The organism is Pseudomonas sp. HP_14, assembly GCF_055283875.1.
In genome coordinates this window covers 115,210-230,552 of the sequence record NZ_JBTOQI010000043.1, presented here as the reverse complement: position 1 = coordinate 230,552, position 115,343 = coordinate 115,210, and the positions used below count along the sequence as shown (strand labels likewise).

Here is a 115,343-nt window from a genome sequence, read left to right as displayed (position 1 = left end):
CGGATGGTCACTTCGATCTGCTCGGCAAAAATGTCCCCCACCAACGAGCCGGGGAACATCGCCACATGAATCTGCTCGCCATCGGCCATCAACGCATAGCGGGCCAACGGGTTGTAATGCTCCCAACAAGCCAGCGAGCCAATGCGCCCGACGGCACTGTCCACCGCACGCAAGCCAGAGCCATCGCCCTGCCCCCAGACCATTCGCTCGTGGTACGTCGGGGTGATCTTGCGGCGGTGCTGAATCAGCGTGCCGTCAGCATCGAACAGCAACTGCGCGTTGTAGATCGTGCCGCCATCACGCTCGTTGACGCCGATAGACGCGACGATCCCGGCCTCTCGGCAAGCGTCACCGATCTGCCGGGTCACGTCAGAGGGCACCGTCACGGATTGCTCAAGGAGCCTCAGGTGTTCCTTGCCCATGGCGAATGGCGGTTGGACGAAGGAGAAATAGGGGTAGTACGGCACCACGGTTTCCGGAAAAACCGCGAACCGCACACCTTCTCGCCCCAGCGCCAGCAACGTATTGCAAAGCTTGGCGACTGTGGCTTCCCGGGAGTACAGCACCGGGCTGAACTGAACGGCGGCGGCGCGGATGGTGGTCATGGTGGAGGTCCTGAAAATTTGGGCGGCTTTCATCAACGACACACAAAAATCTGAATTGAAACGAGATCCAAATGTGGGAGCGGTGCTTGCCCGCGATAAACGATGACTCGGCGCATGCCTGTAAATCAGGTTGAATCCATCGCGGGCAAGCACCGCTCCCACAGGGTTTGTATCTATCTTTCGATCTCAAGCCGTCCAGGTATCGATAATCATCGCGCCCTCGCGGCGCATCAGCAGGCGCAGGTCCATGACGTCCAGCGGGTTGATGGGACGAATGCCTTCGATCAGGGCTTTTTCGGTCTGGCCGTAGAGGGCCTGCAAGGCGAAGCGGCAGGCGTAGACTTCGCCGCCTTCGGACATGAACGCTTTGATCTGGTTGTTCACCGCCAGATGGCCGGGGAAGGCTTCTGCACCCAGCGTCGGGAAACCACGCTGCACACCCAGCTGCACGCCCGGCCCGTACAACAGGATTTTGGTTTCGAAGCCTTTACGCAGCAGGCGCTTGGCCTGAAGCATGTTGACCAGGCCAATGGAGCCTTCGAAAGCGATGGTGTGAAACGTGAGCAGGGCTTTTTCGCCGGGTTCGGCTTTGACGTCCTCGAAGACTTTTTCTTCGTAATTGACCAGGAAGTCGCCGTCTTGATAGTGAGCAATGTCCACGCTTGGCATATCGTCGTTCTCCAGTGAGTCATGTTTTTATCAGCGGCTTGGAACCGCCGGGGTGACAACAGGACTAGAGCGAACGCCGTGCCAAAAATAAAAACGATATCCGCAGAACAGCTAAACCCATGATTAGACTGAACATTCAAATCTGATCCGGTTTTTACGGGCCTTTCTGAGCCTATCGCTGGATTACGCATTCCCGTAGAAATACGATTCTTCGTAGCGCTAAATCACGAGATTCCGTAATGAGCGAGCCAGACTCACTGACCGGCTGGGCCGACCTGGCCTATTCCTCGCGGCACATGGTGTTCGAACACTGCGCCGAGGCCATCGCGCTGCTGGACCCTGTCGCAGATCGCTTCGGCGACCTGAACGTGGCCACCTGCAAGCTGCTCGGCTATCCACGCCAGGAGCTGCTGGAGCTGCCGGTCAGCAAATTGTTCGGTCATCAACTGGCCGACCTGATCGTGTTTACTCAAGCCGTCATGAATAAAGGCCGCGGCTGGACCGAAGACTTGAGCTGCAATTGCAAAACCGGTGAGCGCATCGAGCTGGAATTGTCGGCGACTATTTTGCAGGTCAAAGGTAACCCACAGTTGATTCTGGTCATGCGCGAAGCCAGCCATGAAAAGTACCAGCGTGATCAGGCCCACACCGAACGCACCATGCGCGGCGGGCTGCTGGAATGGCGCAACATTCTCAACCTGTTCCAGGAAACCGAGCGCGATAACCAGTTGCTGCTCAGCGCGGTGGGCGACGGCATTTACAGCATCAACACAGATGGCCTGGCCACCTTCGTCAACCCGGCGGGCGCACGGATGCTGGGCTGGGAACCGGCGGACATGATTGGCAAGAACATCCACCGCATTCACCATCACACCCACGCCGACGGCAGCCATTACCCGGTAGAAGACTGCCCGATCTACAAAGCGGTACGCGATGGCGTGGTTCATGAAGGTCGTCAGGAAGTGTTCTGGCGTCGGGATGGCAGCTCGTTCCCGGTGGAATTCACTAGCACGCCGGTGATTGCCGACGGGCGAATTGCCGGTGCGGTGGTGGTGTTCCGCGACATCACCGAGCGGCGCACCACGGAAAACCAGCTGCACAACGCGCTGGAAGAACTCAAAGTGCTGAAGCAGCGTCTCGAAGAGCAGAACGCCTATCTGCAGGAAGAAATCCACATCGAGCATAACTTCCGGGAAATCGTCGGCCAGAGCGAGCCGATCCTGAAAATCATCAAACAGATAGACGTGGTCGCGCCTACCGATGCCAGCGTATTAATCAATGGCGAGTCCGGCACCGGCAAAGAACTGATTGCAAGGGCGATCCATCAAGCCAGTCGACGCAGCGCCAACCCGCTGATTCGCGTCAACTGCGCAGCGATTCCTACCGAGTTGTTTGAAAGCGAGTTCTTTGGCCATATTCGCGGCGCGTTTACCGGGGCGATTCGTGACCGTGTCGGACGCTTTGAACTGGCGGATGGCGGCACGCTGTTCCTTGACGAAATCGGCGAGATTCCGCTGGAGTTGCAGAGCAAGCTGTTAAGGGTTTTACAGGAAGGGCAATTCGAGCGGGTCGGCGAAGAACGTACGCGCAAGGTCGACGTGCGCATCATCGCCGCGACTAACCGGGACTTGCGTCAGGAGGTGACCGCCAAGCATTTTCGTGAGGATTTGTACTTCCGCCTTAACGTCTTCCCCATCCAGTCCCCGGCCCTGCGCGAGCGCCCCATGGACATCGCGCCACTGGCTGCGCACTTCCTCAAGCAGACCGCCAAACGCTTGAACATGCCGGGCCGCCGGTTGCGCAACAGTGACATCGAGCGCCTGCAGCGCTATTCGTGGCCAGGCAATATCCGTGAGTTGCAGAACGTCATCGAACGAGCGCTCATCACCTCCCACGGTGCGGACCTGAACATGGACCTCCCGGACGAACCCCATAAAGCCGAAGCACCGCTCGCCCAGCTTTCAACAGCAGGCAGCATCATGACTGACGCGCAGGTACGAGAACTGGAACGCAGCAACATGCAGGCGGCGCTAAAGGCCAGTAATGGCAAGCTGTTTGGTAAGGGTGGTGCGGCAGAATTACTGGGGTTGAAGCCAACGACGCTGGCTTCGCGATTGAAGCGGCTGGATATCATCGTTTAAGGATGCAAGCCCAGACCGGTAGGAGCGAACTTGTTCGCGAAGCGGCAGGCCTGAAACACCACATCAAGCCCTCTCGCCAACAAGTTGCCTCCTACCTGACTCAGCGCTAACCGATAGACGCTGTGCAATCATCCCGTTAACGAGCGTTAACAACTTTCTCCAGCCAGGCCGCCAGATCCCTGACCTCGGCCTCGTTTACGCCATGCGGCAAACCAGCGTAAGCATGAAACTGCGGCGTGATGCCTTGGGTTTTCAGGTAAGCCTCGGCATCGCTTGCGCCTTGCACCGGGATCAGCGTGTCGACAGCGCCATGGCCGATGAACACCGCCAGTTTTTGCCGCGCCGGGTCAGGCTTCAGTTCGGCCTTGAGCACCGGCAGCATGTGCCCGCTCAAGGCAGCAAAACCGCCGACCAGCCCAGGATGACGCAGAACCACCTCGTAGCTCATCATTGCGCCCTGGCTGAAGCCCACCAGAAAGACCTTCGAAGGTCGTGTCTGGTATTTGCGGGTTGCCTGCTCGATGAATTGCTCAAGCACTTGCCCGCTGCTTTTCAGGTCCTCGGTCTTGCCATCGTAGTAAGCAGATTCGGGGCGCTGATTGAACCACTGGTAACCCTCTTGATAAGCCTTCAGCGGCGCGCGCACCGACAGGTAGTTGTAATCGCGGGGCAGCGCAGCGGTGAAACTGATCAGGTTGGTTTCGTCGCCGCCGTAACCATGCAGGAAGATGATCAGCGGCTTGTCTTTTGTCTCAGTGCTGGCCTGTGCAACATACTTGAGCGGCAAATCGCTGAGTAACGGTTCTTCGGCCTGGGCCAGCCCGCACATAGCGAACAACATGAAGGCGAACACTTTCAGCATGAATCGTGACCTCGGGTGAGCGCTGCCTGTTTTCAGGTCAGCGCTGAGTGGGCATACAGGTTAGTCAGTAATACCAGTGTGACTGACCTTCTCCGGACGCAGCAACTGCATTTGCTGACGGTAATCATCCGTTACCTGACGCGACTGACTACTGCTGGTGATCACACGCGGCGTAATCAGCACGATCAGCTCGGTGCGAGCCTTGGATTTGCTGGTGGTGCCGAACAACCAGCGCAGGCCGGGAATTCTGCCCAGATAAGGTATCGAGCTATCACTCTCGGCGTTGTTCTGATTGATCAGGCCGCCGAGCAGTACTGTCTGGCCGCTTTGTACGGCAACCTGGGTCGACACCGAGCGAGTCGAAATGCTCGGATTGGTCTGCGTCTCGGTGATGGACGATGTATCCGCATTACTGACTTGCTGCTGGATGTCCATGTACACCAGACCGCCCGGATTGATCCGAGGCACGACATCCAGAATCACACCGGTCTGCACGTACTCGACGCTGCTCAGGGTGGTATCGGAGTTGGTCGTATTGACTGTGGTCTGGCTGATCGGGATGTTATCGCCAACCTGAATCTGCGCCTGCTGGTTGTTCATCACCACCAGAGACGGCGCCGACAGCACTTGGGTACGGCCGTTGGTTTCCAGCGCGCGCAAGGCGACCTGCAAGTTGCTGCTGACAAACGAATAAAACAACGAAGAATTCTGAACCCCCAGGCCTCCGCCACCCAATGCGCCCTGGCTACCAGCGACATTGGAGATGTTGGTGGTGCCCGTGTTGCCCGCCAGACGCCCAAGATACCACTGCACGCCAAGGTCGAGTTCGCCGGTCAGATTGACTTCAAGAATCCGCGTTTCGATCTGCACTTGCAGCGGCGCATTATCGAGGCGCTTGATGGCGGATTCGATTTCCTTCCATTGCGCCGGGCGGGTACGAACCAGCAACTGGTTGCTGCTCTTCTGCGCAGTGATGCGGGTGCTGGCATCGATGCCTTTGGGCGCATTACCAGTGCCGCCGCCCTGCCCCATACCGCCATCGGTTTCGCTGTCGAGGCTTTCTTCGCTGCCTTCGCTGTCCTGCTCTTCGTCGCCGCTGCCCATGCCCTGGCTCTGGTTGTTACCCATCCCCATGCCACCGCTCGCACCGCCCATGCCACCGCCCATGCCGCCAAAGCCGCCGGTGCTGTTGTTCATGCCGTTGGAGGTACCACCCGAGCTCAACGACGACAGTGAACGGGTGCGCAGACCCGGCGCAACCTTGGCTGCCGAATCGTCTTTGATTGCACCGTTGCCGTAGATCTGCCGAAGGTACTTGGCGAGGTCAGTGGCCTTCATATTGCGAACGTCGTAGACGTACATTTGCGGCTCGTTGCCGCCGCCTTCATCAATGGTACGGATCCAGTCGCCGACTTCGCGCAGGTATTCAGGCTGCGAAGAAATCGCCACCACCGAGTTGGTCCTTTCGATCGGCAGGAAACGCACCATACCCGCGAGCGGCATGCCGCTGTCGGGACCGAACATCTTCTGCAGTTCGGGCATCAGTTCGCCCACCGAGGCGCGCTGCAAACCAAACACACCCACCGACATGCCCTTCAGCCAATCGACGTCAAAGGTGTCGATGGTGTCCTGATAGTTGGACAGCTCATCCGGAGTACCGGCCATGCTCAACACGTTGCGCGCCGGATCAACCAGCAGGAAAGCGTTTTCCCGGGCAAACGGCTTGAGCAGTTTCTGCATCTCGGTAGCCGAAATATAGCGCAGCGGGAACAGGCGTGCGGACATGCCCGCAGCAGGCTGGGACACGGCCATTTCCGGCACCAGCTTGCCCGCCACGGCCTGGTTGGCAGGCAGGATCACATAGCGATTGCCCTGCTTGATCATGGCGTTGTCGGTCCAGGACAGCAGCGTCTCGAGAATCGACAACGCTTGCTTCTTGTTGACCGGTTTTGAGGTGGAGAAACTCACGTCACCCTTAACGCCTTGGGCAATGCTGTAATTCTCTTGCAGCAGATCCCCCATGATGCTGTTGACCACGGCTTCGATGGGTTGATTGGTGAAGTTGAACACGATATCGCCGGTTTCAGAATCCCGGGCAGCAGGTGCTGGCGAAGAAACTGACGACGGTTTGCGGACGAACTGCTGATTACCACGAATCAATTGCCGCGTGGGCGCAGTGGCGGGTTGAGGCTGTGACGCTTCCTGCGGAGCCTGCTCACTGCGCGGATCAACCGGCGGACGTTGTGAGCCAGTACCCTGCAGGGCCTCGCGCAACATGTCGCTGTCTTGATCATAGTTGTTGGGCGCGGTAGCACAGCCGCCGAGGGCGACAGCTGTGGCCAGGCACAACACGGGGGTGCGCAAGCGAGGGAATTGACGAACGCCTGAAGAAGTAGCCATTTTACTGAGTGGACTCGCGAGGAAGAGAAATCGGTGGTGTTTTGGACGGCGGCGGCAGGCGCAGCGCACGCAGCGCCAGGCTTTGAGTGCGGCCATCGGAGGAAAAATCGGCTTGCATCGGGGTCAGCTTTTCAAGCTTCCAGCCGTTGGGCAGTGAGTCACCCTGGTGAACCTTCAGCGGTGGTCCGTCAGCGCGCTTGATCATGGCAACGCGCAGGTCGCCGTCGATCATGATCCCGGTCAGGGTCAAGCCAGCCAGGCTCGACGCCTGGGCCTTGCCAACAGAGCGGTCCGGCGTCCGGTCAGTGCTGAACAATGGCGTCTGCCAGGTTTGCGCAAGACTTTGCAACGTCGCCGTCGGCGCAACATGGGCTTTGTCTGCCTTGTTGTTTAACGAACGTGGTGCTTGTTCCGGCAACCAGTCCGGTGAGTTGGCGGCACCACTGACAATGGCGGTGATAACCAGGCCGAGAACAGCCGCCAGACCAATCAAGCCCCATTCGGTGGAGCGCAATGAACCGATCATTGAGCCTCCTCTTCGGATGCTTCTTGCGATGCCTCTTCAGCACCTGCAGGTTGCAGATAACCGCGTACCAGCATATGCGCGACCAGCTTGCCAGCTCCGCCTTTACTCGGCGCATCAGCACCACGGCGCACGCTCATTTCATCGATGAACAGGAAGGGTCGCTGATACTCCAGCTCATGCAGGATAGCGGTCAGCGGTTCAATGGCGCACTCCAGCGTCAGACTCACCTTCACCTGACGATACGGCTCTGCGCTGTCCTGCTCAGGCGTGATCGGCATGCGCTGGGTCAGCGCGCAGCCACCACCTGTCGTGGCGTGACTGCTGATCAGGTCGGCGATACGCTGCATCAAGTCTGCAGCCACCGCGCTGGGGTCATCACCAGGCAGCAGGCTGGTGCTGCTGGCCGGATCATTACGCGCCTGCTCCAGTTGTTTTTTTAGCGCGTCACCCTGACTCAACAAACCGGCGTAACGCTGTTGCTGTTCACGCAGCTGTTCGGCCTGGGTATCTATGTCGCGGAGCGGCCCGGCAAACCAGCTGTCAATCAGCAGCCAGTAAGCGAAACACAGTACCAGCGCCAGGACGATCAACGCGGCACCTCGCCGTTCACGGCTGGTCAGTGGTCGGCGCATGGGCGGCCTCCTGATGCAGATGGGCACGCAGTGAAAAGCGGTCTTTGCCGGTTTGCGGATCAGGCTGGATAACCCCCTGGAACTGGGCGTTATCCAGGCTGTGGCAGTCCTTGACCCGACTGATCAAGGCACTGGCCTTGGCGCTCTGGCCAGAAAACGAAACTTCGGCGCTGTCATTGATTTCAAATTGATCAATCCAGGTGTCACGCGGCAAGCAGGCCGTCAGTTCGTTAAGCAGCGCAGCGAAAGTAGGCTGGGCGGCTTTGCGCTGTATGAGGTAACTGGCCGCACCGCGGGTGTTGGTCAACTGCTGGCGGATTTTCTGGATCTGCGCGACCTGAGCTCTTTGCGCCTGTACCGTGCTCTCCATTTCATCTAAAAGCTGCTGACGGTTGTTGAGCCAGAGCAGCATGGCAACCAGCAACAGGCCGCCGCAGAGCCATAGAAGCTTGCGTTGCAGCCCCAGGCCATTACGCTGCTGACGCGGACGCAAAGGCGCTGGAAGCAAGTCAACCTGCAACCGTGAAGACTCGTCGTTACCCACGTCTACGGCGTGGGGTTGCAAGCCGAGTGCCGCGCATTCATTGAGAATCGCATCCAGGCGTTCCCGCAGGATCGCCACCAGCGTGACCTGAATAAATGCCCCGCTACGTTTCTCTTGCCGGGCAACAAAATATAGCTGCGAGGCGTCAAACGGCGTGAAACGATCCAACTCGTAACCGACGACGGTGTTCAAATCGCGGGCCGCAGCCAAAGGCAGCTGCAAGGTTTGCACCAGCACGGCTGACGGGGGCAATAGCAAAATCTGTTGCACACTGGACGACAGCACAGGCAAGGGCGCGACTAATGGCCAGGCATGCAGATGCTGCGGTGTGTCGTGAATCAACAACCGCTGCATTTTTTCCGGCATGCAAGCCCGCAGCTCCACCAGCCATAAACGCCAGCCGCGTTGCAGCAGACTGCCGCGCCACTGCTGTGCAATGCGCTCGGCAAAGGCCAATAGGGGCGCAGGCAATGTCATCTGCCGCGCTGAAAATAATCGATTCATTCTTGCCAACGCAGCACCCGATAAGGCTGTGCGCTTCCCTCCGATGGGCTCAATAAAACAGTGGTCTGCAGCTCGGCATGAAACCCGCCGGGACGTAGCGCGTAGCTTTCAATCATTAATACTTCTCCCGGATCGCTGCCCACCGCACTCTGATTCGGCAGGTTCAAGGCTCGCCGCAACAAAGGCGAAGCAAATGCTGGCTCCGGTCGATCCAGCCCGCTCCATAGCGTCACCTCCTGCAACATCCGGCTGTAAAGCGCCTGAGTCATCCCCGGCAATTGCCGGACTTCTTCAATCACTCGCAGCGGCGGCGCCCCTGAGCCGCGACGACTTTCAATCTCTTGAGCCATTGCGGTGGCCTGATCTTTCCCTGCCCCGCAGGCCTGGGCCAGACGGGCAATATCGCCGACCACGGCACTGTTCAAGTCCAGCTTGCCACGCTCGCTGCGTACGCTGACGCGCAGTTGTGCATCATCAAAGCGCAAAGCGACTTCCCGGCCGTCGGCTATCCAGCGTTTACGTTGTTGCGGGTCACTCAAGCCTTGTACTGCCATGGCCAGACCAGCCTGCGCAGCCAACTGCGCCTGTGTGTGTTGACGCGCCCACAATGCCTGGCGGCTTTCCAGTTGAACCCAGCTGGCGAGGCCACCAAGCAACAGGCTGAGCAGCGCCAAGGCCCACAACACCAGCAGCAAAGCGACGCCGCGCTGCTGGCCAGATGAAGACCTCATTGGCCCCCGGCTCCGCCAGACAGGTCCAGACGCAGCGCCACAACCTCAGTCAGCCACGGCACCGGCCCGTTAACTTTCGCATCAATGCGTACGGCCCTTGGCAGCCTTGTTGGCCAAGGCCAGTCGGCCATCCAGCCGGTAGGTTCGCCCTTGGGCGTTACACCGCGGTAACTCAAATTCAAGGACTCAACATGACGTATCAGCACTTGCGGATCGCCCCAAGGCCTGGACGTCGTGCCATCCGCCGTGCTCAGGATCTGCGCGAAGGCCACCTGTAAATCGTGGTCCTTCACCTCAAGGGTGTGCAGTTGAATGCCGCCGCCCAATTCACCTGGCAACGTCGCCACAAACTGCAAACGTTGCGCTGAGCCGACAAAAAAGCCGCTACTTTCGCTGTCATCTTCCGAACTGTCCAGCGGCAGCGCCTGCCCGATGGAACTGCGCAGGAATTTCTGTGCAGCACGCATCTCGTCCAGGCTGGTGGTGTAACGCTGAGCCTTGAGCACCGCCCGATTGGCGCCCAACATCGCACCGCCCACCAGGGTCAACAACACGCCCAACAAGCTCAGCACCAACATGATTTCCAGCAGCGTGAAACCACGCTGTGCCGGTCTCAAGAGCCCGCTCCAGTGACGGCGCCACGTAACCTGAGTGTGCTGAACTGCGCCCTGCGCTGGTGTTCACGCACGTCCAGATCCAGTCGGAACATCCGCGCCTGACCATTACGCCCCGGCATCTGCTGAATATCCAGCTGCCAACTGATGTCGCCCGCCAGGACGCCTTGCCTTGTACCGCTTTCCAGCGGACCGGCAGCCTCTTGATCCATGATCGTACGCGCGGCATGTGTCAGCCGGTCGCTCTGCGACACTTGTTGCAAGGAGCGCGCGCTCTGACCAAAGGCCACCAACAGCACGCTGCTGCAAACCGCCATCACGGTCAGCGCTGCGAGCATTTCCAGCAAGGTGAAACCACCCTGGCTGCCGCCGCTCATGGCAACGCCTTGGACTGCACGCTGCCGGTCAGCCAGCCGATGTCGATGCGCCAGCGCCGGTCACCATTAACCAGAGTCAGGTTGCCGCCGGTGGAACCGCCGTCCGGGTAGAACTCGACAGTCGAGCCCATCTCCGCAGCTGTCTGCAAGGTCACCTGCAACTCCGGCGGCCAGTGATGAATACGCTGGTCCGGGGCCTGGAAGGCTTTCGACCTGAGATCAAAAACGGTCCGCGCCGGTTGTCCGGTGACAATCGCCTTGACCCGTGTGGCGCGTAAGGCGTTGACCATTTGTCCGACGGTCTGGCGCTCTTTCGCCGCGCTCAGGCCCTGCTGTAAACCGAACCCTACGAGGCCAATGGCGATGCTCATCAGAACGATGACCACCAGCATTTCCATCAGGGTAAAACCACGGCTTGCAGCGCGACTGTTCATGATCGGTGTTTATTCCCAGTTGCCCAGGTCGGCGCTGTAACCTTCGCCGCCTGCCTGGCCATCCTGGCCGAAAAAGATCAGGTCAAAAGTGCCGTGCTGACCAGGGAAGCGATAGCCGAACGCGTGGCCAAACGGATCTTTCAGGTCCGAAGGTTTGGCATACGGGCCAGCCCAGCCAGAGGCATTGCCGGACTTCTCGACCAGCTGTTGCAAAGACTTGGGCGGCGAACCGACGTCCAGCGCATAGCTTTCGATTTTCATGCTCAGGCTTGCCAGTTGCGCCTTGCCCGCGCCGTATTTGCCTTTGTCGACGTTACCGCCGACCTGACGCACGACGATGGTGGCGACGATACCCAGCAGCACGATGACCGCGAGCATTTCCAGCAAGGTGAAGCCGTTTTGTTTGCGGCCAGGTTTAAAGCGTTTACGGCTGAAGCTCATCAGGATCGTTCCTCTTTCGAAAATTCAGATATTGCTGGTCAGGCTCATCAGCGGCAGCATGATCGCCAACATGATCACCGCCACCATTCCGGCCATGACCACGGTCAGCGCCGGTACCAGCGCCGCGAGCATGCGGTCGATGCCGCGCTTGGCCTCGACGTCGAACACGTCGGCGACCTTGAGCAGCATGCTGTCCAGCTCACCGGCCTGTTCGCCGACTTCAATCATTTGCAGTGCAAGGTCAGGCAGCAGCGGTTGCGCGCCGAAAGCGCTTGCCAGCGTCCCGCCACCTTTTACCGATTCGGCGGCCTGCGCCACCTGGGCCTGCAACGCCCGGTTGGTACAGACCTGCCGGGCGATGACCAGCGCCTGCAGCAGGGCAACGCCATTGCTGAGCAACGTCCCGAGTGTCCGGGCCAGACGTGCCGCTTCGACCCGCTGCAGCAGCGGGCCGATGATGCGAATACCCAGCACACGTCGGTCATGGCGCTCACGTCTTTGCGGGTCGCGCATGCGCACGGCCGTGAACCAGATCAACGCGATAATTGCGGCAAGCACCGCCAGCCCATACGCGCTTAAAAACTCGCCCAGCCCGAGAATCACTTCAGTGATCATAGGGATCGGCACACCCAGATCCTTGAAGATAGGCACGAACTGCGGCACCACGTAGGCCAGCAGCAATGCAAGAGAACCCAGCACGCCTACCACCAGAAACGCCGGGTAAATCAGCGCATTGATGACTTCGCCACGCAGCAACTGGCTGCGCTCCAGGTAGTCGCTGAGTTGCCGTAAGGTGCTTTCCAGCGCGCCGCCCGCTTCGCCCGCGCGGACCATGCTTATATAGAGAGAGGAAAACTGACTGCCCTCCTCTTCCAGCGCTGCCGACAACGGTTTACCTGCCTTGACCTGCTCGCGGATACGCTCGATCAGCGCGCGCGTCTGCGGTTGGCCGGGCTGTTTGAGCAAAATGCCTAGCGATCGCTCCAGGGGCTGACCGGCCCCCAGCAATGTCGCCAACTGCTGAGTAAAGCTGACCAGTGCCGCGCCGTTAAGCATGCCTCGACCCAGCGCATTGCGCAGACCACCCATGCCAGCAGCTTCAATGTGCAGGACCAGTAAGCCACGTTTTTGCAGAACGCTGACGGCCGTGTCCTGATCCTTGGCGTCCAGCGTTCCGTTCTGAGCGACACCCTGGCTGTCCAGCGCGCGAAACTTGAACAGGCTCAATTGCCTTCACCACGGGTGACTCGCAGTACTTCTTCCAGAGACGTGACACCGGCAACGGCCTGACGCAGACCTTCTTCATGCAGGGTACGCAAACCGCCACGGCGAGCGGCTTGTTCAAGGGTCGACGCGTCGGCATGACGCATCAGCAAACTGCGCAGTTCTTCATTCATGACCAGCAATTCGGTAATCGCGCTTCGTCCGCGATAACCGCCGCCGGGCGCATCGGGGCGTGGACGGTACAGCATGATGGGACGTTCGTCAGTAAAACGATCAAGTCCGTGCTCTTCTATTAATTCAGGCGGCGCTTCAAAAGCTTCGCGGGTCGCTGGATCGAGACGACGCACCAGGCGCTGCGCCAGAATGCCGTTCACGGTTGAGGCAATCAGGTAGCTCTCGACGCCCATGTCCAGCAAGCGGGTGATACTCGCTGCGGCGCTGTTGGTGTGCAGGGTCGAGAGCACCAAGTGACCGGTGAGCGAGGACTGAATCGCGATGCGGCAGGTTTCCAGGTCACGCATCTCACCGATCATGATCACGTCCGGGTCCTGACGCACGATGGAGCGCAGGGCACCAGCGAAGTCGAGACCAATAGACGGTTTGACCTGAATCTGGTTGATGCCTTCCAGTTGATATTCAACCGGGTCTTCAACGGTGATGATCTTGCGCTCGGCAGTATTAAGCCGGGATAGCGCGGTGTAGAGCGTGGTGGTTTTACCGGAACCGGTTGGCCCGGTCACCAGCAGGATGCCGTGAGGACGTTCCAGTACTTCCAGAAATTCGTCGAGGCGTTCGCCATCGAAACCGAGGCTCGGGAAGTCGAAGTTGATGGTCTGCCGATCCAGCAGACGCATGACCACCGACTCACCAAAACTGGTAGGCACGGTGGACACCCGCAAGTCGAGCTCTTTACCTTGAATCCGCAGCATGATCCGACCGTCCTGTGGCAAGCGGCGCTCGGCGATGTCCAGCCGGGCCATGATCTTCACGCGGGAGATCACCGCCGCCGATGAACTGGACGGCGGCGCTTCGGCTTCGTGCAGTACACCGTCAATGCGGTAACGGACTTTGAGCTGGCTTTCAAACGGCTCGATATGAATGTCCGATGCCCGATGTTCAACGGCGCGCTGCAGGATCAGGTTGACCAGGCGAATCACCGGCGCCTCGGACGCCATGTCTTTCAGGTGTTCAATGTCTTCAAGCGAGCCGCCCTCTTCGTCGAGGTTCTCGATCAGCGTGCCCATGGCTGAACGGCCCTGGCCGTAATAACGCTCGATGAGCGTTTCGACTTCGTTGCGCGGCCCTACGGAAAGCCACACCGGCACGTCGCAGGCATAAGCTACTGCCTGGAACGGATAAAGCAGATGTGGATTGGCCGCCAGCACGCGCAAGCCACCGTCACTCCAGCCCAGCGGCACGATCTGGTAGTGGCGCATGAAGCGCTCGGTCAACGGTGGCAATGGGTCAAGCAGTGGTGGCGCGGACTCGGCGAGTACCAGCGGTGCATCAAGCAAGGCCGCCCAGGCACGGGCCAACTCAAATTCGGAGACCAGACCCAATCGAGTCAGCAGGCCCAACAGCTCGGCAGCTTCAGATTCCTGAGCCGATTCCTGAGCCAAACGCCGGGCACGTTCCAGATCAACGGTCTTCAGACCGGCATTTTCCATCAGCCACGCGCACACCTGCTCGGCATCGGGGATCACTAATCGGGAGGTATCGACGGGGGCTGACAACATAGGTGCGGGCATCTGTACAGATCGAAGGAGCAAGGCTTCCGGCCGCCGATGATATCAGGAGGCCGGGAGAAAAACGGTTAGACCATCAATTCGAGGTTTTTTGCGAATTGTTTTTTGCGTTGTCCAGCGGACGGCCACCTTTGGTGGTCTGTGCCTGCTGCTTTTTCAGAGCCTTGGCGTCTTGAGTCTGGGTCAGCACGGTGGAGTCGGTAGCACCGGACTTCGCATCGGCATCGGTCGCTTCAGCTGCAACAGCTGCGCCACACAGTACGAAACCCAATACAACACCTGCACCGATCAGAGGCAACTTCATAACCATTCTCCACATAATAAAAATAATAAGCCACGCAAAAGCGATCCCTCTCCAGGAGCACTAACAACGCAACTAAGCTGAACTTCGGCACCCCACCATCGGCAGGAGACACTCCACACACCGAAAATTCTTAAACCAATCGACCAGTAGGTTTAGCATGAGTTCATTTTTGTAAGGAAAAAAAACAAATTTCGCTAAAAACCAGCTTTTATTTGACATTTGAAGCCCGGAATTGCCTTAATTACGCCGCCAACGCGAATCAAAGTGCCACCTTGCGATGGCACTTAGATATCAAGTAAAGACATGCAACACATAATTCTTACAATATAACTACACCTGAAAAACACTAACTATTGCACTGAGATCAACACTCGGAAAGTCGCGAAGAAGGTGAACTATTGCCCGAATAAAATTCGTGAGCAATCAGACGTTATCAGCTTCTAAAAAGCACAGAACTTGAAAATCAGTAGTCGGAGAAATACATGAACAAACGGAAAATGATCGGTGCAAAGTCAGCCCTTGCGTTGCTGGCACTGGCCGTCTCGCAGGTCCACGCAGCCACCAGCCCTGCGCTGGATGAAGGCAAAGTCAGCCGCGCCGAAAAAGCCGCAGAAAAAACCCTGGCCAAAATGACCATGGAAGAAAAACTGGCCTACATCGGCGGTATCGGTGGCTGGGACGTGAAGCCCCTGACTCAATATGGCGTGCCACAGATTCACGGTACGGATGGCGGCATCGGCGTCCGCTACACCAGCGAAGGCAACGCTCAGGGCGTGGTCTACCCGTCCGGCCCTAACCTGGCCGCCACCTGGAACCCGCGGCGTGCAATCGATCTGGGTCGCGCATTGGGTTATGACACGGCTACCGGCGGCTATCAGTTTGTTACCGGCCCTGGCATCACGCTGTATCGCATGCCTTATGGTGGACGCGCATTCGAATACCTCTCCGGCGAAGATCCGTTCCTGGGCGCAAGCCTGGCTCCGGCCGTTATCAACGGCATCCAGTCGCGTGGCGTGTGGGCTAACGCCAAGCACTATGCCGCCAACGACCAGGAAAGCAGCCGCTTCAAGCTGAACCAGATCATGAGCGAGCGCGTACTGCGTGAAATGTCGCTGCCAGCCTACGAGTCGGCGGCGAAGAACAGCAAAGTCGCGATGATGATGTGCTCGTTCCAGAAGATCAACGGCGAATACGCCTGCGAAAACAAGCATCTGCTAAGCGACATTCTGAAAGGCGAATGGGGCTTCAAAGGCTTTGTTCAGAGCGATTACAACGCCATCGTTCATGGTCTTCCAGCTGCTCAGGCCGGTGCCGACCTGGACATGATGGGCTACCAGATGAACAGCAGCGTGCTGAAGCCGTTCCTGGACAGCGGTGAGCTGAACCCGGCGACCATCGACGATAAAGTCCGTCGCATCCTCAAGCAGATCTACCTGTACAAGTTCGACAGCAAAGCGCCGTTGACCACGCACAACATGAACAGCTCCACCAGCAACAAGGTGGCTCTGAACGCTGCGCGTGAAGGCATCGTGCTGCTGAAGAACCAGGATAACCTGCTGCCGCTGGACAAGCAGAAGGTCAAGAAGATCGCTGTCGTCGGCAACCTCGCCAAATACGCACCACCGACCGGTTTCGGTAGCGCCAATGTTGAAGCGGCTCACTACATCAGCGAGCTGAGCGGTTTGCAGCAGTTGGCACCAGGTGCCAAAGTCGAGTTCATCGACGGCCTTTCTCTGGACCCGACTACTTCGGTCTGGTCCAGCACCAACACTGCTGGCAACGACGTTCAGGGCCTGAAAGCCGAATACTTCGCCAACGCCAACTGGTCCGGCGATCCAGCTGTGACCCGTACAGAAAAGCGTATTGATCTGGATTGGGCGAACGACTCCGACCTGCCTTTCGAAAGCAATACCGGCAGCTCCGACCCGTACACCAACAAAGGCTCGACTTCTGGCGAACTGAACGGGGACACCTCCTCCACGTCGATTCGCTACAGCGGCAAGGTCACTCCGACCCAAAGTGGCGAGCAAGTGTTCAAGGTCCGTGCTGACGGTGCAATCCGTCTGTGGGTCAACGGCAAGAAGATCATTGATAACGGCGAAGGCAATCCGATCCCGGGTAACAGCATTCCGCCAACCATTCCGGAATTCGCCAAAGTCGAAATGGAAGCCGGTAAATCCTACGACGTGAAGCTTGAATACTCGCGTCGTGCCGGATACCTGTCCACCATGGGCGGCCTGGTAGGCGTGCAGATGAGCTGGGCATCGCTTAACGCTCCGCAGGATCTGTCCGCGTATGACGCCGTAGTCGTCGCTGTTGGTAACAGCGCTGAGTACGAAGGCGAAGGTTTCGACCATAGCTTTGAACTGCCGGAATACCAGAGCCAACTGATCCAGAGCATCTCCAAGGTCAACCCGAACACTGTCGTGACCATGTTCGGCGGCACTGGCCTGAAAATGAGCGACTGGATCAATCAGGTTCCCGTAGCGCTGCATGCGTTCTACCCAGGCCAGAACGGCGGTCAGGCCCTGGCCGAGATTCTGTTCGGCAAGGTCAACCCGTCGGGCAAGCTGCCAATCAGTATCGAACGCAACATCGAAGACAACCCGGTCTTCGAGAGCTTCCCGAAATTTGCCAACGACAACTCGCTTGAAACGATGGACTACAAGGACGACCTGTTCCTGGGCTATCGCGGTTACGAGAAGAAAGGCATCAAGCCGCTCTACCCGTTCGGTTACGGCCTGTCGTACACCACGTTCGGCTACAGTAACATCAGCGTCACCCCGGGTGTCGCAGTGGGCAACACGCCGATCAAAGTGTCGTTTGACCTGACCAACACCGGCAAGGTGGGCGGTTCGGAAGTGGCTCAGCTGTATGTGGGTCAGCAGAACCCTAAAGTGGATCGCGCAATCAAAGAGCTCAAGGGCTACAAGAAAGTGTTCCTCAATCCGGGTGAAAGCAAGCGCGTAACCATCGAGCTGAACGACCGTTCACTTGCCTACTTCGACGAGAAGAGCAAGCAGTGGATCGTCGATGCGGACAGCTTCAACCTGTCGGTGGGCGCGTCGTCTCAGGACATTCGCCTCAACGCCAAGCTGACCAACTCGTTCCGTCAGGAACTGTCGACCACGACCAGCAACCCGCTGCCGCGTTCGGCGCTGAACTCGACGTTGCGTGAGTCGGCTGTCAAAACTGGCGGCTTGCTGGACCAAAACAGCGACAGTGATGAAACAGCCGAGTAATTGATCGGCTGACTCAGGGATAGAAATTTTAAGACGGGTTCAGGGACGAACCCTTATCGCCGCATCGACCCGTGCGATGTAGCTATCGAAACGCTCCACCAGATCCACTTTTTCCGGAAAGCGCAGCCACTGGATCTGCAAGCCGTCCATCATCGCCAGGATCTCCTGGACCAACCCCGGCAGGTCGACATCGGCCCGCACCTCTCCCGCATTGACCAGATCAGTAAACTGTCCGATCAGCCTGCCATGGATTAACTCGTAGCGATCCTGAAACCAGTTCCAGGCCGGATGACCTTCGACCAGGCTTTCCGCATTGAGAATGGTGAACGCCCGCACCACGCCGGGCGCCGTGGCGTTTGAACGGTTGATTGCGCGCAGACTCCCCAGCAAGCCGGTCAGACTCTTGTCTGAACGCACTTCCTCGGCGATCCGGCTATTGGCCCTGTCACGACGATCCAGCACGCCCATCAGCAGCGATATCTTGCTGGGGAAGTGATGCAACAGCCCGGCGACCGAAATACCCACAATCGAGGCGACCTGTGCAACAGAGGCGCCGCTGTAACCCTCAAGAGAAAAAACCTGCAAGGCCGCATCAAGCAGCTCTTCACGGCGTTTTTCGCCTTTGGGAGCGCGACGCTGTTTCGGACGATCAAGCGCTTCAGCCGCCACTCCGGGCGGGGTTAACTGAGTCATTTCAAGCTCCTTGCCAGACAGCCGGCTACCCTACCGGCAAAGACAAACCGTCGCAATCATTGAAGCCCAGCCATAAACTGAACGAACGTTCCAGGTTGGCACGCTATTTTCAAGGGTACTGGTGTCAGGCCGCCATTTGCCGCACTGCCGGACCAATCGCCGCACAAGGCGCACCAATTAGAAGTCTTGTACCGGTGTTTCGTCCAATAACAGTGCAGCGCAGACCGATACTCACGCTATCAGCAAGGAATTAGCCCATGTCCTATCTACTGCTGCTCAAGGAATCGCTGCTCGCTCGCCTTGCGATCAAAACTGCCACGCCGGAAAGCATCAACGTTCAGCCGGAACCGATGAAAACTATCACCGCTTCGGATGCCGACGCGGGTCAGGCGCATCTGGACCAGTTCGTCGATGGCGTGGAGTGGGAAACCCTACTGGTAGACCTGGCCTGCTTCAATGACGGGCCGGAGTATTCAGCTCAGGCCCGTTTTTAAGGCCGATCCATACCACTACCAGCTCTCCCCCAACCCGAGCAGCCCTAGAATCTGCTTGCGCAGGTCGACCAGATACGGATCATCACGATGCCGTGGATAAGGTCGATCGATGGTCAGTTGCGCCTTGATGCTGGCCGGTCGGTCGCTGAAGACAATGACGCGATTGGCCAGCAGCAGCGCTTCCTCCACGTCGTGCGTCACCAGCAACGCTGTGTAGCCCTGGCGCTGCCACAGGTCGATCAATTCCTTTTGCATGGTGATGCGGGTCAGCGAATCAAGCTTGCCCAGGGGTTCGTCGAGGATCAGCAGCCGCGGTTCATTAACCAGCGCGCGGGCCAGCGCCACACGCTGGGCCATACCACCCGACAGTTGTCGCGGATACGCGCGGGCGAAACTGCTGAGGCCCACCGTGGCCAATGCAGCATCCACTTTGCCGGAGTGGGTCTTGAGCAGGCCCTGAGCTTGCAGCCCTAGCGCAACGTTGTCCCACACGCGTCGCCACGGATACAGCGTGGGATCCTGAAAGACGACAACACGACTCGGATCGGGGCCGCTGATCGACAGCCCGTCCGCCAACAGCGCCCCGCTGTCAGCAGGCTCCAGTCCGGCAACCAATCGCAACAAGGTGGATTTACCGCATCCCGACGGCCCCAGCAGCGCGACGAACTCACCCGGAGCAACGTCTAGCGAGACGTTTTCCAGAACAGGCAGATGCTGCCCGTCCAGCGCAAAACCGTGGTTGAGATGCTCAATACGCAGCGCCAGCCCGGCGGACGTTGAAACCGTTGAAGCAGATGCAGTGGCTACCATTTCATGGCTCCTTGTTGCCAGGCGAGCAAGCGATCACGTATCAGGAACAGCCCGGAAATCAACCCGGAACAGGCCAGCGCCATGATCAACAATGCCGCATACATATTGGCGTAGGCGGCCCAGCCTTGTGCCCATTGCAGGTACCAGCCAATGCCTGACTTCACCCCCATCATTTCCGCGACTACCAAGGTCGAGAACGATGCGCCCAGCCCCATGAACAAGCCGACGAAAACGTGAGGCAATGCAGCCGGGATCGCCACGTTGAAAATCAGAAAGCCCGGCTTCGCACCCAATGTCCGGGCAACGTCGTAGTACGCCTTGTCGACACTGGCAACGCCCGACCAGGTGAGCACCGTGACCGGGAACCACGTCGCCAGTGCAATCAGGAACACGCTGGCGCTCCAACTGCTCGGGAACAGGAAGAAGCACAGCGGCAGCAAGGCGGTGGACGGCACCGGCCCCAGAATGCGCAAGACCGGATGCAGCCAATAGCCGATGCTGGTCGACCAGCCGATGGCGACGCCCGCGACAAAACCGGTAACGGCACCCAGTGCCACACCCGTCCCCAACAACAGCGCTGAATTGAGCAAGCTGTCAGCCAGCCGAGGCCAGTCTTCGATATAGACATCCAGCAGCGCTTGCGGCGGCGCAAAGAAAGGCACCGGCAGCACTGCCAGCTTGGCGGTGAGCAGCTCCCATATCCCTAACAATAGTGGCAGGGCAATCAGCCAGGCACCGGCGGGATGGGCCCGACGCTGCACAGCCGGAAACCAGCGACCGAGAATGCCCGCCAGGCCAATCAACGCGGCGACCGCCAGACACAGATTGGCCAGCCCCTGCGTCATCGGCCAGTTACGGGTAGCGTTAGGGAAATAAGCGATCAGCAGCGCGACGCCAATCCAGGCGACAACGGCCACCGCACCCTGCCGCCAGAATCTGGCGGGTGCTTGCTCCTGGGCAGCTATTTGCGGTGCGGCTTCAATTGAAGACATCGGCGGTGATCTCCCTGGAGAAGGCCACGGGGTCGGTGTTCTTGCGAATCACTTCAACCGTCTGCAAATCGGTCACGTAGGTGACGATTTCCTGGGTCAATGCTGCGCCTACCGCATGGTGGCCGTGGGTGTGGTCATGAAGGATGGCCTTCACTTCTTCGACCGACGTGTTCAGCGCGTGGGCCTGGAACCCTTTGGCGACGACTTCAGGGTGTTTCACGGAGTAGTCATGGGCTTCAAGAATCGCCTGGGTCAAGGCCGCAGCGACGCGTTTCTCTTCACGCACCAGCTTGCCGGTAACGCCCACCACGCAGCAGCTGAGATTGGCGTATTCATCGACCAGATTGTTCGACAGTTCGCGGGCTTTGCCACCCTGAATAAGCCGGTACATGAACGGGTCACTGCCGCTGACTGCCTGTACCTCGCCGCGCTCCAGAGCGGTGCCCAGCAAGTCGGCCGGGTACAGTCGCCATTCGACGTCACGCACTGGATCAACACCGTGTTTCTTGAGCAAGATCGAGAAGAAATTACGATCCGGGCTGGCCATGTCGGTCACGCCGATGGCCTTGCCCTTGAGGTCTTCGAGCTTCTGCACCGGGCTGTTGACTGCACTGAGCAGACGAAGGCAGCCGCCATGAGTGCCTGCGGTGAGTTTGACGTCGAACCCCTGCTCCAATGCTTTCAGCCAGCGTAAGGCCATGCCGACACCGGCGTCAGCTTTACCGGTGGCGATGGCTTCAAGCAGCACTTCTGTCGAGTTGCCGAAGTTGACCAGTTCGACGTCCAGATTGTGCTTGGTGAAGAAGCCCTGGCCGTGAGCAATTACCACCGGCGCCAGGCATACCGCGTTTAGATTGACCGCCAGCTTGAGTTTGCGTGTTTCGGCAAGCTTGATGAATTCCCCGGTGCCCGCGGGCTCGGCGTCAGCGCCGCCGACGTTGTGCCCGGCATGTTCGTCGGCAGCCCAGGTAAAACCGGGAACAGAAGCCAGTAACGGGCTGGCAAGAGCAACACCGGTCAGGCCAAGCAGACGACGGCGGGTGAGATGATCAAAAGCTGCCATGCAGGTATTCCTTGAGAAGTTATAAGTCAGGCCGCCAGCCGAAATCCCTTTCTTATAACTTTTCTCAAGGTTTCCAGTGACTGGTTAAAACCATATCACCGGAGTATTTATTCCGAAAATGCATTTAAATTATAAACTAATATGCAAACAGTCTATCGATCACCACGCCCTCACTGATCGTTGGGCAGCGTATCACTCCCCTCCGCCAACGCTCGCTGCATCAACACGGTGTCAACCCAACGCCCGTGCTTGAAGCCAACCGATTCGAAAACGCCGACCCGACGAAAGCCCAGCTTTTCATGCAGTCGCAATGAGCCATGATTTTCGCTGTTACCAATCACTGCCACCATCTGGCGCCAGCCACCCTGCACGCAGTGATCAATGACCGCGCTCAACAGCGCATGACCGATGCCTTTACCGGCCATGCCTTCTGCCATATACACCGAATCTTCCGCCGTAAAACGATAGCCGGGTCGGGGTCGATACAGGGTGGCGTAACCATAGCCAACGACCTCTCCCGCCAGTTCGGCAACCAGGTACGGCAGTTCGCGTGAGAGCACCTCAGCGCGGCGGCTTAGCATTTCCTCCACTGTCGGCGGTTGCAGTTCAAAGCTGGCAATGCCGGTCAGCACGTGGTGCGCATAAATAGCCTGTACTGCGGGCATGTCATCCTCGCGAGCGGTGCGCAGGATTAGATCGTGATTCATCTTGGTTCTCGGTAACGACTACAAGTGCGGCAATCATGACGACGCCCGGCACCTTAATAAAGCTATGATTACTCATCCCAAGCATAAGTAAAACTTTGCCATGCGGCCGTTGAACCTGAATCACTTGAACAGCTTTTCCGAGGTCATCCACCACGGCAGCTTTTCGGCTGCCGCCACTGCGTTGAACCTGACACAGCCTGCTGTGAGCCTGCATATCCGCCTGCTGGAGCAACGCCTGAACCTGCGCCTGATCGAGCGGGTGGGTAAACGTCTGAAACCGACAACGGCCGGGCTGACCCTGTTACGCCATATCGGTCGTATCGATTCGGTGATCGATGATGCTCTGCAGGATCTGGCCAGTCATGCCGAAGGCGTCGCGGGCCAGGTGGTCATCGGCACAGGCGCCACCGCGTGTATTCATCTATTGCCGCCCATCCTGAAAGCGTTGCGCACGGCGTTCCCGAAACTGGATGTGCGGGTTCGCACCGGCAATACCGAGGCGATTCTCAAGGCCGTGGAAGAAAACCGGATTGACCTGGCCTTGGTCACCCTGCCCGCAGCCGGACGTAGCCTGCACGTCACAGCTTTGCTGGAAGACGAAATGGTCGGGATATTTGCCCCTGCACAGGCCGACCTGAATCTGCCGCTCGATGCCGAGACCTTGAGCAACCTTCCTCTGGTGGTATTTGAAACAGGCAGCAGCACACGCCTGCTGATCGATCAGTGGTTCCAGCATGCCGGTGTTCAACCTAAACCGGTGATGGAGCTGGGCAGCATCGAAGCGATCAAAGAGATGGTCGCTGCCGGGCTCGGCTACAGCATCGTGCCACGCATCGCGGTAGCCACCGCCCACCATCAGCGCAACCTGCAAATACATAGCCTGACGCCGCCTTTGGTTCGTACCCTGAGCCTGGTACTGCGACAGGACAAACCGGTCAACCGGGCGCTACGTGAGGTTGTTGATGCGTTGCGGGGACTGGCCGGAAATTGAAGTCGTATCGCTCCAACAAGTCTCATATTCGCTGAACGGCCCGCGCGGCCAGTAAAGGCGCGGGCGCGCAGGCAAAAGGTGCGAAGGCCAGACACACCGCAGTTGCGCAGTCCGATCCTTGGTTGTACGATGACTGTCAACATTTTTGAGCGACGCCGGTTACAGGCCGCTCACACCGTCATCGAACGGTCGGCAGATCTCTAAGACAGGCACCAGCCTGATTAAACCCGCAAATAAAAACAGGAGACACAGATGCCTAATGTTCTCGGCCACAACTTCATCGCAGGCGCACGTAGCGCACTTGGCGAGCCGCAACACAAAAGTCTCGACGCCACTACCGGTGAAGCACTGCCTTACAGTTTCTACCAGGCCACAGATGCAGAAATCGACGCAGCAGCCCTGGCAGCAAAAAGCGCTTTTGCTGAATACCGCCAGCTGAGCCCGGCTCGCCGCGCAGAATTCCTTGATGCCATCGCTGACGAGCTGGATCAGCTCGGTGATGATTTCGTTGCCATCGTTTGCCAGGAAACCGCCCTGCCGACCGCCCGTATTCAGGGTGAGCGCGGACGTACCAGCGGCCAGATGCGCCTGTTCGCCAAAGTCCTGCGTCGCGGTGACTTCCTGGGGGCACGCATTGACCTGGCACTGCCGGATCGTAAGCCGCTGCCACGCGTCGACCTGCGTCAATACCGCATCGGCGTAGGCCCGGTTGCTGTTTTCGGCGCGAGCAACTTCCCACTGGCTTTCTCCACTGCTGGCGGCGACACCGCAGCAGCACTGGCTTCCGGTTGCCCGGTTGTGTTCAAAGCGCACAGCGGCCACATGGCAACTGCCGACCTGGTCGGTTCTGCGATCATCCGCGCGGCAGAAAAAACCAACATGCCGAAAGGCGTGTTCAACATGATTTTCGGCAGCGGCGTTGGCGAAGGTCTGGTCAAGCATCCGGCCATCAAGGCCGTTGGCTTCACTGGCTCCCTGAGCGGTGGCGACGCACTGTGCAAAATGGCTGCAGAACGTCCTGAGCCGATCCCGGTGTTCGCGGAAATGTCGAGCATCAACCCGGTTGTTCTGTTGCCTGAAGCGCTGGCCGCTCGCGGTGATACCGTGGCCAAGGACCTTGCAGCTTCGGTCGTCATGGGCGCAGGCCAGTTCTGCACCAACCCAGGCGTTGTGATCGGCATCAGCTCGCCAACCTTCACCAAGTTCCTTGAGCAACTTCAGGAACACATGGGTGGCCAGGCTCCACAAACCATGCTCAACGCAGGTGGCCTGCGCAGCTACAGCAAAGGCGTTCAGCATCTGCTGTCGCACCCAGGCGTTACGCACCTGGCGGGTAAACCGCAGGAAGGCAAACAGGCTCAGGCTCAACTGTTCAAAGCTGACGTCAGCCTGCTGCTCAATGGCGACCCGCTGCTGCAGGAAGAAGTATTCGGCCCAACCACCCTGGTCATCGAAGTCGCTGACGACGCGCAACTGAAGAGCGCGCTGCAAGGCCTGCGCGGCCAACTGACCGCCACGCTGATCGGCGAGCAGAGCGACCTGAAGAAGTACCAATGGCTGGTACCGGTGCTGGAAGAGAAAGTCGGCCGCATCCTCGTCAACGGTTACCCGACCGGCGTCGAAGTCTGCGAAGCCATGGTTCACGGTGGTCCATACCCGGCGACTTCCGATGCACGTGGTACTTCGGTGGGCACTCTGGCCATCGATCGCTTCCTGCGTCCTGTCTGCTATCAGAACTACCCTGACAGCCTGCTGCCAGAAGCGTTGCAGAACGCTAACCCGCTGGGCCTCAAGCGTCTGGTCAACAGCGAGTGGAGCGATCAGCCCATCGCTTGAGACTGACCTGATCAGTGCTCTGTAAAAGAAACGGCGCGGCCCTCAAGCCGCGCCGTTTCTTTATGGGAACGTTGTGAAGAGCTGACAGCGCGTCAATGGGTGCGACTGGAAAGCGCATTTTTTCATCAGGTGGAACACCATGAACCCCACCCCGATTTCCGAACCAGCAGAGACCGACTCGTCCATAAGACGTCCGCGCAATCTGACTCTGGCGCTGGCCAATATCCTGACCAGCATGATTGAAGACGGCCAACTGAAGGTCGGTGACAAGCTCCCGCCGGAAAAACACATCACCCAGGAACATGGCGTGAGTCGTACCGTTGTGCGAGAAGCCATTTCCCATCTGCAATCCCATGGGCTGGTGGAAACCCGGCATGGCATCGGCACGTTCGTGGTCAGACAGCGCGTTGATCAGATCGACCCGCAAGCGGACCGCACGCTCAGCGACGTCATGGCCGTCATCGAACTACGCATCGGTATCGAAGTCGACTCCGCAGGCTTTGCCGCTCTGCGCAGGACTGAAGACCAACTGGCGCGCATGCACCAGGCGCTAAAGATCATCGAAGACCCGACGGTAAGCCGAGCCGAAGCGGCGGCTGCCGATTTCGATTTTCATCAGCAAATTGCGCTGGCCACCGACAACCGCTATTTCGCTGATATCACCGAACATTTGGGCCTGACCCTAATTCCCCGCAACCGGCTCAACTCGGCAGCCTTGGCCAATACTGCTATCGAAGACTACAGCGCCAGGCTGCGCCAGGAACATCACGACATCTACGCGACCATCGCCAATCGTGACCCGGACGGTGCGAGAGCCGCCATGCGCCGCCATTTGAGCAATATTCGTGAACGCTTGCGCGTCGCGTATGAGCGACGGGGTTCATAAAATCTGACCGGACAAGGCGTACCGGCTTTTTCGCCGGTACACCTCTCCCCTGCACAAAAATTAAAGCGAGAATCGTCCCACCAGCTTGTTCATGTCTACTGCCAGACGCGACAACTCGGAACTCGCCGCAGCCGTCTGATGGGCGCCGGTCGCGCTCTGGATCGACAAATCCCGAATGCTCATGAGGTTGCCGTCAACCGAACGAGCCACTTGGGCCTGCTGCTCGGAAGCAGTGGCGATCATCAGGTTCATTTCGTTGATTTCATTGATGGCTTTGGCAATCAATGTCAACGCGGTACCTGCCTCATGCGCCACACTCAGCGTGCCTTGCGCCTGCTCACAACTCTCGCTCATGGCCTTGGTGGCTTGCTCGGTGCCCTTGAGAATGTCGCCGATCATTTGCTCAATTTCTTGAGTCGAGGTCTGAGTACGGTGGGCAAGGGCCCTCACCTCATCGGCAACGACTGCAAATCCGCGACCCTGCTCACCGGCCCGTGCCGCTTCGATAGCCGCGTTCAAGGCCAGCAGGTTTGTCTGCTCGGCAATGGTACGAATTACGTCAAGCACCTTGCTGATGTCCTTGGACTGTACCGCCAGACGCTGAACATCACCGCTGGTGTTCTGCACGGTCTGACTGAGTCTCTCGATGGCTGTAACCGTGCTGGTGACGCGCGAAGCGCCAGTGCGTGTCGCCTGATCAGAAGCCTTGGCGGCGTCAGACGCTGAAGCTGCATTACGGGCAACCTCATCAACAGCCGCAGTCATTTCATTCACCGCCGTCGCCGCCTGATCGATTTCAGTGTTCTGGCGCATCAGGCCTTTGCTGGACTCTTCGGTTACCGCGTTCATCTCTTCGGAGGCCGAGGCCAATTGGGTAGATGAATCACCGATCAGCTTGATGGTGTCGCGCAGGTTTTTCTGCATGACTTGAGTGGAGCGCATGAGGTCGGCAAATTCGTCTTTACCGGTGACGGTAATGACACTGCGCAGATCGCCTTTGGCGATCGTTTCATTGACCTTCAACATGTCCCGCAATGGAAGGACGATACTTTGGGTAAACAAAATAGCTAGCACAACGGTCGCCAGTGCGGCAGCGACAATAATAACGATGACAAACATCAAACCACTTTCATAAGAGGCTTCGGACTCTTTTCCCGCATTGTCCGCCTCGTCAATATTCATCTGTACAAGCCCGCCCACCGCCTCTTCGAGCGGGCGTGTAACAGGCGTGACATTGCTATTTATATAAGCCAGTGCTTCGGCCGTTGCCCCTCGGGTAACAAGCGCTGAAACACCATCAAAAGCTGCTAGCATCTTTTCAGCGTTGTCAGAAACAGCTTTGAATAACTGGCCTTCCCGGTCACTTGCAACAAAAGGCGCATAGGTCTTAATTTGCTTTCTGAGCTCACCACTTACGGTATTAATGATCTGGATGGTCGCCGTAATACTCTGGGGGTCCGTCTGGGATATCAGTCTGCGGTTCTCAAGGCGCAGTCGGAGCATGGCGGCATTAATACGGTCTGCTACGACAATGCTGGCCAGGGAGTCATTTTCCAGGTCCGCAGCCGTCTCACGAATTTCGCCCATTTTCCAGACGGAAATACCACCGAGGGCAACCAGCAAAAAAGCGATAAACATAAAACTTAGCGTCGCGCGCACCGATACCTTGAGGTTTCTCATTGACAGACTCCTGTTTCAGTTTGATTAACATTCAACCTGAAACTATCGGCCATTAAAAATCAAGCTTGAGGGTCCGTGGGAGTAATGAGTTTTAAAACGATTAATTAACCGTGAAGACTTCCGCAACGAGCGTAAAAAAATGATTAATTGAAAGCGAAATGAAAGAATTCACCGCCAGATAAAACACCGTTCAAGGTTAACGATGCAGGCCGATAAAACACATTTAAAACCTTAAACTGATCAAACAGTCAGTTTTTATTCCGCTACCGCCAAATCGGTTCGACGACCATTAATCCATTCAGTTCGAACTCAGCCAGCGCGTGCGCCTCGAATCAAGACAGGCAGGCAATCGCCCGCCACACAGATAAAGGTGACGTCATGGAACTGAGCAAGCTGGCCGATCATGTGAAGGCGGGTGAGATCGAAGAAGTGCATCTGGTCGCGATGGAGGGTGGCTCCTACGTCATGCACGCGTTGAAGAGTGGCAAGTCTCACCCACTGATTAACGCCAAGGGAAGCACCCTGCATGTCGCCTCAATGGAAGAGGCTCGCAAGAATCTGAAAGGCGTCCCGGAAGTGCCGCTGTTTCTGGTCCAGCCAGCGGTTCAGGATGAGATGGTCGGACTGGGCAGCGTAGACCGGCAGCCCAACCGCGAACCGATCCCGTGGCGTTCAAGCCTGTGAGGAAGGCTCTATATCGAGAGGGTTCATACCGACGCTGCCCAGCTCATCACGTAACTCGTTGATCAACGCCAGTACGTCGTGCTGCGTCTTTACTTGATCGAGAGCAATGCCGATGACCATTAGATCAACTCGCCCCGATTCACGATCATAAATGCGCACACTCAAGGATGCATCGGCTCCAATCACGCACTCGCATGCCAAAGGCTCGAAACTGCCCTCGATTTCGTGACGGACCTGTGATAGCCAGCTCACTTCTGACCACCCTGTGGCCAGCCATCTTGAATCCGCAAGCGTTTTAAATTCTGCAACGGAGGCCCCTGACAAGGTCCAGAAAATGGACCGTCAGGGTAAAGAACGCCATGCGCGATCAGCCAGACGAATTTGCACTGATAGCACTAGTGCATTTGCACTTTTTGCTAGTGCTATTGCTTGCGATTGTCACTAGTGAATAGTGCACGCTCGCGTGCCCAGACAATTGCCTCAGCGCGACTGTGCACGCCCAGCTTGGAGTACATGGTTGCCACGTGGTTACGCACGGTATTAGGCGCCAGCTTGAGGCGCGCCGCGATTTCCTTGTCTGCCAGGCCTTCACAGATCAAGCCCAATACGTCTTTTTCACGACTGGTCAGATCTGTCAGCGAAATGCCCGGCAATTGCGGTGCCTTGCCCTTCTTGACGTTGGCAAGCTTCTCGATCAATGAACGTGCGAACCATGACGCATCCTGCATGACCTCTTCAATCGCCGCGATCAGCTCCAGATCGGATCGCTTACGCTCTGAAATATCCACGATCACCAGCAGATAACACGGGACATCCTGAATGACCACGGTGTCGGCAGACAACACGCAATCAATCAACTCGTCGCCACGCTTGCGCACCTTGAGCTCCATGCCTTCAATGCTGCCAGTTTTCTTCAATACCTCGAAAATCTGCTCGCACGTCTTTTTGCCATCGATGAAACCCAGCTCTTCCACGGATCTTCCAGTCAGCTCCTGAGCCGTAAACCCGGTGGTGTTGATGAATGCATTATTGGCTTCAACCACGAACTGCGACTCGGCGTTACACACCAGGGTTGGTACAGGGGTCAGGCGAAACGCTTTGGCGAAGCGCTCCTCGCTCTGTCGCAACGCGGTCTCGACCTTGCGACGGGGTTCCATGTCCATGAAGGAAAAGAGCATGCAGTCGTCTTCATTGATGTCCAGCGGCTGTCCGGCAACTATCACCAGCTTGCTGCCACCTTTGGGCAGCTTGAGCTCAGCCTGCATCTGCGGGATGGTGCCGCCATCGTTGAGACGCTCAATGGCCAGATCCTTGCGTTCGGCGTTTTCCAGAACGTCCAGCTCATACACGGAACGCCCGATAACCTGCTCACGGGTATAGCCGGTCATTTCCAGAAAGCCTGGATTGACTTTGATGTAACGTAAATCGCTGAGCCTGCAAATAACGGCCGGTGCCGGATTGGCAGCAAACGTTCGCTCGAAGCGTTGCTCGGCACTGGCCAGTTCGGTGGCGTCGGTGATAATCAGCGCCATTAACTCAGGCTCACCGGAGCGGCCATCCAGCACCATGCTCCGCACCCGGTGCACCCAGCATTTGTCTTCGTTACCCACCGGTCTGACCTCCACCACTACATCACTGAAGGACTCGCCCTCGGCGATACGGCTGATCGGGTAATTCTCCAATGCAAGCGGGTGATTGTTGCGATAGCGCAGGTTGAACCGCGAAGCATATTCGCTGACGTTACGACCCAGCTCCTTGACGTGGTTGACGCCGTGCATCTCCAGCGCGGATTCATTGGCCCACAGAATGCTCTGATCCAGCTCGATCAAGAGAACGCCATCAGAAAGACCACCAATGATGCTCTGCAACTGTCGACGATCGGTTTCTCTATCAAGGACTGCTTGACTCATGGTTCCTCCATTCCATGTTAAGAGCATCCGGCACGCTGCTGAATTCAAATGCTCAGTGGCCGCGGTTCGTTGCCCAATGTCGGTAGGACAGTCGACCCGCGCCACGAATTCAACAATTTTGAACGGCAGTCCGGATGCATCTAATTCGCCAGAAGAAAAGGTCTGAAAGCAAGCCGTTGATCGCGAGCGTCTCACCGGGGAGCCATCATTGCCCCGCGCGATTAACGGCGCGAGCGTCATTTCAAGACAGTCTTTTCATAACGCCCCGTTGATCAGTAACCCCGTAAGGTAACGGTTATTCCTCCCTATGCTTTAAAGGTCGGGGGTTGCATCGCAACCACCTGAACTGACAACTACCGAGGATTGAAAAATGAAAACCCAGGCATTATGGATGATGCTTTCTGCCCCCCTCACGCTGGTAACAAGCGGCATGGCTTACGCGGGGTGTGACCAGGCGTCCTTCCAGCAAAGCTCAGCAGCACAAACCTGCCAGCTACAGGCCATTTCGCCCTCAGTGGTGGACAGTGCCGTTTCATATTGTGATGTACAAGCGTCATGCCTGACCGGCACTACCAGCCCACAGACCGCGAATAACTGGAATTCAAAGGAGCTCGCTAACCGAAACACCAGCACCATCTGGATCGAGTCAGACAGGGTATCCACGCTCACCAATAGAGGTGGAGCACTCTCAAGACAGTAATGTGCACTACAACGCTAAAGCTGCCTGCCATACAGGCGGCTTTAGCACAGGGTGGCATATGACTGTTCAAGCAAAGTCGCTGCTCGCCATGGTTCGTCTGGACTACTCCGCCGAAGGATAATCAAGCCCGCTAGCGGCCTGAATCCGACCATTCCCGAAAACGTGACTGATTGCAAAAACAGTCCTGAGGGCACCAAACCTTTTTGGCCTCGACCGCTCAAAGCACAAAGCTCAACAAAAGCCGCCTGATCGAGACTTCCCGTGGACGCCCATACCCAACGCCGCAACAACCGTTCACTGGATGCCCTCAATTTCTTTCTCGCCGATGTTCGAGACGGGCTAGGGCCTTACCTGGCGATCTATCTGCTGGCGGTGCATCACTGGGATCCGGCCAGCATTGGTATTGTAATGACGGTCGCGGCAATCGCCGGTCTGGTGACCCAGGGTCCGGCCGGGGCGCTGATCGACAGTACTCATTACAAACGGGCGGTGATTGCAATCGCTGCGCTACTGGTAACTGCCAGCTGTCTGATCCTGCCCTTCACCTCTTCGGTCAGCCTGATTGCGATCACCCAGGCGATCAGCGGGATTGCCGCGTCAGTCTTTGTTCCGGCTATTGCGGCCATCTCTCTGGGTATTACAGGCCCCAAGGCGTTTACTCGGCGCACCGGGCGCAACGAAACCTTCAATCACGCGGGTAACGCATGTGCCGCCATGCTGGCGGGTGGTTTCGCGTACCTGTTTGGCCCGATCGCAGTGTTCTATTTGATGGCGGCGATGGCGATCGCCAGTGTCATCGCCGTCAGTTGCGTATCCGCTGCTGCAATTGATCACGATGTCGCTCGGGAGCTGAACACTGGCGATGCACAGCACCACGCACAGCCTTCAGGCCTCAAAGCATTGGCAAGCAACAAAACCTTGTTGCTGTTCGCTGCCTGCTGCGCCCTCTTCCACCTGGCCAACGCGGCGATGTTGCCGTTAGTCAGCCAGAAGCTCGCTGAGGTGAACCTGCAATTGGCGACACCGCTGACATCGGCCTGCATCGTCGCCGCACAGTGGGTCATGGTGCCTATGGCGCTGCTGGTGGGGGCAAAGGCCGACGTCTGGGGGCGTAAGCCGTTGCTGTTGGCCGGCTTTCTGATTCTGCCGATCCGCGGCGTACTTTATGTGCTGTCCGATAACCCGTTCTGGCTGGTTGCCGTGCAGTTGCTCGACGGCATCGGTGCTGGATTGTTCGGAGCGTTGTTCCCCCTGGTGGTCAAGGACCTGACTCAGGGAACCGGTCGTTTCAGCGTCAGCCTTGGGGTCATTTCCACGATATTTGGCCTCGGTGCTGCTTTGAGCAACGGCCTGGCAGGGCTGATTGTCCAGAATGCGGGCTACAGCGCGGCGTTTCTGACACTTGCCGCAATCGCGACAGCCGCGCTGTTGTTGCTGCTGAGGATGCCGGAAACCCGGACCGCCATTCAGCGTCCCGAAGAAACGACAGACGCCGCCCTCCCGGTCGCGTGAAAGAGCCCAGGATCAGCTCCTTGCGGGGCGCTCGCTACGTGCCCAATCGGTTACCAGGCTGTAGGCCACCGCCAACAGCGTGGGGCCGATGAACAGCCCGATGAAACCGAAGGCCAGCAAGCCGCCGAATACGCCCAGCAGGACGATAACCAACGGCAGGTTACCGCCGCGGCTGATCAGGTAAGGCTTGAGCACGTTATCGACCCCGCTGATGATGAACGTGCCCCAGATGGCAAGGAAAATCGCCATGCCGTAGCTGCCATTCCACGCCAGCCAGGCGGTTGCGGGAATCCACACCAATGGCGGCCCCATGGGTATCAGGCTGAACATAAAGGTCATGATGCCCAGCACCAATGCACCAGGCACACCCGCAATCAGGAAGCCGATCAACGCCAGTACCGCCTGTGCGGCAGCAGTACCGATCACGCCGTTGACAACACGCTGGACGGTGCCAGCCACCAGGTCCAGGTAATATTGCGCACGGTCACCGATCAATCGCTCAAGCAAACGCAGGACAAACGCCGCGAGCCTCGGGCCATCACGGTAAAAGAAGAACACGAACACAAGGCTCAGGGTCAGTTCGAGGATGCCGCCACCGATCTGCGCGCTGCGTGCCAACAACCAGTTACCGACCTGACCGAGATACGGCTTGATGGTGGTCATCAAGGCTGCGCCCTGCTGATCAATGCTGTTCCAGAATGCAACCAGGCGCTCACCTACCAGCGGGACGCTCCCCAGCCAACCCGGTGGATCAGGCAATCCATCCACCTGTATGTCTTTGATCAACACAGTGACGTCACGTACGTGGTCCGCCAGGTTGAACCCCAGCCAGACCAGCGGTGCGGCCACCAGAATCATCCAGCCCAGACTCAGAATCAGCGCCGCAAGAGACTCGCGCCCCTTGAGCCAGCGGGTCAGCAGGCGCATCAAAGGCCAGCTGGCAAACGCCAGCACCGCGCCCCAGAACAGCGCCGACCAGAACGGCGCCATCACCCAGACACAGGCACCCAGTAGCGCCAGGAGCAGAATCTGCACCAACAGACGGTCGTTATTGAACATGGGGCGGTTTCCAAAAGAAGTGTCAGGACATCAGAAGTGAAGCATAACGGCGAACAGTGACAACGTCAGTGTTCGCCGTGGACGGGGATAAGAGCCTTACTCAGCGAATGAGTTCGATAAGCAGCCCGGTCGTATCGCCGGTTCCTGCCTCCAGTCGCGCTGCTCGCACACCTTTGCCAATCAATGCCTGACGCCAGACTTCAGCTTGGGGACCCGAGACCGTGGCGCGCAAGCTGCTGTCCAGATTCAGACCGCGCGACAACAACGTCAGCCACGCATCCTGAGGCGCGCCCGCCAGTTTTGGCAACGCCAGCTTGCCGGTGCTTTTCAACTGCCGCAGCAGCGTGCCGGATGTGGGCATCAACTCACCCAGCGGTGCAGCAGCTTCGAACTGCTCGACATGCAGGTAAGCCCGGCGATTGCCTCGCGTAATGCTGTACAAGGCAACCAGCGTGTCACTTTTGGGTTCGGCCAGGCGCAACAGCAGATACGCTTGTTGCTCGTCCGCGCCGTACAGTTTGGCGTTGCCGAACACTTCGTTGGCCCATAGGCTGCTTTCGCCGCAATCCCTTGCCTGACACCAGAACAACAGCTCGGCACCTTGCGCCTGCAACGCTTCGCGAGCAGCGGTAAAAGCCTCATATGAGGTACGTTCGGCTGGTAGTTGATAGGTCACACCGGTGACATTGCCACGGGCGTTGATCTGACCATCAAAGCGCAGTTGCCCGCTGATCTTGCGGATTGAGCCCATTGGATAGATGCGTTCAAGTTCGGCAGCAGGACGGTAATCGACGATTTCGGCGTCAGCCAGCCTCGGCACGATCTGCAGATCGCTGCTGCCGGGGACGTCGGCAGCCCACAAGGATGTGCTGAGTACAGATGCACACAAGGTCAATCCAAATGCGCGAGTCACTCCCATAGGCGCGCTCATTGCGTCACGTTCGGGGAAAAAGCGTTAACGGGCAGTTTAAAAGGTGCAGCGATACATAGATCCATCATGATTGATTCCTGTTTCAACCCGCCCAGCCTCGACAGTTGCCTGACGCAAGTCAAGGCGCAGCGAAGAAGCGATTGAAACAGTCTGCAACAGCGCTCGCCCCGACGTGATCGTTGAGATGCAGATGATGGCCTCCTGACAGGCCCGAGACCTCAAAAGGCAGCGTTGAAAGCAACGCCTCCTGCTGCGCCAGTAACCCTTGAGAAGCTACTACCAAATGTGTCGGACAGCGAATAGCCTCGACGAACGCCATGGCTTGCGGGCGGGTTATGCGAATGGCCGAGGGCAACGTCAGGCGTTCATCACTGCGCCAAGTGTAACCACCCGGCACCGGCATCAAGCCGCGCTGGGCCAGCAACTCGGCGGCTTCACGGGTGACCGCGACCGTCCCCTTCATCCGCGCACAGATCGCCTGCTCTTGATCGGGATAAACCGGCTTGCGTTTGTTCGCCAGACGCAACTGCGCCTGTAAAGACTTGCCCAACTGCTCTGCTGCGTTATCTGCCTCACCGGTAGGCGGTACCAGACCATCGATCAGCGCCAGTCGCGACACACGATCAGGCAATGCACCGGCGAGGAACACCGAAATAATTGCTCCCAGGGAATGGCCCAGTAATGAAAACTGCTGCCAGCCAAGTTGTTCGGCAACCCGCAGTACATCGTGAACGTAATCAGCCAGCGCATAACTCGCGCCTGGCGGGCGGTGGCTGGAATGACCATGTCCGGCGAGATCCAGCGCAACAATGCGCAAACCCGGTAGCAGCGGCGCAAGTCGGGCAAAGCTGTTGGCATTGTCGAGCCAGCCATGCAAGGCGATGACCGGCTGACCGTCTTCAGGACCGTACAAATGCGCCGCCAACTCGATGTGCGGCAGGCTCAAACGGACTTCTTCCACTGAATGACTCATGCGTCGACACCGGCTGTCCAGCGGCTGAACAGTGCCTTGAGCATCTGCGCCGTGGCTTCAGGACGTTCCAGAGGAAACATATGCCCGCCTGGCATAGACAAATACTCCCCTTGGGGCATCCGCCTGACAGAACGCGCATGGTGGCGCATCACGACTCGACTGTGCTCGCCACGCACCACAGCCAGCGGCAGTTTGAGCTGCCGGGACTGGCCCGGACTGGTATGTGGCACGCTGCGGTAAATACTGATTTCCGTGGCGGGATCGAAACGCAGGCGCAGTTGCTCGCCATCATTGTGCAAGCCATGTTGCAGGTAAGCGTCCAGACATTCGGGATCAAAGCGGCGGAACAGGGTTTTGCCAGAGAAGTACAGTCGCGCCGACTCAATGTCGGCAAACGCCTCGCGACGCCCCAGCGTGCGCCCGGCCGGAGTAATACGATCGATAAAACCAAACCGCTTGGCAGCGCGAATCATCCATTGATCAGCGAGGGTCAGCACCGGTGAATCGAGCATGACCACGCCGCGATACAATTCAGGGCAACGCATCGCAGCATGTAAATGCAGCACACCACCCAGAGAATGCCCGACACCCCACACTGGCTCGGGCTGCTCACGCAGATGATGAATCAGCTCATCCACCAGATTCAGCCAGTTATCATCCACCGGGAAGCGTGGATCGTGGGCATGCTGATCGAGATGGCTCACGGCGTAGTCCGGCCCTAGTGCCGTGAATAGCTTGCTGTAGGTACCAGACGGAAAACCGTTGGCGTGAGCGAAGAACACCTGTTGCGACATGCCGGAGCACCCAATGACCAGATCAATTGCGATTGTGCGTAACGAACGGGCATCTCAGCAATGATCGTAACGGCCATCGAACACGGTGATCCGGCCATCAGACGGCATAAGCGACACTTAGCGTGCCGGAGGTTCCTGACCTAGAGGCACGACAGCAACAGTTAACCGCGAGATGCAGCTGGCTTTGCCTTCATCGTTGGTCAGGCGGATATCCCAGACATGGGTGCTGCGACCGATGTGCACCGCGTGTGCCACTGCCGTTACCCGACCACTGCGCACGCCTCGCAGATGGTTGGCGTTGACCTCGATACCGACGCAAAAATACTTGCTGGTGTCGATGCACAGATAACTGGCTGACGAACCCAACGACTCGGCCAACACCACTGACGCCCCGCCGTGCAGCAGGCCGTAAGGCTGATGAGTACGGTGATCAACCACCATGCTGGCGGTCAGCGAGTCCTCGGTAAAAGACTCAAAACGGATATCGAGCAATTCAAGAATGGTGTTTTTGCTGTTGGCATTGAGTTGCTCAAGATTCGGAGTTTCGCGCCACACGCTCATAGTCAATCCTTGTTATGAAGCGCCCGAACACTGAGCGCTGGAATTCATCGCCTCACTCCTGCCACACCACCGCCTCCGGACGCGAGCTCCATTCCTGAAAGCGCTCGCCATAAACGGATTCGATCACTGTGCGTTTGATCTTCAGGGTCGGAGTCAGGAAACCGTTTTCGACCCCCCAACTATCTTTCACCACCACTAATCTGTGCAAGCGTTGATGTTTGTCGAGATCGGCATTGACCCTGTCCAGCAGCGTCGCAAGGCTCTTCTCCAACGCCGCGCGACTTGCACTTGAGAGCGCTTGAGACTCAGCGGCCGACAGCACACACAGACCGAGCGGCGCGACCAGGCCCTCGCCCACCACACAGACTTGTTCAATTCGCGAATGCATGGCCAGCAAGTTCTCGATAGGCGCCGGTGCTACATATTTTCCTTTGCTGGTTTTGAAGATCTCTTTGAGCCTGCCCGTCAGCCGTAAATAACCGTCAGCGTCCTGTTCGCCTTTGTCACCAGTGTGCAGAAAGCCGTCATCCGTCAGCGTCTCAGCGGTTTTCTGCGGGTCCTTGAAGTAGCCGGACATGTTCGCCCCGCTGCGCACAAGCACCTCACCATTTTCGGCAATGCGCACCTCAACTTCAGGGCAAGGCTGCCCAATCCAGCCCGGCTTCTGCTTTGCAGGTCGACAGATATGCGAGTACCCGCAACTCTCAGTCATGCCGTAGACCTCCAGCACATCCAGACCCAGCCGCCGATACCAGTGCAATAACGTTTGCGGAACAGGCGCGGCCCCGGACAAGGACACTTTCAAGGCATCCAGCCCCAGCCCCTTGAGCACCTTGCGTCCCATATAACTGCCGATCAGTGGCAAGCCCAACAAAAGGTCCAGACGCGCAGGCGGGATTTTGCTGTAGACGCCCATCTGGAAACGGGTCCAGATGCGCGGCACAGCGAACAATGCGGTGGGTCGCGCGCGCTTCAGATCATCGAGAAAAGTGTCGAGGCTCTGCGCAAAAAAGACCGTCTGGCCACCATAGAACGACGCCATTTCGACAAACATTCGTTCAGCCACATGGCATAACGGCAGGTAGGAAAACAAACGGTCTTTTTCACCCAGGCCAAAGATGCTGCTGCCATAAGTTGCAGCAAATGCCAGGTTTCCAAAACTGTGCATCACGCCTTTGGGAGCACCTGTGGTTCCCGAGGTATAGATGATCGTCGCCAGCTGATCGGCATGCCCGTAAGGGTTGTCCTTGATGGGCTCCCAGCGCTGTAAATCATCCCAGGTAAAATCAAACTGTGCGTCAGCAGGGCAAATCGGCAAGGCGATGGTTTGCAGCCCGACTTTGAGTCCACGACTCATGGCGGGCCATTCATCGAGCTTGCCGACAAATACCAGTACAGCATCGGAATGCTCCAGAACCTGTGCCACGGAGTCTGCGGTCAGATTGGGGTACAGCGGCACTGAAACATGTCCGGCCATCCAGATCGCCAGATCGGCAATGATCCAGTGAGCGCAGTTTTTCGAAATAATTGCGATGGAGCTACCTCGGGGCAGCCCTCGACGTCGCAACCAATGCGCTGCCCGCCGCGCCTGATTGCCGACTTCTGACCAACTCAAGGACTGTACCCGCCCATCAGCCAGAGGCTGAACCAGATAGGGCGTGTCAGGGTTCTGAGCCTCACGGTCATAGAAGCGGCTCAACGGCAAAGCAACGGCGATAGTCATTGCGACTCACTCCTTTTTATTTTTATTCGGAGCAAGCGTAGTCGACCAAGCAACTGCTTGGTTGCCGGTTATCTGAAAGCAGTTTTATGCAATGAGTGCCTGGCTTGAGGGATGTAACGCAAGTGAAACCCGGGCGCCCATATCCGGACGATAAAGGCGCCTCAAACTAGCGGGCAGGACTCTGGTTGTCGGAAAAGCTTCACGCCGAGTCAGCTAGCCAGGCACATCAAACGTGCCGCACGCTCAGCAATTCCATCGCTGCGGCCAGCGCAAATTCACCTTTCAATTCAGCCAGGCTGGCAGTACTCATGGGCTGCGGCTGTTGATAGCTGCCGTGCACGGCGAGCCCGATCAACGCACCCACCAGAGGCTGATGGCTGACTAACAAAACATCATCAGCGGCATAAGCGTCCAGTTGACCCAGCACTTTGCCCGGATCACTTTCCGGCGTGAGCCAGGACACCGTCACCACAGCATCGCTGAAACCCAGCGCCTGACGCACCAGTTCAGCAGTCTGCTGTGCTCGAACATAGGGGCTGGCTAGGATTCGCGTCAGGGGTTTACCCAGCAAATGAGCGGCACTTTGCAGGACCTCCTCACGACCATGACCGGTCAGCTCACGCTGCGCATCACTGCGTGCGTGAGCCTGAGCCTCTCCGTGCCGCAACACCCATAGCTTCACAGTTTGGGCTCCTCATCGCGCACAGGATGCGCGGCAGGTGGGATGCTGTGCGGCGTCTCGCCATCCGGCGCACGAGGCGTCGGCCAGTCCGCAAACGGCCACGGCTTCTGGTCAGTGTGAAACGTGCCAAACCGACCTATCTGCGCGAGAAACTGACTCAGGCTGTCGCCAAAGTTCATCAGACTGGCGCTCGGCGCACCATAAATCAGACGATAGCCCAATTGCACCAGAACCACTCCTGCCAGCAGTAGTTCGGCGAGTTGCCAGATCACTACAAACAGCACCATCCAGAGGATGCGCAGCACAATTGATTCGTGCTGCTTGATTTTCGACTCGTTCACAATCTTCTCCCGGGATGAGGTCTATCAGTTGAAGCCGGTTGTGGAAATGAAGTCCACGTCTGTTTTGGGCTCGGCGCGCATCAACAGTTCAATGACCTGACTGAGCGTACGACCCTCGAAAAGAATTGCATGCAAGCCCGCGACCAGCGGCATGTACACCTGTAGCTCCTGAGCTTTGACTTTCAGCACTTTGAGCGTGTTGACACCTTCCGCGACTTCGCCAAGGCGGTTGACGGCCTCGTCCAGGCTCAAGCCCTGCCCCAAGGCAAATCCGACCTGATAGTTACGGCTCTTGGGCGAAGAGCAGGTCACGATCAGGTCACCGACGCCCGCCAGCCCAAGAAAGGTCATCGGGTTGGCGCCCTGGCTGACGGCAAAACGGGTCATCTCCGCCAATGCACGGGTGATCAGCATGCTTTTAGTGTTCTCGCCCATGTCCAGCGCCACGGCCATACCGGCGATAATCGCGTAGACGTTTTTAAGCGCCCCGCCCAACTCCACACCAAAGCGGTCGTTACTGGCGTAAACCCTGAACGTCCTGCCGTGCAGCACTTCCTGAACCTGCTGACAGAGGTCCTCGTCTTCACTGGCGACCACGGTTGCAGTCAGCGCGTGCTCTGCGATTTCACGCGCCAGATTGGGACCTGATAACACGCCGATTCGGGCCTGCGGAGCGATGTCTTCAATGATCTGACTCATCAGCTTGAATGACTGCGCCTCAATCCCTTTGGTCAGGCTGACCAGCATCTTGCCCGTCAAACGCTCGACGTGAGGCGCCAGCACGCTGCGTAAAGCACTGGACGGCAAGGCGACAAAAACCAGCTCACATTCATCCAGAGTCGCTGCCAGGTCTGTGACCGGCTCGACCAGGGGCAGAATTTTTATGCCCTTGAGGTAACGAGGGTTCTCGCGATTGACCCGAATCGCCTCGGCCTGTTCCGGGTCGCGCATCCATTGCCGGACCTGACGGCCGTTTTCCGCCAGCAAGTTGGCCACTGCGGTGCCGAAGCTGCCGCCCCCCAGAACCGCAACAGGTTGCTGTGTGGTCATAAAAATATCCATCTAGAGCCATCTCATCTGGCGATGACGGCATTATACGGAGCATGACGATGGCGGCCAGTGACAACCTTCATTGCGTGTGTTTCCAGGGGATTAGGACTCGCAGGGGTCTAGACATTTTCCATGTGGTGTTTTGTGTACATATCCGATACCGCGGGCATGGCTGATATGGGTTGCGCTTTTACAGCGCAACCCATATCAGCCGTTACCGCAATAACGGATATGCCCACAAAACCACTACACCAAAAACCACCCGACGACACCCAACCACACCCAGCGTGGCAATAAGCTTCGTCTCGGTTAACATGCCGGGCATGAATAGTGCGGTAACCGGACGAACAAGTATGGACACGGCTGTGGCTTTCTCAGGCAGAACGCTGCGCTGCATCGTAGCCGCGGCGCTCATGTGGGCGCACTGCGCCGCTGCGTCCGCAGCAGATATTTTGCTGACTGCCGCCAGAACCAGCCCGAGCATCCAGAGCTTTGTGAGCGACCTCAGCCACCGTCGCCCTGGCGACCATGTACGCTTTGTCGAAACAGATAAGATGCCGTCACCCGGGAAAATCTCCGACCACACGCGCCTCGTGCTGCTGGACACGGCAAGCCTGGAGTGGCGTTTGGGCGACAGCGAAGGCCCCAGTACGCTGGTGTTGCGCGTCAGCCGGATCCAGGCCCACGAACGACTGGGCGAGAAGCGCCCGCCGACGTTGAGCCTGTTATGGAGCGATCCCCCTGTCACGCGCCAGTTGCTCCTGATCCGGCACCTGCTGCCCGAAGCCCGACAAATCGGTGTGTTGTTCAACAACAGAAGCCAGTTCCTGCTCAAAGAACTGCGCCACGCAGCACTGTCCATGGGGTTGCGGATTATCTCCCAGCCCTGGACACCCAATGCGGAAAACCAGTCACTGCAGAACCTGTTGAGCCGCAGCGATGTATTGTTGGGGCTTGATGACCCGGACCTGTATAACGCAAAAACCGCCAAGAACCTCCTGCTCAGCAGCTATGCCCATCAGCAGGCGTTGCTAGGACCTAACGCAGCGTTTGTCAAAGCAGGAAGCCTGGCCAGCACCTACAGCGATGAAATCGACTGGCTGGACACGCTTGATGCACTCCTCGACAAGCCCCCGGAGCAATGGCCACGTGCACAGTATCCACGACGCTTCAAAGTGACGAGTAATCCGCGAGTGGCCCAATCCCTGGGGATCATCGCGATTGACGACGCAGCAGTGACCACACGCCTGAGTCAGGCGGAGCAGCAGCCATGAAAGTTCGTCGCCATTGGGATATCAATACCCGGACACAGATGATCAGTCTCGGACCCGCCCTCCTGCTGACTCTATTGCTGATCTGCTTTTTCACGTTTGTGCGCATTCAGGATCTGCGGCAGGAGCTCAATCATACCGGTCAGTTGATCGCCAACCAGTTGGCACCTGCGTCGGAGTACGGCGTGATCGTTGGCAACGACGAAGTCCTGAAAGGTTTGATGCGCGCAACATTATCGACCCCGCATGTGCGCTTCATAGAAGTACAGGACAGCCATAACAAAGTACTGGTGTACGTCGAGCAGTCCGAAGAGTCGGCCGCCCATCCCAAGCAGGTGGAAATCTTCCAGGCGCCGATTCGTTCACAGCAAATCAAGCTGGGCAAGGACTTCCTCGGCAACCATGAGGATACTGTCAGCGCAGCCCAGGACTATCTGGGCCGGGTGCTGGTGGGTATGTCCAATGAAGCGTTCAGTGAACGTCAACAGGAGATCCTGCTCAAGGCCGCGATTCTCGCGCTGTTCGCCCTGCTGTTCACGTTCATTCTCGCGAGGCGCCTGGCTTCAAGCCTTTCCCAACCCATCAGTGCGATGGGCGAAGCGGTCAAAGCAATCCAGCAAGGTGATTACCGAACCCCATTGCCTGTGCCTGATGACGCAGAACTGGGTGATCTGGCAAGGCATATCAACAATCTTGCGGCTGACCTGGATAAAGCCAGCCACGAGCAACAACGCTTCATTGAACAATTGATCCAGGCGAGAGAAGAAGCAGAGCGCGCCAACCGGGCGAAATCAGACTTTCTGGCAATGATGAGCCATGAGTTGCGCACCCCGATGAATGGCGTACTGGGCATGCTGCAACTGATGGAAACCACGCAAATGACCGAAGAGCAGGCCGAGTACTCGGCACTCGCCACCGAGTCCACCGAGCATTTGCTGCGAGTGATCAACGATATCCTCGATTTTTCCCGGTTTGAGCGGCATTCGCTGGAGATGGAAAATATCCCGTTCAATGTTGCGGAACTGGTCAGTACGTCAAGTCAGGCTTTCAGCCACGATGCGCAGCAACGCAATCTGTCGCTGCGCTTGCACCTCCAACAGGGGCTCGATCAGTTGCGGGTTCAGGGCGACCCGACCCGCATCCGGCAGATTCTGGTCAATCTGATTGGTAATGCCCTGAAATTCACCGAGCAGGGCAGCGTTGATGTTGAAGCCGAGTATGAGTCTCTGGATGAAGGACGGATTCTGTTTGTGTGTCACGTGCGTGATAGCGGGATCGGCATCCACCATGACCGTCTGGAATCCATGTTCGATGCTTTCCAGCAGGCAGACAGCTCGATTTCACGTCGATACGGTGGCACGGGGTTAGGTCTGCCCATTGCCCGGACACTGGCGGAGCGCATGGGCGGAACGCTGCGGGCACAAAGCACCGAAGGCTCAGGCTCGCTGTTTACCCTGGAAATCCCGATGACGGTGATTTCTAATACAGACGATGCACCCGACCACAGCGATTCGCATATCACGGCTGACGGCGAACAACGCAGCGTCCTGCTGGTGGAGGACAACGAAGTCAATTGCGCGGTCATTCGCGCCATGTTGCACAACCTCGGACACCAGGTCGCAGTCGCCCGGGACGGCGCCCAAGCAGTGAGCATGGCTGGCAGTGGGCAATACGCCGCAATTTTCATGGATTGCCGACTGCCGGTCATGGATGGCTACGAAGCCACGCGCCGGATTCGACAGTTGCCGGGGCTCGATCAGGTACCGATCATCGCGCTGACCGCCAATGCCTTGCAGGGTGATCGGGACGCCTGCTTACAGGCGGGGATGAATGACTACCTTGCCAAACCCTTCAAACGTACTGATTTACAGCAGGTTTTACAGCGATGGGTGCCCTTTCGGACATCTGCGACTGGCGATAAATGTTAAATTGCGGCAGTCTTGTAAGCCGAATCGACCATAAGGGTCGGCTGGATGGCAAATTTCAGTGCACAAGTGTACTTTCATTTTCCTTGTGCTGTGACTTTCACTACAACGCAATAGTCTATGAGTAGGCTGACGGCAGCCCCCTGGCGAGTCAGCCGGCCAGGACTGGCTTCTGGGGCACACGATACCCCACCCTGCCGCACAAGATTATTGAGGAGCTCGCATGACCAAACAAAACGCCTTTACCCGGGAAGACTTGCTGCGCTGCAGTCGCGGTGAGCTGTTCGGCCCAGGTAACGCGCAACTGCCCGCCCCTAATATGCTGATGGTTGATCGCATCACCCATATCAGCGAAGAGGGTGGCAAGTACGGCAAAGGTGAGTTGGTCGCTGAGCTGGATATCAATCCGGACCTGTGGTTCTTCGCATGCCACTTCGAAGGTGATCCGGTGATGCCGGGCTGCCTCGGCCTTGATGCCATGTGGCAACTGGTAGGCTTTTTCCTTGGCTGGCAGGGTTTGCCAGGCCGTGGACGCGCACTGGGTTCGGGCGAAGTAAAGTTCTTCGGCCAGGTCTTGCCGACCGCCAAAAAAGTCACCTATAACATTCAGATCAAACGCGTCCTCAAGGGCAAGCTGAACCTGGCTATCGCTGATGGTTCGGTGACTGTCGACGGTCGCGAGATCTACACCGCCGAAGGCCTTCGCGTCGGCGTCTTCACCTCCACTGACAACTTCTAAGGGTTATCCGCATGCGCCGCGTCGTTATCACTGGTCTGGGCATCGTTTCGTGCTTGGGCAATGACAAAGAGACCGTCTCCGCCAACCTGCGTGCAAGCCGCCCTGGCATCCGTTTCAATCCGGAATATGCCGAAATGGGTCTGCGTAGCCAGGTTTCCGGCTCCATTGACCTCAACCTTGAAGAGCTGATCGATCGCAAGATCTATCGCTTCGTTGGCCACGCGGCAGCCTATGCCTACCTGGCCATGAAAGACGCCATCACTGATTCGGGTCTCACCGAGGAGCAAGTCTCCAACCCGCGTACCGGCCTGATCGCCGGCAGCGGTGGTGCTTCGACTCTGAACCAGATGGAAGCGCTGGATATCCTGCGTGAAAAAGGCGTCAAGCGCGTTGGCCCGTACCGCGTTACGCGGACCATGAGCAGCACGGTTTCTGCTTGCCTGGCCACGCCATTCAAGATCAAGGGCTTGAACTACTCCATCGCTTCTGCCTGCGCCACCAGTGCTCACTGCATCGGTACCGCCATGGAACAGATCCAGATGGGTAAACAGGACATCGTGTTTGCCGGTGGTGGTGAAGAAGAGCATTGGAGCCAGTCGTTCCTGTTCGACGCCATGGGCGCACTGTCCAGCAAGCGTAATGATTCGCCGGAACAAGCCTCCCGCGCTTACGACGCCGACCGTGATGGCTTCGTCATCGCTGGCGGTGGCGGCATGGTCGTGGTGGAAGAGCTGGAACACGCTCTGGCCCGCGGTGCCAAGATCTACGCTGAAATCGTTGGCTACGGCGCTACTTCCGACGGCTACGACATGGTTGCTCCGAGCGGCGAAGGCGCCATCCGCTGCATGCAGATGGCACTGTCCACCGTTGAAGGCCCGATCGACTACCTCAACACTCACGGCACCTCGACTCCAGTCGGCGATGCGAAAGAGATGGAAGGCGTTCGCGAAGTCTTCGCTGGTAAAGCTCCGGCCATCAGCTCCACCAAGAGCCTGTCGGGTCACTCCCTGGGCGCCGCAGGCGTTCACGAAGCGATCTACTGCATGCTGATGATGGAAGGTAACTTCATCGCTGGCTCGGCCAACATCGACGAACTGGATCCGGTTGTCGCTGACATGCCGATCCTGCTCAAGACCCAGGAAGATGCAAAAATCGACCAGGTCATGAGCAACAGCTTCGGTTTCGGTGGCACTAACGCCACGCTGGTCATGAAGCGCTGGCAGGGCAAGTAATCTGCCCAGTTGATAGTTGGTATTGAAAAAGGCGCCTTTCGAGGCGCCTTTTTTGTGGCTAGGCTATGACTTTCAATCTTGCACCCCCCGAGGCCTTCATGTCCGTCATCGTCAGCACCCTGGCCCTACAAGGCTTTCGGCACAAAGTCAGCATCAACGCCGAGCATGAGCTGTACACCGATTTGCCTGTCTCACTTGGCGGCGAAAATTCCGCGCCCTCCCCTCATGATTATTTCGATGCCGCGCTGGCCACCTGCAAGACGCTGACGGTCAAGCTGTACGCCAGCCAGCATGACATTCCACTGACAGGCATCAGCGTCAGTGTCTCTCACGACGACAGTGAAGAGCGCCAGGGCCAATATCGCCTCAACGTACAGCTAACTCTTGAGGGCGACCTCAGCGACCAGCAGCGCACCTTGCTGCACCGCATCGCCGATCGTTGTCCGGTCCATAAATTGATGACCAGCGCCGAAATCAGTATCCAGACAACTTTGGCCTGAACCATCAAGAATACCGAGATAACCACGATGCTTATCATCAAACCCCGCGCCGAAGACGTAGAGGGCCAGCCCATCCTGCGCCCACTGCCCTCGGCAAAATGTCGCAATGTCGGTCCGTTCGTGTTTTTCGACCACATGCTCGAAACCGACTATGCGCCGGGCAAAGGCATCGACATACGCCAGCATCCGCACATAGGCCTGTCGACCCTCACCTATCTGTTTGAAGGCCGTCTATTGCATCGAGACAGCCTGGGCAGCGATCAGATGGTGAACCCGGGTGAAGTGAGCTGGATGACGTCAGGAGCCGCCATCGCTCATATCGAGCGTACGCCAGAAGATTTGTTAGCCAGCGGCTCGCGCATGCACGGCCTGCAGGTATGGATCGCGTCGCCTAAAAGCCATGAGCAAGGAAAAGGCCACTACAGCCACCACCCGGCTAGCAACCTGCCACTCAGTGACAACCTCGGCATTCAGATTCGCATGATTGCGGGGAGCGGCTTCTGTCTGAAGTCGCCGGTACCGGTCCTGTCGCCGACGGTTTACGCCGAATTACACCTGCAAACCGCAACCACACTGTTGATCCCGACCGAACATGAAGAGCGGGCGCTGTATGTGCTCGACGGCGAAGCTTCAGTGGACGGCGAAGCGGTGGAACCCAGGACGCTGGTCGTACTTGAGCCCGGGAAAGAAGTGGCTTTGTGTGCAGAAAGCGAATGCCACGCTGTGCTGATCGGCGGCGCACCGCTGGATGGCCCTCGGCGCATGAACTGGAATTTCGTCGCCAGTGACCCTGCGCTGATCGAACAGGCCCGGACCCGCTGGGCAGCCGGGAATTGGCCGACAGTGCCCGGGGAGATTGGCAGGATCGAACTGCCATAAAGCACGGTAGGAGCGAACTTGTTCGCGAGGTTGGGCCTGCGCATTCAGGAACATCGCCTCGCGAACAAGTTCGCTCCCACCGTTATTCACGCCTCGCGTGTTAGCCCTTGAACACTTCATCCAGCAGGTTGTGCATCGACACGAACGCCCGTTTCGCGGTCTTTTCGTCGTACTGCATCATGCCCGGCGTTTGTGCGTGAGGGTCGGTGAACGAATGCACTGCCCCGCCATAGCTCAGCAACTGCCAGTCAACGCCTGCCGCATTCATTTCAGCTTCAAAGGCTGGCAGTTGCTCTTTAGGCACCAACGGATCCGAAGCGCCGTGCAGCACCAGCACCGAACCCTTGATGTTTTTCGCATCAGCCGGGTTTGGCGTGTCCAGCGTGCCGTGGAACGATACGGCAGCTTTCAGGTTCGCGCCGGTGCGTGCCAACTCCAGAGAACAGCAACCGCCGAAGCAGAAACCGAAAGTGGCGACTTTGTCGGCATCAACCGGTGCGTCAGTCTGGGCCAGCAATTGATCCAGAGCAGCCTGCATACGCTTGCGCAACAACCCACGATCGTCCTTGAGCGGCATCATCGCTGCGCCAGCCTGATCATTGTTCTGCGGCCGAGTGCTCTGGCCATAGAGGTCAGCCAGAAACACGACATAGCCCTGCTCTGCCACCGCCTGTGCGATTTTCTCGGCGCCTTCGGTGACACCCATCCAGTTTGGGGCCATCAACAGACCAGGACGTGAAGACGCGTCACCCGAGTCAAAAACCAGACGGCTCTCGTAAGGCTGGCCGTCAATCTGGTACACCACTGAACGCACAGTAACGTTGCTGCTCATCGTTGACTCCTCAAGTAATGAAAGACAAATGGGTAGAGCACAATCAGAAAACCCGCCGAAGCGGGTTTTCTTTGACTCGGAATATTAAACCGACAACTCGACCAATAACTTGTTCAGACGGCGCACGTAAGCCGCCGGATCCTTCAAGCTATCACCTGCCGCCAGCGCAGCCTGATCGAACAGGATGTGCGACAGATCGCCAAAGCGCTCTTCGCTTTGCTCGGCGTCCAGCTTGCCGATCAGTGGATGCGCCGGGTTGAATTCGAAGATCGGCTTGGAGTCCGGTACCTTCTGGCCGCTGGCTTCAAGAATCTGCCGCATCTGCAGGCCCAGGTCAGCCTCGCCGATAGCAAGGATCGCCGGGGAATCAGTCAGACGGTGAGAAACCCGCACTTCGCTGACGGAGTCGCCCAGAGCCGTTTTCAAACGCTCGATGAGACCTTCTTTGTCCTTGGCGATTTCTTCCTGAGCCTTCTTGTCCTCTTCGGAATCAAGCTTGCCCAGGTCCAGATCACCACGTGCCACATCAACAAAACCCTTGCCATCGAAGTCGCTGAGGTAGCTCATCAGCCACTCATCGATACGGTCGGTCAGCAGCAGCACTTCGATGCCTTTCTTGCGGAAGACTTCCAGGTGCGGGCTGCTCTTGACCTGCGCGTAGGTTTCACCGGTGAGGTAGTAAATCTTGTCCTGACCTTCCTTGGCGCGAGCCAGGTATTCAGCCAGAGCAACGGTTTGCTCGCCGCCTTCTTCATGAGTCGAAGCGAAGCGCAGCAAACCTGCGATTTTTTCCTTGTTGGCGAAATCTTCTGCCGGGCCTTCTTTCATGACCTGGCCGAAGTTCTTCCAGAACCCTTTGTATTGCTCAGGCTCGTTTTTCGCCAGTTTCTCCAGCATGTCGAGCACACGCTTGGTCAGCGCCGACTTCATCGAATCGATGATCGGGTCTTTCTGCAGAATTTCACGCGAAACGTTCAGGGACAGGTCGTTGGAATCGACCACGCCTTTGACAAAGCGCATGTACAGTGGCAGGAACGACTCAGCCTGGTCCATGACGAATACACGCTGGACGTAGAGCTTCAGGCCGCGAGGAGCTTCACGCTGATACAGATCGAATGGAGCGCGGGCAGGCACGTACAACAGCGAGGTGTACTCCAGCTTGCCTTCAACCTTGTTATGGCTCCAGCTCAGCGGGTTTTCGAAATCGTGGGCGACGTGCTTGTAGAACTCCTGGTATTCCTCGTCTTTCACTTCAGTACGAGGACGGGTCCAGAGGGCACTGGCGCGGTTGACGGTTTCCCATTCAACAGCCGGAACCTCTTCGCCTTCGGCAGCGGCCGATTCTTTTGGCAGCTCGATCGGCAAAGCGATGTGATCAGAGTATTTCTTGATGATGTTGCGCAAACGGTAGCCGTCAGCGAACTCATCCTCACCACTTTTCAGGTGCAGGACGATGCGGGTACCGCGCTCGGCTTTCTCGACAGTGGCGACTTCGAACTCGCCCTCGCCTTTGGAAGACCAGTGCACGCCTTCGCTGGCAGATGTACCTGCGCGACGGCTGAATACTTCAACCTGATCGGCAACGATGAATGCAGAATAGAAGCCAACACCGAACTGGCCGATCAGGTGCGAATCTTTTTTCTGATCGCCAGACAGGTTCTTCATGAAATCGGCTGTACCGGACTTGGCGATGGTACCCAGGTGGGTGATCACATCGTCCCGGTTCATACCGATGCCGTTGTCTTCCAGCGTGACGGTTTTCGCTTCCTTGTCGAAGCTCACGCGAATTTTCAGCTCAGCGCCGCCTTCGAGCAGGTCCGGCTTGGACAGTGCTTCAAAGCGCAGTTTATCGACGGCGTCAGAGGCGTTAGAGATCAACTCGCGAAGGAAGATTTCCTTGTTGGAATACAGCGAGTGGATCATGAGGTGCAGCAGCTGCTTTACCTCGGTCTGGAAGCCCAGGGTTTCCTTTTGAGTTTCCACACTCATGGTCATCAAACTCCAATCAGATGGCATAAGCCGCCAGCTACAAGCCAAAACCTGTGTCTGGCGGCGGGTTGTCATCAAAGTGGGGGCTGGGTCTCGGATTTCAAGGGCTTACCTGATTCCATCGACAAATCGTCAATTTTTAAATGCGCTCGCACCGCGATAATCAGCTCTGCAGCGAGGGGAAGCAGCGATCGCAACATGCGTCATCCGCATCGATGTCGAGCGCGCTCACAGGAAGGACAGGTGCGCACTTGCTACGAACACGCACAACGCCAGCCCACCTACGATTTTCTCGGAATAAGGCAGCGCCCGCGTGATGCCAGTTGCGTACACACTGATCAATTGCAATACAGATATCTGACAGCGACCAATCCAGAAAGGAAAACGCTCACACGCTCAAACACGGGGCTTTCACTGGTCAGACTGACAACCTCTTTTATATTTTTAGCAAAAGTTAACGTGACACCGCACAGCCCCCGTAATTGTGCGCCCGGCATACACATTCAGTTCGCAAAAAAAAGAGTTGGAACTTAATTTAACGCCCAAGGCTCTTAGGCTCGTAGATATTCAATAAGGAGAAACATCCCATGCGCAATACTTTAGCTTATGCCTTGATCCTCTCTGCCACCTTGGGCCTTGCCGCGTGCGACAAGAAATCCGAGAACACTCAACAAGATGCGAACAAAGCAGCTCAACAGTCTCAGGAGTCCATGCAAAAGGCTCAAGACAAAGTGAATGACGCTGCGAAAGAAAGCCAGGAAGCTGCACAGAAGAATGCCGAAGCGGACGCACAGCGCGCCCAGGAAGCTGGCAAGACGACTCAAGATCCAGCGACTACCAAGTAAGCCGAAAAGTTTCCCCGACTTTTCAGATAATAAAGCCCGCTATAAGCGGGCTTTATTAGTTGCGAGTTTAATAGCCTCGCCTACCGACACTTTCCAGTGCGTTTATGGCAAGGCCTTAACTATCAGGCCAGTGCCTCGCTACGCTTGCCGATAACCCGATCGCACACAAACGCTACACACAGAACAATCACTGCCGGTATAAGCCACGCCAGCCCTTGCTCGCTCAGAGGCAAATTGCTCAAGGCGTGAGGCAAGTAATCGGTGAACCCGGCGCCTTTGATCGCGTCAATCAGGCCGAACACAAACGCCACCAGCATCACTGGCGCAACGATACGGCCTTGGGAATACCAGAAGCTTTTGCAAAAGCTCAGCGCGACCAGGACGATGCAGGGCGGGTAGATCGCCGTCAGTACCGGGATCGAGAACAGAATCAGTTTGGTCAGGCCCAGATTGGAGACCAGCAACGAGAACGCTGCGAGGATCACCACGAGGGTTTTGTACGACAACGGCAGCACCTTGGCGAAATACTCGGCACAAGCACACGTCAGACCTACCGCAGTGACCAGACAAGCCAACGAAATCAATACCGCGAGGAAACCGCTGCCCAGCGAGCCGAAGGTATGTTGCACGTAGGCATGCAACACCGCCGCACCATTACTCGCCCCTGCCGCGACAGCATGACTGCCAGAGCCGAGACGGAACAGGCTGATATACACCAGCGCCAGCCCAACACCGGCAATCAGACCGGCAATGATCGCGTAGCGAGTGATAAGACGCGGCGACTCGACGCCTCGGGAGCGAATGGCGTTGACGATGACAATGCCGAACACCAGCGCACCCAGTGTGTCCATGGTCAGGTAGCCATTGATGAAACCCTGGGAAAATGGCGCGGCAGTATAAGCAGGCTCTGCCACTCCGATATCCCCGGCTGGCAGTACGAATGCCGCAACACCCAGCACGGCCAGTGCGAGGATTTTAAGCGGCGCCAGGAAGCGTCCGACGGTGTCCAGCAAGCGTCCCGGGTAGAACGAAACCCAGAGGACGATCAGGAAATACACCAGGCTGTAGAGAAACAGCGCTGTCGGGCTATCCCCCGTTAGCGGCGCAAGACCGACTTCGAAGGACACGGTTGCTGTGCGTGGTGTGGCAAACAGCGGGCCTACGGCCAGATAACACACTGCCGCGAGGATACTGCCCGCGATTTTGCCGATTGGGCTGCTGAGCGCATCCATTGCGCCACCGACCCTGGCCAGGGCAATGACGGTAACGACCGGGAGACCTACTGCGGTGACCAGAAAGCCCAAGGCTGCCATCCACACATGCGGACCCGCCTGCAGACCTACAATTGGCGGGAAGATGATATTGCCAGCCCCTACGAACAGGGCAAACGTCATGAAACCCAGTGCCAGGATGTCCTGACCTTTCAACACTTTCATTGAGAAAACCACACTTCAGAATCGGAATTGGAGGGCGACTTCCCGTTGAGTGGGGGAAATTCATGCCGGTCCTTTTAGGACGAGCCGCTGTGCAACGGTTCCTTGTGGGACCCGCGATGCACAAAATGGCGGCTAGCCTAACCAATTTGCGTGTTTATTGCACTAATAGAGGGCGAAGCGGCCGATGAACGCACGGTTGGGGGTCGATGTGTCGACATCAATTTCCATGTCGGGATTTTGTGTACATATCCGTTGTAGCGTTATGGCTGATATTGGTTGCGCCCTCACGGCGCCTCACTTTTGTTCCGGAAGCCGGCCCAGCCAAAAGTAAGCAAAACGCTCTTGCCCCACCACTGGGTACCTCGCTGGCGCTCGGCATACCCGTAATCCGGCATCCCTGCCGGTTTGCCCCACGCAGCAATGTCGAATTCCGGCCGGCATGGTTTAACGGGGCGCCTAAGATCAAAATCAAAACCAGAGCAGAGCAGATCAAAAGCAAAGCGAATGCAGCGCTAATACCCCGAACCGGTAGGAGCGAACTTGTTCGCGAGGCGTCAGCACAGCCAACGCTTTTCGTCATCCGACAAACCGCATCGCAGCCTTCGGCAGCTCCTACAGGAAAGCATCCTGCTCCATTGTCGTAAAAACCTTCACCGGGTGCGCTAATCATGAATTTTTTCGGATTTGCCTGACAGACAGGTTGGTTGCCCCCCCACTAAAGTGCCCGCCCCCATACTTCAAGATCACTTCTATGCCCTGCCCTGACACTCGACTGCTGACGCCAGCTCTATGCACCGCTCGCCTGCTGCTACGCCCTTTGCAGCTGGAAGATGCCGACGCCTTGCAAGCGTCCTTTGCTCACTGGGAGGTCGTCCGCTATCTCACTCACCACGTGCCATGGCCATACCCAGAAGGCGAAACCTTGCGCTACCTGCGAGAGGACGCGCTACCCGCCATGAATGCAGGCGAAGAATGGCATTGGACTTTGCGATTACGCAGCGAACCTGAACAGTTGATTGGTGCGGCATGTTTGATGGATGAGGCTGAAAACAACCGTGGCTTCTGGCTCGCCAAACCTTATCAAGGGCAAGGCCTTATGTCGGAAGCATGCGCTGCCCTGAACAGGTTCTGGTTTCTGGAATTGGGGCGCCCCACCATGCGCGCAGCTAAAGCTGCCTTGAATGTAGCGTCCTGCAGACTTTCTCATAGGGAAGGGATGCGTTTGATCGAACGTCATGAGGAGCTGTTCGTCTGCGGCAAAGCCGAGGAGCAAATTTGGGAGATAACCAGAGAAGAATGGTTTGCCAGGAACGCCCCATGAGCGTCCGACCGTATCAAAACGTGCAGGTGAAACGCACAAAGGCCACCCGAAGGTGGCCTTTGTGTAGTCGGTCAATCAAATAAGCAGATGCTTATTTTTTGACTTCCCAACCCGTCAGCTCAGCCAAAGCCTTGCCGATGTCTGCCAGCGAACGCACGGTTTTAACACCTGCGTCTTGCAGCGCAGCGAATTTCTCGTCTGCAGTGCCTTTGCCGCCAGAGATGATTGCGCCAGCATGGCCCATGCGCTTGCCCGGAGGAGCAGTCACACCAGCGATGTAGGAAACAACCGGCTTGGTCACGTGTGCCTTGATGTAGGCAGCCGCTTCTTCTTCAGCCGAACCGCCGATCTCACCGATCATCACGATCGCTTCGGTCTTCGGGTCTTCCTGGAACAGCTTCAGGATGTCGATGAAGTTGGAGCCAGGGATCGGGTCACCACCGATACCTACACAGGTCGACTGACCGAAACCGGCGTCAGTAGTCTGCTTCACAGCTTCGTAAGTCAGGGTGCCGGAACGCGACACGATGCCTACTTTGCCTGGCAAGTGAATGTGACCTGGCATGATGCCGATCTTGCACTCGCCCGGAGTGATAACGCCTGGGCAGTTAGGGCCGATCAGGACCACGCCCAGCTCGTCGCACTTGACCTTGGCTTCCAGCATGTCGATGGTCGGGATGCCTTCGGTGATGCAGACGATCAGCTTGATGCCGCCGAACGCTGCTTCAAGGATGGAATCCTTGCAGAAAGGAGCTGGAACGTAGATTACGCTGGCGGTAGCGCCAGTTTTGTCTACAGCTTCTTGCACAGTGTTGAACACTGGCAGGTTCAGGTGCGTGGTGCCGCCTTTACCTGGAGTCACGCCGCCAACCATTTTGGTGCCGTAGGCAATGGCTTGTTCGGAGTGGAAAGTACCCTGCGAACCGGTGAAGCCCTGGCAGATTACTTTGGTGTCTTTATTGATCAGGACGCTCATTACTTGCCCTCCGCAGCTTTGACAACTTGTTGAGCAGCGTCGGTCAGGCTGGTAGCAGCGATGATGTTCAAACCGCTTTCTGCCAGTACTTTAGCGCCCAGTTCAGCGTTGTTACCTTCAAGGCGAACAACAACCGGGATTTTCACGCCGACTTCTTTCACTGCACCGATGATGCCTTCGGCAATCATGTCGCAACGAACGATGCCGCCGAAGATGTTGACCAGTACTGCTGCGACGTTGGTGTCGGACAGAATAATCTTGAACGCTTCGGTAACGCGTTCCTTGGTTGCACCACCGCCTACGTCGAGGAAGTTGGCTGGCTTGCCGCCATGCAGGTTGACGATGTCCATGGTACCCATGGCCAGGCCAGCACCGTTGACCATGCAACCGATGTTACCTTCCAGTGCCACGTAGTTCAGTTCGAACTTGGCAGCGTGAGCTTCGCGCGGATCATCTTGCGATGGATCGTGGAAAGCCTTCAGCTTTGGCTGACGGTACATGGCGTTGGCGTCGATGTTGATCTTGGCGTCGAGGCAGTGCAGATCACCGTCAGCCTTGATAACCAGCGGGTTTACTTCCAGCAGAGCCAGGTCGTGGTCCTGGAACAGCTTGGCCAGACCGGTGAAGATCTTGGCGAACTGGGAAACCTGCTTGCCTTCCAGACCTAGCTGGAATGCCAGATCGCGACCCTGGAATGGCTGAGCGCCAACCAGTGGATCGATCGTGGCTTTGAGGATTTTCTCAGGAGTGTCGTGAGCGATCTTCTCGATGTCCACGCCACCTTCGGTGGAAGCCATGAACACGATGCGACGGCTCGAACGATCCACTACCGCGCCGAGATACAGCTCTTTAGCGATGTCGGTGCAGGACTCAACCAGGATCTTGGTCACTGGCTGACCGTTGGCGTCAGTCTGGTAAGTCACCAGACGCTTGCCCAACCATTGCTGGGCGAACGCTGCAGCGTCTTCTTTGCTGCGAACCAGCTTTACGCCGCCCGCTTTACCGCGACCACCAGCGTGAACCTGGGCTTTGACAACCCATTCAGTCCCGCCAATTTTATCGCAAGCTTCTGCTGCTGCTTCCGGGGTGTCTACTGCGTAGCCTTTGGATACTGGCAGGCCGTACTCAGCGAACAGCTGCTTACCCTGATACTCGTGAAGATTCATGCTTATTACCGTCTTCGTTAGGTACTGCGCATTCGGTGCTGCACGTCTGGCGTGCCGCACCACCTGTGACCGCTACTCCGAGCAATCCCTTCAGGAAAAGTCCGGAGGTCGAGTCCGGCGGACATTCCGCGGTGAGTCTTGCTCGCAAGGCTCACGACGGGCAGTCCGTCGTGGTTTCTCTTGTTGTCTTAACGCTTTTTGCGGTTCTGGATGTGAATGGCACCGCCATTCACGGCCAGAGCAGCTTCATGCAATGCTTCGGACAGCGTCGGATGGGAGAAGACCATCATGCCGATGTCTTCGGCACTGCTGCCGAATTCCATCGCGATCGCGCCCTGCTGTACCAGCTCGGCAGCGCTAGGACCAATAACGTGAACACCCAGTACACGGTCAGTCTTGGCATCGGCAATGATCTTGACGAAGCCGCCCGTGTCGTTGGCTGCCATGGCACGGCCACTGGCTGCGAACGGGAAGGTGCCAACGTTAACTTCAACGCCTTCAGTCTTCAAGGTCTGCTCGGTTTTACCAACCCATGCGATTTCCGGGTGGGTGTAGATAACCGAAGGGATCAGATTGTAGTTCATCTGAGCCTTGTGGCCTTTGATGCGTTCGACAACCATGATGCCTTCTTCAGAAGCCTTGTGGGCCAGCATCAGACCACGAACCACGTCGCCGATCGCGTAAACGCCCGGAACGCTGGTGGTGCAGTAGTCATCAACGTAGATGAAACCACGCTCATCCAGGTCCACGCCGCTGTCAGCGGCCAGCAGATCAGTTGTTACCGGACGACGACCAACGGCTACGATCAGACGGTCGAAAGTGATCGACTGCTCGCCCGCTGCGTCGGTGTAGCTGACTACAACTTCTTCGCCTTCGACTTTCGAACCGGTGACGCGAGCGCCCAGTTTGATGTCCAGGCCTTGCTTGGTGAAGGTTTTCAGCGCTTCCTTGGAAACTGCTTCGTCAGCAGCCGGGATGAACTTGTCCAGTGCTTCCAGGACAGTCACCTGAGCGCCAAGACGAGCCCATACCGAACCCAGCTCCAGACCAATTACGCCAGCGCCGATCACGCCCAGACGCTTCGGAACCTGTTGGAATTCCAGAGCACCCGTCGAGTCAACGATGACTTTCTGGTCAACCGGAGCCGGTGGAATGTCGATCGGGCGCGAGCCGGAAGCCAGGATTACGTGATCAGCTTCGATGACTTCAACGGTGCCATCAGCAGCGGTCAGCTCGACTTTCTTGCCAGCCAGCAGCTTGCCGTGGCCTTGCAGAGTAGTCACGCCGTTAGCCTTGAACAGGCTGGCAACGCCACCGGTCAGGCCTTTGACGATGTTGGCCTTGCGACCAACCATGGCCGGCACGTCCATGCTGACTTCGGAAGTCGAAATACCATGGATCGAGAAGCCATTTTTGGCTTCGTAGAACTTCCAGGAGCTGTCCAGCAGCGCCTTGGACGGAATGCAACCCACGTTCAGGCAAGTACCGCCGAGGGCCAGCTTGCCCTCCTTATCCTGATACTTCTCGATGCAGGCAGTCTTGAGACCAAGTTGCGCAGCCTTGATGGCGGCAACATAACCGCCAGGGCCTGCGCCAATCACTACCACGTCGAATTTCTGGGACATAACAAAGAGTTCCTCTTTAGCTGCGAGCTTTAAGCTACAAGCTGCAAGCTGGCCTGTGATGTATTACAGACGAGCGTTGCAACCTGTTCATTAGGATGTAGCGACGACCAAAGCTTCAGCGCCAGACTGCTTTTACTTGCAGTTTGACGCTTGCGGCTTGCAGCTGTCGTGAATCAGATATCCAGCAGCAGACGAGCTGGATCTTCCAGCAGGTTCTTGATGGTCACCAGGAACGTCACAGCTTCTTTACCATCGATCAGACGGTGATCGTAAGACAGCGCCAGGTACATCATCGGACGAATCACAACCTGACCGTTGACCGCCATCGGGCGCTGGATGATGTTGTGCATGCCCAGAATGGCCGCTTGTGGCGGGTTGACGATCGGCGTCGACATCATCGAACCGAAAGTACCACCGTTAGTGATGGTGAAGGTACCACCGGTCATTTCGTCGATGGACAGTTTGCCGTCACGGGCTTTCTTGCCGAAGGTAGCGATGCCGCCTTCGATTTCAGCCAGGCTCATCTGCTCTGCGTTACGCAGAACCGGAACTACCAGACCACGGTCGCTGGAGACAGCAACACCCACGTCAGCGTAGCCGTGGTAAACGATGTCGGAACCGTCGATCGATGCGTTGACTGCCGGGAAGCGTTTCAGCGCTTCGGTGGTCGCCTTGACGAAGAACGACATGAAGCCCAGGCGTACGCCGTTGTTGGACTTCTCGAACAGGTCCTTGTACTTCGAACGCAGCGCCATGACTTCAGTCATGTCGACTTCGTTGAAAGTGGTCAGCATCGCCATGTTCGACTGAGCTTCAACCAGACGCTTGGCAACGGTGGCCCGTACGCGAGTCATCGGTACGCGCTTCTCGGTGCGGTCGCCAGTAGCAACAACTGGAGCAGCAGCGGCAGCTGGCTTGGCAGCCGGAGCAGCGGCAGGCGCGGATTTTTTGGCTTCAACAGCAGCAACCACGTCTTCCTTGGTCACGCGGCCATCTTTACCAGTGCCTTTGACGCTGGCCAGGTTGATGCCATTCTCTTCAGCCAGTTTGCGAGCAGCAGGAGCAGCAACCGAATCTTCGTCGCCAGCAGCAGCTGGAGCAGCGGCCGGGGCAGCAGCTTGAGCCGGTGCAGCGGCAGGAGCGGCAGCGGCTGCAGCAGGAGCAGCCGACGCAGTAGCGCCACCGTCCAGAGTTGCGATCAGTTCGTTGGAGAGGACGATTTCGCCCTCGCCTTTCACGATCGATGCCAGTACGCCGTCAGCTTCGGCCAGTACTTCGAGGACAACTTTGTCCGTCTCGATGTCAACCAGCAGCTCGTCACGTTTTACCGCTTCGCCCGGCTGTTTGTGCCACTTGGAAATGGTGCCGTCGGCAACTGATTCCGGGAAAGAGGGGGCTTTGATCTCGATAGCCATTATCTGTAATTCCTTAATTCGGTTTCTAATGCGCGAAGGCGTTAAACAGTGAAGGCATCTTGCAGCAGTTTTTCCTGCTGCTCGGCGTGCATCGAAGCGTAACCACATGCAGGCGCTGCCGAGGCGTCACGACCGGCATACTCGAGGACGAGGTTGCGGTTGTGATTGCCAACGCTGCGACGCAGGTGATGCTGACTGCTGTACCACGCACCCTGGTTCATCGGCTCTTCCTGACACCACACTACATTCTGCAGGTTGGTGTAAGGCGCAATCGCCTCCATCAGGTCGTCTTCCGGGAACGGATACAGCTGCTCGATACGCACGATGGCGATATCTTCGCGGCCTTCGGCACGGCGTTTTTCCAGCAGGTCGTAGTAAACCTTACCGCCGCACAGCACCAGACGGGTCACCTTGGCGGCATCGAGGGTGTCGATTTCCGGGATGACAGTCTGGAACGAACCTTCGGCGAGATCTTCAAGGGTCGAAACAGCCAGCTTGTGACGCAGCAACGATTTCGGTGTCAGCACGATCAGCGGCTTACGCAGCGGACGGATAACCTGACGGCGCAGCAAGTGGTAGATCTGAGCTGGCGTAGTCGGTACGCACACCTGAATGTTGTGCTCGGCACAACCCTGCAAGTAACGCTCAAGACGTGCCGACGAGTGCTCTGGCCCCTGCCCTTCATAACCGTGAGGCAGCAACATGGTCAGACCGCACAGACGGCCCCACTTGTGCTCGCCGCTGGTGATGAACTGGTCGATAACCACTTGCGCACCGTTGGCGAAGTCGCCGAACTGGGCTTCCCAGATAACCAGGGCATCTGGCTGAGTGGTCGAATAGCCGTATTCGAACGCCAGCACGGCTTCTTCCGAAAGGAAGGAGTCATACAGATCGAAACGTGGCTGACCGGCATACAGATTCTGCAACGGGATGTAAGTCCCGGCGTCTTTCTGATTGTGCAACACAGCGTGACGGTGCGAGAAGGTACCGCGGCCGATGTCCTGACCCGTCATGCGGATCGGGTGACCTTCAAACGCCAGCGTCGCGTACGCCATGGTCTCAGCGTAACCCCAGTTGATCGGCAGGCCACCGGCTTGCATCTTCTGGCGGTCTTCGTAGATTTTCTGCACCTGACGCTGAACCACGAAACCTTCTGGCAGCTCCATCAGCTTGGCTGACAGTTCCTGCAAGGTTTTTAGATCAAAGCGGGTGTCGTGACGCGCAGTCCAGGCGTGGCCCAGATATGGACGCCAGTCCACGAACAGCTCTTTGTTTGGCTCTTTGACCAGACTTTTCACAACATGCAGACCGTTGTCCAGCGCGTTGCGGTAGTCGTCGATCTTGGCCTGTACGCGAGCATCATCCAGAACGCCGGCCTTGATCAGGCTCTCGGCATACAGTTCACGCGTGGTGCGCTGTTTGGTGATCTGCTGGTACATCAATGGCTGAGTGCCGCTTGGCTCATCCGCTTCGTTGTGACCACGGCGACGGTAGCAGACCAGATCGATCACCACGTCACGCTTGAACTGCATGCGGTAGTCGATAGCCAACTGGGTCACGAACACAACGGCTTCAGGGTCATCGCCATTTACATGGAGAATTGGCGCCTGAATCATCTTGGCAACGTCGGTGGCGTACTCGGTGGAGCGCGAGTCCAGCGGGTTGCTGATGGTGAAGCCAACCTGGTTGTTGATGACGATATGGATGGTGCCGCCCGTCTTGAAGCCGCGAGTCTGCGACATCTGGAAGGTTTCCATGACCACGCCCTGCCCTGCGAAAGCAGCATCACCGTGGAGGGAAATTGGCAGAACCTTGTCACCATTCGGATCGTTACGACGATCCTGACGAGCACGAACCGAACCTTCAACCACCGGAGAGACGATCTCCAGGTGAGACGGGTTGAACGCCATGGCGAGGTGGACTTCGCCGCCGGCAGTCATTACGTTCGAAGAGAAGCCCTGGTGATATTTAACGTCACCGGACCCCAGCTCGACTTTTTTCTTGCCTTCAAACTCGTCGAACAGCTCGCGCGGGTTCTTGCCGAAGGTGTTGACCAGAACGTTAAGGCGGCCGCGGTGAGCCATGCCGATAACGATTTCCTTGGTGCCATACGAACCGGAACGCTGGATCAACTCGTCCAGCATCGGAATCAGGCTTTCGCCACCTTCCAGACCGAAGCGCTTGGTGCCTGGGTATTTAGTGCCCAGGTACTTTTCAAGGCCCTCTGCCGCGGTAACGCGCTCGAGCAAGTGGCTCTGGATTTCGGCGGAGAACACGGGACGGCCGCGCACGCTTTCAAGACGCTGCATGAACCAGTTGCGCTGCTCGGAATCCACGATGTGCGTGAACTCGGCGCCGATGGTGCGGCAATATGTCTTATGTAGCGCGTCCTGAATTTCGCGTAGGCTCGCTTCCTCTTTGCCGATGAACAAGTCTCCGGCACGGAAAGTGGTATCCAGGTCAGCGTTGGTCAACCCATAGTGATTGATCGACAGGTCAGCTGGCGCCGTACGCTGCCACAGCCCCAGCGGGTCGAGCTGGGCCGCCTGATGGCCGCGCATACGGTAAGCCTGGATGAGCCGCAACACTTCGACCTGCTTCTTTTCATGCTCGCTGCTCACGCTCCCGGCGGATACCGGTTGAGCGCGGCGCTGGTTTTTGGCCAGCAACACGAAATGATCGCGAATCGTCGAGTGCGATACATCGGTGGCAGAGTTGCCGTCAGCGGGCAACTTCTGAAAGTAGGTGCGCCATTCCTCTGGCACAGCGTTAGGGTCGTGCAGGTAGAGCTCATAGAGCTCTTCCACATAGGCAGCGTTACCACCGGAAAGGTGGGCACTGTTCCACATGCGCTGCATCACGCTTTCTTGCATGCTTGGTCACCCTCGGTAAGGGGACACCACCGGCGAAGACACCACAGCAAACCTGAGATAGTCATGTGCAGCGACTGTATCAAGTCACCTAGGATCACGCAGATAGTCCGGGTACCAGCCCGGATGCCCCTGCTGGTCTCATTTCTTCAAAATAAGAGCCGCAGCATTATTTGCTGCTGCTCAGGTTAAAACTACGGCGCCGGTTGAAGCCTGCGCCGCAGCGGTTACGGGTATTACGGCATTACGGTGTAACAGTCAAATCAGACGCCGTTTTGCAGGAGCATGTTGCGCACGTGACCGATAGCCTTGGTTGGGTTAAGGCCCTTCGGACAGACGTTTACGCAGTTCATGATCCCGCGGCAGCGGAATACGCTGAACGGGTCATCAAGCGAAGCCAGACGTTCGGCGGTCTTGTTGTCACGGCTGTCAGCCAGGAAACGGTAGGCTTGCAGCAGTGCAGCTGGACCGAGGAACTTGTCCGGGTTCCACCAGAACGACGGGCAGGAAGTCGAGCAGCAAGCACACAGAATGCACTCGTACAGACCATCCAGCTTCTCACGCTCTTCAGGACTCTGAAGACGTTCGATGGCCGGAGCCGGGGTATCGTTCAACAGATATGGCTTAACCTTCTCGTACTGCTTGTAGAAGATGCTCATATCAACAACCAGGTCACGTATTACAGGCAAACCAGGCAGCGGACGCACCACCAGCTTGTTGCCCTTGACCACAGCGGACAGCGGCGTGATGCACGCCAGGCCGTTCTTGCCGTTGATATTCATACCGTCTGAGCCACAAACACCTTCGCGGCACGAACGACGGTAAGAGAAGCCTTCATCCTGCTCCTTGATCAGCGCCAATACATCCAGCACCATCAAGTCTTTGCCACCGGTATCAACGTCGAACACCTGGGTTTTAGGCGCAGAGTCGCTGTCGGGGTTGTAGCGATAAACTTCGACTTTCAACATAGCGGCCACCTTTAGTAAGTCCGAATTTTCGGTTCAAACGCCGGTACTGTCTTCGGCGCAAAGTTGACTGCACGTTTGGCAACCCGCTTCTCGCCCGGGAAGTACAGGGTGTGGCACAGCCAGTTTTCATCGTCACGATCTTCATAGTCTTCGCGAGCATGAGCACCGCGAGACTCTTTACGCACTTCCGCAGCAACCGCAGTGGCTTCAGCGACTTCCAGCAGGTTCTGCAACTCAAGCGCTTCGATACGCGCAGTGTTGAAGCCCTGGGACTTGTCGTTGATCTTCACGTTGGCAATACGAACGCGCAGGTCCGCCAGTTGGGCGATACCTTTCTGCATGTATTCGCCGGTACGGAACACGCCGAAATAGTTCTGCATGCAGCTTTGCAGCTCGCGACGCAGAGTGGCAACGTCCTCACCTTCGGTACGCTCGTTGAGGCCATTGAGTCGGCTCAGCGCGGCATCGATATCGGTATCGCTTGCGTCAGCGTATTCAATGCCTTCGGTCAGCACTTTCTCCAGGTGCAGGCCGGCAGCACGACCAAATACCACGAGGTCGAGCAGCGAGTTACCACCCAGACGGTTGGCACCGTGCACAGACACGCATGCCACTTCACCTACCGCGAACAAGCCAGGCAGGATCTGATCGTTGCCGTCAGCATCCTGAGTCATGGCCTGACCATGAATATTGGTAGCAACACCACCCATCATGTAGTGGCAGGTAGGTACAACAGGCACCGGAGCAACAACCGGATCGACGTGTGCAAATGTCTTCGACAGCTCACAGATACCTGGCAGACGGCTGTGCAGCACTTCTTCGCCCAGGTGATCGAGCTTGAGCATCACGTGGTCGCCATCTGGACCGCAACCGTTGCCGGCAATGATCTCTTTAACCATCGAGCGAGCCACAACGTCACGACCAGCAAGGTCCTTGGCGTTCGGCGCGTAGCGCTCCATGAAACGCTCGCCGTGCTTGTTGATCAGGTATCCGCCTTCACCGCGGCAACCTTCAGTGACCAGTACACCTGCCCCGGCGATGCCGGTAGGGTGGAACTGCCACATTTCGATGTCCTGAACAGGAACACCGGCACGCAGTGCCATGCCGACACCGTCGCCGGTATTGATCAGGGCATTGGTGGTAGAGGAATAGATACGGCCAGCACCGCCGGTCGCCAATACAGTCGCCTTGGCGCGGATGTACATGGTTTCGCCGGTTTCGATGCAGATCGCGATCACACCTACGAACGCGCCATCCTGGTTCTTCACCAGATCAACCGCGTAATACTCGTTCAGAAAGGTGGTACCTGCTTTCAGGTTGCCCTGATACAGGGTGTGCAACAGTGCGTGACCGGTACGGTCGGATGCAGCGCACGTACGTGCAGCCTGACCGCCCTTGCCGAAATCCTTGGACTGACCACCAAACGGACGCTGGTAGATACGGCCCTGCTCGGTACGCGAGAACGGCATACCCATGTGGTCCAGCTCATAGACCGCAGCCGGACCTTCCTGACACATGTATTCGATAGCGTCCTGGTCACCGATGTAGTCGGAACCCTTGACGGTATCGTACATGTGCCAGCGCCAGTCATCGTTTGGATCGGCAGAAGCGATTGCGCAGGTGATACCACCCTGAGCCGAAACAGTGTGCGAGCGAGTCGGGAAAACCTTGGTGACTACGGCGGTCTTGTGGCCGCCCTGAGCCAGCTGCAAGGCAGCGCGCATGCCTGCACCGCCGCCACCAATAATGATGGCGTCGAATGAAAGTGTATTTATGTTAGCCATGAATCAGATACCCCAAAGAATCTGCACACCCCAGACGAAGTACGCGAACATCGCAACGCCGCAGACAGCCTGGAAAAGGAAACGCACAACTGTCGCCGACTTGCCCAGCGCCATCGGCGTCAGGTAGTCAGTTGCGATGGTCCACATGCCGACCCAGGCGTGAGCGCCCAGAGCAACGAGGGCCAACAGGCTGAAGATGCGCATTGCAGTGTGGGAGAACAGGCCGTACCACTGGGCATAGTCGATGCCCGGATGCGCGACCAGATATCCGATCAGGAAAATGAAATAAGCCGCGAGCACGACCGCAGATACGCGCTGCGCCATCCAGTCATAGAGGCCCGAACGCGACAGGTTAGTGACGTTGGTTACCATATCCATACTCCCGCCAGAACGATTACCACCACGGATACGGCGATAACGATTTTGGAGCCCAGCTTGCCGCCTTCCAGCGTCTCGCCGATGCCCGCATCCATGATCAGGTGGCGGATACCCGCTACCAGGTGATAAAGCAAGGCGGACAGGAGAGCCCAAATCACAAGCTTGGCCAGCGGGCTGGTCAGACACGCTTTCACCTCACCGAAGCCTTCCTCGGAACTCAGCGACTTGTCCAATGCGTAAAGCATGATGACGAGGCCGACAAAGAGAATGACTCCGGAGACACGGTGAAGAATGGACGTGTAAGCAGTGACTGGGAGTTTGATGGTCCTTAGGTCTAGGTTTACAGGTCGTTGGCTTTTCACGGCTTTATTTCACACTGAAGAGCCCCTAACAATCAGGGCAAATTATTGGGAAGTGCACTGGTCAGGTACCCACCACCCAGGGAGTGACGACCTCCGGTATACAGGCCCTAAAGCCCCTGGCGGTCGGACGCCGAGTATAGACAGTTAGGTCACTAATGACAACGCAGAGAAGCCCTTCAAATAGGTGATTGCGCTGGCCGGATAAAAAGCGTAAGTGACAGAATGTCGCAGGGCAAATCAAGCCTGAAAGCCTTCTGGAACACGACTTTAGGCAAATTGACTTTAGATTTTATCTAACTATAGTGGTGCGGGCCCTGCGTGGGGGGCCGTCTGATGATTTGAAGCATAAATAGGAGGCCACATGGCTGATAATAAAGCGCAGTTGATCATCGAGGGCGCAGCCCCCGTCGAGCTGCCCATTCTGACCGGCACCGTAGGCCCCGACGTTATCGACGTACGTGGTCTCACAGCCACCGGCCGCTTCACATTCGACCCAGGCTTCATGTCGACCGCCTCTTGCGAGTCGAAGATCACCTACATTGATGGTGACAACGGGATCCTGCTGCATCGCGGCTATCCGATCGAGCAACTGGCCGAGCAATCGGACTACCTGGAAACCTGCTACTTGCTGCTGAACGGCGAACTGCCAACCGCCGAGCAGAAAGCCCAGTTCGTTGTTGTCGTGAAAAACCACACCATGGTTCACGAACAACTCAAGACATTCTTCAACGGCTTCCGCCGCGACGCCCACCCGATGGCGGTGATGTGCGGCGTGGTCGGCGCACTTTCCGCGTTTTATCACGACTCTCTGGACATCAATAATCCACAGCACCGTGAAATCTCGGCAATCCGCCTGGTCGCCAAAATGCCGACTCTGGCAGCAATGGTTTACAAGTACTCCATGGGCCAACCCATGATGTACCCACGCAACGACCTGAGCTACGCCGAGAACTTCCTGCACATGATGTTCAACACACCGTGCGAGATCAAACCGATCAGCCCGGTGCTGGCCAAGGCCATGGACAAGATTTTCATCCTGCACGCCGACCACGAGCAAAACGCCTCGACGTCTACCGTGAGGATGGCAGGCTCCTCGGGTGCCAACCCGTTCGCCTGTATCGCTGCCGGTATCGCCGCACTCTGGGGCCCAGCCCACGGCGGTGCGAACGAAGCCGTGTTGTCCATGCTTGATGAAATTGGCGACGTGTCGAACATCGACAAGTTCATCGCCAAGGCCAAGGACAAGAACGATCCGTTCAAGCTGATGGGCTTCGGTCACCGGGTTTACAAGAACCGCGACCCGCGCGCCACGGTAATGAAACAGACCTGCGACGAGGTTCTCAAGGAGCTGGGCATCACCAATGACCCGCAACTTGAGCTGGCCATGCGCCTCGAAGAGATCGCGCTGACCGATCCTTACTTCATCGAACGCTCGCTGTACCCGAACGTTGACTTCTATTCGGGCATCATCCTCAAGGCGATCGGTATTCCAACCAGCATGTTCACCGTGATCTTCGCCCTGGCGCGGACCGTCGGCTGGATCTCGCACTGGAAAGAAATGCTCTCCAGCCCGTACAAGATTGGCCGTCCACGCCAGCTGTACACCGGCTACGTGGCCCGCGATATCGTGCCACTGGAAGAGCGCAAGTAAGCTTCACGCTACAACTGAAAAGGGCTGCCATTGGCAGCCCTTTTTTGTGTCTGAAGAATATGGCACTTGTTGATTATCCATTCCCCGCAGAAGATCGCTCTGCGCCCTGACACAGCGCTGTCGCGAAGCAGACATTGGACCTGTGAGTGAGCTTGCTCGCGATAGCGTCAGGCCAGACGATAACTCTCAACAGTTCGACCGCTATCGCGAGCAAGCTCACCCCTACAAAAAGCATCCAACTTCAGTGGGTTATTTTATGTTTGATCAGAGACCCTACTTCTCAGCCCTTTCCTTCAACGCCTTCAACGTATTAAACGGCGCATCCACCACGAACTTATTGGCCAGCCAGGAGGGCACGCTACCGCCCGGCTCGGTATGCACCTGATAAGTCACTTGAGTCTTGTCCGGGCCTTGGGGTACGAATTTCCAGAAGCCGTCGACCTGAGACACCCGCACAAAGCCTTTCTCTTCGGGAATGTACTTGGGCACTTCCTGGAGTTTACGGGTCAGGCTACCGTCGGTGCCCTCTTCCGTCGTCACCAGCAGCACTGAATCACGCGGGGTTACGGGCCACGGCGTGTTGATCTGGGTATAGGTCCATGCCTGATTGCCTTCGTGCTTGAGCATCTTTTGCGATTTGCACTCATGAATCCACGCACAGGCGCCCGCCACATCCTCCTGCAGGCCGCGCAGTTTCGCGACGCTGGCATTGATCACCGTTTCGCCGCGATAGGCCTTGTACTGAGAACCTGGCACCTCACTGAGCGAGACCTTGATCCCTTCCTCATTCTTCGCGACTTTCCAGTCATCCGCGTGAACACCCGCAGACATAACCACCGTCAAACCACAGACAACAGCCATTCGATGCAGCGAACTCATTCTTGTATTCCTTATTGTTTGAAGTTCCAGCGAATCAATTCTGTCGCTCAGCAAGGGTTACGCTACCGCCGTCGCCTCCTCCCACCAGGTAATAAGACGAATCGCATCCGCCTGATCCACCCCACAAACATCCTGCGCCGCCATGAACTGACTGCACACAGCAGGCCGCTCGGGCTGGCCAAAGATCGCACATAGCATGTCCAGCGAGAGATGCAGGCAACGCTCACCCGCAGGCTTGCCATCAGGCATGCCGGGGATCGGGGAAGTGATAGAAGGCGCGATGCAGCAAGCACCACAACCTGAGCGGCAGTCCATGACCAGCACCCTGACAGATAATTTAGAAGTGACGATAGTACCCGCTGAAACGCACGTTTGAAATGGCCAGCACTACTGCCTGAACTTGAAGTCCAGGGCAGCACCCTCCACATCGCGCCGACTCTCGTTACGCATCTGCAACTCCATTTCGTTGCTGAGAATACGTCCATTGAGCTCAAAGGGGTCGTTACCCGAAGCACGCTTGTCACCAAACATCGGCGGCAATAAAGGTTTGCGAGGTTTAGCCTTGGTCGTTCCAGCGGGCTGCAACTCTTCAGCCAGCTCAGGTGGCAGGCTCAAATCGAGCTTGGCATTGTTGAGACTGGTGTCTTTGAGCGTTTTTTTACTTTCGGCCACTGACTTGCGGGTTACCGCGTCGCGCTTTTTCTCGGCCGCTGTTTTGGCCACAGGCGCCTTGACTGCATCTGCCTTGTTCGCTCTGCTGGCGGGCGCTGCGTCGCCTTTGGCTGTCACCGGAACCACTGAAACATTGGGCGCCAAATCATGCACGGGCGCCCTGACAGGCTCAGGAGCAGACTCAGCAACAGGCTTGGTCGGCACGGCAGCGGGATGGCTGGCATCCGGCTTCACCGGAGACTGAGCCTCTGCGGAAACCTTAGGCTTGGGCGCAACATTCTCCTGAGCATCACAGGCACCCAGAAGAACGACAATCGACAGTGCGATACAGCGAAAAACATTCATAAGGCAGAAATGGCAAAGGCAGAGAACACATGCTCGCCTGTTGCACGTCCAATAACAAGACAGAGATTCAACCCACAGATCGACGCTATTTCTGCAGGACCTACATAGCTGACCTCAGTAGAGGTCAACCGTTTCCTGGCATAACTGCTTGGCAAGCATTCCGAGCGTCATCAGCGCCCGCTCTGCCTCACGATTCCATGGAATGCCACAGTTCAGGCGGATGCAGTGATTGAACTGTTCTGTATTGCTGAAGATAAGTCCCGGTGCAATGCTGATGCCCTGCTCCAAAGCTCGGATATGCAGTTCCTGGGTATTGACTCGCCCAGGCAAGCTGACCCACAGAATGAAGCCACCCAGAGGTCGGCTCATTTGCGTTCCTTCAGGGAAGTACTGCTGTACAGCGAGCTGAAATGCGCTGAGATTTTTTCGGTATTCCACGCGGATGAACCGCAGATGCCGATCATAACCCCCATTTTCCAGATAGGCAGCAACACCCATCTGAGTGACGCTGCACGCCGAATGGGTGCTGAATATTTGCAGACGCTGAATTTCGGCCTGATATTTGCCCGCAATCATCCAGCCGATACGCACACCCGGCGACAAGGTTTTTGAGAAGCTGGAGCAGTAAATAACGCGGCCTAGCCGGTCAAACGCTTTCAATGCCTTGGCTCGCCCCTGCTCAAACATCAGCTCGCCATAGATGTCATCCTCAACCACCTGGATGTCGAAATCGGAGACCAGACGCAGCAAGTGCTTCTGACGCTCTTCGGGCATGGTGCTACCTAGCGGATTGCTCAGCCGTGAGGTGAGCACCAATGCCTTGATAGACCATTGGTTGGCCGCCAACTGTAATGCCTCAAGACTGATGCCGGTTTGCGGATCACTGGGAATCTCAATGACTTTGAGGCCTAACAGGTCAGCCAACTGGAGCAACCCGTAGTAACTTGGCGATTCTGCAGCAATCAGGTCACCCGGCCTCGTCACCACACGCAGCGCCATCTGCAAGGCATCGACGCAACCATGGGTGATGACCACGTCGGCCGGATCAACCACCACGCCTGCATCACGCATGCGAATCGCGACCTGACGACGAAGCGGCTCAAATCCCGGGCTGAACATGTAACTGAAGGCCCGCGGGCTCTGGAAGCGCGTCACCTTGGCGATCTGCTGATGCAGGGCGCGCACCGGAAGGTAGTCAACGTGAGGCACTGCGGCGCCCAGGGGGAATACACCCTCTCGGCGCGACTCCATCAAAACCTGCTGAATGATACTGCTGCGCGTCACCAGCCCGGGCCTTTCAACCCTGGCAATATCGGGCGTAGGCGCCGTTAAAGCCGGTGTCTGGTGCACGTAATAACCGGACTGGGGGCGCGCCCGGATCAAGCCCTGATCTTCCAGATTCGCATAGGCCTGCAAGACGGTCGCATGACTGACATTGAGCTGAGAGCTCATCTTGCGCACGGAAGGCACACGCTCGCCGGGCTGATAAACACCACGGCGAATATCTTCAGCCAGTTGCTGAGCGATTTTTTGGTAGAGCAGAAGGTTGGTCATGACGCAGCCTCTAGAACCGCTGGCGACTTGCTTTTGTAAGGAAAGAGTCGTTTTGTCACCAGAACAGTTGTGAAGTGTACTGGGACAGTTTCCCGAACGGCTAGCCCTGCGTTGAGTTGTTTAAATAATTAATCAGGCAAAAACGCCAACCAACCGGCTTTTTTGGCCAAAAAAAAATCGACACCTGAAAACAGGCGTCGATTTTTTCAAACTTTTTTTAACGATTAGGGCCGAGATGCCCTTTTGAATCAGAAAAAACGATCTCAACCCGACGGTTTTTCGCGCGCCCACGCTCCGACGCGTTGGCCTCTACCGGATATTCATCACCGTAGCCCTGAACGTGGATACGTTTTTCATCAACACCCAGGTCCGTCAGCACGTCAGCCACCGATTGCGCCCGCTCTTGGGACAAACGCAGGTTTTCCTGCTTGTCGCCGGTGTTATCGGTGTAGCCTTCGATACGAACGATACGCTTTGGATTGAGCTGCAGAAATTGCACGACTTTGAGCACAGTCCGGTTAGCCGAGCTTTTCAGTTCAGCATGACCGGTATCGAACAACACATCGCCCAACGTCATGACCAATCCACGCTCGGTCTGCGTAGTGGCAAGGCTAACAATCTGGTCTTCCAGCCACTGACCGTGTTGCTGAGCGCTGGCCAGCTTCGCCTCCCGCAATGCCAGCTGCAAACGCTGACGCTCCATCTCCAGCTTTTCCAGGCGCTCGCTATTGAGCAAAAAATTGCTGTGCTCGCGAGCGATCTCACTGTAGCGACTGCTGAGGTAGGCGTAATGCGCCACATCACTGCCACTGCCCAGATAGCTCGACAACCGCTCTGCCTTGCCCAGCAACTCACCTGCCCGGACTACATCCTTGGGAGCGCTGCGTAGAACATCGCCGTCTTCTTTAACTTTCTGGAAGTCGGCACTGGCCTGCTGCAAAGCCTGCTCGCCGCCCTGGTGACCTGCGCACCCATAAAGTCCGGCAGAGCCCAACAGCAGGCAGACGCTTAATACACGAGGAATACGCTTCACTGGCCTTCCCCCAACTGCTTGCGCAGACGATTGAGGCGAGTATTCAGTTGAGTCACTTGCTCCTGACTCTTTTCAGTCAGAACCCGGGCCTCCGCCAGACGCGCATCCAGCTCAGCCTGTTCGGCCTGCATGCGCGCAGCCTTATACGACTGGTTGGTCATATCGGATCGGGCCTGAGCCAGTTTCGATTCTGCCGACTGCATGGCTGGCTCATCGTCGACCGCACCTACAGCCTTGGCCTGAGTAACGGCTTTTTCAGTCAGCTTCATTTGTTCAATCGGGGCCGGATCATTGGCACAGCCAGCCAATGCAGCGAGCGCCATAGCGGCAAATAAGGCGCGTTTTTTTACAAACACAGTCGCATAACCAATTACAGAAGAAATCACAAAAAACATTCCTACTTGTTTGAGGCGCTGGCCGGTTGCAGTAGTTGAGCCTTCCAGGTTTCCAGATTGCGTTTAACTGCTTCGCCCGACAGACCAGAGGCGGCCGATTCTGTCATCTTTTTGGCCAGTTGTCCGCGAAGCCAGGGATCATTGCAGGCCGAGTTGAACGACAGCGCGAGATACAGGCCCGGCCGGTCCACAGGCTCCGGGCGCGCGAGCAGATCCTTGGCAAGCCCCAGCGTCTGCACCATCGCCATGCCCGGATAACGACTGGCAAGCACGTAGTCTACCTGGCCCAGCATCAACTTCTGGAAGGCCTCTGTGAGATTGGGAAGACGCTCAAGCGTAAGGTGCGCCTTGGCAGCCGCCTCGAACGCTTGCGTGAGGCGAATTCTTTCGGAAGCAGCGCCAGTGTGACCTTGAAGATCAGCCAGTGTGCTGAGCGGCAATATTTGATCGTGACGGGTCCAGACCATGATCTCATTCTGGATCAGAGGCGGATGGATGTAGTCCAGCGCCTCCAGCTCAGTCTGATTCAAGGGCGCATCCACCAGCATGTCCATGCGACCGCTACGCACCTCATCAAGCGCCTGGCTTCGTTTACCGGCATATAACACTTCGACTTTGATGCCCAACTCCTGCGCCGCCTGCTTGAACAGGTCAGCACTGGCACCCATCAAGTGTTTCGGATCCTGAGGGTCACGCCATAGATAAGGCGGCGCATCCGGGCTGCCGGTAACGATCAAACGTTCGCACTTGCCTGCTGCAAACGCCTGAACCGGCAGGCCGAGCAAGCTGATTGCGAGCGCTGAAAGCAGCGTTGTTGGCCGAGCCATGGAGAGTCCTTTATGCATCAGTTTTTTTGCGCCAAGGTTTTTTGCCCATCGCTTTATTTTGCCTATAGAAGACAGCCAATAAAAAACCCGCTCGCCCGGATCACGTGAACTTGCACGCGGTGCAATGCTCACAGGCCGAAACGAACGGGCTTCTATAGAAGCAGTTATAAGGCAGGCGTCTGGATTAAACCAGCTTCTCCAGCTCAGGGATTGCTTCGAACAAGTCGGCGACCAGACCGTAATCGGCTACCTGGAAGATAGGAGCCTCTTCGTCCTTGTTGATCGCGACGATCACTTTGGAGTCTTTCATACCCGCCAGATGCTGGATCGCGCCGGAAATACCCACCGCGATGTACAACTGAGGAGCAACGATCTTGCCGGTCTGACCGACCTGCATGTCGTTCGGCACAAAGCCTGCGTCCACTGCGGCACGGGAGGCGCCAACAGCGGCACCCAGCTTGTCCGCCAGCGCGTATAAGTGCTTGAAGTTGTCGCCATTCTGCATGCCACGACCGCCAGAAACGACGATCTTGGCAGCTGTCAGCTCTGGACGATCAGACTTGGCCAGTTCTTCGCCAACGAAGCTGGACTTGCCTGCATCATGAGCAGCGGAAACTGCTTCAACCGCGGCAGAACCACCCTCAGCAGCAACCGGATCGAAACCGGTGGCACGGACGGTGATCACTTTGACCGAAGCCGACGACTGCACGGTAGCGATAGCGTTACCGGCGTAGATCGGACGTTTGAAGGTGTCAGCCGATTCCACTGAGATGATCTCGGAAATCTGGTCAACGTCCAGCAGGGCAGCAACGCGTGGCAGGATGTTTTTGCCGTTGGAAGTAGCAGCAGCCAGAATGTGGCTGTAACCACCGGCCAGTTCAACAACCAGTGGAGCGATGTTTTCCGGCAACTGATGGGCGTAGGCGGCGTTATCGGCTACCAGCACTTTAGCCACACCCGCTACTTTGCCAGCAGCGTCGGCAACAGCAGAAGCGCCTGCACCGGCAACCAGTACGTGAATGTCGCCACCGATTTTGGCAGCTGCAGCGACAGTGTTAAGAGTGGCCGGAGCCAATGCAGCGTTGTCGTGTTCAGCGATTACCAGGATAGTCATGGTCAGATCACCTTCGCTTCGTTTTTCAGTTTCTCGACCAATTCAGCGACCGACTTGACCTTGATGCCCGCGCTACGTGCAGCAGGTGCTTCAACCCTGATGGTCTTGGTAGTCGATGCGGTGGAAACACCCAAAGCGTCAGGCGTCAGCACTTCCAGCGGCTTCTTCTTGGCTTTCATGATGTTTGGCAGCGAGGCGTAGCGTGGCTCGTTCAGACGCAGGTCAGTGGTGACCACCGCTGGCAGGCTCAACGAAACGGTTTGCAGACCACCGTCGATCTCACGGGTCACAGCAACCTTGTCACCGCTCACTTCGACTTTCGAAGCAAAGGTACCCTGAGCGAAACCGCTCAGAGCTGCGAGCATCTGGCCAGTCTGGTTGTTGTCGCTGTCGATCGCCTGCTTGCCGAGGATAACCAGCTGTGGCTGCTCCTTGGCAACGACGGCATTGAGCAACTTGGCAACAGCCAGGGAGTTCAACTCATCAGCGGACTCAACGAGGATGGCACGATCGGCCCCCAGAGCCAACGCGGTACGCAGTTGCTCCTGAGCGTTGGTCGGGCCAATGGAAACCACCACGATTTCGGTCGCAACGCCCTTCTCTTTCAGGCGTACGGCTTCTTCCACAGCGATTTCGCAGAAGGGGTTCATCGACATTTTGACGTTAGCGAGATCGACGCCGGAGTTGTCCGCCTTGACGCGAACCTTGACGTTATAGTCGACCACTCGTTTGACAGCTACAAGAACCTTCATGGATTCCTCGTTTCTCTCCGGTGAAAAGAAGTCGCCCGGCTAGCGGCTAGCCAAGCGATTGATATACGTCATCAGTGCAGCAATACCACCTCTGGAAACAGCCGTATTCGTACAGAACGAACGGTGAACTCAATAAACAAGCCACCAAAAACAGGGATAAACGCCAGATGCCGTACATCTGACGCAAACGGGCGTGTAAACTTCGCACCCGCATATTTGCGACCTGGATTTGCCTGTAGCGCGCTCGTGACGCCTCAGAGGTGCAGTTTAGGCGATGTCCAGCCTACGGCGAGCGCAAAACCGTCCGTATCTTGACCGCAACCCGTTATGCGGTCAATACGACAAAACCGCCAGTCATGAGCCGCGCATCTATGTTTTATATGGCCTGCGGCCATTTCAAACAAACGTTTGTATTGGCCCTGTCAGGTGGTGTAGATATAATGCGCCGCATTTGAACGTGCGCGGATCGCTGATGCCCGACACGTAGCCTGTACGCTTCATATAAAAAAATACTGTGAGCCTTGAGTAGGAGATAGCCTGTGGAACGCGAATTTATGGAATTCGACGTCGTCATCGTCGGTGCCGGCCCCGCCGGGCTTTCTGCCGCGTGCCGTCTGAAGCAAAAGGCCGCTGAAGCCGGTCAGGAAATCAGCGTCTGCGTGGTGGAAAAAGGCTCCGAAGTTGGCGCACACATCCTCTCGGGCGCAGTGTTCGAACCTCGCGCCCTGAACGAGCTGTTCCCGGACTGGAAAGACCTCGGCGCACCGCTGAACACTCCGGTCAAGCGCGATGACATCTATGTTCTGCGCAGCGCTGAAAAATCAGTAAAAGTCCCTGACCTGTTCGTGCCCAAGACCATGCACAACGAGGGCAACTACATTATCTCGCTGGGCAACCTGTGCCGCTGGCTTGCTCAGCAGGCCGAGAACCTCGGCGTCGAAATCTACCCGGGCTTCGCCGCTCAGGAAGCCCTGATCGACGAAAACGGCGTAGTACGCGGCATTATTACCGGCGACCTGGGTGTCGACCGTGAGGGCCAGCCAAAAGACGGGCTGTATACGCCCGGTATGGAGTTGCGTGGCAAGTACACGCTGTTCGCCGAAGGCTGCCGCGGCCACATTGGCAAGCAACTGATCAAACGTTTCAACCTTGATACCGAAGCTGACGCACAGCACTACGGCATCGGCCTGAAGGAAATCTGGGAAGTCGACCCGGCTAAACACGAACAAGGTCTGGTGGTACATACCGCTGGCTGGCCGCTGGACGACGACAACATGGGCGGCTCCTTCCTTTATCACCTGGAAAACAACCAGGTGGTCGTTGGCCTCATCGTCGACCTGTCTTACAGCAACCCTTATCTGTCGCCGTTCGACGAATTCCAGCGCTATAAACATCACCCGGTCATCGCCCAGTACCTGGAAGGCGGCAAACGCATCAGCTATGGCGCGCGGGCGATCTGCAAGGGCGGCCTGAATTCGCTGCCAAAAATGGTCTTCCCGGGTGGCGCACTGATCGGCTGCGATCTGGGCACGCTTAACTTCGCCAAGATCAAAGGCAGCCATACCGCCATGAAGTCCGGCATGCTGGCGGCTGAATCGGTGGCAGAAGCGTTGCTGGCAGGCAAGGAAGGCGGCGATGAACTGAACGCTTACGTCACCGCATTCAAAAACAGCTGGTTGCATGAAGAGCTGTTCGCCAGCCGTAACTTCGGTCCGGCACTGCACAAGTTCGGTGCGATCATCGGCGGCGCGTTTAACTTTGTTGATCAGAACATCTTTGGCGGCAAGCTGCCGTTTACCCTGCACGACACCAAGCCGGATTACGCCTGCCTGAAGCTGGCCGCGGACTCGACGAAGATTGACTACCCGAAACCCGACGGCAAGCTCAGTTTCGACAAGCTCAGCTCGGTGTTCATCTCCGGTACCAACCACGAAGAAGAACAGCCTTGCCACCTGAAGCTGACTGACCCGAGCATCCCGATCAGCACCAACCTGCCCTTGTACGACGAACCGGCCCAGCGTTACTGCCCGGCAGGCGTTTATGAAGTGGTCACGCAGGAAGACGGCGAGAAGCGCTTCCAGATCAACGCCCAGAACTGCGTGCACTGCAAGACCTGCGACATCAAGGATCCTTCGCAGAACATCACCTGGGTGACACCAGAAGGCAGCGGCGGGCCGACGTATCCGAATATGTAAAAGAACAGCGGCAAGTTCTTAGCTGCAAGCTGCAAGAGAAAAGCCCCTTACGGGGCTTTTTTTATTCACACATCAGGCAGGGATTCGCAGGTGAACGCTCTCTTCGCCCGGGTTTCGATCAAAGTAGCGTTTGTACTCACGACTGAATTGCGACGTGCTTTGATAGCCGACGCAATGCGCAACCTGCGCCACGCCCATTCCTTCGGCAATCAACATTTGCTGGGCCTTGAGCAGGCGCAGCCGTTTGAGATACTGGACCGGCGATAACAATGTGCTGCGTTTGAAATGCTCGTGAAACGTCGAAGCACTCATGTTCGCCTGCCGTGCCAGGGTTTCGACATTCAGCGGCTCGGCGTAATGACTGTGCAGATAAGCCAGTGAAGCGGCGATTCGGGAAAAATGACTCTGCTGCGCGACCAGCGCACGCAAGACACCGGCCTGTGGGCCACGTAACGCAGCGTAAAGCACCTCGCGCAAGCGTGACGGGCCCATCACCTGACAATCCAGCGGATCATGCAGGCAGCGCAACAAGCGCTCGACACTTTCACGCATCGGCGCATCCAGCACAGCAGACGTCATTGATTCAGGTGTCTGCGCTTCGACGACCTGATCAGGCATCGGCCCCATGGCCTGCACCAACTCGCCCAACATCACACGATCAATCGCTACCGACACCCCAAACAAGGGCGCCTGAGGCGTGGCGAACGTTTCACACATGAACGGCACCGAAAGCGCCTGAACCAGATAATGCCCGGCACCGTAATCCAGGGTACGCGACCCCAGACTGGCCAGCTTACCGCCCTGAGCAATGATCATCAGGCTCGGCTCGTAAATCTGCGGGCTGCTTGCCACATAGGTAGAGAGCGACACCACGTTGACTTCAGGCAGCAGCGTCGGCACAAAGCCCGGGCGTGTCGCCAAAGGCTTGATCAGCGAAACGAGAGTGGCATTGGCATCGGAATGATGAGGCAACGACATGAGGCACCGAGCAGAGGATTAGACACTTGCATCATCGCAGATATGCGCCGTATAGGCATCTTGAGCCACCAATATCCGTAGGAATAGGCATGACTCACGGAGGAATGTTCATGGTCCTGAAAAAGCCGTTCCCGGACAATTAACAGTTCAATTTGTCATCACCTTGCGAGGTTCATCATGTACACAGCTATCGGTTATGCCGCTCAATCATCGACCGCGCCCCTCGCCCCCATGTCCTTCGAACGCCGCAGCCCGCGCCCGGATGACGTGGCCATTGAAATCATGTTCTGCGGCGTTTGCCACTCAGATATCCACCAGGCCCGCGACGAGTGGGGCTTCGCTGCTTACCCACTGATGCCCGGCCACGAAATCGTCGGCAAAGTGACCGCCGTCGGTGCTGATGTCGCTAAATACAAAGTCGGCGATCTGGTCGGCGTCGGCTGCATGGTTGACTCGTGCCGCAGCTGCGATGCCTGTAAAGCGGACCTGGAAAACTACTGCCAGAACGGCATGACACCGACTTACGCCGGCAAAGACCGCATTGACGGCAGCCTGACGATGGGCGGCTATTCAGACAGCATCGTGGTCAGCGAGCGCTTTGTCGTGAGCATCCCGGAGAAACTGAACCTGGCAAGCGCCGCACCGATTCTGTGTGCCGGTATCACCACCTACTCGCCGCTCAAGCACTATGGCGTCAAAGCGGGCGACAAGGTCGGCGTATTGGGCATGGGCGGCCTGGGCCACATGGGCATCAAGTTCGCCAAGGCGATGGGTGCTGAAGTCACCCTGTTTACCCGCTCCGCCAGCAAGGCAGAAGAAGGTCGACGTCAAGGCGCTGATCACGTGGTCATTTCCACCGACGAAGCACAGATGCAAGCCGTTGCCGGGACGTTCAACTTCCTGCTGGACACCATTCCGGTGCAACACGATCTCAATCCCTACCTGCAGACCCTGCGTTTCGACGGTGTGCACATTCTGGTTGGGCTGATCGAGCCTGTAGATCCGCCGGTTAACGCGGTCAATCTGGTCATGTCCCGCAAAGTATTGGCGGGCTCGATGATCGGTGGCATGGCTGAAACTCAGGAAGTGCTGGATTTCTGCGCCGAACACGACATCACCTGTGATATCGAAATGCTCGACATCCGTAATATCAATGAAGCATTTGAGCGCGTCGTAAAAGGCGATGTGAAATATCGCTTTGTGATCGATATGGCGACGTTGAAGGCGTAACAACCGCAGAAATACGGTAGGAATGAGCTTGCTCGCGATAGCGTCAGACCAGTCAGTTAATTATCGACTGTCATATCGCATCGCGAGCAAGCTCACTCCTACAGAGACTGTGTTCAACCTCCTAACTCAGCCGACAACCTGGCCGCCGTTTGCTTGATCAACGGCACCAGCTCGGCCATTTTCTCCAGCGGCATGTAAGGCACGGTACTGGCGATGCTGATACCGGCAACAATGTGCTTGCCCGCATCACGAATCGGCGCTGCCACGCAGCGAATCGAAGGTTCGTTGTCCTCCAGATCGAAAGCGTAACCGCCCTCGACATACTCATGCATGCGCTGCCGAACCTGCTCCCAGGATTGCTCCTGATGGGCCGGCCATAAAGGATTCGGCGCCATCTGCGGCAGACTGACCTGATACAGACGCTGCCATTCACTTTCAGGACTGTCCAGCAACAATGCCTTGCCAATCCCGGTGCGCGCCAAGGGCATGCGATGCCCGACCCGCGAACGCATCTCCGGACCATTACGGCCTGGGTTCTTGTGCAGGTAAAGCACTTCGTCGCCATCGCGAATAGCTAGATGGACGGTGTCGCCAGTCAACTGTGAAAGCTCATCCAGATACGGCCGGGCGAGCATGGCCAGAGGCACCTCTTCACGCGCCTGGAAACCCAGCTCGATCAACTTCGGCCCCAATAGATAACCAACCTGCGGTAAAACCCGCAGATAGCGCTCCTCTACCAGACAGCTCACCAACCGGTGGGTCGTGCTGCGTGTGGTTCCAATGCGCCGGGCGATTTCCTTGAGATCCCGAGCACCGCTAGCGACGGCCTGGACCACGCCCAGCCCACGCAGCAGCGTTTGTGTGCCGGTCGGTGCAGAATCCTTGGAGGTGCTGCTTGCTGTGTCGTCGAACGCTTGCGACATATCAGACCTGATCCCATCAAAAAGCTGGCGGCATTATCGCCGCCAGCCTGTATCTGTGCCAACCGCGATGCCGACGGTTAAAGCTCGATACGCTCGACCTTGCCCACCAACAGGATGTAGGACAGCGCGCCAATCAGCGCCAACACTGCAATGTAGGTGATGGCAGGCGCAAAAGAATCCCCGGAGACCAGGAAGCCAATCACGATCGGCGTGGCAATGGCCGACAGATTGCCGATGAAGTTGAAGGTCCCGCCGGTCAAGCCCAGCAGACGCGCCGGAGCCAGGGTCGAGACCAGCGACCAGGTGATTGAAGCCAGACCGTTACCGAAGAACGCCAGCGCCAGGAACGCGATGACCAATGGCGTCGAGTCAACGAAGTTGGCGCCAATGATCGAGGTAGAAATCAGCAGACCGGCAATGATCGGTAATTTGCGCGCAAAGCCAACGGTGTAACCACGACGGATCAACCAGTCGGAGAAGAATCCCGAACACAGCACACCGACGAATGCCGCGAGGAACGGCAGCGACGCTAGCAGGCCAGACTTGATGAAATCCATGCCGCGATATTTCACCAGGTAGGTCGGGAACCAGGTCAGGAAGAACCACAGCGTCGAGTTCAGGCAGAACTGGCCCAGATAGATTCCCCAAAGCTTGCGCTTGGTGAGCACGATGCCCAGATCCGCCCAACTGAACGGACGCTTTTCTTTGGCCGTGTCAGCCTGGATATCCACCAGTCCGCCACCTTCACGGATCAGTTGAATCTCCGCGTCGTTCACGCCTTTGAAATCACGAGGCTCGCGGTACACCATGTACCAGATCACCGCCCAGAGCACGCCCACTGCACCCGTGCTGACGAACACCATGTGCCAGCCGTAGTGCGCTTGCAGCCAGGCCAGCACTGGGGTCAGAAATGCCAGACCGACGAACTGTCCTGAGGTGTAAAAACCAATGGCCGTAGCCCGCTCACGCTCGGGGAACCAGGTTGTGACAACGCGGCTGTTGATGGGATACGCCGGGGCTTCCAGCGCACCCACTGCCATACGCAATACGAACAGCGCGATGAAGCTGGCAGCAAAGCCGAGCATGATGGTCGCGATGGACCATAGCGCCAGCGCGGCGGTGTACAGGATCCGCGGCGGCACACGGTCAACCAGCCAGCCACCGGGCAATTGCATGGCGGCGTAAGTCCAGCCGAATGCCGAGAAAATCAACCCGACATGCACCGGGTCGATACCCAGCTCGCTGGTCAAGGCTGGCGCAGCGATGGACAGGTTGCTGCGGTCCAGATAGTTGATCACGACCGTGATGAACAGCAGGACCATGATGAAATAACGCTTGCGGGTAGGCGTGACTAATGACGCCGCCCCTTCGAGAGTACGGGTTTGCATGTGAGGTGCCTCTTTTTGTCTTTATTGAGGTCGCTATGAACTGGGTGAACGCCTGTAGGAGCTGCCGAAGGCTGCGAATCGCGGTGATTCAGGCAGATCGCTTTTGCGGCCTTCGGCAGCTCCTACAAGGGTCAGGCGTCAGCCTGAGAAATCACCACTCCGCAAAACTGCCGTCGGCATGGCGCCAGATCGGGTTGCGCCAGCGATGACCGATAGCCGCCCTCTCCTTGACGTACTCCTCGTTGATCTCGATACCCAGGCCCGGCCCGTTGGGGATTTTGACCATGCCTTTGTCGTAGTCGAATACTTCAGGGTTCTTGATGTAATCGAGCAGGTCATTGCTCTCGTTGTAGTGAATACCCAGGCTCTGCTCCTGAATGAATGCGTTGTAGCAGACCGCATCCAGTTGCAGGCACGCAGCAAGGGCAATCGGCCCCAGCGGGCAATGCAGTGCGAGGGCGACGTCGTAGGCTTCAGCCATGTTGGCGATCTTGCGGGTCTCGGTGATACCACCGGCATGGGAAGCATCAGGCTGAATAATGTCGACGTAGCCTTCGCTCAGCACGCGCTTGAAATCCCAGCGCGAGAACAGTCGCTCACCCAGCGCGATCGGCGTGCTGGTCAGCGGCGCCAGTTCTTTCAACGCTTCGTAGTTCTCGCTGAGTACCGGCTCTTCGATGAACATCAGCTTGTACGGATCCAGCTCTTTCATCAAAACCTTGGCCATGGGCTTGTGCACCCGGCCATGGAAATCGACGCCAATCCCGACATTAGGCCCGACCGCATCACGCACCGCTGCGACATTGGCCAGCGCGAGGTCGACCTTGTCGAAGGTATCGAGAAATTGCAGCTCTTCGGTGCCGTTCATCTTCACTGCGGTGAAGCCGCGCTCAACTGCTTCTTTAGCCGCACGCGCCGTGTCCGCCGGGCGGTCACCGCCGATCCATGAATAAACACGGATCTTGTCGCGCACCTGGCCGCCGAGCAAATCGCTGACCGACACACCCAAGTGCTTGCCCTTGATATCCCACAACGCCTGATCAATACCGGCCAAAGCACTCATGTGCACCGCACCACCGCGATAAAAGCCGCCACGGTAAAGTACGGTCCAGATATCCTCGATGTTGCGCGGGTCTTTACCGATCAGGTAATCAGACAGCTCCTCAACAGCCGCTGCAACCGTGTGGGCGCGGCCCTCAACCACCGGTTCGCCCCAGCCAGTAATACCCTGGTCGGTTTCAACTTTGAGGAAACACCAGCGCGGCGGGACAATAAAAGTCGTGAGTTTGGTGATTTTCATGTGTGCGATTCTCTTATTTGAAGTGGCGCCTTTAGCGTTCTGGTTAACTCAGAAACGTTCGGTAAGCTGTTTCCAGGCTGCGACATAGGCATGAGCACGCTCGCCCACATCAGCCACGCTCATGCCGGGCTTGAACAAGCCCGACCCGAGGCCGAAACCTTTGACGCCTGCATCCAGAAACACCTTCATGTTGTCCGGCGTAATGCCACCCACCGGAACCAGCGCAGTCCCCATAGGTAAAACCGCCAGCCAGGCTTTCACGACCGCAGGGCTCATTTGCTCGGCTGGAAACAGCTTGAGCACATCCGCACCTTCAGCCAGCGCAGCGAAGGCTTCGTTGGGCGTGGCCACGCCAGGCGACAGGAACAACCCTGCTTCTTTGGCTGCGCGCAGCACCTTCGCATCACTGTGCGGCATAACAATGACCTGCCCGCCCGCTTCCTTGACCAGATTGACCTGTTCAGGGGTCATCACGGTGCCCGCTCCGATCAGGCAATCGGCAGGCAGGCTCTGACGTAACAGACGGATACTGTCGTAGGGCTGCGGCGAGTTGAGTGGCACTTCGATGACCCGGAAACCTGCCTGGTACAAGACATCACCGATGGCGGGAGCTTCGGCCGGGCGCAGGCCGCGCAGAATGGCGATCAAGCCGTTTTCGAGCAGTGCTTGCTTGAGCATGTCAGACCTCTAATGGATGAGAAGCGAGCAAGCCGGCTTTGAGCGCCACTTGCCAGAGACCGCGCTCAGTGGCCTGTTCTGCCACCGTCACGTGAAGAAAACCGCAGGCTTGCAACGCTCGCCCATAACGCAGACACAGCTGCTCGCCACCCAGAAGAATGACGGGAGGCAATTCGGAATGATCGGCACGCTGCAGAGTGGCGAGGGTTGCCAACTCATGACCGATCAGCAGACCGGACAAGTAGTCCGGCTGGGCATCAGCGCTGAGCTGGCCAGTTAGCCCAAGAGTGCGACAACTGAATATCGTCGACAGCGGTCCTGCGGCACCATCAGGTGACAACGCCACCGCCACGCCAAGATCGAACGCCGCCTGATCGAAAGCATCGCTGCGTTGCATGGTGCGCCCGAGAATCGTGTGGGTGCTTAGCGCGGCGAACACTTCGCCGGTCATGAAGGTATCGAAGTGCAGGATGCAACCGTCGGCAGCCTGCACCCATTTGGAGTGGCTGCCGGGCAAACCGATCAACAGAGGTTTGAGGGTTTCGGTCGCGGATAAACCGGCGAGTACACCCAGCACCTGGGTTTCTTCCCCTCGCATGACGTTGGGCAGCACCGAACGCTGAAGTACACCCGGGATGATGTGGACATCGACGCCACGCAGGCTGCGTACGGTTTGCAAAGCGGAGCTGAGGCCGGAAACGCTGGCCGGGGTTTCCCGGTAGACCGCTTCCCGCCAGCCTTGGGCGCTACCGACCATGCCACAGGCAATGACCGGCAGATCAGGCTCGGCGTCTAGCCAGTCGCCGCACGCTTCGTCGAATGCCAGTTCAAAACCGTCGCTGCAAAGTTCGCCGGCGATCATGCGCGGCGTACCCGGTAGTTGCATGATGCCTGCGCTCAGCGAGCGCTGTTCCAGAACCCGGCCATGGTCGCCGAGTCGATAAGCACGAAGAGAGGTTGTCCCCCAATCGAGCGCGATCAAATGCGCTTGCATCGCTTCACCTATTATTTTTTGAGCAGTGAGTGCGAGGAGGACTATAAACCTTAACCGTGAAATATCTCAATATGTAAATTTGAATCCCATATGTTGGGATTTTTTGTGCCCCTGCAAAATTCTGTGGGAGCTGAGCTTGCTCGCGATAAGCCTGGACGAGCTCGAACTGCAAATGCGCGGTGTCCTTATCGCGAGCAAGCTCAGCTCCCACAAGGGAATGCATTCCAACCAAAATCTTCATCCATAAAAAAACCGCCCCGAAAGGCGGTTTTTTCATGTCAGCTACAACCAGACGATCAACGCTCCAGCAGGATCCGCAGCATGCGACGCAGCGGTTCGGCCGCGCCCCACAGCAATTGGTCGCCTACGGTGAAAGCGCCCAGGTACTGGGAACCCATGTTCAGTTTGCGTAGACGGCCCACCGGAATGCTCATGGCGCCAGTCACAGACGTCGGGCTCAGCTCCTGAATGCTCGCTTCACGATGGTTTGGCACCAGTTTCACCCAAGGGTTGTGCTGGCTGATCAAACCTTCGATGTCGGCAATTGGTACGTCTTTGTTGAGCTTGATGGTCAGTGCCTGGCTGTGGCAACGCATCGAACCGATGCGGACGCAGATACCGTCCACCGGGATCGGGCTCTTGAAGCGACCCAGAATCTTGTTGGTCTCTGCCTGGCCTTTCCACTCTTCACGGCTCTGCCCGTTAGGCAGTTCCTTGTCGATCCACGGGATCAGACTGCCCGCCAATGGCACACCGAAGTTTTCGGTCGGGTAGGCATCGCTGCGCATGGCTTCAGCGACCTTGCGATCGATATCCAGAATCGCGCTGGCCGGGTTGGCCAGATCATCAGCAACAGCCGCGTGAGTCGCGCCCATCTGCTTGATCAGCTCACGCATGTTCTGCGCGCCTGCCCCAGAGGCTGCCTGGTAGGTCATGGCATTCATCCATTCCACCAGACCAGCTTCGAAAAGACCGCCCAGACCCATCAGCATCAGGCTGACCGTGCAGTTGCCGCCGATGTAGTTTTTGGTACCTGCGTCGAGCTGCTGGTCGATGACCTTACGGTTCACCGGATCCAGAACGATGACCGCATCGTCCTGCATACGCAGGCTGGAAGCGGCATCGATCCAGTAACCTTGCCAACCGGCTTCGCGCAGCTTCGGGAACACCTCATTGGTGTAGTCGCCGCCCTGGCAGGTCAGAATCACGTCGAGGGTTTTCAGCTCGTCGATGCTATAGGCATCCTTGAGCGGAGCCACGTCCTTGCCCACGGAGGGGCCTTGGCCGCCCACGTTGGAGGTGGTGAAAAACACCGGCTCGATCAGATCAAAATCCTGCTCTTCCAGCATCCGCTGCATGAGCACGGAACCGACCATTCCACGCCAACCGATCAGACCTACACGTTTCATCGCAACTACACCTTTTACAAAAAGTGGGCCGCTGCATTCGAGTTCGAATTCGCAGCGGGCCGCAGATATTACAGATTGCGCAGCGCGGCGACTACTGCATCGCCCATTTCCTGCGTGCCGACCTTCGCATTGCCCGCCGACCAGATGTCACCGGTGCGCAAGCCTTGATCCAGAACCAGGCTGACGGCCTTTTCAATAGCATCGGCAGCGTCGGTCAGATTGAAGCTGTAACGCAGCATCATCGACACGGAAAGGATAGTCGCCAACGGGTTGGCAATGCCTTTTCCGGCGATGTCCGGCGCGGAGCCATGGCACGGCTCGTACATGCCTTTGTTATTGGCATCCAGCGAAGCCGACGGCAGCATGCCGATGGAGCCGGTGAGCATCGACGCTTCGTCGGACAGGATGTCGCCGAACAGGTTGTCGGTGACGATCACGTCGAATTGCTTCGGGGCACGCACCAGTTGCATGGCAGCGTTGTCGACGTACATGTGGCTCAGTTCGACGTCCGGGTAATCCTTGGCCACTTCCTCGACCACTTCGCGCCACAGCTGGCTGGAAGCCAGAACGTTAGCTTTATCTACCGAGCACAGCTTCTTGCCACGCACACGCGCCATGTCGAAACCGACGCGGGCGATACGACGAATTTCGCTTTCGCTGTACGGCAGCGTGTCGTAGGCCTGACGCTCACCGTTTTCCAGGGTCTGAGTGCCACGCGGCGCACCAAAGTAGATCCCGCCGGTCAGTTCGCGAACGATGAGGATGTCCAGACCGGCAACGATTTCAGGCTTGAGGCTTGAGGCATCAGCCAGTTGCGGATACAGGATGGCCGGACGCAGGTTGCCAAACAGGCCCAGTTGCGCACGGATTTTCAGCAGACCACGCTCTGGACGGATATCGCGCGCGATAGTGTCCCATTTAGGGCCACCCACAGCGCCGAGCAATACTGCGTCGGCAGCGCGGGCACGGTCCAGCGTTTCGTCGGCCAGTGGCACGCCATGTTTGTCGATGGCTGCGCCGCCGATCACGTCGTGGCTGAGTTCGAAGCCCAGTTGATACTTCTCGTTGGCCAGCTCAAGAACCTTGACCGCCTCGGTCATGATTTCCGGACCGATACCATCACCTGGGAGAATCAGAATCTGCTTGCTCATAACATCCTCAATTTTTTTGTATCGGCACTGTCGGTCAGCGCCTCTTCGTCTACTGAACGGAAAAAACTAGCGTTCGGCCCATAACACCAGCACATCGGTGCTGAACGAGCCGTCAGCGGTAATCTCGAAATACTCGCGCACTTCCGCGCCCATTGCTTGCTGCAACTCACGAATCGCTACCCGCATAGTTTGCGGAGTACGCATGCGTTCTACCCAGGAGTTGTACTCAAGGTGCAGACGCTGACGGCTGTGACTGCGGGTAAACAGGCCGGCCTCGCTGACCTGCCGCAGCCACTCGGCGGCCGAATAATCACGCACATGACTGGTGTCACGCAGCACTTCCACGCTTTGCAGGTAGGTATCCAGCAACGGACTGCCCGGCGACATAACGTCAATGAACGCTGCGACACCGCCCGGCTTCAATACCCGGCGCACTTCCCGCAATGCCACCCCCAGATCGCTCCAGTGGTGAGCCGAATAACGACTGAACACAAAGTCGAACTCGCCATCCTCAAACGGTAGGCGTTCAGCAGCGCCACAAACCGTGCTGACGTTGCTCAACCCGCGCTCTTGCGCTGCGGCACTCACCACATCGAGCATCTGCTGAGAGAGGTCGTACGCGACCACGTTGCCGACCGCCGACGCGACATTGAAGCTCACATGCCCCGCGCCACATCCTAGATCCAGCACCCGCGCATCGCTACGCCCCGCCACTTCGGCCTGTAGCAGAGCAAACTCAGTGCCCAGGGCGTGCACGGCACTGCTCAGATAGGCCGCAGCCTGTTCACCGAATTGACGCTGTACAACTTGAGTGTGGGCGGAGTTGGTCATGGGATTCTTCCTGACTACATAAAGCCTGTAGGAGCTGCCGCAGGCTGCGAAAGCGTCCTGTCTGGCAAATCGATTCGCAGCCTTCGGCAGCTCCTACATAGGGGGGCGTCATCTCAACCGCGGAACAACCACGGCTGGCTGGCTCGGTGCTTCGCTTCAAAGCTGGCAATGGCGTCACCATCCACCAGCGTCAGACCGATGTCATCCAGGCCTTCCAGCAGGCAATGCTTGCGGAACGCATCGACTTCAAAGCTGTATACCTTGCCGTCTGGACGAGTCACCGTCTGGGCCGCCAGGTCGATGGTCAGCTGGTAACCCTCGTTGGCTTCAACCTGCTTGAACAGTTCATCAACTTCAGCCTCGTCGAGGATGATCGGCAGCAAGCCGTTCTTGAAACTGTTGTTGAAGAAAATGTCGGCATAGCTGGGGGCGATGATCGCGCAGAAGCCGTATTCATCCAGCGCCCAAGGCGCATGCTCACGGCTAGAACCACAGCCGAAGTTTTCCCGGGCCAACAATACGCTGGCACCCTGATAACGCGCGTCGTTGAGGACGAAATCCGGATTCAGCGGACGCTTGGAGTTGTCTTGATATGGTTGCCCGACATCAAGGTAACGCCACTCGTCGAACAGGTTCGGGCCAAAGCCGGTGCGCTTGATCGACTTCAGAAACTGTTTGGGAATGATCTGGTCGGTGTCGACGTTGGCACGATCCAGAGGAGCCACAAGGCCGGTGTGCTGAGTAAAGGCTTTCATGCTGGGCTCCTTAGTGCTGAATCAGTTCGCGAACATCGATGAAACGACCGTTGACTGCCGCCGCTGCGGCCATCGCAGGACTGACCAGGTGAGTACGACCACCGGCCCCCTGACGCCCCTCGAAGTTACGGTTGGACGTGGATGCGCAATGCTCACCACTTTCCAGCCGGTCCGGGTTCATGGCCAGACACATCGAGCAACCTGGCTCGCGCCATTCAAAACCGGCTTCCAGGAAGATCTTGTCCAGACCTTCGCTTTCGGCTTGAGCTTTGACCAAGCCAGAGCCCGGCACAACAATCGCCTGCTTGATCGTGGAGGCAACCTTGCGGCCTTTGGCGATTTCAGCCGCGGCACGCAAATCTTCGATCCGCGAGTTGGTGCAAGAACCGATAAAAACCCGGTCCAGCTGAATGTCGGTAATCGCCTGATTGGCCTTGAGGCCCATGTATTTCAAGGCACGCTCGATCGAACCACGCTTGACCAGATCAGCTTCCTGAGCAGGATCGGGCACGTTCTGGTCGACGGCCAACACCATTTCCGGAGATGTACCCCAGCTGACTTGCGGCTTGATCTGCGCAGCGTCGAGTTTGACCACGGTGTCGAAGTGCGCATCAGGATCGGAGACCAGATCCTTCCAGGCCTCTACCGCGAGGTCCCACTGCTCGCCTTTCGGTGCGAAAGGACGACCCTTCACGTAGGCAACGGTCTTTTCATCAGTCGCTACCAGGCCGACGCGAGCACCCGCCTCGATGGACATGTTGCAGATGGTCATACGGCCTTCAACCGACAGATCACGAATCGCACTGCCTGCAAACTCCATGGCGTGACCATTGCCACCGGCCGTGCCGATCTTGCCGATAACCGCCAGAACGATGTCCTTGGCCGTCACGCCGAGAGGCAACTGGCCTTCAACAGAGACCAGCATGTTCTTCATTTTCTTGGCCACCAGGCACTGAGTGGCGAGCACATGCTCAACCTCTGAAGTGCCGATACCGTGGGCCAACGCGCCAAATGCACCATGAGTGGAGGTATGCGAGTCGCCACAGACAACCGTCATGCCCGGCAAGGTAGCGCCCTGCTCCGGGCTGATCACGTGGACGATGCCCTGACGCACGTCATTCATCTTGAATTCGGTGATGCCGTATTCGTCGCAGTTGTCATCAAGGGTTTGCACCTGAAGACGCGACACCTGATCGGCAATGGCTTCAATGCCACCCTTACGTTCCGGTGTAGTCGGTACGTTGTGGTCCGGAGTAGCGATGTTGGCGTCGATGCGCCATGGCTTGCGACCCGCCAGACGCAGACCTTCAAAGGCTTGCGGCGAGGTCACTTCGTGGATGATGTGGCGGTCGATGTAAATCAGCGACGAGCCATCATCGCGCTTTTTTACTTCATGCGAATCCCAGAGCTTGTCGTACAACGTTTTGCCGGCCATCGGATGGTTCCTCATCAGCGTATTTCTATCTTTCTATGCCCTGGGCAATCAACTGATGACCCTTTGGCTTGTGAGGCAATGCTATGGAATATGCTTAAATAACTCAAATTCATAATTTTTATGCTTTGGATAACCAACTGGAATCTGAAATGGATCTGGCCAACCTTAACGCCTTTATAGCCATCGCCGAGACCGGCAGCTTTTCTGGAGCAGGCGAACATCTGCACCTGACCCAACCGGCCATCAGCAAACGCATCGCCGGGCTGGAGCAACAATTGAACGTTCGGCTGTTTGACCGGCTGGGCCGTGAAGTAAGCCTGACCGAGGCTGGCAGGGCTTTGCTGCCCAGGGCTTATCAGATTCTGAACGTGCTGGACGATACGCGCCGGGCGCTGACTAACCTGACCGGGGAAGTCACCGGCCGTCTGACATTAGCGACCAGCCATCACATCGGCCTGCATCGTCTGCCGCCTCTGCTCCGGGAGTTCACCCGACGCTTCCCTGACGTGGCGCTGGACATCCAGTTTCTGGACTCGGAAGTGGCCTACGAAGAGATTCTTCATGGCCGGGCAGAACTGGCGGTCATCACCCTTGCGCCAACCCCCCACACGCTGGTCAAAGCCATGCCGGTCTGGGACGACCCGCTGGACTTTGTCGCCGCCCCCGAACACCCGCTGGCTAATAGCGGTCCAGTGAGCCTGCAGGAAGTGGTTCGCTACCCGGCAGTTTTCCCGGGCAATAACACGTTCACTCACCACATCGTCAGCGGTTTGTGTGAGGCTCAGGGACTCAAGCCCGACATCGCGATGAGTACCAACTATCTGGAAACCATCAAAATGATGGTCTCCATCGGGCTCGCGTGGAGTGTTCTGCCGCGGACTATGCTGGATGAACAAGTAGCGCGTATCCCTTTACCGGGCATACAGCTCAGTCGTCAGCTAGGCTACATTCTTCATACGGAGCGCACGTTGTCGAATGCGGCACGGGCATTCATGGCGCTACTCGATGCACAGGCCATCCAATCCTGAAAGGTTGTTACCGCTGAAGATCGTATTACTGCCTTTATTACTTACAGGCGCGTGATCATATGCCAATACCTGCAGACAGCATTACCTTTCAATCACCCGACGCCGCAGCGACGCCGAGTGAATCGGAAAAGCGTTTTGCGACGCTATATAACCTCAGTCCCAATGTCGTGATCCTGTCCCGCATCGACAGCGGGATTATCTGCGAGGTCAATCGCCAGTTCGAAACCCTGCTGGGCTGGCCCTCTGCCGAAGCGATCGGCAAGACCGGTGTAGAGCTGGGCTTGTGGGACGACAGCGAGCAGCGCAACAACTTGGTCAAGAAAGTCATCACGCAAGATGACCCCGTCCGGCTTGATGTGCAATTACGGGCACGGGATGGCGGGCTGGTCGAAGGCACCTTCAGCGCACTGAAAATCGAGCTGGACCAGCAACTCTTCCTGCTCAGCACATTTATGGACAACAGCGCCCACCTGCGCGCCGAGCGCGCTCTGAAGGCCAGCGAAGAAAAATTTGCCAAGGCGTTCCATGCCAGTCCTGACGCGATAACCATCACGGAACGCGCAAGCGGCCGTTATCTGGAAGTAAACGGCGGATTTTGCCGTTTACTGGGGTTTACCACAGAAGAGGTGATCGGACGCACCGTCGCCGACCTGGGGATCTGGTCGGACATTAGCCAGCGTGAACAGTTACTCCTGGACCTTGAAGAGAATGGCCGCGTGCATCACCGGGAAATGACCGGCTGCCACAAGGACGGGACGCACGTCACCGCCGAAGTTTCGATTGAAGCCATTACCCTCAACGATACCGAATGCCTGCTGATGAATGCCCGGGACATCAGCGAACTGAAAAGTGCGCAGGAGCAGGTCCAGCACCTCGCCTATCACGACTCCCTGACCAATCTGCCCAACCGGGCGTTGCTCATGGATCGTCTCAGCCAGCAGATAATCCTGTTACAGCGCCACAATCTACGCGGCGCCTTGCTTTTCATGGACTTGGATCACTTCAAACACATCAATGACTCGCTGGGCCATCCGGTGGGCGACAGCGTGCTGAAGATCGTCACTGCCCGACTCGAAGCGAGCGTGCGCCTGGAGGATACCGTCGCACGCCTGGGCGGAGACGAGTTCGTGGTGTTGATCAGCGGCCTGGAAGGTACCCGTGACGATGTCACCGATCAGGTGCTGGAACTGGCCGACATGCTTCGCGCCCTGCTCGCCCAGCCGATGTTTCTCGACAATCAGCGACTGCAAATCACGCCGAGCATTGGTATCGCACTGATCCCCGACCACGGCCTGACCAGCGCCGACTTGCTCAAGCGTGCGGATATTGCCTTGTATCGCGCCAAAGACTCTGGCCGCAACGCCACACAGCTGTTTCAGGAGTCCATGCAAAAAGCGGCAAGTGAACGCTTGCGCATGGAAAATGACCTACGCATGGCTCTGCCCCGCGGCGAGTTCAGTCTGTGCTACCAACCCCAGGTGGATACCCGGATCAATCGCATCATCGGCGCAGAAGCGCTGCTGCGTTGGGAACACCCGGAAAGCGGCAATCTGCCGCCCAACCAGTTTATTCAGATCCTTGAAGAAAGCGGGATGATCATGGAGGTTGGGGCCTGGATCCTCGAAGAAGCCTGCAGGACCGCAAGTAAATTGCTGCAAGACGACTTGATCGATGTGCAACATTTCAGCCTGTGCGTGAACATCAGCCCTCGCCAATTCCGCCAGAACGACTTCGTTGAACGGGTAAAACGCTGCCTGCATGTCAATGGCTTGCCCAGCAATCTGCTCAAACTGGAAATCACCGAGGGCATCGTCATCCAGAACCTGGATGACACCATCGCCAAGATGCATGAACTGAAAAAGCTCGGCGTCAGTTTCGCCATGGATGACTTCGGCACGGGCTATTCATCACTGACCTACCTCAAGCGGCTGCCGGTCGATGCGTTGAAAATTGACCAGTCGTTCATCCGTGACGCGACGACTGATCCCAATGATGCGGAAATCATCAGGGCCATCGTGGCCATGGCGCAAAGCCTGAATCTGACGGTGATAGCTGAAGGTGTGGAACAACCGCTGCAACTGGAATTTCTTGAGCAGTTGGGGTGCAGCTTGTATCAGGGATACCTGTTCAGCGAGCCACTGACCTTGAGCGCATTCGAAAAACGCTTGAGACAGCCTGAAAGTCTGTTTGAGGACAGTCAGCTAAATCTGCTGGGATGAAAGAAGGCGCCCTGAGGCGCCTTCTTCTGCTGATAAATAAACAATCAGCTATTCAGGACTTTCTGGGCATTGATCGGAATACGCTTGGCCTTGGCCTCTTCGGGCACCAGACGCAACAGATCAATATTCAGCAAGCCATTCGACAGACCCGCGTTTTGCACTTCAATGTGGTCGGCCAGCCGGAATGACAACTTGAAGGCTCGCTGAGCGATGCCCTGATGCAGGTAAGTCACGTTTTCGGTAGTGTTTTCGCGCTTGCCACCGGAAACGGTCAACACGCCCTTCTCTACCTGAAGCTCCAGATCTTCTTCAACAAAGCCTGCGGCTGCGATCACGATGCGGTATTGGTCATCCGCATGCTTCTCGACGTTGTATGGAGGATAGCCGCCAGCGGTTTCATTACGTGCGGCAGCCTCAAACAAGTCATTGAAACGATCAAAGCCCACAGAGCTACGGAACAGTGGAGCCAGGGAAAATGCAGTAGTCATGATAAATCTCCTGTAAACAGCGAGTGGTTTAATCCGCGACCCGAATTCGGCATCGCGTAATCCCTAAACTAGGGTCGACCAAAAGCTTTTCAAGAGTTTATTTTCAATTTTTTTATGACCGTTCGTCGGCACTGATGCCTAACAAAACACTGATTCGCTGGCAGTCGGTTTCGCGGCGCAATGCGTCAAACATCTGCGTAGCCTCCGGATAGCTTTTGGTCAACAGCACCAGCCATTGCTTGAGGCGGCCAGGCGCTTGAATCAGGGTCATCTTGTCCAGACATTGCAACCAGAAGGTTCGCAGCATGGGCTGCAGCTCGGCCCAGGTCATCGGCACGACCTCCTCGCCTTTTTGCGCTGCTGCAATCTGCCGGGCCAGATCAGGGCGAGCTACAAGCCCGCGACCGATCATGATGTCGCGAGCACCACAGATTTCCCGGCAGCGACGCCAGTCATCCACGGTCCAGATTTCGCCATTGGCGACGACCGGCACCTTGACCACTTCCTGAATGCGCGCGATCCATTCCCAATGTGCAGGCGGTTTGTAGCCGTCTACCTTGGTCCGGGCGTGAACAACGATCTGCTCCGCTCCACCGTCAGCCAGAGCCCGGGCGCAATCCAGCGCGCCGTCGGTATTCTCATAGCCAAGGCGCATCTTGGCCGTGACGGGGATGTGCTTTGGCACCGCGCTACGCACCTGACTGAGAATGGAATGCAGCAGCTCGGGCTCTTTGAGCAGAATCGCACCGCCGCGAGAGCGATTGACGGTCTTCGCCGGGCAACCGAAGTTGAGGTCTAGAACTGGCGCGCCCAGCTCACAGGCGAACGCAGCGTTTTCCGCCAGACAAACCGGGTCGGAACCCAGCAGTTGGAGACGCAGCGGAGTGCCGGCCTCGGTCTTCGCGCCGTTGTGAAACTCGGAGGCGTATTTGTAGAAGTAATGGGCCGGCATGAGACGCTCGGACACCCGGATGAATTCGGTCACGCACCAATCGATACCACCGACTTTTGTCAGGGCATCGCGCAGGATGTCGTCAACCAGTCCCTCCATGGGCGCCAGAGCAATTTGCATGAGTCATACTCGAAAAAAGTCCGGCAGTTTACGGCGCGCTGGCGTGATTGGAAACCAGAGGATTTGACATGGCGACACCATAGCCGTCGATGAACTCTGCCGGCATGCGCTTGGGCTTGCCGCTGGACAGCTCAATGCAGACAAAGGTGGTCTGCGCACGCAGCAGTGTCATGCCATCGCCTGGGCGCCGAAGCTGGAAACGCCGGGTCATTTTCAAGCGTTTGTCCCAATCGACAATCCAGGTTGCCAACTGCAGTTCGTCGTCTTGATAAGCACTGGCGAGATAATCAATCTCATGCCTGACGACCGCCATGGCACGGTCCAGTCGACGGTACTCACTCAGGTCCAGCCCCAACTGCTGCGAATGCCGCCAGGCACAACGCTCCAGCCATGTCACGTATACCGCGTTATTGGCATGACCCAACCCGTCAATGTCATCGGCGGATACATTAAGGTCGATCACAAAAGGCGTTGTCAGATCCCAGACCATAGTTGCTCCTGCGTTGGTGTTTTGTGTTGGCAGGTGAGTGTAACCAAACACACAGCAACGGTGACCTGTGCGACCGGATTTATCCGGGAAGACTTTATTACAAACACCAAAGATGCGTCGTTCGGAAAGGCCTCTTCCGGCCTGCAGGAGTGAGCTTGCTCGCGATAGCGTCAGGTTTGACGATGATTGACTAACTGACCTGACGCTATCGCGAGCGAGCTCACTCCTACAGAAAAAACAGTTAGCTATACGCCCCTCAAACCACTGCCGACTTGGCCGCGCGCAGGACTCTATCCGACAGGTCACCACTACCCAGCGCTCTGGCCAGCGCCAGGCCGCCCACCATCAACGCAACGTCGGCCAACACCTTATCAGCCTCTTCAGGCGCCGCCGCCAGTTGCGCAACCATCAGTTCCAGATGCTCGGCGAGCATCGCCTGAAAAAGCTTCGGCAATCGTGACATTTCGCCAACCGTTGATGGCAGCGGGCAAGCCAGCTCAGTGGCATCCCGATGTTTACGCGACAAATAAAACGCCGCCAGCAGCGCACGCCGCTCCTGGCCGGGAAGCTGATCGTCGATTTGCGCCACCGAGGCACGGCGCTGACTCAGCAAATGATCGAACGCTTCGAGCATCAGCGCTTCTTTGCTATCGAAATGCGCGTAAAACCCACCCACTGTCAGCCCTGCTGCTGCCATGATCTCGCTGACGCTGGGTTGTTCGGGGCCACGCGTGATCAACGCGGTGCTGGCTGCGCTCAGGATACGTTCACGGGTTTGTGCTTTTTTATCTGTCATTCGGAACCTCCAGATTACGAAGATAATATTATTCGCATAATCTGAAATGACAAGCACAAGCCACCCCGCCTGTCGCAGAGAGAATGGCACCAGGATGATATTTGAGGGAGTCATGCAGAAATGGCAGAAACTAAGCCGCCAGAAAAACAAAAGGGCCATTCAATAATCGAATGACCCTTGGTCTCGCAGAGCGAGAAATCGTGGCGTCCCCTAGGGGACTCGAACCCCTGTTACCGCCGTGAAAGGGCGGTGTCCTAGGCCACTAGACGAAGGGGACGCAAAACCTTCGAGCAGATTCGCTTGATAGCGAACCCTGGCAAAATTGGTGGAGCTTAGCGGGATCGAACCGCTGACCTCCTGCATGCCATGCAGGCGCTCTCCCAGCTGAGCTAAAGCCCCGGATTTATCGCCTCGCGGCTCACATCACTTTCAAATGATGCACTTTAAAATGGCGTCCCCTAGGGGACTCGAACCCCTGTTACCGCCGTGAAAGGGCGGTGTCCTAGGCCACTAGACGAAGGGGACTAAACCTTCTTGATGCTGATGATCGACGCTGGATCCGATCATCTTGCACCGTTTCAAAGCATTGTAGCCGAGCTTTGAAACTCTAAATATGGTGGAGCTTAGCGGGATCGAACCGCTGACCTCCTGCATGCCATGCAGGCGCTCTCCCAGCTGAGCTAAAGCCCCACATCAGTGGACGGGGCGCATGTTAAGCGTGAGTCGCTGGGCTGTCAAATTTATTTTTAACAATTTCTAAAGTTTTTTGTCGGTAATACAACCACTTACCATTCAGCCCCCGGAAAACCGGGGGGCTGACAGGCACAGGCATTGCCTCAGGCGATGGCACCCAGAAGCTTTTCCCATTCCTTGTTTTCTTTCTTGGAGACACCGCCCAGCAGATCAAGCGCCTGTCGCAACCGGAAGCGAGTCAGATCAGGGCCGAGGATTTCCATCGCATCAGTCACCGACACCGAGTTGGCCTGCCCGGTGATGGCGGCAAACATCAGCGGCATGGCGTCGCGCAGCTTGAGCTGCAGGTGCTCAACGACCGCCTGAATGCAGCCCATGATCCGATCCTTCTCCCACTGACGCAGCGACTCCAGCTTCCACAGGATCAACTGCATGACCTGACGCACCTGCTCAGGGGACAGTTTCTTGTGCTCGAACAGCTTCACATCCGGCGTCACGCCACCGGCGAAGAAGAAACCAGCCAATGGCGCGACCTGGCTGAAAGTCTCCACCCTGCCCTGCACATGCGGTGCGATCTTCATCATGTATTCAGGGTTCAGCGCCCAGTGCTGCAGGCGGGCAGCGAACTCTTCGACTGGCAACTCACGTAACCACTGGCCATTCAGCCAGGAGAGTTTCTCGATATCGAAGATCGGCCCGCCCAGGGAAACCCGCGAAAGATCAAAATGCTCGACCATTTCTTCCAGAGAGAACTTCTCGCGCTCGTCCGGCATCGACCAGCCCATGCGCCCCAGGTAGTTGAGCATCGCCTCAGGCATGAAACCCATGCGCTCGTAGAACGTGACCGAGGTCGGGTTCTTGCGCTTGGACAGCTTGCTCTTGTCCGGGTTACGCAGCAGCGGCATGTAGCACAGCTGAGGCTTGTCCCAGCCGAAGTATTCGTAGAGCAGAATCAGCTTGGGAGCCGATGGCAGCCACTCCTCGCCACGCAGCACGTGAGTGATGCCCATCAAATGGTCATCAACAACGTTAGCCAGGAAGTAAGTCGGCAGACCGTCGGTCTTCATCAGCACTTGCATGTCCATGCGATCCCATGGGATCTCCACTTCACCACGCAACATGTCTGGCACCACGCAAACGCCTTTGCTCGGCACTTTCATGCGGATAACATGAGGTTCACCGGCCGCCAGGCGACGTGCAACTTCTTCTTTGGAAAGCAGCAAGGCACGACCGTCATAGCGCGGAGTTTCGCCCTTGGCCATCTGCTCAGCGCGCATCTGATCCAGCTCTTCAGCGGTGCAGAAACACGGGAAGGCATGGCCCAGTTCAACCAGTTGCTGAGCGTACTTCTGATAGATGTCGCCGCGCTCGCTCTGCCGGTAAGGACCGTGCGGGCCACCCACGTCCGGACCTTCACTCCACTCGATACCCAGCCAGCGCAACGCGTCGAAAATCTGCTGCTCCGACTCGCGGGTCGAACGCAGTTGATCGGTATCCTCGATGCGCAGGATGAACTCACCACCATGCTGCTTGGCAAAGCAGTAGTTGAAGAGCGCGATATAAGCCGTGCCAACGTGAGGGTCGCCAGTAGGCGAAGGCGCGATGCGGGTACGAACGGTGGTCATGAAAAATCCCGAAATAGGTCAAACAAGCCGTGAATCTTAACAGGGGCCGGTGATCATGTGGGAGCCGAGCTTGCTCGCGATAAGGGCACCGTGATTCTAAAGTGAACCGCGTCCAGCTTTATCGCGAGCAAGCTCGGCTCCCACATGATCACCGGCTTCAACAGATCGAATCGCTACACCGTGAGCAACCGCTCGCGTAGCTTGCCGATTTCGTCGCGTGTCTGCGCCGCAGCCTCGAACTCCAGGTCGCGGGCCAACTGGTACATCTTCTCTTCCAACTGGCGAATGCGCTTGGTGATCTCGCTGGGTGAACGCAATTCGTTTTCGTACTTGGCACTTTCTTCTGCGGCTTTGGCCATGCCTTTGCGTTTCTTGCTGCGCGAGCCAGGCACCGTCGCGCCTTCCATGATGTCCGCGACATCCTTGAACACGCCTTTGGGGGTAATCCCGTTAGCGAGGTTGAAGGCGATCTGCTTGTCGCGACGGCGCTCGGTTTCACCAATCGCACGTTCCATCGAGCCGGTAATCCGATCCGCATAGAGGATGGCCCGTCCGTTGAGGTTACGGGCCGCACGACCAATGGTCTGGATTAGCGAGCGCTCGGAACGCAGGAAGCCTTCCTTGTCGGCATCGAGAATTGCCACCAGGGAGACTTCCGGCATATCCAGACCTTCGCGCAACAGGTTGATCCCCACCAACACATCAAAAGTCCCGAGCCGCAGGTCGCGAATAATCTCCACCCGCTCCACCGTATCGATGTCCGAGTGCAAATAACGCACCCTAACGCCGTGGTCGGCCAGGTAATCGGTGAGGTCTTCGGACATGCGCTTGGTCAACGTGGTGACCAGCACCCGTTCTTCCAGCGCCACGCGCTTGGTGATTTCCGAGAGCAAATCATCGACCTGAGTCAGTGCCGGACGAATCTCGATCTGAGGATCCACCAACCCCGTTGGCCGCACAACCTGCTCAACGATGCGCCCGGCATGTTCTGCCTCGTAATTACCTGGCGTCGCGGAGACGAAGATCGTCTGCGGACTGACCGCTTCCCACTCGTCAAAGCGCATCGGCCGGTTATCCAGCGCTGATGGCAAACGGAAGCCATATTCCACCAGCGTCTCTTTGCGGGAGCGGTCGCCTTTATACATGGCGCCCACCTGCGGCACGCTGACGTGGGATTCGTCGATGACCAACAATGCGTCGGGCGGCAGATAATCGTAGAGTGTTGGCGGCGGCGCGCCGGACGGACGACCCGACAGATAGCGCGAGTAGTTTTCGATACCGTTGCAATAGCCCAGCTCCAGGATCATTTCCAGATCGAACCGGGTCCGCTGCTCAAGGCGTTGAGCCTCGACCAGTTTGTTGTTAGTGCGCAGATACTCCAGGCGTTCCTGCAATTCGACTTTGATGCCTTCCATCGCTTCAACCAGGGTTTCCCGCGGTGTCACGTAGTGGCTCTTGGGATAAAACGTGAAGCGTGGCAGCTTGCGAATGACCTCACCGGTGAGGGGATCGAACGCCGAAATGCTCTCCACTTCATCATCGAACAGCTCGATGCGAATCGCTTCCAGGTCAGATTCAGCAGGATAAATGTCGATCACATCGCCGCGCACGCGGAACGTCGCACGCGCGAAGTCCATGTCGTTACGGGTGTATTGCAAGTCGGCCAGACGCCTCAGCAAGGCACGCTGGTCGAGTTTGTCGCCCCGGTCCACGTGCAGCACCATACGCAAATAGGTTTCCGGGCTGCCCAGGCCGTAGATACACGAAACCGTAGTAACAATGATGGCGTCCTTGCGCTCCAGCAACGCCTTGGTGGCGGAGAGTCGCATCTGTTCGATGTGGTCGTTGATCGAAGCATCCTTCTCGATGAAGGTGTCCGACGACGGCACATACGCCTCAGGCTGGTAGTAGTCGTAGTAGGAAACGAAATACTCCACGGCGTTATTCGGGAAAAACGCCTTGAACTCGCCATACAGCTGCGCTGCCAGGGTCTTGTTGGGCGCGAGCACCAACGTAGGGCGCTGCACCTGAGAGATCACGTTGGCGATGCTGAACGTCTTGCCCGAGCCGGTTACCCCCAGCAGGGTCTGATGCGCCAGCCCGGCATCAATGCCCTCGACCAACTGGCGAATGGCCTCCGGCTGATCACCGGCAGGCTCGAAACGGGTTACGAGCTGAAACTCGGACATAACGTACCTCTTTAATAGCGTGCGCAGGTTCTGATCAATGACGTGCGCAGGCCTGCGGGATATTGGCTTGCGGGCTTGCACTCAGGCAAGGCGCAGGGCTAAAACCAGAGAAAAGCATGCGTCTGACCCGGCTAGCGGACCAGTCGTACAGAATATGAGGTGATGGAACTACAGATGGAGCCGCTATCACCAGCTTTCAACCCTTCAAACAGGCGGCTATTAATAAAGGAGGCAGCCCGCAATATGACTAAAGGCAGACAAATAACCGCAAAAAACCGGAAAAAATCTGCCCCCGGCTGTCGCCCCGGCCAGAGATGGCCTCTATACTGACTCCCCGTTTGTGCACCGCTCTGGCGCATTCGGGTCAGAGCGGGTTTCCCCTCACTTCTCACACAGAGCCGCCACAAAAATGAGCCTGTTCTCCGCTGTCGAAATGGCACCACGCGATCCTATCCTGGGCCTCAACGAAGCATTCAATGCCGATACCCGCACTACCAAGGTCAATCTTGGTGTGGGCGTCTACTGCAACGAAGAAGGTCGCATTCCCCTTCTGCGCGCCGTTGCCGAAGCAGAGACTATTCGCGTGGCTCAACACGCTCCTCGTGGCTATCTGCCGATCGACGGCATCGTTGCCTACGATCTGGCGGTGCAAAAGCTGCTGTTTGGCGCTGACTCGCCCCTCATCGCGGCCGGCCGCGTGCTGACCACTCAGGCCGTCGGCGGTACAGGCGCGCTGAAAATCGGTGCTGACTTCCTCAAGCAGTTGCGTCCTGATGCCGTTGTGGCCATCAGTGATCCAAGCTGGGAAAACCATCGCGCTCTGTTTGAAACAGCCGGTTTCCCGGTGCAGAACTATCGTTACTATGATGCGACCAGCCACGACGTGAACCGTTCCGGCATGCTGGAAGACCTGCAGAACCTGCCATCCGGTTCGATCGTCGTGCTGCACGCGTGCTGCCACAACCCCACCGGCGTTGACCTGACGCTGGAGGACTGGAAAAAAGTCCTGGAAGTGGTCAAGAGCAAAGGCCACGTGCCATTCCTGGACATGGCGTATCAGGGTTTTGGTGCAGGCATTGATGAAGACGCTGTTGCCGTTCGTCTGTTTGCCGAGTCAGGCCTGACGTTCTTCGCCTCCAGCTCGTTCTCCAAATCCTTCTCGCTCTACGGTGAGCGTGTCGGCGCACTGTCGATCATTACTGAGTCAAAGGAAGAGACCACCCGTGTCCTGTCTCAGGTCAAACGTGTAATTCGCACCAACTATTCCAACCCGCCGACTCATGGCGCGACGATTGTGGCTGCCGTGCTGAACAGCCCCGAGCTGCGCGCGCAATGGGAAGAAGAGCTGGCAGAAATGCGTGTTCGCATCAAAGGCATGCGCCAGGCCATGGTCGAGCGTCTCGCCAACAACCCTGCAGGTCAGGACTTCAGCTTTGTGGGTCGCCAAAGTGGCATGTTCTCCTACTCGGGCCTGACCACTGAGCAGGTGCACCGTCTGCGTAACGAGTTCGGCATCTATGCCCTTGATACCGGCCGCATCTGTGTTGCAGCGCTGAACCAGAGCAACATTGATACCGTCTGCAAAGCGATTATCCAGGTGATCTAAGCGGTCACGGTGATGAAAAAAGGGAAGCAGACGCGAGTCTGGCTTCCCTTTTTTGTACACGCGAGATCGCCGTCGGGTGCCCATGCGTTCATCAAACATCACTTCAATAATGGATTTGAGAAGCAAACACTGTAGGAGCCAACTTGTTGGCGAAACGGAGTTCCTGGCTGTGCAGGTCCGACGCTTCGCCAACAAGTTGGCTCCTACAGATTACTGGTTTGCCGAACGCAAGCGCAGACAAGAACCGCCCAGGAAAAAACACATCCAGAAACATCTTTTAAATATGTAATGAGAATTAACACTGCGGGTATTTGATTCTCATCCGTCCTAGTAATATGCAGCAGTCGCGTCGGCAAAAGCCACGACCGCTTTTTATGGACACTGTAAGCCCAGGCGACCATCGGGCTGCTCCACACCGTGAATCGAGACCGTTACTCCATGTCTAAGAAGTCCCGTTCAAAAATCTGGTTTCTCGTCCACAGCTGGCTGGCCCTGCCCATCTGGTTCTTCGTCCTGATCGTATGCTTCACCGGGACGCTGGCGGTGGTGAGCAAAGAGATCATGTGGCTGGTCAACCCGGAGATGCGCGCCAACCAGCCCTCCGCCGATGCTCCACGCCTGAGCTTTGAAGAGGTAAAGGCGACCATCCAGCGTAATGACCCGAAATTGAAGGTCAGCAGGATCTCCGAACCTGATGGCGACTACTTCGCCTTGAATGTGCGTGCAACCTACCCGGGTGGACGCGCCGTCGTCGCTTACGCCAACCCTTACACCGGGGTGGTTCAGGGCTTCGCGCCATCGTTCGACTTCCCTGCCTTCACCCGCGCACTGCATGGCTGGTGGCTGGTGCCGTTTACCAACGGCTTCTCATGGGGCTGGTACATGGTGTCGCTGTTGAGCATTCCTCTGCTGGCCTCGCTGGTGACAGGACTGGTGGTCTACAAGAAGTTCTGGAAAGGCTTCTTCAAGCCCACCTTGCGCATCCACCACGGGGCGCGGATTTTCTGGGGCGACTTTCACCGCTTGAGCGGGATCTGGTCGATCTGGTTCATCGCCGTGATTTCCATCACCGGCATGTGGTTTCTGATCCAGGCCATCCTGTTTGACAACCAGATCAGTATTTCCAGCCAGTCGCCGATTGCCTCGGTAATCCCCCATGCCAGTGTTCCGTTGACGGCAGATGGCACCCCGGCACCGATGATCAGCCTCGACAAAGCCGTTGAGATCACCCGCGAGAAGATTCCCGGCCTGGAGCCCAGCTCCGTCAGCATGCCGCTCAACGCCTACAGCAATATCAGCGTCGCGGGCCGCAGCTGGTATCCGTTGATGTTCCAGACCGCTGAAATCAATCCGTACAGCGGGGAAATCGCCACATCACACCTGTTGTCGGACCGTTCCGCGCTGGAGTTTGTAACCGAATCGATGCGCCCCCTGCACACCGGGGACTTCGGGGGGATATGGATCAAGCTGATCTGGACCTTCTTCGCCCTGATCCTGAGCATGATGGTACTCAGCGGCTTGCTGATCTGGACCAAGCGCACCGCTCAGGCAACCCTCAACGCGCTCAAGCGCAGTGAAAAAACCGAACGCGCCAGCGCCAGACAAAAAACGCTATCGCCCATGGCCACCGAGATCCCGGAGAACACCCTGTGAGCAAGGCAGCCACCGCAACACCGCCATCGTCCCTGAGCCGTTTCTGGCATAAATGGCGCTTTCACATCAACATTCTGCTGGTGCTGATCCCGTTAGGCTTCATGCCTAAATACTTCACTGAAGTGGCTCTTTTCCGCGGTGACAGCGGCCTTGGTCAGCGTGAGATCGGCGAGGTTCAGGTCGGGCCGTGGAGCATCCGCATGGCGGAATTTTTTGCTGAAGCCCCCCGCCTTGAGGGCGCATCCGGTTACACGAAAACCTTCAATGCTGCGCTGTGCGCCGAATGTGCCGACCGCGTCAAGGCCACTTACCTGCGCATCGGCAAGCCACGCAGCCTGCGCGCAGCCGGGGTTATCTTCTTCGGCTCTCCTTATCGCATGAGCGCATTTATGCAGATTCCTGAACGTACCGACCCCGACGCTGAGCTGTGGATCACCATGGAAGGCTGGGATGGCTCAATGCATCAGGCTTCCATTCCGCTCTCCAAGGCATCGCCTGCAACCGTTGCCTGGCTGAAAAAACAAGGAGTCAAACCATGATCGGCAGACCTTATCTGCGCTGGCTGCGTGCCGGTGCGTTGCCCCTGCTCACCGCTGGCCTGCTTGGCCTCAGCACTCAGGCCATGGCGCACAACCCGATGTGCGAGTGCAAACAGATCGACAATGAACAGATCCGCTGCACAGGCGGGTTTTCCGATGGCAGCGGCGCGCCAGGCGTGACCCTTGATGTCATTGGCTATGACGAAACCATTCTGGTGCCCGGCAAGCTGGGCGAAGACTCGACAGTGACCTTCAAGAAACCGGCTTCCGAATTCTATGTCCTGTTCGATGCAGGCCCAGGTCACGTGGTCGAGATCGACCAAGCAGATATTGAGGCCCCATGAGTACGCCAACCCATCAAGTAGTCCGTCCGGCGGGTGCCGGTCACGAAACGGCTTATGTACTGGCGTTGTGTCTGCTGATCCTGTTGGTTGCCGGAACCGTCATTGGCTGGCACGGCGAAAGCCAGGACGTGCAGAAAGTCGCCGCCCATGAACTGGATGCTCGTCGCGACCTGACGGCTTCAGAGCAAGGTATCTACGCCGACCTGCGCGTCACCCTGGACGAAATTCGTTTGCTTGCACCGGAGCAAGCCACTCCGGTGACACCGCAACAGTTGAGTGATGAAGGCCTTGCGCCATTTGTCGAAGACGCAAGTTCGGTCAGCCGTGGCGGTCATGCCTGGCAGATGGTCGGCAAATCGTACCTTGGGCTGAGCCAGGCCCCGACCGTAGCCGGATCATTTCTGCTGCGCGTTGACTCGACCGATGAAACTCAGGCTGATATCTGGATCAACCGCAGCCCCTCGCTGACCTCCGGCAGCACGCTCGCCATCACCGACGTCAGTGACAAAGCCCTGATCGCTTCAGGCTGGCAGCAGGTTGTCGCCCAGTTCGATGCCGGTGTGACTCGCCAGCACAAGCACTGATCCCACGCACTCATTTGAAAGAAGACTGCTAGCCCATGCCTATTTCTCTGAAACGCCGACCTTTGCTGCGCGCAGTGCTGGTCGGCCTGCTGGCCACCCTGCTCGCCCCTCTGGCCAATGCCGACGCCAAGCGCCTGCGCATTGGCATCACGTTGCACCCGTATTACAGCTATGTCGCCAACATCGTCGGCGACAAGGCCGAAGTCGTGCCGCTGATTCCAGCCGGCTTCAACCCACACGCTTACGAACCGCGTGCCGATGACATCAAACGCATTGGGTCGCTGGACGTCGTGGTTCTCAACGGCGTAGGTCACGATGACTTCGCCGACCGCATGATTGCTGCCAGCGAAAAACCGGACATCCCGGTGATCGAAGCCAACGCCGACGTACCACTGCTCGCCGCCACCGGCGTCGCAGCCCGAGGCGCAGGCAAAGTGGTCAACCCTCATACTTTCTTGTCGATCAGTGCCTCCATTGCCCAGGTCAACAACATTGCCCGCGAGTTGGGCAAGCTTGATCCGGACAACGCGAAAACCTACACCACCAACGCGCGGGCCTATGGCAAACGTCTGCGTCAGATGCGTGCCGATGCCCTGGCCAAACTGACCAAAGCGCCCAACCCGGACTTGCGGGTTGCAACCGTACACGCGGCCTATGATTACCTGCTGCGCGAATTTGGCCTGGAAGTAACGGCAGTAGTCGAGCCCGCACACGGTATCGAGCCGAGCCCCAGTCAGTTGAAGAAAACCATCGACCAACTGCGCGAACTGGACGTGAAAGTGATTTTCTCGGAGATGGATTTCCCCTCCACCTACGTCGAAACCATTCAGCGCGAATCCGGGGTCAAGCTTTATCCGCTCTCGCATATTTCCTACGGCGAATACACCGCCGACAAATATGAGAAAGAAATGGCAGGCAACCTGGACACCGTAGTGCGCGCCATTCAGGAGTCGGGCGCATGACCGCTGCTGAGAAAATCGCAATTCCCGGCAACGGACCGGGCATTGAATTCGCTGATGTCAGCCTGACCCTCGGTCGCACCGCAATCCTTGATCGCGTCAGTTTCAAGGTTCGCGCAGGCAGCATTCATGCACTGGTCGGTCCCAACGGCGGCGGCAAGAGTTCGCTGATCAAGACCATGCTTGGCCAGATGCCCCATCAAGGCCAACTGAGCCTGCAATGGCCCGGCTCGCCAGGGCTGATTGGCTACGTGCCGCAAGCGCTGGAATTCGACCGCGGCCTGCCGATCACCGTGGACGATTTCATGGCCGCGATGTGTCAGCGTCGTCCGGCGTTTCTCGGTCTGTCAAAGCATTACGCCGCAGCAATCGGCGAGGCGCTTGAGCGCGTCGGCATGCAGGACAAACGCAAACGTCGCATGGGTGCGCTATCCGGTGGCGAACGCCAGCGCGTGCTGCTGGCTCAGGGCTTGATCCCGAAACCACAGCTGTTGGTGCTTGATGAACCCATGTCGGCGCTGGACGAAGCGGGTATTCAAGTCTTTGAGCGGCTGCTGGCGGACTGGCGCAAAGCAGGTATCACCGTGCTGTGGATCGAGCACGACCTTGAGGCCGTAAAACGCCTGGCCGATAACGTCACGGGGCTGAATCGCAGGGTGTTGTTCGATGAAGCGGCAGCTACGGCGCTGACGCCTGAACGTCTATTGACGCTGTTCTCGGCCCACCCTCGGGCTGTAGACGATAAAGCTGTGAACGCAACCAAAGGGAGCGCTGCCTGATGGATTACGAGCAGTTTCGTCTTTTCATTCAAGGGCTGGCGTCATCCGGCTATCTGCCTGAAGCATTGGCCTACGGCTTCGTGGTCAACGCCTTGCTTGCCGGGCTGCTGATCGGTCCGGTCCTGGGCGGGCTGGGCACACTGGTGGTGGTCAAGCGCTTCGCATTTTTCTCCGAGGCTGTAGGTCATGCGGCGCTGACAGGGGTAGCCGTTGGCATCCTGCTCGGGGAACCCTACACCAGCCCGTACGGTGCGCTGTTTGGCTACTGCCTGCTGTTCGGTATCGTCCTCAACTACCTGCGCAATCGTACTGGCCTGGCGCCGGACACACTGATCGGCGTCTTCCTTTCGGTATCCCTGGCCTTTGGTGCAAGCCTGCTGCTGATTCTGGCTGGCAAGATCAACATCCACATCCTTGAGAACGTGCTGTTCGGTTCAGTGTTGACCGTCAACGGCAATGATCTGTTGGTGCTCGCGGTGGTCGGTTCGCTGGTCATGGGCCTGAGTTTGCCGCTCTACAACCGCATCATGCTCGCCAGTTTCAACCCGCAGCTTGCCGCCGTGCGCGGCGTTGCAGTCAAGGCGCTGGATTACCTGTTCGTGATTCTGGTGACCCTGATTACCGTGGCCGCTGTAAAAGTCATCGGCGCGATTCTGGTCGGCGCCCTGCTGGTTATCCCGGCGGCGGCAGCACGCCTGCTCAGCCAGTCGCTGAAAGGCTTTTTCTGGATATCCGTAGGCATCGCTACCGTCAGCACCTTGTGCGGCATCCTGTTGCCGATCGTTTTTGACCTGCCTGTACCGTCCGGCGCGGCGATCATTCTCGTCGCTGGCATGGCATTCGCTCTGGCCGCCATCGCTCGCGGCACCGTACCGAGCCTCAAAGGAAATATTGGATAATGTTGCGTAAATTGACCCTGGCACTGGCCATCAGCGGCCTGCTCTGTGCCACCTCTCACGCAGCGCCTGTTGCAGCTGATAATCAGGCCCCCGTCAAAGTGCTGGCCAGCCTGCCGATCACCTATGGCCTTGGGCAAATCCTGCTCAAGGACAGCGGCGTAGTCCTTGAGCGTGCCGCAGCGGCCAATCTGCCCGGCTCTCGCCAGACGGCGTATTTCACAGGCCGCGGAGTCGAGGCGCTGCGTAAATTATCCACCGACGCCGACGCCGTCATCGGCCTGCGCTCCATCTGGCCCGATGATCCGCTGTACCCCAACGCACGGCGCAGTAACATCCGCATTGTCGAGATCGATGCAGCACGGCCGGTGGATGGCGGCTTGCCGGGCATTGCCGTGCAACCGCGTCCGGGTGTCGACGGGCTTAACAGCCAGCCATGGCTTTCCAGCAACAATATGGGGCGCATGGCGGATGTCATGGCCGCCGATCTGGTGCGCCTCGCCCCTGCCGCAAAACCCCGTATCGAAGCCAACCTGGCGACGCTGAAACAACAACTGCTCAAACTGACTGCCGACAGCGAAGCGAGCCTGGCCAGCGCCGATAACCTCAGCGTGGTCAGCCTTTCCGATCACCTGAGCTACTTGATCAGCGGGCTGAATCTGGAACTGGCGGATACGCAAATACTGGCAGACGACCAATGGACGCCTGAAGCCCTGCAAAAGCTGACGGACACGCTCAAAAATAACGACATCGCACTGGTACTGGATCATCGCCAACCGCCAGAACCGGTCAAAGCTGCAATTACTGCGGCAGGCAGCCAGTTGCTGGTGTTGTCGGTTGATGGCGAGGATCCACTGGCTGAGTTGCAGGGCAATATCGGACAGGTGACACAGGCACTGGCCGGGAAAAAATAACGGCTCGATATTACCGACCCGACAATATGCAATTTTCAGGAGTTGAAATGCATTTTCTGTAGGAGCTGCCAGAGGCTGCGAAGCATTAATCCTGACGTACTGCGATCGCAGCCTTCGGCAGCTCCTGCAGATCCACGTTCCAGCAACTACGCGAACGTTTCCAGCCGCCCCAAAGCCGCGCATCGTTCACCGGACGATGCCACTTTCGGTGACAGCCCTTCCCCCGCCCACCAACAAAAGTCTGTTGCAGCCCAGCAAAACCCCGAACATATTTGCTTGGCCCGGCTTTTGCCTTATCTTGTATATACAGGATGATATAACCCAGTACGCGACGGCGGAAAATTCCCGAACCGGTCGGCATAACTAAAACTCAAGCAGGAACGCGCACCATGCCAGCAACACTTCTTCTCACCCCAGGCCAATTCAACCTCGACCAATTGCGCGCCATCTATCAGCAGCAAAGCCCCTTCGAGCTTGATCCAGCAGCCCGTGAAGTGGTCGATGCCAGCACTCAAACCGTTAACGAAATCATTGCAAACCAACGCACCGTCTATGGCATCAACACCGGCTTCGGCCTGCTCGCTCGAACGTCGATCCCAACCGAGTCCCTGGCGAAATTGCAGCGCAACCTGCTGCTGTCGCATTGCACCGGCACTGGTCCCTTGCTGGACGACGCGAGCGTGGCACTGATCATGGCCCTCAAAGTCGGCTCGCTCGCCCGGGGTTTTTCCGGGATCCGCTGGGAAGTCATCCAGGCATTGAGCACGCTGTACGCTGCCAGGGTTTATCCGTGCATCCCATCGCAAGGTTCGGTTGGGGCGTCAGGCGACCTGGCACCTTTGGCACACATGTCGGCAGTCCTGATCGGTGTTGGCCGTGTGCGCCATCAGGGACGAGAAATGGATGCCGTCGAAGGACTGGCACTGGCGGGGCTGGAACCGATGATACTGGGGCCGAAAGAAGGCCTGGCATTGATCAATGGCACGCAGGTCTCCACCGCCCTGGCCCTGCGCGGGTTGTTTGCCACCGAGAAGCTGTTCACTGCCGCGGTGGTTGCCGGCAGCCTCAGCGTCGAAGCACTCAAGGGGTCCGACGTCCCGTTCGATCCACGCATTCAAGCAGTTCGCGGCCAGCCAGGACAGATTGACGTCGCGGCGCTGTACCGCGAGCTGTTGGCCAAAAGCGAGATCCGTGAATCGCATGTTGATTGCGGTCGTGTACAGGATCCGTATTCCCTGCGTTGCCAGCCACAAGTCATGGGCGCATGCCTGGACCATATGCGTTTCGCTGCGGGTGTTTTCCTGCGTGAAGCCAACGCGGTATCCGACAACCCGCTGGTGTTCAGTGCCGATGGCGACGTGTTGTCCGGTGGTAATTTCCACGCAGAACCGGTCGCCATGGCGTCGGATGTGCTGGCCTTGGCGATCTCGGAAATCGGTGCACTCTCAGAGCGCCGTATCGCACAGCTGGTAGACCCGGCGCTGTCAGGCCTGCCAGCATTTCTGGTCAAGGAAGGCGGCTTGAATTCCGGCTTCATGATTGCCCAGGTTACGGCAGCGGCATTGGCGTCGGAGAACAAGACCCTGGCCCATCCTGCGTCGATCGACAGCCTGCCGACCTCTGCCAATCAGGAAGACCACGTCTCCATGGCGACCTTCGCTGCGCGTCGGCTACTCGATATGGCGGGCAACAGCAGCGCAGTGGTGGCTATAGAGCTGCTTGGCGCCGCGCAAGGTGTCGACCTGCACGCGCCGCTGCACACCTCCGAGAAACTCAGCGAAGTGTTGGCGATGATTCGCAGTGAAGTCGCCCATTACGACGAAGACCGCTACTTCGCTCCGGATATTGCTGCGGCACGCGCCTGGGTTGAAGGGGGAGCATTCGCCCGCTGGCTGCCGTTTGAGCGGCTCTACGGCTGATCCAGAAGCACTCGGAGAAATGAACGTCACCTGCCCCCGCAGGTGACGTTCATCTCATGGTTGAACCTCACCAGTCGTCACATTGATCGAACGACCTGCAAACACAGCCCTCAGATTTTTGTAAGCCATCGCAGCTGAACAATAATCAGAGGTGAATAATGAGCGATCAAAATCAAAACCCAGCGCACCGCAACGACCCTGCAATTGAACCGGACACGGCCCCGCACCCCCAGTCGCAGGATCATCAGACTCAGGGCAACAGCTCTCAGTCCCAAGGCAAGCCCCAAGGCCAGCCAGACACACAGTTTGAGCAGAATCAGGACTCAGGGGGAAATACCTACACGCCTGACTATGAGCCTGAAGAAAAGCCGGAAAAAGTACCCAGCAATCTGCATCCCGAACAAGGTAAGGATGCGGATATTGATACGGATGGGGGTTAGATCCGCAGCGCCTGCATTTTAATCACGCGCCGCTCCCACAGTGCCATCAACCTTAATGTTGTGCGATGTCTTGGGACCGGCTTTCGCGGAAGGCGGCGTCACTGACGATACAAATAAGTCGTTCGCTTCCCGGCTAAAGCCGGTCACACGACAGATGTCATGCCAGTAAATAAGTGTTCGTCGCCGCAGCAACATGCCGTGAAGAAAGCCCTGTACATCACGACGCCCGCCAATCCTCCCGCACCTGCAAGCCCAGCACTTCTTCCCGCCGAAACATCCGCACACACTCCGTAAAACTTCTTACGTTGTACGACGTCTGACGTTATGTTCGACTTGCCCCGTCTCACTAAAAATAACAATGGAGATCCTCCTATGGCGAGCACCAGCTCCGTCGATAAAAAAGCTACTGCTGCGCGTGAATCGGTCTTTGCCAAAGTCACCAAGCTCCTTGGCCCTGGCATCATCGCGGTGTTGTCATGGCTGGGTGCCGGTGACCTGATTACCTCTTCGGTAGCAGGTGCCAACTACGGCTACGCCATGATGTGGGTACTGGCGGTCTCGCTACTGCTCAGGTTCCTCATCGTCAACATCATTGCCCGCTTCCAGCTCTGTAATAACAGAGGCATGAGCATCCTTGAGGGCTATGCCCAGCTCCATCCCATCTTTGCCTGGTTCATGCTCGGCTACGCCCTGCTAATGGGTCACCTCATTAACGCGTACATGATCAAAGGTGCGGGCGAAGCGCTGGCGATGCTGCTGCATATCAATCAGCCGCTGCTGTGCTCTTTTGCAGTGGTGATTGCTGTCTGGCTGCTGGTAGGACGCAACATCTACACCATGATCGAAGGGGTCATGAAAGGCCTGCTGGCATTGATGACACTGGCATTCCTGGCACTGGCAGTCATGTCCAAACCAGACATGGTCGGGATTCTCAAAGGCACCATCGGCTTCAGCATTCCGCCAGATGAAGGCGTGCATGGCGCACTGCTGGTGGCGGTCTCTGTAATTGGTGCGGTAGCCGGTTCGATTGCCAACTTCGTTCACCCGTACGTGATGCGTGAAAAAGGCTGGATCGGTCCTGAGCACAAGCGCATTCAGCGCAATGACCTGCTGTTCGCAGTGCTCGTCGGCATCATCATTAACCTGGCCATCTGGGTGGTCGGTGCAGAAATCCTGCGTCCGAACGGCATACAGGTCACTACCCTGCAGGATCTGGGTAAAGCCCTTGAAATGTTCTTCGGCTCAGCTGGCTGGTACATCTTCTTCGTCGGAGTCTTCGCAACATTGTTCGCCAGTATCGCGGGCAAAACCACTGCCTTCCCGATGCTGATCACTGACGCCTTCCAGCACATCCTTCCGAAACGCCGTGAGAAATACGGGAAGGAGTTTCACAAGGACCCGATGCACAAGTGGTTCATGTTGTTCATTCTGGTCACCCCGCTGGTATGGTCGCTGCCCGGCATGCCGGACTTCGTAACCCTGACCATTGGCGTGAACGCACTGAACATTATTGGCCTGCCGATCATCTCGCTCGGCTTGCTGATCATGTCCAACCAGAAAAAGCTGCTCGACAAGCAATACCGCAACAACCTGTTCGAGAACATTGCGCTGGTGTTCGCCACAGGTCTGGCGTTGTGGGTTGCGTTCCAGTTGGGGGCAGATCTGCTGAGTTAACAGACGACTTGGTTCTTTCTGAGTTGAACCCGTTCCCTGTAGGAGGCCGCGATAGCGTTGTATCAAGCACAACGCCATCGCGGCCTTCGGCAGCTCCTACAACTGAATCGCCTTTATTCAGGAAATCTTTTGCAACGAACCATTGCGCAGCAGCCGCATAAAACAGCAGGATCGCTCTAGCGTCTGCTTCGGGCAGGCATCCCCTGCTCAACCATGCGGAGCCTCGCTGCTAATGGATCAAGCCACCTCCCCTACGTCTACCCGGCTGACGTCCCGTGAATTTCGCGGAATGGTCGCCATTCTGCTGTCCATCGCCCTCGCAACGCTTGATACCGCCATCGCCAATACTGCATTGCCCAGCATCGCCGCGGACCTGAATGCATCACCGGCCGCCTCGGTATGGGTCATCAACGCCTACCAGCTCGCAGCCGTCGCGACCCTGCTGCCCTTCGCCGCCTTGGGTGGAGTGATCGGGCACCGCAAGGTTTATCTGGGTGGGCTGATTGTGTTTGTCCTGTCTTCGGCGTTGTGTACCTTTGCCTGGTCGCTACCGTCCCTGACCATCGCCCGGGTCATTCAAGGCCTTGGGGCGAGCGCCATCATGGCTGTTAACGCGGCGTTGATCAGTTCGATTTTCTCCCATGAACGCTTGGGCCGTGGGCTGGGCATGAATGCCCTGGTGGTGGGCACTTCATTTGCTGCGGGGCCAACCATCGCGTCTCTGGTACTGTCCGTGGCGAACTGGCCCTGGCTGTTTGCGATCAACCTGCCTCTCGGCGTATTCGCACTGGTATTTGCCTGGAACTCCCTGCCCGTCAGCAAGCCCGGCACCCTGAGCTTTGACCGGCTAACCGCTTTGCTCAACGTGATCACCTTCGGGGCACTGATTTTTGCGCTCAGCGAAGCCGCACAACTGGGCTCCATGACGGGGGTTTGCATCGCGCTGGGTGTATTTCTGATTGCAGGCGCGTTGATGCTGCGTCGTGAAGCCGGGCACCCTGCGCCGATGTTTCCACTCGACCTGCTCAAGCGGCCGATGTTCGCGCTTTCCGCTTTGACAGCATTCTGCTCCTTTGCGACCCAGGGGCTGGCCTTCGTGTCGCTGCCCTTCTTCTTTGAAACGGTGTTGGGCCGGGATCCGATTCAGACCGGATTTTTAATGACACCGTGGTCAGTTGTAGTAGCCATGATCGCGCCCGTAGCCGGGCGTTTGTCTGATCGCTATGCCCCCGGAATGCTGGGCGGTATCGGTCTGGCGATTCTGTGCGCCGGAATGATTTCTCTGACCCTGATCCCGGCTGATGCGAGCGCATGGGAAATCGGCATTCGAATGGTTATCTGCGGGCTGGGCTTTGGATTCTTTCAAGCCCCTAACCAGAAAGCACTGATGACCAGCGCGCCCAAGGAACGCGCCAGTGGGGCCAGCGGCACCATCGCTACTGCGCGATTGATCGGCCAGGCCACGGGCGCCGCGCTGGTTGCGCTGAGCTTTGGTATCAGTGGTGAACACGGGCCAGTGCTGGCCCTGTCCATTGGTGCCGGTTTTGCAGCGGTTGGCAGCATTTCCAGTGCCTTGCGACTGGTCGCGGCCAAGTCGCCGACGGGCAAAAGCTGAACAAACCTCACATTCAGTGGAAAAAAAACCGTTCGTAGGAAACCTTCTGCAGAGCGAGTCGTCCCAGCTATGATGGCACAAGGCCTCTCACTACCAAGACCACTCTGCGGCCGTACGGAACGTTTATGCATCTATCACTACAAGCCGAAAAACAACGTCTGGCCGCGGTTCGTGCCATTCAATGGCTGGAAACTGCCGCCGACGAGAACTTCGACCGTATCTGTCGACTGGCCTCCGCCTATTTCAATGTGCCTACGGTGTTGGTGTCATTGGTGGAGAAAGATCGACAATGGTTCGCTGGCAGAGTCGGCTTCCAGAATTCACAAACCCCTATCAATCAGTCGTTCTGCGCTCACACGATCAAGCAGGACGGGGTTATGCAGGTGGTCGACGCCTGCGTCGATCCACGCTTCATGAACAATGAACTGGTAACCATTGAAGGCGGTATTCGCTTTTACGCGGGTGCTCCACTGGTGACACGTGATGGGCATGCGATTGGCAGCCTGTGCCTCATCGACAAATTTCCTCACCAACTCAGTCATGCGGAAACGCTGGTGCTTAAAGATCTGGCCGAGATGGTGATTTCGCAGATTGAACATAGACAGCAAACCAGCATGTGCAACGCTGTCAGTGGCCTGCCCAATTTGCGGCAATTCCTGACCGACAACGCGGGTCCATGGCTGAACACCGAAGCGTCTACGCGCCTGTTGATGGTGGTCGAAGTCGTCGATAGCCAATGGACGCATGACTTT

At 57.4% G+C, this 115,343-nt stretch carries 104 protein-coding genes, 4 tRNA genes and 1 pseudogene (2 of these 109 only partly in view); 35 read left to right on the top strand and 74 right to left on the bottom strand.

Annotated elements, in window-relative coordinates; translation table 11 throughout:
• Both ACYASS_RS22855 and ACYASS_RS22850 read right to left on the bottom strand, forming a co-directional pair.
• A protein-coding gene (locus ACYASS_RS22855) for a Nit6803 family nitrilase (protein ID WP_463587781.1) crosses the window boundary here: on the bottom strand, nt 1-605 show its 5' portion. It extends 364 nt beyond the left edge of the window; only the first 605 of its 969 coding nucleotides appear in the window; its start codon is at nt 603-605; its stop codon lies beyond the left edge, outside the window.
• A gap of 186 nt (nt 606-791) precedes the next feature.
• Entirely contained in the window at nt 792-1,274 is a 483-nt protein-coding gene (locus ACYASS_RS22850) for an MSMEG_0572/Sll0783 family nitrogen starvation response protein (protein ID WP_027900808.1), read from the bottom strand.
• A 239-nt stretch (nt 1,275-1,513) separates the two neighbouring features.
• Between ACYASS_RS22850 and ACYASS_RS22845 the strand changes: the two genes are divergently transcribed.
• On the top strand, nt 1,514-3,415 hold the full coding sequence (locus ACYASS_RS22845) for a sigma 54-interacting transcriptional regulator (RefSeq protein ID WP_463587780.1): 1,902 nt from the start codon (nt 1,514-1,516) through the stop codon (nt 3,413-3,415).
• Nucleotides 3,416-3,551: 136 nt separating this feature from the next.
• Here the strand turns inward: ACYASS_RS22845 and ACYASS_RS22840 are convergent, their stop codons facing one another.
• From ACYASS_RS22840 to ACYASS_RS22780, 13 genes are all read right to left on the bottom strand, one after another.
• Nucleotides 3,552-4,277 carry an alpha/beta hydrolase gene (locus tag ACYASS_RS22840; RefSeq protein ID WP_463587779.1) on the bottom strand — a complete coding sequence of 242 codons (726 nt, stop codon included), beginning with the start codon at nt 4,275-4,277 and terminating at the stop codon, nt 3,552-3,554.
• A gap of 60 nt (nt 4,278-4,337) precedes the next feature.
• Nucleotides 4,338-6,677: a type II secretion system secretin GspD gene (gspD, locus tag ACYASS_RS22835; protein ID WP_463587778.1), complete on the bottom strand. Its 2,340-nt coding sequence runs from the start codon at nt 6,675-6,677 to the stop codon at nt 4,338-4,340.
• Nucleotide 6,678: 1 nt separating this feature from the next.
• Nucleotides 6,679-7,203, bottom strand: coding sequence for a hypothetical protein (locus ACYASS_RS22830; protein ID WP_463587777.1), 525 nt, complete (start codon nt 7,201-7,203; stop codon nt 6,679-6,681).
• A complete protein-coding gene (gene gspM, locus ACYASS_RS22825) occupies nt 7,200-7,835 on the bottom strand; it encodes a type II secretion system protein GspM (protein ID WP_463587776.1) in 636 nt (211 codons plus the stop codon). The genes ACYASS_RS22830 and gspM overlap by 4 nt, the downstream gene beginning before the upstream one ends.
• Nucleotides 7,810-8,883 (bottom strand): type II secretion system protein GspL, encoded by a 1,074-nt coding sequence (locus ACYASS_RS22820; protein ID WP_463587775.1) that lies wholly within the window; start codon nt 8,881-8,883, stop codon nt 7,810-7,812. Before ACYASS_RS22820 ends, gspM begins: the two co-directional genes overlap by 26 nt.
• Nucleotides 8,880-9,614, bottom strand: coding sequence for a type II secretion system minor pseudopilin GspK (locus ACYASS_RS22815; protein WP_463587774.1), 735 nt, complete (start codon nt 9,612-9,614; stop codon nt 8,880-8,882). The genes ACYASS_RS22820 and ACYASS_RS22815 overlap by 4 nt, the downstream gene beginning before the upstream one ends.
• Nucleotides 9,611-10,231, bottom strand: a complete 621-nt coding sequence (locus ACYASS_RS22810) for a prepilin-type N-terminal cleavage/methylation domain-containing protein (protein WP_122666581.1) — start codon at nt 10,229-10,231, stop codon at nt 9,611-9,613. Before ACYASS_RS22810 ends, ACYASS_RS22815 begins: the two co-directional genes overlap by 4 nt.
• A complete protein-coding gene (locus ACYASS_RS22805) occupies nt 10,228-10,605 on the bottom strand; it encodes a type II secretion system protein (RefSeq protein ID WP_243248365.1) in 378 nt (125 codons plus the stop codon). Before ACYASS_RS22805 ends, ACYASS_RS22810 begins: the two co-directional genes overlap by 4 nt.
• Nucleotides 10,602-11,039 carry a GspH/FimT family pseudopilin gene (locus tag ACYASS_RS22800; RefSeq protein ID WP_080238180.1) on the bottom strand — a complete coding sequence of 146 codons (438 nt, stop codon included), beginning with the start codon at nt 11,037-11,039 and terminating at the stop codon, nt 10,602-10,604. The genes ACYASS_RS22805 and ACYASS_RS22800 overlap by 4 nt, the downstream gene beginning before the upstream one ends.
• Nucleotides 11,040-11,048: 9 nt before the next feature.
• The gene (gspG, locus tag ACYASS_RS22795) at nt 11,049-11,480 is read right to left on the bottom strand and encodes a type II secretion system major pseudopilin GspG (protein WP_122666578.1); all 432 of its coding nucleotides are present in this window, start codon (nt 11,478-11,480) and stop codon (nt 11,049-11,051) included.
• A 24-nt stretch (nt 11,481-11,504) separates the two neighbouring features.
• Entirely contained in the window at nt 11,505-12,707 is a 1,203-nt protein-coding gene (gspF, locus tag ACYASS_RS22790) for a type II secretion system inner membrane protein GspF (RefSeq protein ID WP_463587773.1), read from the bottom strand.
• Nucleotides 12,704-14,440, bottom strand: a complete 1,737-nt coding sequence (gene gspE / locus ACYASS_RS22785; protein WP_463587772.1) for a type II secretion system ATPase GspE — start codon at nt 14,438-14,440, stop codon at nt 12,704-12,706. The genes gspF and gspE overlap by 4 nt, the downstream gene beginning before the upstream one ends.
• A gap of 85 nt (nt 14,441-14,525) precedes the next feature.
• Nucleotides 14,526-14,753, bottom strand: coding sequence for a hypothetical protein (locus ACYASS_RS22780; RefSeq protein WP_463587771.1), 228 nt, complete (start codon nt 14,751-14,753; stop codon nt 14,526-14,528).
• A gap of 482 nt (nt 14,754-15,235) precedes the next feature.
• Between ACYASS_RS22780 and ACYASS_RS22775 the strand changes: the two genes are divergently transcribed.
• Complete coding sequence (locus tag ACYASS_RS22775) at nt 15,236-17,995, top strand: beta-glucosidase (protein ID WP_243248359.1); 2,760 nt, start codon at nt 15,236-15,238, stop codon at nt 17,993-17,995.
• Between the two features lie 39 nt (nt 17,996-18,034).
• On the opposite strand, the gene ACYASS_RS22770 is transcribed toward ACYASS_RS22775, so the two are convergent.
• On the bottom strand, nt 18,035-18,688 hold the full coding sequence (locus tag ACYASS_RS22770; RefSeq protein ID WP_243248358.1) for a TetR/AcrR family transcriptional regulator: 654 nt from the start codon (nt 18,686-18,688) through the stop codon (nt 18,035-18,037).
• Between the two features lie 257 nt (nt 18,689-18,945).
• On the opposite strand from ACYASS_RS22770, the gene ACYASS_RS22765 reads away from it, so the two are divergent.
• Nucleotides 18,946-19,182 (top strand): hypothetical protein, encoded by a 237-nt coding sequence (locus tag ACYASS_RS22765; protein ID WP_243248357.1) that lies wholly within the window; start codon nt 18,946-18,948, stop codon nt 19,180-19,182.
• Between the two features lie 15 nt (nt 19,183-19,197).
• Here ACYASS_RS22765 and ACYASS_RS22760 read toward each other — a convergent pair whose 3' ends face one another.
• The 4 genes from ACYASS_RS22760 to ACYASS_RS22745 all read right to left on the bottom strand — a co-directional run bounded on the left by ACYASS_RS22760 (nt 19,198) and on the right by ACYASS_RS22745 (nt 22,754).
• On the bottom strand, nt 19,198-19,992 hold the full coding sequence (locus ACYASS_RS22760) for an ABC transporter ATP-binding protein (protein ID WP_463587770.1): 795 nt from the start codon (nt 19,990-19,992) through the stop codon (nt 19,198-19,200).
• On the bottom strand, nt 19,986-20,984 hold the full coding sequence (locus ACYASS_RS22755) for an ABC transporter permease (protein WP_463587769.1): 999 nt from the start codon (nt 20,982-20,984) through the stop codon (nt 19,986-19,988). Before ACYASS_RS22755 ends, ACYASS_RS22760 begins: the two co-directional genes overlap by 7 nt.
• Entirely contained in the window at nt 20,971-22,047 is a 1,077-nt protein-coding gene (locus ACYASS_RS22750) for an ABC transporter substrate-binding protein (RefSeq protein ID WP_463587768.1), read from the bottom strand. The genes ACYASS_RS22755 and ACYASS_RS22750 overlap by 14 nt, the downstream gene beginning before the upstream one ends.
• 170 nt (nt 22,048-22,217) lie before the next feature.
• Nucleotides 22,218-22,754, bottom strand: a complete 537-nt coding sequence (locus ACYASS_RS22745; protein ID WP_463587767.1) for a GNAT family N-acetyltransferase — start codon at nt 22,752-22,754, stop codon at nt 22,218-22,220.
• Nucleotides 22,755-22,854: 100 nt separating this feature from the next.
• Between ACYASS_RS22745 and ACYASS_RS22740 the strand changes: the two genes are divergently transcribed.
• The 3 genes from ACYASS_RS22740 to ACYASS_RS22730 all read left to right on the top strand — a co-directional run bounded on the left by ACYASS_RS22740 (nt 22,855) and on the right by ACYASS_RS22730 (nt 26,467).
• Nucleotides 22,855-23,745 carry a LysR family transcriptional regulator gene (locus ACYASS_RS22740; protein ID WP_463587766.1) on the top strand — a complete coding sequence of 297 codons (891 nt, stop codon included), beginning with the start codon at nt 22,855-22,857 and terminating at the stop codon, nt 23,743-23,745.
• A 252-nt stretch (nt 23,746-23,997) separates the two neighbouring features.
• On the top strand, nt 23,998-25,581 hold the full coding sequence (locus ACYASS_RS22735) for an aldehyde dehydrogenase (NADP(+)) (RefSeq protein WP_463587765.1): 1,584 nt from the start codon (nt 23,998-24,000) through the stop codon (nt 25,579-25,581).
• Nucleotides 25,582-25,720: 139 nt separating this feature from the next.
• Complete coding sequence (locus ACYASS_RS22730; protein WP_463587764.1) at nt 25,721-26,467, top strand: FadR/GntR family transcriptional regulator; 747 nt, start codon at nt 25,721-25,723, stop codon at nt 26,465-26,467.
• A gap of 60 nt (nt 26,468-26,527) precedes the next feature.
• Here the strand turns inward: ACYASS_RS22730 and ACYASS_RS22725 are convergent, their stop codons facing one another.
• Entirely contained in the window at nt 26,528-28,147 is a 1,620-nt protein-coding gene (locus ACYASS_RS22725; RefSeq protein ID WP_463587763.1) for a methyl-accepting chemotaxis protein, read from the bottom strand.
• Nucleotides 28,148-28,525: 378 nt separating this feature from the next.
• Between ACYASS_RS22725 and ACYASS_RS22720 the strand changes: the two genes are divergently transcribed.
• On the top strand, nt 28,526-28,831 hold the full coding sequence (locus ACYASS_RS22720) for a DUF6482 family protein (protein WP_243248348.1): 306 nt from the start codon (nt 28,526-28,528) through the stop codon (nt 28,829-28,831).
• Here the strand turns inward: ACYASS_RS22720 and ACYASS_RS22715 are convergent.
• Nucleotides 28,820-29,083: a DUF1652 domain-containing protein gene (locus tag ACYASS_RS22715; protein WP_463587762.1), complete on the bottom strand. Its 264-nt coding sequence runs from the start codon at nt 29,081-29,083 to the stop codon at nt 28,820-28,822. The two genes, ACYASS_RS22720 and ACYASS_RS22715, sit on opposite strands and share 12 nt — an antisense overlap.
• A gap of 170 nt (nt 29,084-29,253) precedes the next feature.
• On the bottom strand, nt 29,254-30,741 hold the full coding sequence (locus ACYASS_RS22710) for a PAS domain S-box protein (RefSeq protein ID WP_463587761.1): 1,488 nt from the start codon (nt 30,739-30,741) through the stop codon (nt 29,254-29,256).
• A gap of 961 nt (nt 30,742-31,702) precedes the next feature.
• On the opposite strand from ACYASS_RS22710, the gene ACYASS_RS22705 reads away from it, so the two are divergent.
• Nucleotides 31,703-32,953 (top strand): MFS transporter, encoded by a 1,251-nt coding sequence (locus tag ACYASS_RS22705; protein ID WP_463587760.1) that lies wholly within the window; start codon nt 31,703-31,705, stop codon nt 32,951-32,953.
• Nucleotides 32,954-32,965: 12 nt separating this feature from the next.
• Here ACYASS_RS22705 and ACYASS_RS22700 read toward each other — a convergent pair whose 3' ends face one another.
• From ACYASS_RS22700 to ACYASS_RS22660, 9 genes are all read right to left on the bottom strand, one after another.
• A complete protein-coding gene (locus ACYASS_RS22700; protein WP_463587759.1) occupies nt 32,966-34,012 on the bottom strand; it encodes an AI-2E family transporter in 1,047 nt (348 codons plus the stop codon).
• 100 nt (nt 34,013-34,112) lie between these two features.
• Nucleotides 34,113-34,931 carry a DUF4892 domain-containing protein gene (locus ACYASS_RS22695; RefSeq protein WP_463587844.1) on the bottom strand — a complete coding sequence of 273 codons (819 nt, stop codon included), beginning with the start codon at nt 34,929-34,931 and terminating at the stop codon, nt 34,113-34,115.
• A 130-nt stretch (nt 34,932-35,061) separates the two neighbouring features.
• Nucleotides 35,062-35,916 carry an alpha/beta fold hydrolase gene (locus tag ACYASS_RS22690; RefSeq protein WP_463587758.1) on the bottom strand — a complete coding sequence of 285 codons (855 nt, stop codon included), beginning with the start codon at nt 35,914-35,916 and terminating at the stop codon, nt 35,062-35,064.
• Nucleotides 35,913-36,710: an alpha/beta fold hydrolase gene (locus tag ACYASS_RS22685; RefSeq protein ID WP_463587757.1), complete on the bottom strand. Its 798-nt coding sequence runs from the start codon at nt 36,708-36,710 to the stop codon at nt 35,913-35,915. Before ACYASS_RS22685 ends, ACYASS_RS22690 begins: the two co-directional genes overlap by 4 nt.
• Nucleotides 36,711-36,827: 117 nt before the next feature.
• Complete coding sequence (locus tag ACYASS_RS22680; protein ID WP_463587756.1) at nt 36,828-37,271, bottom strand: hotdog fold thioesterase; 444 nt, start codon at nt 37,269-37,271, stop codon at nt 36,828-36,830.
• Nucleotides 37,272-37,323: 52 nt separating this feature from the next.
• On the bottom strand, nt 37,324-38,994 hold the full coding sequence (locus ACYASS_RS22675; protein WP_463587755.1) for an AMP-binding protein: 1,671 nt from the start codon (nt 38,992-38,994) through the stop codon (nt 37,324-37,326).
• 226 nt (nt 38,995-39,220) lie between these two features.
• Entirely contained in the window at nt 39,221-39,676 is a 456-nt protein-coding gene (sixA, locus tag ACYASS_RS22670) for a phosphohistidine phosphatase SixA (RefSeq protein ID WP_463587754.1), read from the bottom strand.
• Entirely contained in the window at nt 39,673-39,963 is a 291-nt protein-coding gene (locus ACYASS_RS22665) for a DUF4389 domain-containing protein (protein ID WP_243248414.1), read from the bottom strand. Before ACYASS_RS22665 ends, sixA begins: the two co-directional genes overlap by 4 nt.
• 78 nt (nt 39,964-40,041) lie before the next feature.
• The gene (locus tag ACYASS_RS22660; protein ID WP_122666552.1) at nt 40,042-41,067 is read right to left on the bottom strand and encodes an NAD(P)H-dependent glycerol-3-phosphate dehydrogenase; all 1,026 of its coding nucleotides are present in this window, start codon (nt 41,065-41,067) and stop codon (nt 40,042-40,044) included.
• A 353-nt stretch (nt 41,068-41,420) separates the two neighbouring features.
• Here ACYASS_RS22660 and ACYASS_RS22655 point away from each other — a divergent pair, with 353 nt between their 5' ends.
• The 6 genes from ACYASS_RS22655 (at nt 41,421) to ACYASS_RS22630 (ending at nt 47,613) form a co-directional block, all read left to right on the top strand.
• On the top strand, nt 41,421-42,341 hold the full coding sequence (locus ACYASS_RS22655; protein WP_463587753.1) for an ABC transporter substrate-binding protein: 921 nt from the start codon (nt 41,421-41,423) through the stop codon (nt 42,339-42,341).
• Nucleotides 42,338-44,266 (top strand): response regulator, encoded by a 1,929-nt coding sequence (locus ACYASS_RS22650; protein WP_463587752.1) that lies wholly within the window; start codon nt 42,338-42,340, stop codon nt 44,264-44,266. The genes ACYASS_RS22655 and ACYASS_RS22650 overlap by 4 nt, the downstream gene beginning before the upstream one ends.
• A gap of 220 nt (nt 44,267-44,486) precedes the next feature.
• The gene (fabA, locus tag ACYASS_RS22645; protein WP_027898655.1) at nt 44,487-45,002 is read left to right on the top strand and encodes a 3-hydroxyacyl-[acyl-carrier-protein] dehydratase FabA; all 516 of its coding nucleotides are present in this window, start codon (nt 44,487-44,489) and stop codon (nt 45,000-45,002) included.
• 11 nt (nt 45,003-45,013) lie between these two features.
• Entirely contained in the window at nt 45,014-46,234 is a 1,221-nt protein-coding gene (gene fabB, locus ACYASS_RS22640) for a beta-ketoacyl-ACP synthase I (RefSeq protein WP_463587751.1), read from the top strand.
• 98 nt (nt 46,235-46,332) lie between these two features.
• A complete protein-coding gene (locus ACYASS_RS22635; RefSeq protein WP_463587750.1) occupies nt 46,333-46,734 on the top strand; it encodes an OsmC family protein in 402 nt (133 codons plus the stop codon).
• A gap of 18 nt (nt 46,735-46,752) precedes the next feature.
• Entirely contained in the window at nt 46,753-47,613 is an 861-nt protein-coding gene (locus ACYASS_RS22630) for a pirin family protein (protein WP_463587843.1), read from the top strand.
• Between the two features lie 100 nt (nt 47,614-47,713).
• Here the strand turns inward: ACYASS_RS22630 and ACYASS_RS22625 are convergent, their stop codons facing one another.
• Nucleotides 47,714-48,445, bottom strand: coding sequence for a dienelactone hydrolase family protein (locus ACYASS_RS22625; protein ID WP_463587749.1), 732 nt, complete (start codon nt 48,443-48,445; stop codon nt 47,714-47,716).
• Between the two features lie 84 nt (nt 48,446-48,529).
• Entirely contained in the window at nt 48,530-50,434 is a 1,905-nt protein-coding gene (htpG, locus tag ACYASS_RS22620; RefSeq protein ID WP_463587748.1) for a molecular chaperone HtpG, read from the bottom strand.
• Between the two features lie 587 nt (nt 50,435-51,021).
• On the opposite strand from htpG, the gene ACYASS_RS22615 reads away from it, so the two are divergent.
• A complete protein-coding gene (locus tag ACYASS_RS22615) occupies nt 51,022-51,279 on the top strand; it encodes a hypothetical protein (RefSeq protein ID WP_463587747.1) in 258 nt (85 codons plus the stop codon).
• Nucleotides 51,280-51,401: 122 nt separating this feature from the next.
• Here the strand turns inward: ACYASS_RS22615 and brnQ are convergent, their stop codons facing one another.
• Nucleotides 51,402-52,715 carry a branched-chain amino acid transport system II carrier protein gene (gene brnQ / locus ACYASS_RS22610; RefSeq protein WP_463587746.1) on the bottom strand — a complete coding sequence of 438 codons (1,314 nt, stop codon included), beginning with the start codon at nt 52,713-52,715 and terminating at the stop codon, nt 51,402-51,404.
• Between the two features lie 751 nt (nt 52,716-53,466).
• On the opposite strand from brnQ, the gene ACYASS_RS22605 reads away from it, so the two are divergent.
• Nucleotides 53,467-54,036, top strand: coding sequence for a GNAT family N-acetyltransferase (locus ACYASS_RS22605; protein ID WP_231667110.1), 570 nt, complete (start codon nt 53,467-53,469; stop codon nt 54,034-54,036).
• A gap of 91 nt (nt 54,037-54,127) precedes the next feature.
• Here the strand turns inward: ACYASS_RS22605 and sucD are convergent, their stop codons facing one another.
• The 9 genes from sucD to sdhC form a co-directional block, all read right to left on the bottom strand.
• The gene (sucD, locus tag ACYASS_RS22600) at nt 54,128-55,012 is read right to left on the bottom strand and encodes a succinate--CoA ligase subunit alpha (RefSeq protein ID WP_027900900.1); all 885 of its coding nucleotides are present in this window, start codon (nt 55,010-55,012) and stop codon (nt 54,128-54,130) included.
• Nucleotides 55,012-56,178, bottom strand: coding sequence for an ADP-forming succinate--CoA ligase subunit beta (gene sucC, locus ACYASS_RS22595; protein WP_032629164.1), 1,167 nt, complete (start codon nt 56,176-56,178; stop codon nt 55,012-55,014). Before sucC ends, sucD begins: the two co-directional genes overlap by 1 nt.
• A gap of 188 nt (nt 56,179-56,366) precedes the next feature.
• A complete protein-coding gene (gene lpdA, locus ACYASS_RS22590; RefSeq protein ID WP_087274181.1) occupies nt 56,367-57,803 on the bottom strand; it encodes a dihydrolipoyl dehydrogenase in 1,437 nt (478 codons plus the stop codon).
• Nucleotides 57,804-57,976: 173 nt separating this feature from the next.
• Entirely contained in the window at nt 57,977-59,218 is a 1,242-nt protein-coding gene (gene odhB, locus ACYASS_RS22585; RefSeq protein ID WP_463587745.1) for a 2-oxoglutarate dehydrogenase complex dihydrolipoyllysine-residue succinyltransferase, read from the bottom strand.
• Between the two features lie 41 nt (nt 59,219-59,259).
• Nucleotides 59,260-62,091, bottom strand: a complete 2,832-nt coding sequence (locus tag ACYASS_RS22580; RefSeq protein ID WP_122666539.1) for a 2-oxoglutarate dehydrogenase E1 component — start codon at nt 62,089-62,091, stop codon at nt 59,260-59,262.
• A gap of 260 nt (nt 62,092-62,351) precedes the next feature.
• Entirely contained in the window at nt 62,352-63,056 is a 705-nt protein-coding gene (locus ACYASS_RS22575; RefSeq protein WP_122666538.1) for a succinate dehydrogenase iron-sulfur subunit, read from the bottom strand.
• 11 nt (nt 63,057-63,067) lie between these two features.
• A complete protein-coding gene (sdhA, locus tag ACYASS_RS22570; protein ID WP_122666537.1) occupies nt 63,068-64,840 on the bottom strand; it encodes a succinate dehydrogenase flavoprotein subunit in 1,773 nt (590 codons plus the stop codon).
• 3 nt (nt 64,841-64,843) lie between these two features.
• Nucleotides 64,844-65,212 (bottom strand): succinate dehydrogenase, hydrophobic membrane anchor protein, encoded by a 369-nt coding sequence (gene sdhD / locus ACYASS_RS22565; protein ID WP_463587842.1) that lies wholly within the window; start codon nt 65,210-65,212, stop codon nt 64,844-64,846.
• Complete coding sequence (sdhC, locus tag ACYASS_RS22560) at nt 65,206-65,580, bottom strand: succinate dehydrogenase, cytochrome b556 subunit (RefSeq protein ID WP_122666536.1); 375 nt, start codon at nt 65,578-65,580, stop codon at nt 65,206-65,208. Before sdhC ends, sdhD begins: the two co-directional genes overlap by 7 nt.
• Nucleotides 65,581-65,941: 361 nt before the next feature.
• On the opposite strand from sdhC, the gene gltA reads away from it, so the two are divergent.
• Complete coding sequence (gene gltA / locus ACYASS_RS22555; protein WP_122666535.1) at nt 65,942-67,231, top strand: citrate synthase; 1,290 nt, start codon at nt 65,942-65,944, stop codon at nt 67,229-67,231.
• A gap of 273 nt (nt 67,232-67,504) precedes the next feature.
• Here gltA and ACYASS_RS22550 read toward each other — a convergent pair whose 3' ends face one another.
• From ACYASS_RS22550 to ACYASS_RS22510, 9 genes are all read right to left on the bottom strand, one after another.
• Nucleotides 67,505-68,110 (bottom strand): START domain-containing protein, encoded by a 606-nt coding sequence (locus ACYASS_RS22550; protein WP_463587744.1) that lies wholly within the window; start codon nt 68,108-68,110, stop codon nt 67,505-67,507.
• Nucleotides 68,111-68,167: 57 nt separating this feature from the next.
• A complete protein-coding gene (locus ACYASS_RS22545; protein WP_122666533.1) occupies nt 68,168-68,425 on the bottom strand; it encodes a YkgJ family cysteine cluster protein in 258 nt (85 codons plus the stop codon).
• A gap of 72 nt (nt 68,426-68,497) precedes the next feature.
• Nucleotides 68,498-69,127: a translation initiation factor 2 gene (locus ACYASS_RS22540; protein WP_463587743.1), complete on the bottom strand. Its 630-nt coding sequence runs from the start codon at nt 69,125-69,127 to the stop codon at nt 68,498-68,500.
• Nucleotides 69,128-69,241: 114 nt separating this feature from the next.
• Nucleotides 69,242-70,681 carry an aminotransferase-like domain-containing protein gene (locus ACYASS_RS22535; RefSeq protein ID WP_122666531.1) on the bottom strand — a complete coding sequence of 480 codons (1,440 nt, stop codon included), beginning with the start codon at nt 70,679-70,681 and terminating at the stop codon, nt 69,242-69,244.
• A 217-nt stretch (nt 70,682-70,898) separates the two neighbouring features.
• On the bottom strand, nt 70,899-71,714 hold the full coding sequence (locus tag ACYASS_RS22530; protein WP_463587742.1) for an OmpA family protein: 816 nt from the start codon (nt 71,712-71,714) through the stop codon (nt 70,899-70,901).
• Complete coding sequence (locus tag ACYASS_RS22525; protein WP_243248535.1) at nt 71,711-72,037, bottom strand: DUF4398 domain-containing protein; 327 nt, start codon at nt 72,035-72,037, stop codon at nt 71,711-71,713. The genes ACYASS_RS22530 and ACYASS_RS22525 overlap by 4 nt, the downstream gene beginning before the upstream one ends.
• A gap of 74 nt (nt 72,038-72,111) precedes the next feature.
• Entirely contained in the window at nt 72,112-72,936 is an 825-nt protein-coding gene (locus ACYASS_RS22520) for a substrate-binding periplasmic protein (protein ID WP_463587741.1), read from the bottom strand.
• 184 nt (nt 72,937-73,120) lie between these two features.
• Nucleotides 73,121-74,050, bottom strand: coding sequence for an electron transfer flavoprotein subunit alpha/FixB family protein (locus tag ACYASS_RS22515; protein WP_243248496.1), 930 nt, complete (start codon nt 74,048-74,050; stop codon nt 73,121-73,123).
• A 2-nt stretch (nt 74,051-74,052) separates the two neighbouring features.
• On the bottom strand, nt 74,053-74,802 hold the full coding sequence (locus tag ACYASS_RS22510) for an electron transfer flavoprotein subunit beta/FixA family protein (RefSeq protein ID WP_243248497.1): 750 nt from the start codon (nt 74,800-74,802) through the stop codon (nt 74,053-74,055).
• Between the two features lie 539 nt (nt 74,803-75,341).
• Between ACYASS_RS22510 and ACYASS_RS22505 the strand changes: the two genes are divergently transcribed.
• The gene (locus tag ACYASS_RS22505) at nt 75,342-76,997 is read left to right on the top strand and encodes an electron transfer flavoprotein-ubiquinone oxidoreductase (RefSeq protein ID WP_463587740.1); all 1,656 of its coding nucleotides are present in this window, start codon (nt 75,342-75,344) and stop codon (nt 76,995-76,997) included.
• A gap of 72 nt (nt 76,998-77,069) precedes the next feature.
• On the opposite strand, the gene ACYASS_RS22500 is transcribed toward ACYASS_RS22505, so the two are convergent.
• Complete coding sequence (locus ACYASS_RS22500; RefSeq protein WP_463587739.1) at nt 77,070-77,975, bottom strand: AraC family transcriptional regulator; 906 nt, start codon at nt 77,973-77,975, stop codon at nt 77,070-77,072.
• A gap of 177 nt (nt 77,976-78,152) precedes the next feature.
• On the opposite strand from ACYASS_RS22500, the gene ACYASS_RS22495 reads away from it, so the two are divergent.
• Nucleotides 78,153-79,205 (top strand): NAD(P)-dependent alcohol dehydrogenase, encoded by a 1,053-nt coding sequence (locus ACYASS_RS22495; protein ID WP_463587738.1) that lies wholly within the window; start codon nt 78,153-78,155, stop codon nt 79,203-79,205.
• A gap of 113 nt (nt 79,206-79,318) precedes the next feature.
• On the opposite strand, the gene ACYASS_RS22490 is transcribed toward ACYASS_RS22495, so the two are convergent.
• The 10 genes from ACYASS_RS22490 to leuC form a co-directional block, all read right to left on the bottom strand.
• The gene (locus ACYASS_RS22490; RefSeq protein ID WP_463587737.1) at nt 79,319-80,128 is read right to left on the bottom strand and encodes an IclR family transcriptional regulator; all 810 of its coding nucleotides are present in this window, start codon (nt 80,126-80,128) and stop codon (nt 79,319-79,321) included.
• 77 nt (nt 80,129-80,205) lie between these two features.
• A complete protein-coding gene (locus ACYASS_RS22485; RefSeq protein WP_243248502.1) occupies nt 80,206-81,516 on the bottom strand; it encodes an MFS transporter in 1,311 nt (436 codons plus the stop codon).
• A 151-nt stretch (nt 81,517-81,667) separates the two neighbouring features.
• Nucleotides 81,668-82,816 carry a galactonate dehydratase gene (gene dgoD / locus ACYASS_RS22480; protein ID WP_027900875.1) on the bottom strand — a complete coding sequence of 383 codons (1,149 nt, stop codon included), beginning with the start codon at nt 82,814-82,816 and terminating at the stop codon, nt 81,668-81,670.
• A gap of 48 nt (nt 82,817-82,864) precedes the next feature.
• Complete coding sequence (locus ACYASS_RS22475) at nt 82,865-83,494, bottom strand: 2-dehydro-3-deoxy-6-phosphogalactonate aldolase (protein ID WP_243248503.1); 630 nt, start codon at nt 83,492-83,494, stop codon at nt 82,865-82,867.
• Between the two features lies 1 nt (nt 83,495).
• Nucleotides 83,496-84,488, bottom strand: a complete 993-nt coding sequence (locus ACYASS_RS22470) for a 2-dehydro-3-deoxygalactonokinase (RefSeq protein WP_463587736.1) — start codon at nt 84,486-84,488, stop codon at nt 83,496-83,498.
• Between the two features lie 296 nt (nt 84,489-84,784).
• Nucleotides 84,785-85,897, bottom strand: coding sequence for an aspartate-semialdehyde dehydrogenase (asd, locus tag ACYASS_RS22465; RefSeq protein ID WP_463587735.1), 1,113 nt, complete (start codon nt 85,895-85,897; stop codon nt 84,785-84,787).
• Between the two features lie 68 nt (nt 85,898-85,965).
• Nucleotides 85,966-87,048, bottom strand: a complete 1,083-nt coding sequence (gene leuB, locus ACYASS_RS22460; protein WP_122666519.1) for a 3-isopropylmalate dehydrogenase — start codon at nt 87,046-87,048, stop codon at nt 85,966-85,968.
• A 66-nt stretch (nt 87,049-87,114) separates the two neighbouring features.
• Entirely contained in the window at nt 87,115-87,879 is a 765-nt protein-coding gene (locus ACYASS_RS22455; RefSeq protein WP_463587734.1) for a class I SAM-dependent methyltransferase, read from the bottom strand.
• Between the two features lie 113 nt (nt 87,880-87,992).
• A complete protein-coding gene (leuD, locus tag ACYASS_RS22450; RefSeq protein WP_463587733.1) occupies nt 87,993-88,634 on the bottom strand; it encodes a 3-isopropylmalate dehydratase small subunit in 642 nt (213 codons plus the stop codon).
• A 10-nt stretch (nt 88,635-88,644) separates the two neighbouring features.
• Nucleotides 88,645-90,069, bottom strand: a complete 1,425-nt coding sequence (gene leuC, locus ACYASS_RS22445; RefSeq protein WP_463587732.1) for a 3-isopropylmalate dehydratase large subunit — start codon at nt 90,067-90,069, stop codon at nt 88,645-88,647.
• A gap of 149 nt (nt 90,070-90,218) precedes the next feature.
• Between leuC and ACYASS_RS22440 the strand changes: the two genes are divergently transcribed.
• Together ACYASS_RS22440 and ACYASS_RS22435 are read left to right on the top strand one after the other, a co-directional pair.
• A complete protein-coding gene (locus ACYASS_RS22440) occupies nt 90,219-91,097 on the top strand; it encodes a LysR family transcriptional regulator (protein ID WP_463587731.1) in 879 nt (292 codons plus the stop codon).
• Between the two features lie 116 nt (nt 91,098-91,213).
• Nucleotides 91,214-93,316 (top strand): annotated as a pseudogene (locus tag ACYASS_RS22435) (putative bifunctional diguanylate cyclase/phosphodiesterase); the annotation flags it as partial.
• A gap of 44 nt (nt 93,317-93,360) precedes the next feature.
• Here ACYASS_RS22435 and ACYASS_RS22430 read toward each other — a convergent pair.
• The 10 genes from ACYASS_RS22430 to uvrB form a co-directional block, all read right to left on the bottom strand.
• Nucleotides 93,361-93,804, bottom strand: coding sequence for an Hsp20 family protein (locus tag ACYASS_RS22430; RefSeq protein ID WP_243248509.1), 444 nt, complete (start codon nt 93,802-93,804; stop codon nt 93,361-93,363).
• Between the two features lie 112 nt (nt 93,805-93,916).
• Nucleotides 93,917-94,876 (bottom strand): tRNA dihydrouridine synthase, encoded by a 960-nt coding sequence (locus ACYASS_RS22425; protein ID WP_463587730.1) that lies wholly within the window; start codon nt 94,874-94,876, stop codon nt 93,917-93,919.
• Between the two features lie 28 nt (nt 94,877-94,904).
• Nucleotides 94,905-95,366 carry an acyl-CoA thioesterase gene (locus tag ACYASS_RS22420; RefSeq protein WP_463587729.1) on the bottom strand — a complete coding sequence of 154 codons (462 nt, stop codon included), beginning with the start codon at nt 95,364-95,366 and terminating at the stop codon, nt 94,905-94,907.
• A 256-nt stretch (nt 95,367-95,622) separates the two neighbouring features.
• Nucleotides 95,623-96,162, bottom strand: coding sequence for a TetR/AcrR family transcriptional regulator (locus tag ACYASS_RS22415; protein ID WP_243248512.1), 540 nt, complete (start codon nt 96,160-96,162; stop codon nt 95,623-95,625).
• A gap of 201 nt (nt 96,163-96,363) precedes the next feature.
• Nucleotides 96,364-96,439, bottom strand: a tRNA-Glu gene (locus ACYASS_RS22410).
• Between the two features lie 46 nt (nt 96,440-96,485).
• Nucleotides 96,486-96,561 (bottom strand) — tRNA-Ala (locus tag ACYASS_RS22405).
• A gap of 50 nt (nt 96,562-96,611) precedes the next feature.
• Nucleotides 96,612-96,687, bottom strand: a tRNA-Glu gene (locus ACYASS_RS22400).
• 89 nt (nt 96,688-96,776) lie between these two features.
• A tRNA-Ala gene (locus ACYASS_RS22395) sits at nt 96,777-96,852 on the bottom strand.
• A gap of 146 nt (nt 96,853-96,998) precedes the next feature.
• On the bottom strand, nt 96,999-98,480 hold the full coding sequence (gene gltX / locus ACYASS_RS22390) for a glutamate--tRNA ligase (RefSeq protein ID WP_463587728.1): 1,482 nt from the start codon (nt 98,478-98,480) through the stop codon (nt 96,999-97,001).
• 173 nt (nt 98,481-98,653) lie between these two features.
• Entirely contained in the window at nt 98,654-100,669 is a 2,016-nt protein-coding gene (gene uvrB / locus ACYASS_RS22385; protein WP_463587727.1) for an excinuclease ABC subunit UvrB, read from the bottom strand.
• Between the two features lie 409 nt (nt 100,670-101,078).
• Here uvrB and ACYASS_RS22380 point away from each other — a divergent pair, with 409 nt between their 5' ends.
• The 14 genes from ACYASS_RS22380 to ACYASS_RS22315 form a co-directional block, all read left to right on the top strand.
• Complete coding sequence (locus tag ACYASS_RS22380) at nt 101,079-102,275, top strand: amino acid aminotransferase (RefSeq protein WP_243248515.1); 1,197 nt, start codon at nt 101,079-101,081, stop codon at nt 102,273-102,275.
• Nucleotides 102,276-102,713: 438 nt separating this feature from the next.
• Entirely contained in the window at nt 102,714-103,928 is a 1,215-nt protein-coding gene (locus ACYASS_RS22375; protein WP_463587726.1) for a PepSY-associated TM helix domain-containing protein, read from the top strand.
• A complete protein-coding gene (locus ACYASS_RS22370) occupies nt 103,925-104,467 on the top strand; it encodes a thiamine pyrophosphate-binding protein (protein WP_243248517.1) in 543 nt (180 codons plus the stop codon). Before ACYASS_RS22375 ends, ACYASS_RS22370 begins: the two co-directional genes overlap by 4 nt.
• Complete coding sequence (locus ACYASS_RS22365) at nt 104,464-104,811, top strand: hypothetical protein (protein WP_122666504.1); 348 nt, start codon at nt 104,464-104,466, stop codon at nt 104,809-104,811. The genes ACYASS_RS22370 and ACYASS_RS22365 overlap by 4 nt, the downstream gene beginning before the upstream one ends.
• Nucleotides 104,808-105,395, top strand: a complete 588-nt coding sequence (locus ACYASS_RS22360) for a DUF6162 family protein (protein WP_463587725.1) — start codon at nt 104,808-104,810, stop codon at nt 105,393-105,395. Before ACYASS_RS22365 ends, ACYASS_RS22360 begins: the two co-directional genes overlap by 4 nt.
• A 35-nt stretch (nt 105,396-105,430) precedes the next feature.
• A complete protein-coding gene (locus ACYASS_RS22355; protein ID WP_463587724.1) occupies nt 105,431-106,357 on the top strand; it encodes a metal ABC transporter substrate-binding protein in 927 nt (308 codons plus the stop codon).
• Nucleotides 106,354-107,133, top strand: coding sequence for a metal ABC transporter ATP-binding protein (locus ACYASS_RS22350; RefSeq protein ID WP_463587723.1), 780 nt, complete (start codon nt 106,354-106,356; stop codon nt 107,131-107,133). Before ACYASS_RS22355 ends, ACYASS_RS22350 begins: the two co-directional genes overlap by 4 nt.
• Nucleotides 107,133-108,032 (top strand): metal ABC transporter permease, encoded by a 900-nt coding sequence (locus tag ACYASS_RS22345; protein ID WP_463587722.1) that lies wholly within the window; start codon nt 107,133-107,135, stop codon nt 108,030-108,032. Before ACYASS_RS22350 ends, ACYASS_RS22345 begins: the two co-directional genes overlap by 1 nt.
• On the top strand, nt 108,032-108,943 hold the full coding sequence (locus ACYASS_RS22340; RefSeq protein ID WP_463587721.1) for a metal ABC transporter substrate-binding protein: 912 nt from the start codon (nt 108,032-108,034) through the stop codon (nt 108,941-108,943). Before ACYASS_RS22345 ends, ACYASS_RS22340 begins: the two co-directional genes overlap by 1 nt.
• A 389-nt stretch (nt 108,944-109,332) precedes the next feature.
• Entirely contained in the window at nt 109,333-110,862 is a 1,530-nt protein-coding gene (gene hutH, locus ACYASS_RS22335; RefSeq protein ID WP_463587720.1) for a histidine ammonia-lyase, read from the top strand.
• 158 nt (nt 110,863-111,020) lie between these two features.
• Nucleotides 111,021-111,302, top strand: a complete 282-nt coding sequence (locus ACYASS_RS22330) for a hypothetical protein (RefSeq protein ID WP_463587719.1) — start codon at nt 111,021-111,023, stop codon at nt 111,300-111,302.
• A 372-nt stretch (nt 111,303-111,674) separates the two neighbouring features.
• Nucleotides 111,675-112,976 carry an Nramp family divalent metal transporter gene (locus ACYASS_RS22325; protein WP_463587718.1) on the top strand — a complete coding sequence of 434 codons (1,302 nt, stop codon included), beginning with the start codon at nt 111,675-111,677 and terminating at the stop codon, nt 112,974-112,976.
• Between the two features lie 289 nt (nt 112,977-113,265).
• A complete protein-coding gene (locus tag ACYASS_RS22320) occupies nt 113,266-114,591 on the top strand; it encodes an MFS transporter (RefSeq protein ID WP_463587841.1) in 1,326 nt (441 codons plus the stop codon).
• 125 nt (nt 114,592-114,716) lie between these two features.
• A protein-coding gene (locus ACYASS_RS22315) for a sensor domain-containing diguanylate cyclase (RefSeq protein WP_463587717.1) crosses the window boundary here: on the top strand, nt 114,717-115,343 show its 5' end (the start). Its footprint extends 1,143 nt past the window's final position; 627 of the gene's 1,770 nt are visible here — the first part of the coding sequence; it begins with the start codon at nt 114,717-114,719; its stop codon lies off the right edge, out of view.

Coding starts and splice junctions, on each gene's coding strand:
- ACYASS_RS22850 (WP_027900808.1), bottom strand. CDS start 1,274: ATGCCAAGCGTGGACATTGCTCACTATCAAGACGGCGACTTCCTGGTC.
- ACYASS_RS22845 (WP_463587780.1), top strand. CDS start 1,514: ATGAGCGAGCCAGACTCACTGACCGGCTGGGCCGACCTGGCCTATTCC.
- ACYASS_RS22840 (WP_463587779.1), bottom strand. CDS start 4,277: ATGCTGAAAGTGTTCGCCTTCATGTTGTTCGCTATGTGCGGGCTGGCC.
- gspD (WP_463587778.1), bottom strand. CDS start 6,677: ATGGCTACTTCTTCAGGCGTTCGTCAATTCCCTCGCTTGCGCACCCCC.
- ACYASS_RS22830 (WP_463587777.1), bottom strand. CDS start 7,203: ATGATCGGTTCATTGCGCTCCACCGAATGGGGCTTGATTGGTCTGGCG.
- gspM (WP_463587776.1), bottom strand. CDS start 7,835: ATGCGCCGACCACTGACCAGCCGTGAACGGCGAGGTGCCGCGTTGATC.
- ACYASS_RS22820 (WP_463587775.1), bottom strand. CDS start 8,883: ATGAATCGATTATTTTCAGCGCGGCAGATGACATTGCCTGCGCCCCTA.
- ACYASS_RS22815 (WP_463587774.1), bottom strand. CDS start 9,614: ATGAGGTCTTCATCTGGCCAGCAGCGCGGCGTCGCTTTGCTGCTGGTG.
- ACYASS_RS22805 (WP_243248365.1), bottom strand. CDS start 10,605: ATGAGCGGCGGCAGCCAGGGTGGTTTCACCTTGCTGGAAATGCTCGCA.
- ACYASS_RS22800 (WP_080238180.1), bottom strand. CDS start 11,039: ATGAACAGTCGCGCTGCAAGCCGTGGTTTTACCCTGATGGAAATGCTG.
- gspG (WP_122666578.1), bottom strand. CDS start 11,480: ATGAGCTTCAGCCGTAAACGCTTTAAACCTGGCCGCAAACAAAACGGC.
- gspE (WP_463587772.1), bottom strand. CDS start 14,440: ATGTTGTCAGCCCCCGTCGATACCTCCCGATTAGTGATCCCCGATGCC.
- ACYASS_RS22780 (WP_463587771.1), bottom strand. CDS start 14,753: ATGAAGTTGCCTCTGATCGGTGCAGGTGTTGTATTGGGTTTCGTACTG.
- ACYASS_RS22775 (WP_243248359.1), top strand. CDS start 15,236: ATGAACAAACGGAAAATGATCGGTGCAAAGTCAGCCCTTGCGTTGCTG.
- ACYASS_RS22770 (WP_243248358.1), bottom strand. CDS start 18,688: ATGACTCAGTTAACCCCGCCCGGAGTGGCGGCTGAAGCGCTTGATCGT.
- ACYASS_RS22765 (WP_243248357.1), top strand. CDS start 18,946: ATGTCCTATCTACTGCTGCTCAAGGAATCGCTGCTCGCTCGCCTTGCG.
- ACYASS_RS22760 (WP_463587770.1), bottom strand. CDS start 19,992: ATGGTAGCCACTGCATCTGCTTCAACGGTTTCAACGTCCGCCGGGCTG.
- ACYASS_RS22755 (WP_463587769.1), bottom strand. CDS start 20,984: ATGTCTTCAATTGAAGCCGCACCGCAAATAGCTGCCCAGGAGCAAGCA.
- ACYASS_RS22750 (WP_463587768.1), bottom strand. CDS start 22,047: ATGGCAGCTTTTGATCATCTCACCCGCCGTCGTCTGCTTGGCCTGACC.
- ACYASS_RS22745 (WP_463587767.1), bottom strand. CDS start 22,754: ATGAATCACGATCTAATCCTGCGCACCGCTCGCGAGGATGACATGCCC.
- ACYASS_RS22740 (WP_463587766.1), top strand. CDS start 22,855: ATGCGGCCGTTGAACCTGAATCACTTGAACAGCTTTTCCGAGGTCATC.
- ACYASS_RS22735 (WP_463587765.1), top strand. CDS start 23,998: ATGCCTAATGTTCTCGGCCACAACTTCATCGCAGGCGCACGTAGCGCA.
- ACYASS_RS22730 (WP_463587764.1), top strand. CDS start 25,721: ATGAACCCCACCCCGATTTCCGAACCAGCAGAGACCGACTCGTCCATA.
- ACYASS_RS22725 (WP_463587763.1), bottom strand. CDS start 28,147: ATGAGAAACCTCAAGGTATCGGTGCGCGCGACGCTAAGTTTTATGTTT.
- ACYASS_RS22720 (WP_243248348.1), top strand. CDS start 28,526: ATGGAACTGAGCAAGCTGGCCGATCATGTGAAGGCGGGTGAGATCGAA.
- ACYASS_RS22710 (WP_463587761.1), bottom strand. CDS start 30,741: ATGAGTCAAGCAGTCCTTGATAGAGAAACCGATCGTCGACAGTTGCAG.
- ACYASS_RS22700 (WP_463587759.1), bottom strand. CDS start 34,012: ATGTTCAATAACGACCGTCTGTTGGTGCAGATTCTGCTCCTGGCGCTA.
- ACYASS_RS22695 (WP_463587844.1), bottom strand. CDS start 34,931: ATGGGAGTGACTCGCGCATTTGGATTGACCTTGTGTGCATCTGTACTC.
- ACYASS_RS22690 (WP_463587758.1), bottom strand. CDS start 35,916: ATGAGTCATTCAGTGGAAGAAGTCCGTTTGAGCCTGCCGCACATCGAG.
- ACYASS_RS22685 (WP_463587757.1), bottom strand. CDS start 36,710: ATGTCGCAACAGGTGTTCTTCGCTCACGCCAACGGTTTTCCGTCTGGT.
- ACYASS_RS22680 (WP_463587756.1), bottom strand. CDS start 37,271: ATGAGCGTGTGGCGCGAAACTCCGAATCTTGAGCAACTCAATGCCAAC.
- ACYASS_RS22675 (WP_463587755.1), bottom strand. CDS start 38,994: ATGACTATCGCCGTTGCTTTGCCGTTGAGCCGCTTCTATGACCGTGAG.
- ACYASS_RS22665 (WP_243248414.1), bottom strand. CDS start 39,963: ATGGTGCTGTTTGTAGTGATCTGGCAACTCGCCGAACTACTGCTGGCA.
- ACYASS_RS22660 (WP_122666552.1), bottom strand. CDS start 41,067: ATGACCACACAGCAACCTGTTGCGGTTCTGGGGGGCGGCAGCTTCGGC.
- ACYASS_RS22655 (WP_463587753.1), top strand. CDS start 41,421: ATGGACACGGCTGTGGCTTTCTCAGGCAGAACGCTGCGCTGCATCGTA.
- ACYASS_RS22650 (WP_463587752.1), top strand. CDS start 42,338: ATGAAAGTTCGTCGCCATTGGGATATCAATACCCGGACACAGATGATC.
- fabA (WP_027898655.1), top strand. CDS start 44,487: ATGACCAAACAAAACGCCTTTACCCGGGAAGACTTGCTGCGCTGCAGT.
- fabB (WP_463587751.1), top strand. CDS start 45,014: ATGCGCCGCGTCGTTATCACTGGTCTGGGCATCGTTTCGTGCTTGGGC.
- ACYASS_RS22635 (WP_463587750.1), top strand. CDS start 46,333: ATGTCCGTCATCGTCAGCACCCTGGCCCTACAAGGCTTTCGGCACAAA.
- ACYASS_RS22625 (WP_463587749.1), bottom strand. CDS start 48,445: ATGAGCAGCAACGTTACTGTGCGTTCAGTGGTGTACCAGATTGACGGC.
- htpG (WP_463587748.1), bottom strand. CDS start 50,434: ATGAGTGTGGAAACTCAAAAGGAAACCCTGGGCTTCCAGACCGAGGTA.
- ACYASS_RS22615 (WP_463587747.1), top strand. CDS start 51,022: ATGCGCAATACTTTAGCTTATGCCTTGATCCTCTCTGCCACCTTGGGC.
- brnQ (WP_463587746.1), bottom strand. CDS start 52,715: ATGAAAGTGTTGAAAGGTCAGGACATCCTGGCACTGGGTTTCATGACG.
- ACYASS_RS22605 (WP_231667110.1), top strand. CDS start 53,467: ATGCCCTGCCCTGACACTCGACTGCTGACGCCAGCTCTATGCACCGCT.
- sucD (WP_027900900.1), bottom strand. CDS start 55,012: ATGAGCGTCCTGATCAATAAAGACACCAAAGTAATCTGCCAGGGCTTC.
- sucC (WP_032629164.1), bottom strand. CDS start 56,178: ATGAATCTTCACGAGTATCAGGGTAAGCAGCTGTTCGCTGAGTACGGC.
- lpdA (WP_087274181.1), bottom strand. CDS start 57,803: ATGTCCCAGAAATTCGACGTGGTAGTGATTGGCGCAGGCCCTGGCGGT.
- odhB (WP_463587745.1), bottom strand. CDS start 59,218: ATGGCTATCGAGATCAAAGCCCCCTCTTTCCCGGAATCAGTTGCCGAC.
- ACYASS_RS22580 (WP_122666539.1), bottom strand. CDS start 62,091: ATGCAAGAAAGCGTGATGCAGCGCATGTGGAACAGTGCCCACCTTTCC.
- ACYASS_RS22575 (WP_122666538.1), bottom strand. CDS start 63,056: ATGTTGAAAGTCGAAGTTTATCGCTACAACCCCGACAGCGACTCTGCG.
- sdhA (WP_122666537.1), bottom strand. CDS start 64,840: ATGGCTAACATAAATACACTTTCATTCGACGCCATCATTATTGGTGGC.
- sdhD (WP_463587842.1), bottom strand. CDS start 65,212: ATGGTAACCAACGTCACTAACCTGTCGCGTTCGGGCCTCTATGACTGG.
- gltA (WP_122666535.1), top strand. CDS start 65,942: ATGGCTGATAATAAAGCGCAGTTGATCATCGAGGGCGCAGCCCCCGTC.
- ACYASS_RS22550 (WP_463587744.1), bottom strand. CDS start 68,110: ATGAGTTCGCTGCATCGAATGGCTGTTGTCTGTGGTTTGACGGTGGTT.
- ACYASS_RS22545 (WP_122666533.1), bottom strand. CDS start 68,425: ATGGACTGCCGCTCAGGTTGTGGTGCTTGCTGCATCGCGCCTTCTATC.
- ACYASS_RS22540 (WP_463587743.1), bottom strand. CDS start 69,127: ATGAATGTTTTTCGCTGTATCGCACTGTCGATTGTCGTTCTTCTGGGT.
- ACYASS_RS22535 (WP_122666531.1), bottom strand. CDS start 70,681: ATGACCAACCTTCTGCTCTACCAAAAAATCGCTCAGCAACTGGCTGAA.
- ACYASS_RS22525 (WP_243248535.1), bottom strand. CDS start 72,037: ATGGCGCTCGCTGCATTGGCTGGCTGTGCCAATGATCCGGCCCCGATT.
- ACYASS_RS22520 (WP_463587741.1), bottom strand. CDS start 72,936: ATGGCTCGGCCAACAACGCTGCTTTCAGCGCTCGCAATCAGCTTGCTC.
- ACYASS_RS22515 (WP_243248496.1), bottom strand. CDS start 74,050: ATGACTATCCTGGTAATCGCTGAACACGACAACGCTGCATTGGCTCCG.
- ACYASS_RS22510 (WP_243248497.1), bottom strand. CDS start 74,802: ATGAAGGTTCTTGTAGCTGTCAAACGAGTGGTCGACTATAACGTCAAG.
- ACYASS_RS22500 (WP_463587739.1), bottom strand. CDS start 77,975: ATGTCGTTGCCTCATCATTCCGATGCCAATGCCACTCTCGTTTCGCTG.
- ACYASS_RS22495 (WP_463587738.1), top strand. CDS start 78,153: ATGTACACAGCTATCGGTTATGCCGCTCAATCATCGACCGCGCCCCTC.
- ACYASS_RS22490 (WP_463587737.1), bottom strand. CDS start 80,128: ATGTCGCAAGCGTTCGACGACACAGCAAGCAGCACCTCCAAGGATTCT.
- ACYASS_RS22485 (WP_243248502.1), bottom strand. CDS start 81,516: ATGCAAACCCGTACTCTCGAAGGGGCGGCGTCATTAGTCACGCCTACC.
- dgoD (WP_027900875.1), bottom strand. CDS start 82,816: ATGAAAATCACCAAACTCACGACTTTTATTGTCCCGCCGCGCTGGTGT.
- ACYASS_RS22475 (WP_243248503.1), bottom strand. CDS start 83,494: ATGCTCAAGCAAGCACTGCTCGAAAACGGCTTGATCGCCATTCTGCGC.
- ACYASS_RS22470 (WP_463587736.1), bottom strand. CDS start 84,488: ATGCAAGCGCATTTGATCGCGCTCGATTGGGGGACAACCTCTCTTCGT.
- asd (WP_463587735.1), bottom strand. CDS start 85,897: ATGAAACGTGTAGGTCTGATCGGTTGGCGTGGAATGGTCGGTTCCGTG.
- leuB (WP_122666519.1), bottom strand. CDS start 87,048: ATGAGCAAGCAGATTCTGATTCTCCCAGGTGATGGTATCGGTCCGGAA.
- ACYASS_RS22455 (WP_463587734.1), bottom strand. CDS start 87,879: ATGACCAACTCCGCCCACACTCAAGTTGTACAGCGTCAATTCGGTGAA.
- leuD (WP_463587733.1), bottom strand. CDS start 88,634: ATGAAAGCCTTTACTCAGCACACCGGCCTTGTGGCTCCTCTGGATCGT.
- leuC (WP_463587732.1), bottom strand. CDS start 90,069: ATGGCCGGCAAAACGTTGTACGACAAGCTCTGGGATTCGCATGAAGTA.
- ACYASS_RS22440 (WP_463587731.1), top strand. CDS start 90,219: ATGGATCTGGCCAACCTTAACGCCTTTATAGCCATCGCCGAGACCGGC.
- ACYASS_RS22430 (WP_243248509.1), bottom strand. CDS start 93,804: ATGACTACTGCATTTTCCCTGGCTCCACTGTTCCGTAGCTCTGTGGGC.
- ACYASS_RS22425 (WP_463587730.1), bottom strand. CDS start 94,876: ATGCAAATTGCTCTGGCGCCCATGGAGGGACTGGTTGACGACATCCTG.
- ACYASS_RS22420 (WP_463587729.1), bottom strand. CDS start 95,366: ATGGTCTGGGATCTGACAACGCCTTTTGTGATCGACCTTAATGTATCC.
- ACYASS_RS22415 (WP_243248512.1), bottom strand. CDS start 96,162: ATGACAGATAAAAAAGCACAAACCCGTGAACGTATCCTGAGCGCAGCC.
- gltX (WP_463587728.1), bottom strand. CDS start 98,480: ATGACCACCGTTCGTACCCGCATCGCGCCTTCGCCTACTGGCGACCCT.
- uvrB (WP_463587727.1), bottom strand. CDS start 100,669: ATGTCCGAGTTTCAGCTCGTAACCCGTTTCGAGCCTGCCGGTGATCAG.
- ACYASS_RS22380 (WP_243248515.1), top strand. CDS start 101,079: ATGAGCCTGTTCTCCGCTGTCGAAATGGCACCACGCGATCCTATCCTG.
- ACYASS_RS22375 (WP_463587726.1), top strand. CDS start 102,714: ATGTCTAAGAAGTCCCGTTCAAAAATCTGGTTTCTCGTCCACAGCTGG.
- ACYASS_RS22365 (WP_122666504.1), top strand. CDS start 104,464: ATGATCGGCAGACCTTATCTGCGCTGGCTGCGTGCCGGTGCGTTGCCC.
- ACYASS_RS22360 (WP_463587725.1), top strand. CDS start 104,808: ATGAGTACGCCAACCCATCAAGTAGTCCGTCCGGCGGGTGCCGGTCAC.
- ACYASS_RS22355 (WP_463587724.1), top strand. CDS start 105,431: ATGCCTATTTCTCTGAAACGCCGACCTTTGCTGCGCGCAGTGCTGGTC.
- ACYASS_RS22350 (WP_463587723.1), top strand. CDS start 106,354: ATGACCGCTGCTGAGAAAATCGCAATTCCCGGCAACGGACCGGGCATT.
- ACYASS_RS22345 (WP_463587722.1), top strand. CDS start 107,133: ATGGATTACGAGCAGTTTCGTCTTTTCATTCAAGGGCTGGCGTCATCC.
- ACYASS_RS22340 (WP_463587721.1), top strand. CDS start 108,032: ATGTTGCGTAAATTGACCCTGGCACTGGCCATCAGCGGCCTGCTCTGT.
- hutH (WP_463587720.1), top strand. CDS start 109,333: ATGCCAGCAACACTTCTTCTCACCCCAGGCCAATTCAACCTCGACCAA.
- ACYASS_RS22330 (WP_463587719.1), top strand. CDS start 111,021: ATGAGCGATCAAAATCAAAACCCAGCGCACCGCAACGACCCTGCAATT.
- ACYASS_RS22325 (WP_463587718.1), top strand. CDS start 111,675: ATGGCGAGCACCAGCTCCGTCGATAAAAAAGCTACTGCTGCGCGTGAA.
- ACYASS_RS22320 (WP_463587841.1), top strand. CDS start 113,266: ATGGTCGCCATTCTGCTGTCCATCGCCCTCGCAACGCTTGATACCGCC.